101 protein-coding genes, 8 tRNA genes and 3 rRNA genes (2 of these 112 running past the window's edge) are annotated in these 114,756 nt (G+C 63.5%); 36 read left to right on the top strand and 76 right to left on the bottom strand.

Features of this window, described 5'->3' with window-relative positions; translation table 11 throughout:
- The 7 genes from AC0MAZ_RS07435 to rluD all read right to left on the bottom strand — a co-directional run.
- A protein-coding gene (locus AC0MAZ_RS07435) for a dihydrofolate reductase family protein (RefSeq protein WP_203648038.1) crosses the window boundary here: on the bottom strand, positions 1-297 show its 5' portion. The gene continues 240 nt to the left of window position 1, outside the view; 297 of the gene's 537 nt are visible here — the first part of the coding sequence; it begins with the start codon at positions 295-297; its stop codon lies off the left edge, out of view.
- Between the two features lie 101 nt (positions 298-398).
- Positions 399-474, bottom strand: a tRNA-Lys gene (locus tag AC0MAZ_RS07430).
- A gap of 6 nt (positions 475-480) precedes the next feature.
- Positions 481-557: transfer RNA gene (locus AC0MAZ_RS07425), tRNA-Pro, on the bottom strand.
- A gap of 4 nt (positions 558-561) precedes the next feature.
- Positions 562-637: transfer RNA gene (locus tag AC0MAZ_RS07420), tRNA-Asn, on the bottom strand.
- Positions 638-1,108: 471 nt separating this feature from the next.
- Positions 1,109-3,673, bottom strand: a complete 2,565-nt coding sequence (clpB, locus tag AC0MAZ_RS07415) for an ATP-dependent chaperone ClpB (RefSeq protein ID WP_475860782.1) — start codon at positions 3,671-3,673, stop codon at positions 1,109-1,111.
- Positions 3,674-3,923: 250 nt separating this feature from the next.
- Positions 3,924-4,664: a peptidoglycan editing factor PgeF gene (gene pgeF, locus AC0MAZ_RS07410; protein ID WP_475860781.1), complete on the bottom strand. Its 741-nt coding sequence runs from the start codon at positions 4,662-4,664 to the stop codon at positions 3,924-3,926.
- Positions 4,661-5,623, bottom strand: coding sequence for a 23S rRNA pseudouridine(1911/1915/1917) synthase RluD (rluD, locus tag AC0MAZ_RS07405; RefSeq protein WP_203648040.1), 963 nt, complete (start codon positions 5,621-5,623; stop codon positions 4,661-4,663). Before rluD ends, pgeF begins: the two co-directional genes overlap by 4 nt.
- 149 nt (positions 5,624-5,772) lie before the next feature.
- On the opposite strand from rluD, the gene AC0MAZ_RS07400 reads away from it, so the two are divergent.
- Positions 5,773-6,792, top strand: coding sequence for an outer membrane protein assembly factor BamD (locus AC0MAZ_RS07400; RefSeq protein ID WP_050703667.1), 1,020 nt, complete (start codon positions 5,773-5,775; stop codon positions 6,790-6,792).
- A 94-nt stretch (positions 6,793-6,886) separates the two neighbouring features.
- Positions 6,887-7,117, top strand: coding sequence for a PP0621 family protein (locus AC0MAZ_RS07395; RefSeq protein ID WP_050703666.1), 231 nt, complete (start codon positions 6,887-6,889; stop codon positions 7,115-7,117).
- A gap of 150 nt (positions 7,118-7,267) precedes the next feature.
- On the opposite strand, the gene thiO is transcribed toward AC0MAZ_RS07395, so the two are convergent.
- The 5 genes from thiO to AC0MAZ_RS07370 are packed head-to-tail and all read right to left on the bottom strand — an operon-like array spanning position 7,268 to position 10,262.
- Positions 7,268-8,365 carry a glycine oxidase ThiO gene (gene thiO / locus AC0MAZ_RS07390; protein ID WP_475860780.1) on the bottom strand — a complete coding sequence of 366 codons (1,098 nt, stop codon included), beginning with the start codon at positions 8,363-8,365 and terminating at the stop codon, positions 7,268-7,270.
- 53 nt (positions 8,366-8,418) lie between these two features.
- Complete coding sequence (locus AC0MAZ_RS07385) at positions 8,419-8,811, bottom strand: type IV pilin protein (protein ID WP_475860779.1); 393 nt, start codon at positions 8,809-8,811, stop codon at positions 8,419-8,421.
- Position 8,812: 1 nt separating this feature from the next.
- Complete coding sequence (locus AC0MAZ_RS07380) at positions 8,813-9,283, bottom strand: hypothetical protein (RefSeq protein ID WP_203648043.1); 471 nt, start codon at positions 9,281-9,283, stop codon at positions 8,813-8,815.
- Positions 9,280-9,927 (bottom strand): PilW family protein, encoded by a 648-nt coding sequence (locus AC0MAZ_RS07375; protein WP_475860778.1) that lies wholly within the window; start codon positions 9,925-9,927, stop codon positions 9,280-9,282. The genes AC0MAZ_RS07380 and AC0MAZ_RS07375 overlap by 4 nt, the downstream gene beginning before the upstream one ends.
- Entirely contained in the window at positions 9,924-10,262 is a 339-nt protein-coding gene (locus tag AC0MAZ_RS07370) for a hypothetical protein (RefSeq protein WP_475860777.1), read from the bottom strand. Before AC0MAZ_RS07370 ends, AC0MAZ_RS07375 begins: the two co-directional genes overlap by 4 nt.
- Before the next feature lie 158 nt (positions 10,263-10,420).
- Between AC0MAZ_RS07370 and AC0MAZ_RS07365 the strand changes: the two genes are divergently transcribed.
- Complete coding sequence (locus AC0MAZ_RS07365) at positions 10,421-10,870, top strand: GspH/FimT family pseudopilin (RefSeq protein WP_475860776.1); 450 nt, start codon at positions 10,421-10,423, stop codon at positions 10,868-10,870.
- Position 10,871: 1 nt separating this feature from the next.
- Here the strand turns inward: AC0MAZ_RS07365 and ispH are convergent, their stop codons facing one another.
- The 6 genes from ispH to murJ all read right to left on the bottom strand — a co-directional run bounded on the left by ispH (position 10,872) and on the right by murJ (position 18,204).
- Positions 10,872-11,816 carry a 4-hydroxy-3-methylbut-2-enyl diphosphate reductase gene (ispH, locus tag AC0MAZ_RS07360; RefSeq protein ID WP_028689902.1) on the bottom strand — a complete coding sequence of 315 codons (945 nt, stop codon included), beginning with the start codon at positions 11,814-11,816 and terminating at the stop codon, positions 10,872-10,874.
- Positions 11,817-11,830: 14 nt separating this feature from the next.
- Positions 11,831-12,268 (bottom strand): FKBP-type peptidyl-prolyl cis-trans isomerase, encoded by a 438-nt coding sequence (locus AC0MAZ_RS07355; protein WP_023629753.1) that lies wholly within the window; start codon positions 12,266-12,268, stop codon positions 11,831-11,833.
- Positions 12,261-12,776, bottom strand: a complete 516-nt coding sequence (gene lspA, locus AC0MAZ_RS07350; protein WP_203648045.1) for a signal peptidase II — start codon at positions 12,774-12,776, stop codon at positions 12,261-12,263. The genes AC0MAZ_RS07355 and lspA overlap by 8 nt, the downstream gene beginning before the upstream one ends.
- Entirely contained in the window at positions 12,769-15,600 is a 2,832-nt protein-coding gene (ileS, locus tag AC0MAZ_RS07345; RefSeq protein ID WP_475860775.1) for an isoleucine--tRNA ligase, read from the bottom strand. The genes lspA and ileS overlap by 8 nt, the downstream gene beginning before the upstream one ends.
- The gene (ribF, locus tag AC0MAZ_RS07340; RefSeq protein ID WP_232857370.1) at positions 15,597-16,547 is read right to left on the bottom strand and encodes a bifunctional riboflavin kinase/FAD synthetase; all 951 of its coding nucleotides are present in this window, start codon (positions 16,545-16,547) and stop codon (positions 15,597-15,599) included. Before ribF ends, ileS begins: the two co-directional genes overlap by 4 nt.
- Positions 16,548-16,665: 118 nt before the next feature.
- Positions 16,666-18,204: a murein biosynthesis integral membrane protein MurJ gene (murJ, locus tag AC0MAZ_RS07335; RefSeq protein WP_203648048.1), complete on the bottom strand. Its 1,539-nt coding sequence runs from the start codon at positions 18,202-18,204 to the stop codon at positions 16,666-16,668.
- 250 nt (positions 18,205-18,454) lie between these two features.
- Between murJ and rpsT the strand changes: the two genes are divergently transcribed.
- Positions 18,455-18,733 carry a 30S ribosomal protein S20 gene (gene rpsT / locus AC0MAZ_RS07330; RefSeq protein ID WP_023533220.1) on the top strand — a complete coding sequence of 93 codons (279 nt, stop codon included), beginning with the start codon at positions 18,455-18,457 and terminating at the stop codon, positions 18,731-18,733.
- Between the two features lie 310 nt (positions 18,734-19,043).
- Here the strand turns inward: rpsT and AC0MAZ_RS07325 are convergent, their stop codons facing one another.
- The 3 genes from AC0MAZ_RS07325 to AC0MAZ_RS07315 form a co-directional block, all read right to left on the bottom strand.
- Entirely contained in the window at positions 19,044-20,204 is a 1,161-nt protein-coding gene (locus AC0MAZ_RS07325; RefSeq protein ID WP_203648049.1) for an MFS transporter, read from the bottom strand.
- 125 nt (positions 20,205-20,329) lie between these two features.
- On the bottom strand, positions 20,330-20,473 hold the full coding sequence (locus tag AC0MAZ_RS07320) for a hypothetical protein (RefSeq protein ID WP_475860774.1): 144 nt from the start codon (positions 20,471-20,473) through the stop codon (positions 20,330-20,332).
- Between the two features lie 237 nt (positions 20,474-20,710).
- A complete protein-coding gene (locus AC0MAZ_RS07315) occupies positions 20,711-21,925 on the bottom strand; it encodes an MFS transporter (RefSeq protein ID WP_186734724.1) in 1,215 nt (404 codons plus the stop codon).
- A 191-nt stretch (positions 21,926-22,116) separates the two neighbouring features.
- Between AC0MAZ_RS07315 and AC0MAZ_RS07310 the strand changes: the two genes are divergently transcribed.
- Both AC0MAZ_RS07310 and AC0MAZ_RS07305 read left to right on the top strand, forming a co-directional pair.
- On the top strand, positions 22,117-23,049 hold the full coding sequence (locus AC0MAZ_RS07310) for a FecR family protein (RefSeq protein ID WP_254465222.1): 933 nt from the start codon (positions 22,117-22,119) through the stop codon (positions 23,047-23,049).
- A gap of 96 nt (positions 23,050-23,145) precedes the next feature.
- Positions 23,146-23,222, top strand: a tRNA-Met gene (locus AC0MAZ_RS07305).
- Positions 23,223-23,276: 54 nt separating this feature from the next.
- Here the strand turns inward: AC0MAZ_RS07305 and AC0MAZ_RS07300 are convergent.
- The gene (locus AC0MAZ_RS07300) at positions 23,277-23,891 is read right to left on the bottom strand and encodes a LysE family translocator (RefSeq protein WP_203648050.1); all 615 of its coding nucleotides are present in this window, start codon (positions 23,889-23,891) and stop codon (positions 23,277-23,279) included.
- Between the two features lie 243 nt (positions 23,892-24,134).
- Here AC0MAZ_RS07300 and AC0MAZ_RS07295 point away from each other — a divergent pair, with 243 nt between their 5' ends.
- Positions 24,135-25,040, top strand: a complete 906-nt coding sequence (locus tag AC0MAZ_RS07295) for a LysR substrate-binding domain-containing protein (RefSeq protein ID WP_254465221.1) — start codon at positions 24,135-24,137, stop codon at positions 25,038-25,040.
- On the opposite strand, the gene AC0MAZ_RS07290 is transcribed toward AC0MAZ_RS07295, so the two are convergent.
- Positions 24,980-25,564, bottom strand: coding sequence for a YcbK family protein (locus AC0MAZ_RS07290; RefSeq protein WP_475860773.1), 585 nt, complete (start codon positions 25,562-25,564; stop codon positions 24,980-24,982). The genes AC0MAZ_RS07295 and AC0MAZ_RS07290 overlap by 61 nt on opposite strands.
- Before the next feature lie 66 nt (positions 25,565-25,630).
- Here AC0MAZ_RS07290 and AC0MAZ_RS07285 point away from each other — a divergent pair, with 66 nt between their 5' ends.
- A complete protein-coding gene (locus AC0MAZ_RS07285) occupies positions 25,631-26,800 on the top strand; it encodes a hypothetical protein (RefSeq protein WP_232857379.1) in 1,170 nt (389 codons plus the stop codon).
- A gap of 70 nt (positions 26,801-26,870) precedes the next feature.
- Here the strand turns inward: AC0MAZ_RS07285 and AC0MAZ_RS07280 are convergent, their stop codons facing one another.
- The gene (locus AC0MAZ_RS07280; RefSeq protein ID WP_254465220.1) at positions 26,871-27,578 is read right to left on the bottom strand and encodes an SDR family NAD(P)-dependent oxidoreductase; all 708 of its coding nucleotides are present in this window, start codon (positions 27,576-27,578) and stop codon (positions 26,871-26,873) included.
- 75 nt (positions 27,579-27,653) lie between these two features.
- On the opposite strand from AC0MAZ_RS07280, the gene AC0MAZ_RS07275 reads away from it, so the two are divergent.
- Positions 27,654-28,610 carry an arsenic resistance protein gene (locus tag AC0MAZ_RS07275; RefSeq protein ID WP_203648053.1) on the top strand — a complete coding sequence of 319 codons (957 nt, stop codon included), beginning with the start codon at positions 27,654-27,656 and terminating at the stop codon, positions 28,608-28,610.
- On the opposite strand, the gene AC0MAZ_RS07270 is transcribed toward AC0MAZ_RS07275, so the two are convergent.
- From AC0MAZ_RS07270 to mrcB, 18 genes are all read right to left on the bottom strand, one after another.
- The gene (locus AC0MAZ_RS07270; protein WP_232857382.1) at positions 28,607-29,122 is read right to left on the bottom strand and encodes a histidine phosphatase family protein; all 516 of its coding nucleotides are present in this window, start codon (positions 29,120-29,122) and stop codon (positions 28,607-28,609) included. The genes AC0MAZ_RS07275 and AC0MAZ_RS07270 overlap by 4 nt on opposite strands.
- A 57-nt stretch (positions 29,123-29,179) precedes the next feature.
- The gene (locus AC0MAZ_RS07265) at positions 29,180-31,480 is read right to left on the bottom strand and encodes a PqiB family protein (protein WP_475860772.1); all 2,301 of its coding nucleotides are present in this window, start codon (positions 31,478-31,480) and stop codon (positions 29,180-29,182) included.
- The gene (locus AC0MAZ_RS07260; RefSeq protein WP_186714227.1) at positions 31,473-32,096 is read right to left on the bottom strand and encodes a paraquat-inducible protein A; all 624 of its coding nucleotides are present in this window, start codon (positions 32,094-32,096) and stop codon (positions 31,473-31,475) included. Before AC0MAZ_RS07260 ends, AC0MAZ_RS07265 begins: the two co-directional genes overlap by 8 nt.
- Positions 32,083-32,742 carry a paraquat-inducible protein A gene (locus AC0MAZ_RS07255; RefSeq protein ID WP_203648056.1) on the bottom strand — a complete coding sequence of 220 codons (660 nt, stop codon included), beginning with the start codon at positions 32,740-32,742 and terminating at the stop codon, positions 32,083-32,085. Before AC0MAZ_RS07255 ends, AC0MAZ_RS07260 begins: the two co-directional genes overlap by 14 nt.
- Positions 32,743-33,063: 321 nt before the next feature.
- Positions 33,064-33,179 (bottom strand): 5S ribosomal RNA (gene rrf / locus AC0MAZ_RS07250).
- A gap of 136 nt (positions 33,180-33,315) precedes the next feature.
- Positions 33,316-36,209, bottom strand: a 23S ribosomal RNA gene (locus tag AC0MAZ_RS07245).
- 245 nt (positions 36,210-36,454) lie between these two features.
- Positions 36,455-36,530, bottom strand: a tRNA-Ala gene (locus tag AC0MAZ_RS07240).
- 24 nt (positions 36,531-36,554) lie between these two features.
- Positions 36,555-36,631 (bottom strand) — tRNA-Ile (locus tag AC0MAZ_RS07235).
- 86 nt (positions 36,632-36,717) lie between these two features.
- Positions 36,718-38,254: ribosomal RNA gene (locus AC0MAZ_RS07230) — 16S ribosomal RNA — on the bottom strand.
- The 16S, 23S and 5S rRNA genes sit together here with 2 tRNA genes alongside, the layout of an rRNA operon.
- A gap of 937 nt (positions 38,255-39,191) precedes the next feature.
- A complete protein-coding gene (gene msrQ, locus AC0MAZ_RS07225) occupies positions 39,192-39,800 on the bottom strand; it encodes a protein-methionine-sulfoxide reductase heme-binding subunit MsrQ (protein WP_475860771.1) in 609 nt (202 codons plus the stop codon).
- On the bottom strand, positions 39,800-40,813 hold the full coding sequence (gene msrP, locus AC0MAZ_RS07220; protein ID WP_475860770.1) for a protein-methionine-sulfoxide reductase catalytic subunit MsrP: 1,014 nt from the start codon (positions 40,811-40,813) through the stop codon (positions 39,800-39,802). The genes msrQ and msrP overlap by 1 nt, the downstream gene beginning before the upstream one ends.
- Positions 40,814-40,890: 77 nt before the next feature.
- Complete coding sequence (pssA, locus tag AC0MAZ_RS07215) at positions 40,891-41,742, bottom strand: CDP-diacylglycerol--serine O-phosphatidyltransferase (protein ID WP_028691215.1); 852 nt, start codon at positions 41,740-41,742, stop codon at positions 40,891-40,893.
- 151 nt (positions 41,743-41,893) lie between these two features.
- The gene (gene ilvC / locus AC0MAZ_RS07210; protein WP_027917653.1) at positions 41,894-42,910 is read right to left on the bottom strand and encodes a ketol-acid reductoisomerase; all 1,017 of its coding nucleotides are present in this window, start codon (positions 42,908-42,910) and stop codon (positions 41,894-41,896) included.
- Positions 42,911-42,963: 53 nt separating this feature from the next.
- Positions 42,964-43,455, bottom strand: a complete 492-nt coding sequence (gene ilvN, locus AC0MAZ_RS07205) for an acetolactate synthase small subunit (protein ID WP_003250040.1) — start codon at positions 43,453-43,455, stop codon at positions 42,964-42,966.
- Position 43,456: 1 nt separating this feature from the next.
- Positions 43,457-45,181 carry an acetolactate synthase 3 large subunit gene (locus AC0MAZ_RS07200; protein WP_232857782.1) on the bottom strand — a complete coding sequence of 575 codons (1,725 nt, stop codon included), beginning with the start codon at positions 45,179-45,181 and terminating at the stop codon, positions 43,457-43,459.
- Positions 45,182-45,588: 407 nt separating this feature from the next.
- A complete protein-coding gene (locus tag AC0MAZ_RS07195; protein WP_203648060.1) occupies positions 45,589-45,921 on the bottom strand; it encodes a YqcC family protein in 333 nt (110 codons plus the stop codon).
- The gene (locus AC0MAZ_RS07190) at positions 45,918-46,697 is read right to left on the bottom strand and encodes a tetratricopeptide repeat protein (RefSeq protein WP_050706955.1); all 780 of its coding nucleotides are present in this window, start codon (positions 46,695-46,697) and stop codon (positions 45,918-45,920) included. Before AC0MAZ_RS07190 ends, AC0MAZ_RS07195 begins: the two co-directional genes overlap by 4 nt.
- Positions 46,698-46,723: 26 nt before the next feature.
- On the bottom strand, positions 46,724-49,045 hold the full coding sequence (gene mrcB, locus AC0MAZ_RS07185) for a penicillin-binding protein 1B (RefSeq protein WP_203648062.1): 2,322 nt from the start codon (positions 49,043-49,045) through the stop codon (positions 46,724-46,726).
- 116 nt (positions 49,046-49,161) lie between these two features.
- Between mrcB and AC0MAZ_RS07180 the strand changes: the two genes are divergently transcribed.
- From AC0MAZ_RS07180 to AC0MAZ_RS07170, 3 genes are all read left to right on the top strand, one after another.
- Positions 49,162-50,724, top strand: a complete 1,563-nt coding sequence (locus AC0MAZ_RS07180; RefSeq protein ID WP_234563019.1) for a bifunctional aminoglycoside phosphotransferase/ATP-binding protein — start codon at positions 49,162-49,164, stop codon at positions 50,722-50,724.
- Positions 50,725-50,824: 100 nt separating this feature from the next.
- Positions 50,825-51,178 carry a pentapeptide repeat-containing protein gene (locus tag AC0MAZ_RS07175; protein WP_254464325.1) on the top strand — a complete coding sequence of 118 codons (354 nt, stop codon included), beginning with the start codon at positions 50,825-50,827 and terminating at the stop codon, positions 51,176-51,178.
- A 274-nt stretch (positions 51,179-51,452) separates the two neighbouring features.
- The gene (locus AC0MAZ_RS07170; protein ID WP_028691223.1) at positions 51,453-51,731 is read left to right on the top strand and encodes a TfoX/Sxy family protein; all 279 of its coding nucleotides are present in this window, start codon (positions 51,453-51,455) and stop codon (positions 51,729-51,731) included.
- 171 nt (positions 51,732-51,902) lie between these two features.
- Here the strand turns inward: AC0MAZ_RS07170 and AC0MAZ_RS07165 are convergent, their stop codons facing one another.
- Genes AC0MAZ_RS07165 through AC0MAZ_RS07150 form a run of 4 tightly spaced genes read right to left on the bottom strand, consistent with a single transcriptional unit; the run spans position 51,903 to position 55,494 of the window.
- Complete coding sequence (locus AC0MAZ_RS07165; protein WP_475860769.1) at positions 51,903-52,796, bottom strand: ChaN family lipoprotein; 894 nt, start codon at positions 52,794-52,796, stop codon at positions 51,903-51,905.
- A 12-nt stretch (positions 52,797-52,808) separates the two neighbouring features.
- Positions 52,809-53,576, bottom strand: coding sequence for a heme ABC transporter ATP-binding protein (locus AC0MAZ_RS07160; RefSeq protein ID WP_475860768.1), 768 nt, complete (start codon positions 53,574-53,576; stop codon positions 52,809-52,811).
- A complete protein-coding gene (locus tag AC0MAZ_RS07155) occupies positions 53,576-54,559 on the bottom strand; it encodes a FecCD family ABC transporter permease (RefSeq protein ID WP_234560893.1) in 984 nt (327 codons plus the stop codon). Before AC0MAZ_RS07155 ends, AC0MAZ_RS07160 begins: the two co-directional genes overlap by 1 nt.
- A 50-nt stretch (positions 54,560-54,609) precedes the next feature.
- Positions 54,610-55,494: a heme/hemin ABC transporter substrate-binding protein gene (locus tag AC0MAZ_RS07150; protein ID WP_475860767.1), complete on the bottom strand. Its 885-nt coding sequence runs from the start codon at positions 55,492-55,494 to the stop codon at positions 54,610-54,612.
- Positions 55,495-55,655: 161 nt separating this feature from the next.
- On the opposite strand from AC0MAZ_RS07150, the gene AC0MAZ_RS07145 reads away from it, so the two are divergent.
- Entirely contained in the window at positions 55,656-55,973 is a 318-nt protein-coding gene (locus tag AC0MAZ_RS07145; protein ID WP_203648068.1) for a Rieske (2Fe-2S) protein, read from the top strand.
- Here AC0MAZ_RS07145 and sfsA read toward each other — a convergent pair.
- Both sfsA and AC0MAZ_RS07135 read right to left on the bottom strand, forming a co-directional pair.
- Positions 55,963-56,676: a DNA/RNA nuclease SfsA gene (sfsA, locus tag AC0MAZ_RS07140; protein WP_475860766.1), complete on the bottom strand. Its 714-nt coding sequence runs from the start codon at positions 56,674-56,676 to the stop codon at positions 55,963-55,965. The two genes, AC0MAZ_RS07145 and sfsA, sit on opposite strands and share 11 nt — an antisense overlap.
- A 3-nt stretch (positions 56,677-56,679) precedes the next feature.
- Positions 56,680-57,852 carry a pyridoxal phosphate-dependent aminotransferase gene (locus tag AC0MAZ_RS07135; protein WP_203648070.1) on the bottom strand — a complete coding sequence of 391 codons (1,173 nt, stop codon included), beginning with the start codon at positions 57,850-57,852 and terminating at the stop codon, positions 56,680-56,682.
- A 213-nt stretch (positions 57,853-58,065) separates the two neighbouring features.
- Here AC0MAZ_RS07135 and dksA point away from each other — a divergent pair, with 213 nt between their 5' ends.
- The 16 genes from dksA (at position 58,066) to AC0MAZ_RS07055 (ending at position 78,834) form a co-directional block, all read left to right on the top strand.
- Positions 58,066-58,509 (top strand): RNA polymerase-binding protein DksA, encoded by a 444-nt coding sequence (gene dksA, locus AC0MAZ_RS07130; RefSeq protein ID WP_203648071.1) that lies wholly within the window; start codon positions 58,066-58,068, stop codon positions 58,507-58,509.
- A 100-nt stretch (positions 58,510-58,609) separates the two neighbouring features.
- A complete protein-coding gene (gene gluQRS, locus AC0MAZ_RS07125; RefSeq protein WP_475860765.1) occupies positions 58,610-59,497 on the top strand; it encodes a tRNA glutamyl-Q(34) synthetase GluQRS in 888 nt (295 codons plus the stop codon).
- 302 nt (positions 59,498-59,799) lie between these two features.
- Positions 59,800-59,976 carry a hypothetical protein gene (locus AC0MAZ_RS07120; RefSeq protein ID WP_003250005.1) on the top strand — a complete coding sequence of 59 codons (177 nt, stop codon included), beginning with the start codon at positions 59,800-59,802 and terminating at the stop codon, positions 59,974-59,976.
- Positions 59,960-62,935, top strand: coding sequence for a sensor histidine kinase (locus AC0MAZ_RS07115; RefSeq protein ID WP_181427779.1), 2,976 nt, complete (start codon positions 59,960-59,962; stop codon positions 62,933-62,935). Before AC0MAZ_RS07120 ends, AC0MAZ_RS07115 begins: the two co-directional genes overlap by 17 nt.
- Before the next feature lie 4 nt (positions 62,936-62,939).
- Positions 62,940-64,382 carry a sigma-54-dependent transcriptional regulator gene (locus AC0MAZ_RS07110; protein WP_203648074.1) on the top strand — a complete coding sequence of 481 codons (1,443 nt, stop codon included), beginning with the start codon at positions 62,940-62,942 and terminating at the stop codon, positions 64,380-64,382.
- A gap of 762 nt (positions 64,383-65,144) precedes the next feature.
- Positions 65,145-66,533, top strand: a complete 1,389-nt coding sequence (locus AC0MAZ_RS07105) for a polynucleotide adenylyltransferase PcnB (protein WP_203648075.1) — start codon at positions 65,145-65,147, stop codon at positions 66,531-66,533.
- 2 nt (positions 66,534-66,535) lie between these two features.
- Complete coding sequence (gene folK, locus AC0MAZ_RS07100) at positions 66,536-67,015, top strand: 2-amino-4-hydroxy-6-hydroxymethyldihydropteridine diphosphokinase (protein WP_232856613.1); 480 nt, start codon at positions 66,536-66,538, stop codon at positions 67,013-67,015.
- A 250-nt stretch (positions 67,016-67,265) separates the two neighbouring features.
- Positions 67,266-68,066: a 3-methyl-2-oxobutanoate hydroxymethyltransferase gene (gene panB / locus AC0MAZ_RS07095; protein WP_110735118.1), complete on the top strand. Its 801-nt coding sequence runs from the start codon at positions 67,266-67,268 to the stop codon at positions 68,064-68,066.
- Positions 68,063-68,926 (top strand): pantoate--beta-alanine ligase, encoded by an 864-nt coding sequence (gene panC / locus AC0MAZ_RS07090; RefSeq protein ID WP_254464331.1) that lies wholly within the window; start codon positions 68,063-68,065, stop codon positions 68,924-68,926. Before panB ends, panC begins: the two co-directional genes overlap by 4 nt.
- 264 nt (positions 68,927-69,190) lie before the next feature.
- Entirely contained in the window at positions 69,191-70,855 is a 1,665-nt protein-coding gene (gene pgi, locus AC0MAZ_RS07085) for a glucose-6-phosphate isomerase (RefSeq protein WP_234560864.1), read from the top strand.
- A 207-nt stretch (positions 70,856-71,062) separates the two neighbouring features.
- On the top strand, positions 71,063-72,997 hold the full coding sequence (acs, locus tag AC0MAZ_RS07080; protein ID WP_254464332.1) for an acetate--CoA ligase: 1,935 nt from the start codon (positions 71,063-71,065) through the stop codon (positions 72,995-72,997).
- A gap of 76 nt (positions 72,998-73,073) precedes the next feature.
- On the top strand, positions 73,074-73,376 hold the full coding sequence (locus AC0MAZ_RS07075; protein ID WP_254464333.1) for an ArsR/SmtB family transcription factor: 303 nt from the start codon (positions 73,074-73,076) through the stop codon (positions 73,374-73,376).
- A gap of 169 nt (positions 73,377-73,545) precedes the next feature.
- Positions 73,546-74,529, top strand: a complete 984-nt coding sequence (locus tag AC0MAZ_RS07070; RefSeq protein WP_203648081.1) for a zinc-dependent alcohol dehydrogenase family protein — start codon at positions 73,546-73,548, stop codon at positions 74,527-74,529.
- 34 nt (positions 74,530-74,563) lie between these two features.
- Entirely contained in the window at positions 74,564-74,917 is a 354-nt protein-coding gene (locus AC0MAZ_RS07065; protein ID WP_203648082.1) for an antibiotic biosynthesis monooxygenase family protein, read from the top strand.
- Positions 74,918-74,948: 31 nt separating this feature from the next.
- A complete protein-coding gene (locus AC0MAZ_RS07060) occupies positions 74,949-75,818 on the top strand; it encodes an oxygenase MpaB family protein (RefSeq protein WP_254464334.1) in 870 nt (289 codons plus the stop codon).
- A gap of 79 nt (positions 75,819-75,897) precedes the next feature.
- Positions 75,898-78,834 carry a DUF748 domain-containing protein gene (locus AC0MAZ_RS07055; protein ID WP_475860764.1) on the top strand — a complete coding sequence of 979 codons (2,937 nt, stop codon included), beginning with the start codon at positions 75,898-75,900 and terminating at the stop codon, positions 78,832-78,834.
- Positions 78,835-78,903: 69 nt separating this feature from the next.
- Here the strand turns inward: AC0MAZ_RS07055 and AC0MAZ_RS07050 are convergent, their stop codons facing one another.
- The gene (locus tag AC0MAZ_RS07050; protein WP_010955354.1) at positions 78,904-79,317 is read right to left on the bottom strand and encodes a VOC family protein; all 414 of its coding nucleotides are present in this window, start codon (positions 79,315-79,317) and stop codon (positions 78,904-78,906) included.
- Between the two features lie 60 nt (positions 79,318-79,377).
- Between AC0MAZ_RS07050 and AC0MAZ_RS07045 the strand changes: the two genes are divergently transcribed.
- Positions 79,378-79,680, top strand: coding sequence for a heme-binding protein (locus AC0MAZ_RS07045; RefSeq protein WP_203648085.1), 303 nt, complete (start codon positions 79,378-79,380; stop codon positions 79,678-79,680).
- 205 nt (positions 79,681-79,885) lie between these two features.
- On the opposite strand, the gene AC0MAZ_RS07040 is transcribed toward AC0MAZ_RS07045, so the two are convergent.
- The 16 genes from AC0MAZ_RS07040 to rlmE all read right to left on the bottom strand — a co-directional run bounded on the left by AC0MAZ_RS07040 (position 79,886) and on the right by rlmE (position 95,855).
- Positions 79,886-80,236 carry a BON domain-containing protein gene (locus AC0MAZ_RS07040; protein WP_050706982.1) on the bottom strand — a complete coding sequence of 117 codons (351 nt, stop codon included), beginning with the start codon at positions 80,234-80,236 and terminating at the stop codon, positions 79,886-79,888.
- Positions 80,237-80,495: 259 nt separating this feature from the next.
- Positions 80,496-82,601, bottom strand: a complete 2,106-nt coding sequence (gene pnp, locus AC0MAZ_RS07035) for a polyribonucleotide nucleotidyltransferase (RefSeq protein ID WP_203648086.1) — start codon at positions 82,599-82,601, stop codon at positions 80,496-80,498.
- Between the two features lie 248 nt (positions 82,602-82,849).
- Positions 82,850-83,119, bottom strand: coding sequence for a 30S ribosomal protein S15 (gene rpsO / locus AC0MAZ_RS07030; protein WP_203648087.1), 270 nt, complete (start codon positions 83,117-83,119; stop codon positions 82,850-82,852).
- 149 nt (positions 83,120-83,268) lie between these two features.
- A complete protein-coding gene (gene truB, locus AC0MAZ_RS07025) occupies positions 83,269-84,186 on the bottom strand; it encodes a tRNA pseudouridine(55) synthase TruB (protein WP_203648088.1) in 918 nt (305 codons plus the stop codon).
- Positions 84,187-84,189: 3 nt separating this feature from the next.
- Positions 84,190-84,588, bottom strand: coding sequence for a 30S ribosome-binding factor RbfA (gene rbfA / locus AC0MAZ_RS07020; protein WP_028691251.1), 399 nt, complete (start codon positions 84,586-84,588; stop codon positions 84,190-84,192).
- A gap of 116 nt (positions 84,589-84,704) precedes the next feature.
- Positions 84,705-87,245, bottom strand: coding sequence for a translation initiation factor IF-2 (gene infB / locus AC0MAZ_RS07015; RefSeq protein WP_110735084.1), 2,541 nt, complete (start codon positions 87,243-87,245; stop codon positions 84,705-84,707).
- Between the two features lie 27 nt (positions 87,246-87,272).
- Positions 87,273-88,754, bottom strand: a complete 1,482-nt coding sequence (gene nusA, locus AC0MAZ_RS07010) for a transcription termination factor NusA (RefSeq protein ID WP_050706987.1) — start codon at positions 88,752-88,754, stop codon at positions 87,273-87,275.
- A gap of 59 nt (positions 88,755-88,813) precedes the next feature.
- The gene (gene rimP, locus AC0MAZ_RS07005; protein ID WP_036986186.1) at positions 88,814-89,272 is read right to left on the bottom strand and encodes a ribosome maturation factor RimP; all 459 of its coding nucleotides are present in this window, start codon (positions 89,270-89,272) and stop codon (positions 88,814-88,816) included.
- Between the two features lie 129 nt (positions 89,273-89,401).
- Positions 89,402-89,478, bottom strand: a tRNA-Met gene (locus AC0MAZ_RS07000).
- Between the two features lie 99 nt (positions 89,479-89,577).
- A tRNA-Leu gene (locus AC0MAZ_RS06995) sits at positions 89,578-89,663 on the bottom strand.
- A gap of 24 nt (positions 89,664-89,687) precedes the next feature.
- A complete protein-coding gene (gene secG, locus AC0MAZ_RS06990; protein WP_475860763.1) occupies positions 89,688-90,074 on the bottom strand; it encodes a preprotein translocase subunit SecG in 387 nt (128 codons plus the stop codon).
- Between the two features lie 4 nt (positions 90,075-90,078).
- Positions 90,079-90,834, bottom strand: a complete 756-nt coding sequence (gene tpiA, locus AC0MAZ_RS06985; protein WP_475860762.1) for a triose-phosphate isomerase — start codon at positions 90,832-90,834, stop codon at positions 90,079-90,081.
- A gap of 66 nt (positions 90,835-90,900) precedes the next feature.
- The gene (gene glmM / locus AC0MAZ_RS06980) at positions 90,901-92,241 is read right to left on the bottom strand and encodes a phosphoglucosamine mutase (protein ID WP_475860761.1); all 1,341 of its coding nucleotides are present in this window, start codon (positions 92,239-92,241) and stop codon (positions 90,901-90,903) included.
- A gap of 16 nt (positions 92,242-92,257) precedes the next feature.
- Positions 92,258-93,109, bottom strand: coding sequence for a dihydropteroate synthase (folP, locus tag AC0MAZ_RS06975; protein ID WP_203648092.1), 852 nt, complete (start codon positions 93,107-93,109; stop codon positions 92,258-92,260).
- A gap of 8 nt (positions 93,110-93,117) precedes the next feature.
- Positions 93,118-95,025, bottom strand: a complete 1,908-nt coding sequence (gene ftsH, locus AC0MAZ_RS06970; RefSeq protein ID WP_203648093.1) for an ATP-dependent zinc metalloprotease FtsH — start codon at positions 95,023-95,025, stop codon at positions 93,118-93,120.
- A gap of 203 nt (positions 95,026-95,228) precedes the next feature.
- A complete protein-coding gene (gene rlmE / locus AC0MAZ_RS06965) occupies positions 95,229-95,855 on the bottom strand; it encodes a 23S rRNA (uridine(2552)-2'-O)-methyltransferase RlmE (RefSeq protein ID WP_011532133.1) in 627 nt (208 codons plus the stop codon).
- Between the two features lie 102 nt (positions 95,856-95,957).
- Between rlmE and yhbY the strand changes: the two genes are divergently transcribed.
- Entirely contained in the window at positions 95,958-96,266 is a 309-nt protein-coding gene (yhbY, locus tag AC0MAZ_RS06960; protein WP_050706991.1) for a ribosome assembly RNA-binding protein YhbY, read from the top strand.
- A gap of 159 nt (positions 96,267-96,425) precedes the next feature.
- Here yhbY and AC0MAZ_RS06955 read toward each other — a convergent pair whose 3' ends face one another.
- The 8 genes from AC0MAZ_RS06955 to grpE form a co-directional block, all read right to left on the bottom strand.
- The gene (locus AC0MAZ_RS06955) at positions 96,426-96,866 is read right to left on the bottom strand and encodes a hypothetical protein (RefSeq protein ID WP_011532132.1); all 441 of its coding nucleotides are present in this window, start codon (positions 96,864-96,866) and stop codon (positions 96,426-96,428) included.
- Positions 96,844-97,326: a transcription elongation factor GreA gene (gene greA, locus AC0MAZ_RS06950; protein ID WP_011532131.1), complete on the bottom strand. Its 483-nt coding sequence runs from the start codon at positions 97,324-97,326 to the stop codon at positions 96,844-96,846. Before greA ends, AC0MAZ_RS06955 begins: the two co-directional genes overlap by 23 nt.
- Complete coding sequence (gene carB, locus AC0MAZ_RS06945; RefSeq protein WP_203648094.1) at positions 97,323-100,544, bottom strand: carbamoyl-phosphate synthase large subunit; 3,222 nt, start codon at positions 100,542-100,544, stop codon at positions 97,323-97,325. Before carB ends, greA begins: the two co-directional genes overlap by 4 nt.
- A gap of 105 nt (positions 100,545-100,649) precedes the next feature.
- Positions 100,650-101,786 (bottom strand): glutamine-hydrolyzing carbamoyl-phosphate synthase small subunit, encoded by a 1,137-nt coding sequence (gene carA / locus AC0MAZ_RS06940; protein WP_234560868.1) that lies wholly within the window; start codon positions 101,784-101,786, stop codon positions 100,650-100,652.
- Positions 101,787-102,132: 346 nt separating this feature from the next.
- The gene (gene dapB, locus AC0MAZ_RS06935; RefSeq protein WP_475860760.1) at positions 102,133-102,939 is read right to left on the bottom strand and encodes a 4-hydroxy-tetrahydrodipicolinate reductase; all 807 of its coding nucleotides are present in this window, start codon (positions 102,937-102,939) and stop codon (positions 102,133-102,135) included.
- Positions 102,940-102,952: 13 nt separating this feature from the next.
- Complete coding sequence (gene dnaJ, locus AC0MAZ_RS06930) at positions 102,953-104,077, bottom strand: molecular chaperone DnaJ (RefSeq protein ID WP_050706995.1); 1,125 nt, start codon at positions 104,075-104,077, stop codon at positions 102,953-102,955.
- A gap of 211 nt (positions 104,078-104,288) precedes the next feature.
- Complete coding sequence (dnaK, locus tag AC0MAZ_RS06925) at positions 104,289-106,214, bottom strand: molecular chaperone DnaK (RefSeq protein WP_475860759.1); 1,926 nt, start codon at positions 106,212-106,214, stop codon at positions 104,289-104,291.
- Between the two features lie 101 nt (positions 106,215-106,315).
- Positions 106,316-106,870, bottom strand: a complete 555-nt coding sequence (gene grpE, locus AC0MAZ_RS06920; RefSeq protein WP_475860758.1) for a nucleotide exchange factor GrpE — start codon at positions 106,868-106,870, stop codon at positions 106,316-106,318.
- 182 nt (positions 106,871-107,052) lie between these two features.
- Here grpE and recN point away from each other — a divergent pair, with 182 nt between their 5' ends.
- Entirely contained in the window at positions 107,053-108,726 is a 1,674-nt protein-coding gene (gene recN, locus AC0MAZ_RS06915) for a DNA repair protein RecN (RefSeq protein WP_475860757.1), read from the top strand.
- Between the two features lie 221 nt (positions 108,727-108,947).
- Here the strand turns inward: recN and fur are convergent, their stop codons facing one another.
- Complete coding sequence (fur, locus tag AC0MAZ_RS06910) at positions 108,948-109,352, bottom strand: ferric iron uptake transcriptional regulator (RefSeq protein ID WP_028691268.1); 405 nt, start codon at positions 109,350-109,352, stop codon at positions 108,948-108,950.
- 97 nt (positions 109,353-109,449) lie between these two features.
- Here fur and AC0MAZ_RS06905 point away from each other — a divergent pair, with 97 nt between their 5' ends.
- Complete coding sequence (locus tag AC0MAZ_RS06905) at positions 109,450-109,968, top strand: outer membrane protein assembly factor BamE (protein WP_203648100.1); 519 nt, start codon at positions 109,450-109,452, stop codon at positions 109,966-109,968.
- An 85-nt stretch (positions 109,969-110,053) separates the two neighbouring features.
- Here the strand turns inward: AC0MAZ_RS06905 and AC0MAZ_RS06900 are convergent, their stop codons facing one another.
- Positions 110,054-110,488 carry a type II toxin-antitoxin system RatA family toxin gene (locus AC0MAZ_RS06900; RefSeq protein ID WP_203648101.1) on the bottom strand — a complete coding sequence of 145 codons (435 nt, stop codon included), beginning with the start codon at positions 110,486-110,488 and terminating at the stop codon, positions 110,054-110,056.
- Between the two features lie 161 nt (positions 110,489-110,649).
- Here AC0MAZ_RS06900 and smpB point away from each other — a divergent pair, with 161 nt between their 5' ends.
- A complete protein-coding gene (smpB, locus tag AC0MAZ_RS06895; RefSeq protein ID WP_023629355.1) occupies positions 110,650-111,132 on the top strand; it encodes an SsrA-binding protein SmpB in 483 nt (160 codons plus the stop codon).
- Between the two features lie 61 nt (positions 111,133-111,193).
- Here smpB and AC0MAZ_RS06890 read toward each other — a convergent pair whose 3' ends face one another.
- Positions 111,194-111,961 (bottom strand): FCD domain-containing protein, encoded by a 768-nt coding sequence (locus tag AC0MAZ_RS06890; RefSeq protein ID WP_050707001.1) that lies wholly within the window; start codon positions 111,959-111,961, stop codon positions 111,194-111,196.
- A 345-nt stretch (positions 111,962-112,306) separates the two neighbouring features.
- On the opposite strand from AC0MAZ_RS06890, the gene AC0MAZ_RS06885 reads away from it, so the two are divergent.
- Together AC0MAZ_RS06885 and lldD are read left to right on the top strand one after the other, a co-directional pair.
- On the top strand, positions 112,307-113,977 hold the full coding sequence (locus AC0MAZ_RS06885) for a lactate permease LctP family transporter (RefSeq protein ID WP_203648102.1): 1,671 nt from the start codon (positions 112,307-112,309) through the stop codon (positions 113,975-113,977).
- 63 nt (positions 113,978-114,040) lie between these two features.
- Positions 114,041-114,756, top strand: the 5' portion of a protein-coding gene (lldD, locus tag AC0MAZ_RS06880) for an FMN-dependent L-lactate dehydrogenase LldD (RefSeq protein WP_203648103.1). 430 nt of this gene lie beyond the right edge of the window; 716 of the gene's 1,146 nt are visible here — the first part of the coding sequence; the start codon lies at positions 114,041-114,043; its stop codon lies beyond the right edge, outside the window.

Below are 114,756 nucleotides of genomic sequence, written 5' to 3'. Positions count from 1 at the left end.
CGCCGGGATCGGCCCGGGGTGCAGCTCGACCTGCCCCGATACGCCCTTGGGCAAGGCCTCAAGGGTGCTGCTGACCACCACAACACGCGTATCCGGATACGGCCACTCACCAAAGGTCATGACCTTGTCGAAGGTCCCGCGCCCCATCACCAGCGTGTCGACGCCCGCCATGAACCCGGCGTAGCCATGGTCGTCGGTGGATTGGGTGGCGCCCATCAGCCAATCGAGGCCGCCGTCTTCACGGGCGATGTAGCCATCCAGGCTGGTGGCGATGAAAACACGGGCTTTGAGGGACATGCGTGGCGCTCCTGCGGGCAAAGGCCACAGGGTAGCAAGGGTGGGAATATAAATCGCGGACAAAAGAAAAAGGGCATCTCATTCGAGATGCCCTTTTTACATGGTGGGTCGTGTAGGATTCGAACCTACGACCAATTGGTTAAAAGCCAACTGCTCTACCAACTGAGCTAACGACCCGGAAAATGGTCGGGGTGAGGGGATTCGAACTCCTGACATCCTGCTCCCAAAGCAGGCGCGCTACCGGACTGCGCTACACCCCGAGATTGGCTCCGCGACCTGGACTCGAACCAGGGACCCAATGATTAACAGTCATTTGCTCTACCGACTGAGCTATCGCGGAACTGAACTTCGGTACATCTTTACTGCTTCGAAGTCTGTGTTAGCTTCGAACTCTTTAGCTGCTTCGCTTTCGCGTTGTCGCTGCTGAGGCCGGCTATTCTACATTCTTCGTTTTGCTTGTCAACCACTTTTTTTCGTTCAACTTACTGATTTGTAAGTTGTTTTGCGATCCCCGATGTTGCTGGTGATTCGCTCAGTGCCTGACAGCGGGGCGAATATTAGGGGCACTCTGAATTTTGTGCAAGCATTTTTTTCAAAAATTTCAGCAAGTTATCTGGAAAGCCCGAAAAGGCCCGGTTTTTCTGGGCCTGTACCGGCCTCTTCGCGGGTAAACCCGCTCCCACAGGTACCGCACCACGATCAAAGCTTGTGAGATCCCTGTGGGAGCGGGCTTGCCCGCGAAGAGGCCAGCACAGGCAAACACATAAAAAAGAGCCCCGCATGTGCGGGGCTCGTCCATGGCTGCTAATGATCAGGCGAAGACGATTTCTTCGCCATGCACCTTCGCGGTGATCGCCGCACCCGGCAGGAACTCGCCAGACAGGATCAACTGCGCCAGCGGGTTCTCGATCCAGCGCTGGATCGCACGCTTGAGCGGCCGTGCGCCATACACCGGGTCGTAACCGACGGCGATCAGCTTGTCCAACGCCTCCGGGCTCAGGCTCAGGCTCAACTCGCGCTCGGCCAGGCGACCGCGCAGGCGGCCGAGCTGGATCTCGGTGATACCAGCGATCTGCTCGCGGCCCAGGGGCTCGAACACCACCACTTCGTCGATCCGGTTGATGAACTCCGGACGGAAGTGCGAACCCACCGCGTCCATCACCGCCGCGCGCTGTGCCTCGCGATCACCGGCCAGTTCCTGGATCTGCGCCGAGCCCAGGTTGGAGGTCATCACGATCACCGTGTTGCGGAAGTCCACGGTACGGCCGTGGCTGTCGGTCAGGCGGCCGTCTTCCAGCACCTGCAGCAACACGTTGAACACATCCGGGTGGGCCTTCTCCACCTCGTCGAGCAGCACCACCGAGTACGGCTTGCGGCGCACGGCCTCGGTCAGGTAGCCGCCCTCTTCATAGCCCACGTAGCCTGGTGGAGCGCCGATCAGGCGAGCCACGGAGTGTTTCTCCATGAACTCGGACATGTCGATGCGCACCATGGCCTCTTCGGTGTCGAACAGGAACTCGGCCAGCGCCTTGCACAGCTCGGTCTTGCCCACGCCGGTGGGCCCAAGGAACAGGAACGAGCCGCTGGGGCGGTTCGGGTCGGACAGCCCGGCGCGGGAACGGCGCACGGCGTTGGCCACGGCGGTCACCGCCTCGTCCTGGCCGATCACCCGCTCATGCAGCAGGCTTTCCATCTTCAGCAGCTTCTCGCGCTCACCCTCGAGCATCTTGGCCACCGGGATACCGGTCCACTTGGACACCACTTCGGCAATCTCTTCCTCGGTGACCTTGTTGCGCAGCAGCTGGTTGTCGGTCTTGCCGTGCTGGTCGACCATCTGCAGGCTGCGCTCCAGGTCCGGGATCACCCCGTACTGCAGCTCGGCCATGCGGCTGAGGTCGCCCTTGCGGCGGGCGGCTTCCAGCTCCTGGCGCGCCTGCTCGATCTTCTGCTGGATCTGCGCCGAGCCCTGTACCTCGGCTTTTTCCGAGGCCCAGATCTCTTCGAGGTCGGCATACTCGCGCTCCAGGCGGTCGATTTCCTCGGTCAGTTTCTCCAGGCGTTTCTTCGCCGCTTCGTCTTCTTCTTTCTTCAGCGCCTGGGATTCCACCTTCAGCTGGATCAGGCGACGGTCGAGGCGGTCGAGCACTTCCGGCTTGGAGTCGATCTCCATGCGGATACGGCTGGCCGCTTCGTCGATCAGGTCGATGGCCTTGTCCGGCAGCTGGCGGTCGGTGATGTAGCGGTGGCTGAGCTTGGCCGCGGCGATGATCGCGCCGTCGGTGATGGCCACCTTGTGGTGCACTTCATAGCGTTCTTTCAGGCCGCGCAGGATGGCGATGGTGTCTTCCTCGCTCGGCTCTTCCACCAGCACCTTCTGGAAGCGGCGCTCGAGGGCGGCGTCCTTCTCGATGAACTGGCGGTATTCGTTGAGCGTGGTGGCGCCAACGCAATGCAGCTCGCCACGGGCCAGGGCCGGCTTGAGCATGTTGCCGGCGTCCATGGCGCCCTCGCCCTTGCCGGCGCCGACCATGGTGTGCAGTTCGTCGATGAACAGGATGATCTGGCCTTCCTGCTTGCTCAGTTCGTTGAGCAGGCCCTTGAGGCGTTCTTCGAACTCGCCGCGGTACTTGGCGCCAGCGATCAGCGCGCCCATGTCCAGGGCCAGCAGGCGCTTGCCTTTCAGGCCGTCGGGCACCTCGCCGTTGATGATGCGCTGGGCCAGGCCCTCGGCGATGGCGGTCTTGCCCACGCCGGGCTCGCCGATCAGCACCGGGTTGTTCTTGGTGCGGCGTTGCAGCACCTGGATGGTGCGGCGGATCTCGTCGTCACGGCCGATCACCGGGTCCAGCTTGCCTTCTTCGGCGCGCTTGGTCAGGTCGACGGTGTACTTGTCCAGGGCCTGGCGCGATTCCTCGGCGTTGGCGTCGTTCACCGCCGCGCCGCCGCGCAGGTTGTTGATGGCGTTCTCCAGGGCCTTCTTGCTCACGCCCTGGCCGAGCAGCAGCTTGCCGACCTTGCTGTTCTCGTCCATGGCGGCGAGCAGCACCAGTTCGCTGGAGATGAACTGGTCGCCCTTCTGCTGGGCCAGGCGGTCGGCCTGGTTGAGCAGGCGCGCCAGGTCCTGGGACATGTTCACATCGCCCGTGGGATTCTGGATTTTCGGCAGTTGGTCGAGCTCCTTGGTCAACGCCTTGCGCAGGCTGTTGATGTCGAAGCCGACCTGCATCAGCAGCGGCTTGATCGAACCGCCCTGCTGGTCGATCAGCGCCTGCAGCAGGTGCAGGGGCTCGATGGCCGGATGGTCCATGCCCACGGCCAGGGATTGGGAGTCGGATAACGCGAGTTGCAGCTTGCTGGTCAGTCGGTCTATTCGCATGGGGGATACCTTCCTTTAAAGGGCAGGCGGAGCGATGGACAGCACCTGTAATGAAGAACCTGCCTGAGATGACCAATAGATAAGGGTGATTCTGGAAGATTCAAGCGTAGCGGGGTTGACACGAGTCAGCCTGAAGGTTCGGCGCTGGGTTCTTCGCGGGTAAACCCGCTCCCACAGGATCTCCACAGCCCTTCAGCACACCACACAGCCCCTGTGGGAGCGGGTTTACCCGCGAAGGGGCCGGTACAGGTCAGCGCGGCTGCAGCCAGACCAACGAAGCGAAGCGCCCACCCTGCGGAGTGCGACGATAGGAGAAGAAACGCGGGTCACTGACCGTGCAGAACCCGCCACCATAAACGGCGGTAACGCCACGCGCCGCCAGGCGGATCCGCGCCAGCTGGTAGATATCGGCCATCAGCTTGCCAGGACGCTCGCCGTCAACAAAGGCTGCGGCGGCCTCGGGATGCACGGCGGTAAAGGCATCGCGCACTTCCATGCCCACCTCGAACGCCTGCGGCCCGATGGCCGGGCCCAGCCACACCATGACCTCTTCAGGCGCCAGCGCCAGGCGGTCGAGGGCGGCCTCCAGCACGCCACCGGCCAGCCCGCGCCAGCCGGCATGGGCAGCTGCCACACGGGTACCGGCACGGTCGCAGAACAGCGCAGGCAGGCAATCGGCGGTCATCACGGTGCAGGCAATGCCCGGCTGGTCCGTCCAGCTGGCATCGGCTTCGGCAACCACGGCGGGGTTGGCATCCGCCACCACCAACCCATGCACCTGCTTGAGCCAGGCCGGCTGGATGGCGAATTCGTCGCTCAGGCGACGACGGTTCTCGGCGACCGCCTGCGGGTCATCGCCCACATGGTCGCCAAGATTGAAGAATTCGTAGGGCGACAGGCTGACGCCGCCCTCGCGGGTGGTGACGCAGGCGCGAACCGAGGCCGGGGCCGGCCAGTCGGGGAGGATCAGCGACTGCGCCAGGCCACTCATCCGATGAAGCTCTCGCGGTCCTGGTCGAGCAGCGACAGCAACCACTGGAAGTCATCCGGCAACTCCGACTTCCACTCCATGCGCTCACCCGTGGTCGGGTGGTCCAGCGCCAGGAAACGCGCGTGCAGGGCCTGACGCGGGAAGTGCTTGACCGCCTCGACCATGGCCACGCTGGCGGCCGGCGGGATGCGGAAGCGTGCACCGTAGGTCTGGTCGCCGACCAGCGGATAGCCGACATGTGCCATGTGCACACGGATCTGGTGGGTGCGCCCGGTTTCCAGCTTGACCCGCACATGGGTGTGCGAACGGAAGCGCTTGAGCACGCGGTAGTGGCTGACGGCCGGCTTGCCGCCCTCGGTCACCGCCATGCGCTGGCGCTCGCCGCCGTGACGGCCGATCGGCGCGTCGATCTTGCCGCCGGCGATCACCACGCCGACCACGATGCACTCGTAGATGCGGCTGACCGAACGTTTTTGCAGCTGGTCGACCAGGTTGGTCTGCGCCTGCAGGGTCTTGGCCACCACCATCAGACCGGTGGTGTCCTTGTCCAGGCGGTGCACAATGCCGGCGCGCGGCACGTTGACGATGTCCGGCACATGGTGCAGCAGGGCGTTGAGCAAGGTGCCATCGGGATGACCGGCCGCCGGGTGGACCACCAGCCCGGCGGGCTTGTTGATCACCAGGATCTGGTCGTCCTCGTAGACGATGTCCAGCTCGATGTCCTGAGCCACCCATTCGCCCTGGGCCTCCTGCTCGGCTTCGAGGGCCAGGATGGAGCCGGTGTGGACGGTGTCGCGCGGTCGCAGCACCGCGCCATCGACGGTCAGGCGGCCATCTTTGATCCACGAGGACAGGCGCGAACGCGAGTACTCGCCGAACAATTGGGCGGCGACCTGGTCGAGGCGTTGGCCGCCCAGTTCGGACGGGACCTCTGCGCTAAGTTGAATGATCTCGGACATGCTCGAATCGACGGGCGTTCAGCCTTTGGTTTCGGCTGCGCGCTTGTGGTTAAATACGGCTTCTTTTGCCCCGGGGTTTGGCCGGGGGCGCTCATCATAACAGGACGGCACCGCCCAAGACAGCGGCCGTCAAAGGGACGCAAGCCGCCATGCAAGTGAAACACCTGCTGCTGATCGCCATCCTCGGGCTCACCGCTGCCTGTTCCTCGAACAAGGAAGTCATTGACGAGAACCTCAGCGAGGCCGAGCTGTACCAGCAGGCGCAGGCCGACCTGGACAACTCCAGCTACACCAGCGCCGTGAACAAGCTCAAGGCCCTGGAATCGCGCTACCCGTTCGGCCGCTACGCCGACCAGGCCCAGCTCGAGCTGATCTACGCCAACTATAAAAACTCCGAGCCCGAGGCCGCCAAGTCCGCCGCCGAGCGCTTCATCCGCCTGCACCCGCAGCACCCGAACGTCGACTACGCCTACTACCTCAAGGGCCTGACCTCGTTCGACCAGGACCGTGGCCTGCTGGCGCGCTTCCTGCCGCTGGACATGACCAAGCGTGACCCGGGCGCCGCCCGCGACTCGTACAACGAGTTCGCCCAGCTGACCAGCCGCTTCCCCAACAGCCGCTACGCCCCGGACGCCAAGCAGCGCATGATCTACCTGCGCAACCTGCTGGCCTCCTACGAGATCCACGTGGCCAACTACTACCTGAGCCGCGAGGCCTATGTGGCCGCCGCCAACCGTGGCCGCTACGTGGTCGAGAACTTCCAGGAAACCCCGTCGGTGGGTGATGGCCTGGCGGTGATGGTCGAGTCGTACCAGCGCATGCACCTGGACGAACTGGCGGCCACCAGCCTCGAGACCCTCAAGCTCAACTACCCGAACCACCCGAGCCTGGTCGATGGCCAGTTCGTCGCCAAAGTGGATGAAAACGGCAACCGCTCGTGGCTGTCCAAGGCCACCCTGGGCCTGATCGACACCCAGGCGCCGCTGCCACCGGGCGAGACCCGCGCCAACCAGGACGTGGTCAAGCAGTTCCAGGATGCCCGCTCCGAGATTCCGCAGGAGCTGCTGCCCAAGGACGAGAACGGCGACCCGATCCTGCCGGAAGGTCCGAAGGAAGCCGAGAAGGACCGCTCGTGGTTCAGCTACATGACCTTCGGTCTGTTCGACTGATACCACGCACGCAAAGAAAGGGAGGCCCGAGGCCTCCCTTTTTTCATGCCTGCGTCCTAGACTGTCGGCTTCTTTTCTCGACAAGCTGGACACCATGGTTCGCCTACTCTTCTGGATCGCCCTGATCGCCGCCGCGTTCTGGCTGTGGCGCAAGTTCAAGACCAGTCAGCAATCACCTGCTGAGCCGCGCCTGCAGGACCCGCTGAAGATGGTGCGCTGCGCCCATTGCGGCGTGCACCTGCCCAATGACCGGGCGTTGCAGCGTGGCCAGGAGTGGTACTGCAGCCAGCAGCATCTGGAACAAGGGCCAGGCCAGCAACGCTAACAGCCTACACGCCCTCTCTCTGTAGGAGCGGCCTTGTGCCGCGAAAGGGCTGCGTAGCGGCCCCAGGATTTGAGCGTTGACGCAAAGATCGCCGGGGCCGCTTTGCGACCCTTTCGCGGCACAAGGCCGCTCCTACAGTGGGTTATGCGCTCAGCCCAACCGCCCCTCAGGCGCATACGGCGCCGGATCGATGATCGGCTCGCGCCCCAGCAGCAAATCACCGAACAGCTGGCACGACGCCGGCGCCAGCACCAGCCCGTTGCGGTAATGCCCGCAGTTCAGCCATAGCCCTTCATGCCCCGGCACCACGCCGATATACGGGATACCTTCCGGCGAGCCAGGACGCAGGCCAGCCCAATGCCCGACCACCTCGGCATCCGCCAGCGCCGGCAGCAACTCCACCGCCGAGGCCTTCAGGCTCTCCAACGCATCCCCGGTCGGGGTCTTGTCGTAGCCGGCATGCTCCAGCGTACTGCCCACCAGGATATGCCCGTCGCGACGCGGGATCGCATAGCGCCCCTTGGCCAGGACCATGCTCGGCAAGAAGTCCTCGGCGCACTTGAACAGGATCATCTGCCCCTTCACCGGCTCCACCGGCAGCGTCAGCCCGAGGGTCTGCAGCAGGTCGCCGCTCCAGGCTCCGGCACTGAGCACCACATCGTCGGCGGCGATCACTCCGTCCTCGGTCTGCACACCGGTAACGCGGCCACCTTCATGGACGAACCCGCTGATCTGGCAATGCTCGCGCAGGGTCACGTTCGGCAACGCCTGCAACGCGGCCTTCAGCGACTTCACCAGGCGCGGGTTGCGCACGTTGGCCACGCCCGCCATGTAGATGGCATGGCGGTAACCCGGGCCAAGCACCGGCACGGCGTCGTAGGCCGCCGAGATATCCACTGCGCTGAGCGGGCGATGCTCACGCGCGGCCCAGGCCAGGGCCTCGGCTTCGTCATCCAGGTCCAGCCAGTAGAGCCCGGTGGTGTGCACCTCGGGGTCGACCCCGGTGCTGGCGAACAGGCGCTCGCCCAGCTGTGGATAAAAATCCTGCGACCAGTGCGCCAGGGCGGTCACCGCCGGGCTGTAGCGCCACGGGTACAGCGGCGAGACGATCCCGCCACCGGCCCAGGACGACTCCCGCCCCACCTCGCCCTGGTCGCACACCACCACCCGATCGACATCCGCCGCCAGGTTGAACGCGGTCAGCAGGCCGATGACACCGCCGCCAACAATCACTACTTGCTTGCTCATGGTTCGATCCAACACCTGAAGTAATTCCACGGTGCCTGGGCACCTCATGATCTTCAGCTTCCCCAGCACGCCTGGTCGCCCGCGCCCGTGTTATCGCGCACGCCCGCCTGGTCGAGCAGGAAGTCGCCGCAACGGTCGTCCGCCATGAAAGCCTCGGGCACACGGCTGGCGCGCAGGCTGAACCGGTCAGTGTCGCGCCAGGCCTGCAGACGGTAGTAGCGTGTGCCCGTGGGCAACACGGTGGTCAGTTGCTCGTTGTCGGCATAACCGCCCACGCGGGCGCGGTGCTGCTCCAGGCGCAATGCCGCGTCCTGCAGCAGGCCGACCGCTTCGCTTCGCGCGGCGCGCCGCAACTGGTCGCTGTAGCTGGGGTAGGCAATGGCTGCCAGCATGCCGATCAGCGCCACGACAATCAATAATTCGATCAGACCAAGGCCGCGCTGCATCTCAGCCCTCCCCCAGGCGCTGGCGCCAGCTGATCCGCTTCACCGCGCCGTCATCGTCGATGGCATAGACCGCCTCCAGCAGTTGCCGCGCGCGGGTTTGAAGGCCCACCGCCGTCACCCGGACCAGCGTCAGCCTGTCCCCGACGGGCTGGCCCGCGACACGCAGGCTGTCTCCCAGGGTTTGCAGGTAAACGAAGCCACTTTGGGTCGCCAGCCAGGGTGGGGAAGGCTGCGTATCAGGTGGACTTGGCGGCGGACAGGCCTGACATGGGACCGGGATGCCGCCTGCCAGCAGTTCCACACCTTCGAGCAAGGCTGCCTCCGCCTGCTCGAAGGCTCGTGCGCCGGCCAGTTGATCGCCTGCCTGGCGTTGCTGCAATAGTGCCTCCCGCAGCGCCAGGGTTGCCAGCAGGCCGAACAGCAGGCTCAGGATCAACGCCAGCACCAGCACGATGCCACGCTGCCCCGTCACGACTCGGCTCCCGGGTTGCGCAGGGCCACGCTCAGCGAATGCTGCTGCTCGAGCCCATGCTGCCGGTCATCCAGGGTCAGGCGGATATCCAGGCGCTCGCCCGCGCCCGCCTCGACACGGTTGACCTCCAGCGCCCGCACCTGGTCGATGAGACTGGCATGCTGCGCATTGCTGGTGAGCATCAGGCTGCCGTTGCGCACCCGATAGGTCACCCGGCGCACCGGCAGCGCCAGCAACTCGCCGTCCCCGACGTGCTGCCCGGGCTGCACCCGCGCCCAACTGCGGCAGTCGCTGAGCACGGTCCAGTCCGGGCTGCCGAGCAACCCGGGCAACTCGGCGCCGACCAGGGTCAGGCTGTCGCCCATGATCTCAATGGGCGAGGCGAAAGCCTGGGCCGCGCCAGGATCGGCAAAGTCCTCGGCTTCAAGACGCAGGCAACCGAACATCCCCGCCTGGCGAATATCCTCGGCCATTCGCTGCAAGGCCAGGCGGGCGTCATCCTGCAGGCGCGCCGCCGCACCTTGCAGTTGCAAGGCCTGATACGCCGAGACGAATACCTGGCCGGCGGCCACCAGCAGCATCAGGCCCAGCACCAGGGCCAGCAGTGCCTCGACCAGGCCCAAACCCGCCTGCCGGCGCCTCATGGCAGCACCCTGCCCTGCACGCTCAGCGACTGCCGGCCCTCGCCCAGGCCCGGCCAATCGACGTCCAGCACCAGCACGCCCCCGGCCAGGTTCATGCGCCCGTGCGCCGCACCACCGAGCACCAGGGTCAGGCGCGACTGCCAGGCTGCTTCCTCGCCCGCCTCGAGCGCCCCGGCAGCCCTGACCCGCTCCAACATGCCCTGGGCCAATTGCAGCACCTGCGCTTCCCGCCGAGCCCCCTCGACCGCCTGTAGGCCACGCAGTTGCAAGGCCGCCGATGCGAACAACCCCAGCGTCAGCACCGTGCCAGCCAGCAGCACCTCCAGCAGCGTCATGCCCCCTTCCCTCGCCCCCATAACCCCCTCCTGGGATCTTTCCTAGGCCGCAACCCGAACCGGCCGACTGGCGCCTTTGTTGGGCGTCCTGGAAGCTACAGAGAAGCACTTCCAGGGAGGAATGCAGCGTGGGGCAACAAGGCGTAACACTGATACAAATGATGTTCGCATTGGGCGTGCTGAGCCTTCTGACACACCAGGGTATATCGGCCTACAGCAAGTTCAGCGATGAGCTTTACCTCGGTGCCGTGGCCAGGGAGCTGGCACAGGCCCTGCGCGGCGCCCGTAATCAGGCGGCGCTAAGGCACCAGGCCGTGCTGGTCAGGCCGCTGGAGGAGGATTGGGGCAAGGGCTGGCGGGTGGTGCTGGAACAAGATGGCGAGCTGTTGCAGGCGCACCGCCTGCACAGGCCGCTGAGGATTGCCACGACCTCGGACCGGGTCGTGAGGTTCAGCGCCCGGGGGGCGCCGCTGGGGGTGGGCTTCGTCGGCATCACGCTGGACATCTGCCCGCGCACCACCCTCGACAGCCGTCATCAGGTGGTGCTCAGCCCCAGTGGCCGGGTCAGCCTGCGCAGCGACGAGGGCCGCCGCTGTGCACCGGACTGACTCAGATCGAGCGGACCCGCAGCTCCTTGGGCATGGAGAAGGTGATGTTCTCCTCGCGCCCGTCGAGCTCTTCGGCGCCGGTCGCGCCCCAGGCCTTGAGCTGGTCGATCACACCACGCACCAGCACCTCCGGTGCCGAGGCCCCGGCGGTGATGCCAATGCGCTCGGCCCCGTCGAACCAGCTGCGTTGCAGGTCCTCGGCGCCGTCGATCAGGTAGGCCGGGGTGCTCATGCGCTCGGCCAGCTCGCGCAGGCGGTTGGAGTTGGAGCTGTTGGGGCTGCCGACCACCAGTACCACGTCGCACTCGTCGGCCAGTTGCTTGACGGCATCCTGGCGGTTCTGGGTGGCGTAGCAGATGTCGTCCTTGCGCGGGCCGCCGATGTTCGGGAAGCGTTCGCGCAGGGCGTCGATCACCCGGCTGGTGTCGTCCATCGACAGGGTGGTCTGGGTGACGAAGGCCAGGTGGTCGGGGTTGCGCACCTGCAGCCTGGCGACATCGTCCTCGTCCTCGACGAGGTAGATGGCACCGCCGTTGCTGGCGTCGTACTGACCCATGGTGCCTTCGACTTCCGGGTGCCCCTCGTGACCGATGAGGATGGTCTCACGGCCGTCGCGGCTGTACTTGGCAACCTCGATATGCACCTTGGTCACCAGCGGGCAGGTGGCGTCGAACACCTTCAGGCCACGGCCGGCGGCTTCCTGGCGCACGGCCTGGGAAACGCCATGGGCGCTGAAGATGACGATGACGTCGTCCGGCACCTGGTCCAGCTCTTCGACGAAGATCGCGCCACGGTTGCGAAGGTCCTCGACCACGAACTTGTTGTGCACCACTTCGTGGCGCACATAGATCGGCGGGCCGAAGACTTCCAGGGCGCGGTTGACGATCTCGATCGCCCGGTCGACCCCCGCGCAGAAGCCGCGCGGGTTGGCGAGTTTGATTTGCATGCTCGGCTCCAGGCTCACACGGCCTTCACGTCGAGGATCTGCACCTCGAAGTTCAGGGTCTTGCCAGCCAGTGGATGGTTGAAATCGATGGTCACCTGGTTGTCGTCGAACGCCTTGACCACGCCCGGAAGCTCGGTGTTGGCGGCGTCGTTGAAGATCACCAGCAGCCCTTCGGACAGCTCCATGCCTTCGAACTGCGAGCGCGGCATCACCTGCACGTTCTGCGGGTTGTGCTGGCCGAAGGCGTTCTCCGGGGCGATGCTCAGCTTGCGCTGGTCACCGGCCTTGAAGCCGAACAGGGCGTTCTCGAAGCCCGGCAGCAGGTTGCCGTCGCCGACCTTGAACGTGGCCGGGGCCTTGTCGAAGGTGCTGTCGACGGTGTCGCCGTTTTCCAGGTGCAGCGCGAAGTGCAGGGTGACTTCGGTGTTCTGGCCAATGCGGGTCTCAGTCATGGACGGCTTCCTCGGACTTCTTGCTCTTGAACATGTCCAGCGCCAGCATCACCGCGCCCACGGTGATCGCGCTGTCGGCCAGGTTGAAGGCCGGGAAGTAGTAGCGGTTCTGCCAGTGCACCAGGATGAAGTCGACCACATGGCCCAGCACGACGCGGTCGTACAGGTTGCCCAGCGCGCCGCCCAGCACCAGGGCCAGGGCCACGGCCAGCCAGGTCTCGTTGCGCCCCAGGCGCTTGAGCCAGACCACCAGCACGGCGCTGACCACCACGGCGATCAGCGCGAACAGCCAGCGCTGCCAGCCGGAGCTGTCGGCCAGGAAGCTGAACGCCGCGCCGGTGTTGTAGGCCAGGGTCCAGCTGAAGTAGTCGGGAATGACCACGATCTGCTGGTACATGGTCAGCGCGCTGTCGAAGTACAGCTTGGTGGCCTGGTCGAGGACCAGGACCACCAGGCTCAGCCAGAGCCAGGCAAGGCGCCCGAAGCGCCCCGCGGAAGCGTTAGGCATAGTGGCGCACCTCGCCGGAGCCGCTCAGGTTGTCGACGCAACGGCTGCAGATCTCCGGATGCTCCGGGTGGCTGCCGACGTCGGCGCGGAAGTGCCAGCAGCGACCGCACTTGGCGTGACCGGACTTGACGACTTTCAGCTTGAGGCCTTCAACTTCGGTTGTCACCGCGTCGGCGGGTGCCTGGACGAACGGCACGACACTGGCGGCCGAAGTGATCAGCACGAAGCGCAACTCGTCGCCCAGCTTGTTCAAGTCGGCGCTCAGGGCGTCGTCGGCGAACAGGGTGACTTCGGCCTGCAGGTTGCCACCGATGGCCTTGGCCGCGCGCTGGTTCTCCAGTTCCTTGTTGACCGCGGTCTTGGCGGCCATGATGCGTTCCCAGTACTCGCGCCCCAGCTCGAAACCTTCCGGCAGTTCGCTCAGGCCTTCGTACCAGGTGTTGAGCATCACCGACTCGTTACGCTCGCCCGGCAGGTACTGCCACAGCTCGTCGGCGGTGAACGCCAGGATCGGCGCGATCCAGCGCACCAGTGCCTCGGAGATGTGGAACAGCGCGGTCTGGCAGGAGCGGCGGGCGACACTGTTGGCGCCAGTGGTGTACTGGCGGTCCTTGATGATGTCGAGGTAGAAGCCGCCCAGCTCCTGCACGCAGAAGTTGTGGATCTTCGAGTAGACGTTCCAGAAACGGTACTCGCCATAGTGCTCTTCCAGCTCGCGCTGCAGCAGCAGGGTGCGGTCGACCGCCCAGCGGTCCAGGGCCAGCATGTCTTCGGCCGGCAGCAGGTCGCGGGCCGGGTCGAAGCCGGACAGGTTGGAGAGCAGGAAGCGCGCGGTGTTGCGGATGCGGCGGTAGGCGTCGGCGCTACGCTGCAGGATCTGATCGGAAACCGCCATCTCGCCGGAGTAGTCGGTGGCCGAGACCCACAGGCGCATGATGTCGGCACCCAGGGTGTCGTTGACCTTCTGCGGCTCGATGGTGTTGCCCAGCGACTTGGACATCTTGCGGCCGTTCTCGTCCACGGTGAAGCCGTGGGTCAGCAGCTCGCGGTACGGCGCGTGGCCGTCGATGGCGCAACCGGTCAGCAAGGATGAGTGGAACCAGCCGCGGTGCTGGTCGGAGCCTTCCAGGTACAGGTCGGCGCGCGGGCCGGTGGCGTGGCCGATGTCGTGGGAGCCGCGCAGCACGTGCCAGTGGGTGGTGCCGGAGTCGAACCACACGTCGAGGGTGTCGGTGATCTTGTCGTATTGGCCGGCTTCGTCACCGAGCAGCTCGGCGGCGTCCAGCTTGAACCAGGCCTCGATGCCTTCTTTCTCGACGCGCTGGGCCACGGCCTCCATCAGTTCGACGGTGCGCGGGTGCAGCTCGCCGGTCTGCTTGTCGAGGAAGAACGGGATCGGCACGCCCCAGTTGCGCTGACGCGAGATGCACCAGTCAGGACGGTTGGCGATCATCGAATGCAGGCGCGCCTGGCCCCAGGCCGGAACGAACTTGGTCTCTTCGATGGCCTTGAGCGCGCGCTCGCGCAGCGGCTCGCCGGTGCTCGGCTGCTTGTCCATGCCGACGAACCACTGCGCGGTGGCGCGGTAGATCAGCGGGGTCTTGTGGCGCCAGCAGTGCATGTAGCTGTGGCTGATGGTCTCGGTGTGCATCAGCGCGCCGACTTCGCTGAGCTTGTCGACGATGGCCGGGTTGGCCTTCCAGATGAACTGGCCGCCGAAGAACGGCAGCGACTCGACGTACACGCCGTTGCTCTGCACCGGAGTGAGGATGTCGTCGTTGACCATGCCGTAGCGCTTGCAGGTGACGAAGTCGTCTTCACCGTAGGCCGGCGAGGAATGCACCACGCCGGTGCCGGCGCCCAGCTCGACGTAGTCGGCCAGGTAGATCGGCGACAGACGGTCGTAGAACGGGTGGCGGAAGTTGATCAGCTCCAGGGCCGAGCCCGGAGCGGTGGCGATGACCGAACCTTCCAGGTTGTAGCGCTTGAGGCACGACTCGACCAGCTCTTCGGCCAGCACCAGCAGGCGCTCGCCGGTATCGACCAGGGCGTACTTGAAGTCCGGGTGGATGTTCAGCGCCTGGTTGGCCGGGATGGTCCACGGGGTGGTGGTCCAGATCACGATGGCGGCGGGCTTGGCCAGCGCGCCCAGGCCGAAGGCGGCGGCCAGCTTGTCGGCATCGGCCACCGGGAAGGCGACGTCGATGGTCTGGGATTTCTTGTCGGCGTACTCGACCTCGGCTTCAGCCAGGGCCGAGCCGCAATCGAAGCACCAGTTCACAGGCTTGAGGCCCTTGAACACGAAGCCTTGCTTGACCATCTCGGCCAGGGCGCGGATTTCACCGGCCTCGTTGGCGAAGTTCATGGTCTTGTAGGGGTTGTCCCAGTCACCCAGCACGCCCAGGCGGATGAACTCGGTCTTCTGCCCTTCGATCTGCTCGGCGGCGTACTCGCGGCACAGCTCGCGGGTACGGTCGGCGGTCAGGTGCTTGCCGTGGGTGACCTCGACCTTGTGCTCGATCGGCAGGCCGTGGCAGTCCCAGCCCGGCACGTACGGCGCGTCGAAGCCGGACAGGGTCTTGGAGCGGACAATCATGTCCTTGAGAATCTTGTTCAGCGCATGACCGATGTGGATCTTGCCGTTGGCATAGGGCGGGCCGTCGTGCAGGACGAACTTCGGACGATCCTTGCCAATCTCGCGCAGCTTCCGGTACAGGCCAATGCTGTCCCAGCGCTGCAGGATCTGCGGTTCGCGCTGAGGCAGGCCGGCCTTCATGGGGAAGGCGGTGTCCGGAAGGTTAAGCGTGGCTTTGTAGTCGGTCATTTCAGGCTCTTCGTTAGCGGTTGAGCGTGCCAGTGGGCACGTGCGGCGGCGATGTCCGCGTCGATCGCCGACTTCAGCGCCTCCAGGGAGGCGAAACGCTGCTCTTCACGCAGCTTGTGGTGGAATTCCACCGTCAGGCGCCGGCCATACAGGTCGCCGGCGTAGTCCAGGAGATGAATCTCCAGGTGAGGACGCCCGTCACCGGCGACGGTGGGGCGCACTCCGATATTGCCGACACCCGGCCAGGCCTTGCCGTCGATTTCGATGCTGGCCAGGTAGACCCCGGACAGCGGCACGCGACGGCGCTTGAGCTGGATGTTGGCGGTGGGGGTGCCGAGCTGGCGGGCCAGCTTCTGGCCGTGCAGCACGCGCCCGGTGATACGGTACGGACGCCCCAGCAGGTGCTCGGCCAGCTCGAAGTCGCCTTCGGCCAGTGCCTTGCGCACTTCGGTGCTGCTGACCCGCAGGCCGTCCTGAACCACGGTGTTGGCCGCCTCGACGCTGAAGCCGTGGCGCTTGCCGGCTTCGGAGAGGAAGACGAAGTCGCCGGCGCGGTCGCAGCCGAAACGGAAATCGTCGCCCACTTCGAGGTGGCGCACGCCCAGGCCATCGACCAGCACCGCCTTGACGAACTGTTCGGCGCTGAGCTGGCTCAGGCGCTGGTTGAACGACAGGCACAGCACCCGGTCGATGCCCTCACCGGCCAGCAGCTCGACCTTGTCGCGCAGGCGGGCCAGGCGCGCCGGGGCGCTCTGCGGGGCGAAGTACTCGCGCGGCTGCGGCTCGAAGATCACCACGCAGGTGGGCAGGCCCAGTTCCTGACCGCGTTCGCGCAGGCGTGCGAGGATCGCCTGGTGGCCGCGGTGGACCCCGTCGAAGTTGCCAATGGTGGCGACACAGCCCCGGTGCTCGGGGCGCAGGTTGTGAAGACCTCGAACCAGCTGCATAACGCGCTTCTTGCTCATAAAGTGGCCGATTATAACCACACCCGGGCGCTGGTGACAGGCAGCAGCGGCCCCATGGGGCGTGGAATGCGAAAAACCGACGCCTGACCCCTCTCGCGCCTCAATGCAACGCCTTGCGGGCGAAATGCCGAGGGCGGAAACCACACAGGAACAGACAGCCGAAGTAAGTCACCACGCCCGCCGCGATCAGCGCCCCGAGGCGCAGGAAGCGCGCGAGCATGTTGCCCTGCTCCCAGGCCGGCAGGTAGTGCATGCCCAGCAACAGCACAGCCGACATCAAGGTCACCGCCAGTACCAGCTTGAGCAGGAACGGCGTCCAGCCCGGCTGCGGCTGGAACAGCTGCTGGCTGCGCAGCTTCCAGTACAGCAGGCCGGCGTTCAGGCACGCGCCCAGGCTGATGGCCAGGGCCAGCCCGGCATGGGCCAGCGGGCCGACCAGGGCCAGGTTGAACAGTTGGGTGCAGACCAGGGTGAAGACCGCGATCTTCACCGGCGTGCGGATATTCTGCTGCGCATAGAAGCCAGGTGCCAGTACCTTGACCAGGATGATCGCCAGCAGGCCCACCGAATAGGCGATCAGGGCGCGCTGGGTCATCGCGGCGTCGAAGGCGGTGAACTTGCCGTACTGGAACAGCGCCACGGTCAGCGGTTCGGCGAGAATGGCCAGGGCCAGGGTGCAGGGCAGCACCAGCAGGAAGCACAGGCGCAGGCCCCAGTCGAGGATCCGCGAATACTCCTCGCGGTCCTTGTTGGCGTAGGTCTTGGCCAGGGTCGGCAGCAGGATGGTGCCCAGGGCAACGCCCAGTACACCGGATGGCAGCTCCATCAGGCGGTCGGCGTAGTACATCCACGACACCGAACCTGCCACCAGGAACGAGGCGAAGATGGTGTTGATGATCAGCGAGATCTGGCTTACCGACACCCCGAGGATGGCCGGCAGCATCTGCTTGAGCACGCGCCACACCCCGGTGTCGCGCAGGTTCAGGCGCGGCAGCACGAGCATGCCGATCTTCTTCAGCGCCGGCAGCTGGTACAACAGTTGCGCCAGGCCACCGGCCAGCACGCCCCAGCCCAGGGCCATGATCGGCGGGTCGAAGTACGGCGTCAGCAGCACGGCGAAGGCGATCATCGCCACGTTGAGCAGCGTGGGGGTGAACGCCGGCACGCTGAAGCGGTTCCAGGTATTGAGGATCGCGCCGACCAGCGACGACAGCGAGATCAGCAATATATAAGGAAAGGTCACCCGCAGCAGCGAGGTGGTCAGCTCGTATTTTTCCGCGTTGTCGACGAAGCCCGGCGCGGTGGCCCAGACCACCCAAGGCGCGGCGAGGATGCCGATCACCGTGACCAGGGCCAGGACCAGGGTCAGCAGGCCGCTGACATAGGCGATGAAGGTCCGGGTGGCCTCCTCGCCCTGCTGGGTCTTGTACTCGGCCAGGATCGGCACGAAGGCCTGGGAGAAGGCCCCCTCGGCGAAGATCCGCCGCAGCAGGTTGGGCAGCTTGAAGGCGATGAAGAAGGCGTCGGTGGCGATGCCGGCGCCGAACACCCGCGCCAGGATGGTATCGCGCACGAAGCCGAGCACCCGGGAAATCATGGTGATTGAACTGACGGCGGCCAGGGATTTGAGCAGGTTCATCGAAAAGTTTCACGCCAGGGGCAGAGGACGCTGCCAGACAGCGTCCGAATGTGCGATACTCCCGCGCCTTCGCAGGGGAGCCAAAAATTCCCGAGTTTACAGGTCGTGCGACAGAAAGGAATATTTCCCTCCTGTTGGCTCACCACTCGGCGGAACCCTGCAAGTGGCCTTGACATCCGATCGACTCATCGGCATGATTCGCGGCCTATTTTGTTTGCTATTTACCTAAAGTCTTTCGAGGAGCTCGACGGTGGCCAACTCACCTTCCGCCAAGAAACGTGCAAAACAGGCTGAGAAGCGTCGCAGCCACAACGCCAGCCTGCGTTCCATGGTCCGCACCTACATCAAGAATGTAGTCAAAGCCATCGACGCAAAAGACGCCGAAAAAGCGCAAGCCGCTTACGTTCTGGCTGTACCTGTAATCGACCGTATGGCCGACAAGGGTATCATCCACAAGAACAAAGCTGCTCGCCACAAAGGCCGTCTGAATGGCCACATCAAGGCGCTGAAAGAAGCTGCAGCTGCCTAAGCGACGTTCTTGTCGAAAAAACCGACCCTAGGGTCGGTTTTTTTATGCCTGCAATAAAGTGTGGGTTGCTTATATAAAGAAGGCCCATGGCGTAATGCCTGTCAGTTAGCGCTTCATCGCTCTTGGTTGGGGCTGCTTTGCTGCCCTTCGCGGGTAAACCCGCTCCCACAGGATCGCGCAAACGCTGAATCGAGCGCTGTACTTGTGGGAGCAACTGTCTTGCTCAATTTCTAGAGTCTGGCGCGATCCGTGTGGGAGCGGGCAAAGCTCACCAGCACCACGCCTGCCAACCAGCGAACCGCCCTGCCGCTCAGTCCACCGCTGCCTGCAGCCTGCCCGCCCGACGGTACGCCTGCCGTGCGAAACACACGAACAACCCCGCCATCAGCGCCAACGCCATGGGCAAGCCATGGGGCGCCACGTCCATCGCCGCGCCGCTGACCAGCGGCCCGACCAGGCTGCCGACACCCCACAGCAGGCCGACACTGGCGTTGGCGGTCACCAGGTCCTGCCCCCTGAAACGCTGTCCGATCAACACCAGCGCCAGGGTGTAGATGCCCCCGGCCACCGCCCCGAGCACCACCAGCAGCGGCCACAGCAGCCAGGTCATCTGCAGCAGCCAGGGCAAGGCGATACCGATACTCATCGCCACCAGTCCGCACACCAGGTGCAGCCCGGTGCGCTCGACCCGGTCGGCGAGCCAGCCCAGCGGCAGCTGGAAGATCATGTCGCCGGCGAACACCACGGTCACCATCAGCGCCGCCACGCCTACGGCAAAACCGTGGCTGCTGGCGTACACCGGCAGCAATGACAGCACCACCGCATCGAAGAACGAGAAAAACAGCACCGCCACGCACAGCGCCGGGGCCACGCGGAAGAAGCCGGCCAGGCCGAAGCTCTTCTCGCCTTCGTCGCCATGCTCGACATGGTCGTTGGGCACGGTGAACAGGATGCACAGCAGCGCCAGGCCGTAGCAGACGGTGACCACGCCGGTCAGCCATGGGCTGTCGGCGCCGAGCAGCGCCAGCAGTGCCGGGCCGAGCACCTGGAAGCCGGTGAAGCTGGTGGCGTACAGGGCCATGATCTTGCCGCGGTTGTGCTCCGGACACAGCTCGTTGACCCACGATTCGCCGAGGATGATCGCGATGCCCATGCCGATGCCGAGCCCCAGGCGCAGCAGCGCCAGCCACAGCATCGAGTCGAAGGCCCATTCCAGCAGGGCGATGCTCAGGGTGCACAGGCTGAAGCTGAGCAGGTAGATGACGCGCCGGGTCAGGTGCCGGCAGCAGGTGTCGACCATGAAGGCCGAGAGCATCATGCCCGCGGCCGGGATCGCCGAGATGATGCCGATCTCCAGTGTCCCCGCCCCCGCCTCGTGCAAACGCAACGACACCAGTGGCAGGCTCGCCCCGAGGCTGAAACCGACCACCGACACGGCGAACAACAGGCCCACCAGCAAACGCATGTTCATGTACCACTCCTTGCAAGCCGGTGAGCAGGGGCTCTGGCCCTGGCCGACTGGAAAATCCGCTGAAAGATATTCGAACGCAGGCGCCCGCAGTCACGCCGCAATGGCGCTGGATGCAGGGGCGCGGATCAGTTCAGGGAAAGGTGTGGCGAGAAGGTGAAGGCGAACAGCACGCTGCGTCGACGCTTGAGCACCGTGTCGCTCGGCCACGCGCGGCGCGCTGTCGGGGCGACAGGCTGGCGGTGCGGGCGGGTCACATCGGTACGGCGCATCACGTGAACTACGCAGGGATTGAGGAGGCGGCACTCTAGGCCATGCGGATCCAAATCGTCAATCGTCGGCCTTGATGCACTTCCCTGTAGGAGCGGCCTTGTGCCGCGAAAGGGCTGCGAAGCAGCCCCTGGATTGTCGCGTTTAACCAAAGATTGCCGGGGCCGCTTCGCAGCCCTTTCCGGCCGGTCCGACGCCTCGGCAAGGCCGCTCCTACAAAGAATGCGTCTGGCCGACTTTCAGCGCTTGCCAGTGGACGGCAGGAACACCGCCAGCAACCCAAACAACGGCAGGAACGAGCAAACCCCATACACATACTCGATCCCACGCAGATCAGCCACATACCCCAGCAGCGCCGCGCCGATGCCACCGAAGCCGAACATCAGCCCGAAGAAGATCCCGGCGATCATCCCGACATTGCCCGGCACCAGTTCCTGGGCATACACCACGATGGCCGAGAACGCCGACGCCAGGACAAAACCGATCACCACGCTGAGCACGGTGGTCCAGAACAGGTCGGCATACGGCAGCGCCAGGGTGAACGGCGCCACCCCGAGGATCGAGAACCAGATCACCGCCTTGCGCCCGATGCGGTCACCGATCGGCCCGCCGAAGAAGGTGCCCGCCGCCACGGCGCCGAGGAACAGGAACAGGTGCAATTGGGAGCTGGCCACCGACAGCTGGAACTTCTCGATCAGGTAGAAGGTGAAGTAGCTGGTGAAGCTGGACATATAGAAGTACTTGGAGAACACCAACAGGCCCAGCACCACCAGCGCCAGGATCACCCGCTGGCGCGAGATGCCGTGGGTGGCCTGCACCGCCTTGCGCGCCTTGGCCTGGTTGAGGTGCTCCTTGTACCAGCGGCGCAGCATCAGGGTCACGGCGAAGAAGAACAGCCCGGCCACGCCGAACCAGGCGACATGGGTCTGGCCGAAAGGAATGACGATCGCCGCCGCCAGCAGCGGGCCGAGGGCGGAGCCGGCGTTGCCGCCAACCTGGAAGCTCGACTGCGCCAGGCCGAAGCGCCCACCGGAAGCCAGCCGGGCGATGCGCGAGGTCTCGGGGTGGAAGGTCGACGAGCCGATGCCCACCAGCGCCGAGGCCAGCAGGATCATCGGGAAGCTGCCGACGAAAGCCAGCATCACGATGCCCACCAGGGTGCACACCGTGCCCAGCGGCAGCAGGTTCGGCGTGGGCCGCTTGTCGGTGAAAAAGCCCACCCACGGCTGCAGCAGCGAGGCGGTGATCTGGAAGGTCAGGGTGATCAGGCCGATCTGGGCGAAGCTCAGGTTGTAGTTGGCCTTGAGCATCGGGTAGATCGCCGGCAGCACCGACTGGATCAGGTCGTTGATCAGGTGCGCCAGGGCGCAGAAACCGATGATGCGCATCACCAGTGGCGAGGCCTGGTTTGCCGGGCTGCTGGCACTGGAAGTGGTGGTACTGCTGATGGCCATGGGCTGGATGTCCGTCCGCGGATTGGGATCCGATTATCGTGAAACAAATAGATACGAAGCTACCTTTTTATTTTGCCGGGCCTTCCATGCGACACGTACTTGTAAATAATTCTCAATATAATTAGCATCCTTCTCCTCTTCCCTGTAAACGCTGGGCAAAACCGCCCTCCTCCTGCGAGCAGACCGATCCCATGAGCCCGATGCCCGCCTTGCAGCCCACGCCCGACCCCGAGCAGGAAGCCCTGGAGTGGTTCTCGCGCCTGCGCCAACCCGGCTGCGACGAGGCCCTGCGCCAGGCATTCGCCAGCTGGTGCCAGGACCCGCTCAATGCAAGGGCCTATGCCCAGCTCGAAGCCTACTGGCAGCAATTGCAGGTGCCGGCGGCACGCCCGCGACCACGCATCGCCAAGGTTCGTCGCAGCCGGGCCGGGCTGTGCCTGGGGCTGCTGTTCCTGCTGCTGGTGGGCGCCCTGGCCTGGCTCTACTGGCCCGTGATGCAGCGCCTGGGCAGCGAACTGCATACCAACAGCGGCGAGCGCCGCAGCGTGCGCCTGGCCGATGGCTCGACCCTGCACCTGGACAGCGCCAGCGCGATGAATGTCGACCTGCGTGGGCGCACCCGCCAGCTGCAGCTGGTGCAGGGCCAGGTCTACCTGGAGGTGATGCTCGATGGCCGGGCCATGGAGGTGCAGGTCGATGACACCCGGATCCAGGTGTTCGGCACCCGCCTGCAGATCGCCCGCCATGCTGACCACGACGAACTGGTGGTGTTCGGCGGCAAGGCTGCGGTGTTGCAGGGTGGCGACCAACGCCTGGTCAATGCCGGCGAACGGGTGACGTTCAGCGAAAGCCGCATCAACCCGGTCGAGAAGATCGATGCCAAATTGGCCGATGCCTGGCGCAACGGCCAATTGATGGCCAGGAACCTGCCGTTGAGCGAGGTGCTGGAGCGCCTGGCCGATTACCGTGGCCAGCGCGTCTGGCTGCTGAACGAGCAGGCCGCCTACCAGCGGGTCAGCGGTGATTTCGACCTCGACCACCCGGCGCAGAGCCTCGAGCGCCTGGCCGCCGACCAGCAACTGCGCCTGCACAACCTGCTCGGCCACTGGTTGATCGTGCGCTGATGCGCCCTTCCCGGCTAAGTTTTTGAAAGGTTGGCAATTTTTTTTAAAAACGTTGTTGACAGGATCGCGATTCGAGCTAATAATGCGCGCCAAGTTGGCTACATAGCTCAGTTGGTTAGAGCATAGCATTCATAATGCTGGGGTCCGGGGTTCAAGTCCCTGTGTAGCCACCACCTTTTAAAAGGGCTTATCGAAAGATAAGCCCTTTTTCTTTGCCTGCGAAAAAGCTACTTCACGCCTGCCACCACCACGGCCAGCCCCAGGCTGATCAACGCCACGCCGATGACCCGGTCGACCACCACCTGCCGCTCGATCATCGCCCGACGCAGCAAGTGGTTGGAAAAGAACACCGCCACCAGGCTGAACCACACCCAATGGGCGAACGACATGAACGCGCCATAGGCGAAGTCCAGCGCCAGCGGGCTGCCGGGCTGCACCACCTGGGTGTAGGCACTGACCACGAAGAGCATGGTCTTGGGGTTGAGCGCGTTGGTCAGAAAGCCCGTACGCAAGGCGCTCGCCACATTTGTCTCGCTGTGCGCCAGGCCGTCGAGGCTTATACGCGTGGTATTGGTCAGCGACTTGTAGCCCAGGTACACCAGGTAGCCCGCCCCCACCACCTTCATGGCCAGGAACAGGGTCGGGCTCTGGCTGATGATCACGGCGATGCCGAGCACGGTGTACAGCACATGCACCTGCACGCCCAGCGCGATGCCCACCGCTGCCGCGAGACCGGCCTTGCGGCCCTGTGCATAACTGCTGCGGGTGACCATGGCGAAGTCGGCGCCGGGGCTGATGACGGCAAGGAGGGTGAAGAGGGCGACGGCGATGAGTTCGTTCACGAACAGGTATCCTCGATAGGCGATGAAAATTCACTTGTGCCGTGATTATCGAGGCAGCATCAATTGCTAAAAATCGATTTATAGTGAGGCAAATACGCTAGTTAATTTCACAGATATTCTGAGGCTGTACTGGCCTCTTCGCGGGTAAACCCGCTCCCACAGGCTCGGCATGAAGGTCAAGATCGGTGATAAACCTGTGGGAGCGGGTTTACCCGCGAAATGGCCGGCAAGGACAACAACGTCATGAAACTGCCCCCCCTCACCGCCTTTCGCTACTTCGACATCGCCGCCCGCACCGAAAGCTTCGTGCGCGCTGCCGAGCACCTGCACGTCACCCACGGCGCCGTCAGCCGCCAGGTGCGCCTGCTCGAGGAAAGCCTCGGCGTGGAACTGTTCGAACGGCGCAACCGGGCGATCTTCCTCACCCGCGCCGGACGCGACCTGCAGGCCACCACCCAGGCGATCTTCGAGCAACTGGAGGGCGCCGTGCAGCGCCTGCACCAGCAAGCCCACGACAACGTGCTGGTGGTGTCCTGCGAGCCAACCATCGCCATGCGCTGGCTGATTCCGCGCCTGCCGCGCTTCCATGCCCGGCACCCCGACCTGCAACTGCACCTGGTGGCGGCCGGCGGGCCGGTGGATTTCGCCCGCGGCGGCATCGACCTGGCCCTGCGCCGCGATGACTTCCACTGGGACCGCCAGCTGCACAGCCTGAGGATCTGCGATGAATGGATCGGCCCGGTCGCCACGCCGGGCTTCAAGGGCCAGCGCCTGCTGCACAGCGCCACCCGCCCCGACGCCTGGGCCACCTGGCTGCGCCTGAGCGGCCAGGACTTCCGGCAAACGGCGCGCAGCGACTTCGAGCACTTCTACCTGTCGATCCAGGCCGCCAGCGCGGGCATGGGAATGGCCATCGCCTCGGCGCTGATGGTGCGTGACGAACTGGACAACGGTCAGCTACAGGCGCCGTACGGCTTCCTGCGCGATGGCTCCGGCTACCACCTGCTCAGCCCGCAGCCACTGGATGACGGCAGCAAGCGCCAGTGTTTCGCGCAGTGGGTCGGTGACGAGTGCCGGGCCTGCCTGGCTCATCTGGGCTTGCTGCAGAACGACGAACCGGCCCTGCCGTCACCGCCCCAGGTGCGATAGCCGGCCGTGTCGATATGGATGCGCCCCGAAGGGTAACGGCCCAGCCCCATGTTCCAGGCCTGGCCGTGCTGCTGCCAGAAGCGGCACAGCGGGCTCGGGTCGACCCCGCGTGGCAGCAGCAGGTCGACGGCGAAGGCGCGCATGTGCGCACTGCTCGGTGCGCCGCCGGCACAGGCATTGAGCCGGGGATCGCGGTAGGCCGACACCACTTCGAACTGACGTAGGATGCCCTGCCGGTCGAGGGTCTGGATCAAGGCCAGCGTCGAGCGCACCGCCGGCCAATGGCTCGCTGGCGCCACCGCGAAGGGCGAGGCCTTGCACTGGCGCCAGTCCGAGGCCGAGCGCAGCAACTGATGGATCGGCACCACGCCATACAGCCGGGCGTCCACCAGCATTTCACGAAACCTGCGGTTCTCGTGATCCCCGGCCCATTGGGCGAACATCCACACATCACGCTCATCGGCCTGGACTGCACCGAGCCTGATCAACGCGCTAGCCAATAGCCATGTCCTGGCGCTTTTCATTCCCCCACCTCTTCGTCCACCATGGGCGCGCCCGCCGTCCTGGCGGCCACTGACAAGGAGTTAAGCATGCACAAGATTGCTGTATCGGGCCTGGCCGCCCTCGCCTTCAGCGGCCTGGCCATGGCCGACGCGCAGATCGACCTGGGCGACGCCCAACGGGTCACCCGGTTGTTCGCCTACCCCAACAACTGCAACGTGATCTGCTACCGCGACTGGACACTCGAGAAGACTGTCGAGCACTACCTCACCCAGAGCGTGCAGCGCGATGGCTACGCCAACGCCAAGGTCACGGTGAACCGCGACAACGACAAGTTGCACGCCAGCATCACCGGCGTGCCGGCCAGCTATACCGAACCCTTGCGCAAGCTGCTCGACAGCGGCGAACTGGCCTACCAGGGCGCCACCCGCCTCAACCAGAAAGGCGGCTGGGACTACAGCTGGTACCTGTTCCTGCCCCTGGGAATGGCCCTGGAGAACCGCCGCAGCGTCGAGCTGCTGCACTTCCCGCCGGACTACTCGCTGACCCGCTATCAAGACTACCTGAAGTCCAACACCACCGACCGCTGGGCAGAGCTTCTGACCTTCAACGGCGTCGAGGCCACCCAGACCCCGGCCTACCAGACCATCGTCGATATCGCCCCGATCGCCGCGCCGGCCAGCGCGGGCAAGGACCTGGAAGGGGTGTACAGCTACTTCAACGATTACCAGGTGCGGATGGTCAAGGAAGTGGCCCTCACCCACGACGGCAAGACCGCCTTGCCGATGGTCGCCTTCGGCGCGCCGGTGCGGGCGTGGATCCAGCAGCAGTACGGGCCGAAGGTCAACGTGCTGGGGCTGGTCAGCATCGCGCCGGAGCCGGACAGCGCCAAGGTGCCCGTGCTCGGCGCCAACCATCCGAGCGCGATCTGGTACGCCGCCGACCCGAAAAGCTACGACGGCGACCAGGACAAGGCCGACGCCGCGGGCCTGAAGATGATGGGCCAGGACCTCTCCGCCGCCTGCTGGCAGGCCGGCATGGGCCGCAACCCGCAGGCCGACGCCAAGCTCACCCTGCAGGCCTGCACCAGCAAGTGGCAGGTGACCCAGAAGAAGCAGACCTGCGAGCTGTTCTACCGCACCATCCGCGACATGACGCCGGAACAGGCGGCGGCCAAGTGCAATACCGGGGCGGTGACGCGGAGCCTGCGCGATCTGCGCAAGCCCTTGGAGACCAACGAGACCGACCGGGCGCTTTGAGCCGCCCAGTCGATCGCTCCAGGTAGCCTGGGCCAAAGGGGCGACTGCGCCCCTTTGGCGTCAAACGCGGTTAGAAGCGTTCGTCGCGCAACGCCGGCAGGGTGATGTCACGCACGTAGCTGGAAGATGACAGGCTCAGCATCATCCGGCACACCTGCACCACATCGTGCACAGGGATCAGCGCGCCCTCCCCGCGTCGCTCGGCCTGGGCCAGCGGCACATCCAGGCCGTCCTCGGTGTTCAGGTAGCCGAGGTTCAGGCAACTCACGCCCAGGCCCTGGTCGCGGAAGCCTTCGCGCAGCGCCTCGGCAATGCCGCGCAGGCCGAACTTGCTGGCGCCAAAAGTCACCTCTGGCCGCCCGCTACCAGGCAGGCCCGAGGTCGAACCGGTAAGAATGATCCGTGGCCGGGGGCTCTGCAGCAGTACCGGCAGCAGGCGCTTGATCAACAGCAGCGGCGCGGTGATGTTGGTGTCGACCATGCGCTCGATCTGCGCCTCGTCGTCGTCGAGGAAGCTGTAGCCCTCGTCAAAGGCCCGCGCCTCCCAGATCCCGACGTTGTAGACCAGCACATCCAGCCCGTCCCCGGCCACCGCCTCGTGGATGATCGCGGCGGCCTGGCGCGGCTGGCCGAGGTCGGCCTCGATCCAGCGTACCGCGCCCGGCAACGCCGCCGGCCGGGTGCGCGATACACCGACCAGCGTATCGCCTACGCCACCCAGGCCCTGTACCAGCGCCCGTCCCAATCCCTTGCTCGCACCGACCACTAGAATTCGCATCGAATCACTCCCTATGGACTGCGCCAGATAGTACCCTGCCCAACCCAGCAAATCAGTCGGAAATGCCAGGACACCGTGGACAGAGATCAACTCGAACGCAACCAGATCCCCTTCTATTTTGTCGCCGTGGCGCTGGCCGCCGCCCTCGGCCTGCTGGCACCGGGCGCCGCCGCCCCACTGGCGGCGCTGGTGACCCCGGCCATCGCCGTGCTGATGTACGCGATGTTCCTGCAGATCCCTTTCCTCGACCTGCGCGCGGGCCTGGGCAAGCGGCGTTTCATGGGCGCGCTGCTGCTGGCCAACTTCGTGCTGGTGCCGCTGTTGGTGTGGGCCGGCACTCGTGGCCTGGTCGAACACCCCGCCGTGCTGGTCGGCGCCTTGCTGGTGCTGCTGACGCCCTGCATCGACTACGTGGTGGTGTTCACCCATATCGGTAAAGGTGACTCGCGCCTGACCCTTGCCGCCACGCCGGTGCTGCTGCTGGTGCAACTGGCGCTGCTGCCCTTGTACCTGGCGCTGATGCTCGAAGGCGCCGGTAGCGTGGAAATCTCGCTGGTGCCCTTTATCGAGGCGTTCGTGCTGTTGATCGTTCTGCCGCTGTTGCTGGCTGTCGCCAGCAGCGCCGGGGCGCGGCGCTCGACCCTGGTCGCGAAGTGGAACGATGCCTGGGCCTGGCTGCCGGTGCCGGCCATGGCATTGGTACTGGTGGTGGTGATCGCTTCGCAGATCGGCGTGGTGGCCACCCGTCTCGACGACCTGCTGCCGGTGCTGCCGGTGTATGCCGGCTTCGCCCTGCTGGCACCGCTGCTCGGATTGCTCGCGGCGCGGCTGTTGCGGTTATCCACAGGCGAGGCCCGGGCGGTGACTTTCAGTGCCGCCACGCGCAATTCGCTGGTGGTGCTGCCGTTGGCGCTGGCATTGCCGGAGCCGATCCGGGCGCTGGCGGCGGCGGCGGTGATTACCCAGACCTTGGTGGAGCTGGTCAGCGAGTTGATCTACATCCGCGCCGTACCGGCGTTGATTCGCCGTTAAGCCAGTTGCAAGCGCCACTGGCCGCAATGGCTGAAGCGCACCTCGGCCAGGGGCGGCACATCGATCCGCTGGAAGGACGCCAGGGGCGCAGCCAACGCATGCAGCATCGCCGCGCGGATGACAAAGGGATGGGTGATGGCGAGCCACTGGCCAGGCAACAGGGCGCTGTCCATCCAGATGGCGACGCGCTCGCACAAGGCGGCGATCGACTCACCGCCATGCGGCGTGGCATGCGGGTCGGACAGCCAGGCCTGGAGGGCGTCTTCGTCCAGTTGCTTGAGAGGCAGGCCCTTCCACTTGCCCAGGTCGCAGTCGCGCAGCCCCTCATCGACAGTCGCGTTCAGGCCCTCGGCCGTCTGCCGGGCACGCAGCTCCGGCGCGGTGAGGCAACGGGCAGTTGTCGATAGCGGTGCCGGAGGATCACGCAGCGGCTCGTCATCGAACGCGAAGCGGCCAACCCGCTGCGCCTCGGTGCGGGCGTGGCAGACCAGGGTGAGGTGAATGGGTTTCATGGCTGGCGCGCGCCCTCCCGCACAGCAGGGCCACCCAGACGGGCGGCCCGGCATGCATCACTTGCCGATCTGGATCTTCGGTGCCCACTCCAGCCAGGCATCCTCGGGCTTGTCGAACAAGGCGAAGGTCTGCTGCGGTCGCGCCGGGTTGCCCATCTGCTCGCCATCCGGCGTGGCGAAGGCAATCCCACCCTCGATCAGGGTCTCCACCGACTCGGTGCGCACCGTGGCGCCCTTGAACAGGCCCCAGTCGAAGCCGAAGCCGCTGCTGTTCCAGAAGCGGCTGCCGCCGCGTACCAACCCGGCGTAACGCGGCTCGATCAGGATGTGGATAAGTACCCGGTCGGCGGTCTGGCCCAGCTCGAAGCCGGTGACCCTGCCGACCGTGACCTCGCGGTAGGTCACCGGTACACCCGGCTTGATCGAGCCACGGCGCGCCGCGCTCAGGGTCAGTGGCAGGCCGACCTCCTCGCCTTTTACTTCCGGCGCATCGCTCAGGGCGATGAAGTCACGCTGCGGCCCCTTGTCCTTGAGCGCCGGCAGCACCTCCAGGTACTGGCCGCCGATCAGCGTGTCGAGGTTCTGGGTACGCACCAGGCCCAAGGCCGGCTTGACCACCCAGAACTGGGTACCGGCGCGGGCGATGCGCTCGGCCGCCTGGGTGATTCGTGCACGGAGCAGCACGGCCTGCAGGTCGGCGGTCAGGTCGACGCTCTCGACACTGCCCACATCCAAGCCACGGAAACGGATCGGCGTGCCCGGCTTCAGGCCCTCGGCGCGCTCCACGCGGATGGTGACCAGGGTACCGGCACGGTTGGCCGCATCCTGGCTTTCATGCAGGCGGAAACGCGGAATGCGGCGCTTGAGCGGCACATCCGGTTTCGGCGTATCGAAGGCGATGCCACCGGCCATCAGCGTCTGCAACGACTCGCTCTTGACCTGGATCCCCGAGAGGCCGCCGGTCAGGGTGATGCCACTGGCATTCCAGAAGCGCGAGGAGCCGTTGACCAGGTTCTCGTATTCCTTCTCGATGTGCACCCCGATCAGGATGCGCTTGCTGTTGCGGGCGAACTGGTAGCTCTGCACGCTACCCACGCGCACCTGGCGATACATCACCGGGCTGCCCACTTCCAGCGAGCCCAGGGTATCGGCGAACAGCACCATGTGCCGGCCCGGCGCCTTCAGGTCCAGCGGCGGCGCCTTGGGTCGCGCCTCGAACTCGCGCAGCGGCTTGGCACCCGGCTCACCCGGGCGTACGGCAATGTAGTTGCCCTTCACCAACGCCTCGAGGCCGGTAATGCCGGCAAGCGAAATGGACGGCTTGACCACCCAGAACTGGGTGCCTTCGACCAGGTAGTCTTCGGCCAGCGGATCGAGGGTCAGCTCGGCCATGGCAGTGGAGAGGTCGCCTTCGACTTTCAGTTCCTTCAGCGTTCCCACCTGGATACCTTTGTACAGCACCGGCGTGCGGCCCTTCTGCAGCCCCTCGAAGTCACTGAGCTTGACCTTGACCCGGATGCCGGCCTGGGCGGCGTCGAAGTCTTCGTACAGGCGGAACGGCAGGCTCGGATCGGTGGGCGGGCTGTCCTTGCGGTTTTCCGGCGTGGCGAAGGCGATACCGCCGGCGACGATGCTCGACAGCGACTCGGTACGCACCTTGACCCCGGACAGGTCGGCGTCGATGCTGACCCCGCTGGCGTTCCAGAACCGCGTGTGCTTGCGCACCAGGCTGGCGTAGGCCGGGGCGATGAACACCTTGATCTCCACCGTGCCCTGGTCTTCGGACAAGCGATAGCTCTTCACCCGGCCCACCTGAATCTGCTTGTAGAACACCGGACTGTCACGGTTGAGCGAGCCCAGGCGCTCGGCCTTGAGGACAAGATGCAAACCCGGCTCGCTATCGGACAGCGGCGGGGCCTCCTTGAGTGCGGTGAAACGCTTGGTCTGCTCGCCCTCCCCCGGATCGACGGCGATGTAGTTACCCGACACCAGTGTCTCCAGTCCCGTAATGCCCGCCAGGCTGACGCTTGGCTTCACCAGCCAGAATCGCGTGCCCTTGGTCAGGTGCGGCCCTGCCTCCTTGCGCATCTCGATGGTGGCGACCACCCCGCGGTTTTCCCCCTTGTCATCCAGCACCAGGGCGACGACCTTGCCCACCGACATGCCCTTGTAGATGACCTCAGTCTTGTTGGCGACGATGCCCTCGCCACTCTCGAAGCGCACCTGGATCTCGATACCGGCATCGCTGTAGGCCTTCCAGGCCAGCCAGCCGCCAATCGCCAAGGCAATCAACGGCAGGATCCAGATAGCCGACCAGTTCGAAGCGGGGCGGGTTTTAGCCGTAGGCAAATCACTCATGGTCGTCATCCGACTCCGTGTTGTCCCAGATCAGTCGGGGATCGAAAGTTAAAGCGGCGAGCATTGTCAGGATCACCACGGTGGCGAAGGCGACGGCGCCCAGATTGGCTTCGACACTGGCGATGCGGCCGAAATTCACCACCGCCACCAGGATGGCGATGACGAAGATGTCCAGCATCGACCAGCGGCCGATGAATTCGATGAAGCGGTACATCAGGATGCGCTGGCGCGCCGAGAGCGGCTGGTGGCGCTGCACCGAGTACAGCAGCAGGGCGATGCCGACCAGCTTGAAGGTCGGCACCAGGATGCTGGCGATGAACACCACCGCGGCGATCGGCAGCATGCCATGCTTCATCAAGGTGATGACGCCGGACATGATGGTGTCCGGACTGCCCTGGCCGAGCGCGCTGACAGTCATGATCGGCAGCACGTTGGCCGGGATGTAGAGCACCATCGCCGTGATCAGCAGCGCCCAGGTGCGCACGATGCTGTTCGGGCGCCGGGCATGCACCACCGCGCCGCAGCGGGTACAGGTCTGCGAGGTGCTGTCCGGCTCCTGGCGATTCAGTTCGTGACATTCATTGCAGACCAGGATGCCTGCATCAATCGCCCGCATGGACATCCTCCCCCGACAAGGCCACCCAGATCTGGTGCGGCGACATGACCACCTCGAGCCACACCTGCACCAGCAACAGGCTGATAAAGCAGAACAGGCCCAGGCCGATACTCAGTTCGGCCAGGTCGACCAGCTTGACGATGGCCACCAGCACGCCCATGAAGTAGACCTCGAGCATGCCCCACTCACGCAGGTGGTGATAGATACGATAGATCAGCAGGCCGTAGCTGCGGCCGATATCCAGGCGGATGCTCAGCAGCACCATCAGCTGGCAAAGCAGCTTGAGCAAGGGGATGGCCATGCTGCACAGGAACACCACCACGGCGATGCCGCGCATCTCTGAGTTGTACAGACCAAGCACACCGCTCCAGACGGTGTCGTCGGAGGTCTGGCCGAGCAGGTGCAACTGCATGATCGGCAGGAAGTTGGCCGGCACGTACAGCAGCAACGCGGTCAGGACCAGGGCCAGGCTGCGGTTGATCAGGTTGTGGCGATGGGCATACAGCTCGTAGCCGCAGCGCGGGCACTGGGCCTTCTCGTCATTTTGCAGCGTGGTCTTGCGCATCAGCAGGTCGCACTCGTGGCAGGCCACGAGTTCGTCCAGCGGCATCTGCGCGAGCGCTTCGGGATCGACAGGGTTGGGCATAAAGGCATTCTGAATGGATGCGTCGGCTCTATTCTAGTGTTCCGACTCGAATTGTGGGAGATGGCCATTATGAGGAACTGTATCGGTAGCCGGGTCACATTTTCCGCAAGCGAATCGCCCTCCCTGTAGGAGCGGCCTTGTGCCGCGAAAGGGCTGCGTAGCAGACCCGGCGATATCAGCTTGATGCACAAATCCTGGGGCCGCGTTGCGGCCCTTTCGCGGCGCGAGGCCGCTCCTACAGGGGGAGACTGTGTTTATTTGGGAACGCGGAAAAGACAAAACCCCTACCTGCTCGCGCAGATAGGGGTTTTGCGAAATGAATCTTGACGATGACCTACTCTCACATGGGGAAACCCCACACTACCATCGGCGATGCATCGTTTCACTGCTGAGTTCGGGATGGGATCAGGTGGTTCCAATGCTCTATGGTCGTCAAGAAATTCTGTTGCCAGAACATCCAGATGGATACTCCAGCCAATTCGGATATGTGATCTTTGTGGTTCGTCGCGAACTTTCGGTTCTTGCGTCTTCACCACCACAATTTGGCCTGAGCGCAAATTGCTTGGGTGTTATATGGTCAAGCCTCACGGGCAATTAGTATTGGTTAGCTCAACGCCTCACAGCGCTTACACACCCAACCTATCAACGTCGTAGTCTTCGACGGCCCTTCAGGGAGCTCAAGGCTCCAGTGAGATCTCATCTTGAGGCAAGTTTCCCGCTTAGATGCTTTCAGCGGTTATCTCTTCCGAACATAGCTACCCGGCAATGCCACTGGCGTGACAACCGGAACACCAGAGGTTCGTCCACTCCGGTCCTCTCGTACTAGGAGCAGCCCCTCTCAAATCTCAAACGTCCACGGCAGATAGGGACCGAACTGTCTCACGACGTTCTAAACCCAGCTCGCGTACCACTTTAAATGGCGAACAGCCATACCCTTGGGACCGGCTTCAGCCCCAGGATGTGATGAGCCGACATCGAGGTGCCAAACACCGCCGTCGATATGAACTCTTGGGCGGTATCAGCCTGTTATCCCCGGAGTACCTTTTATCCGTTGAGCGATGGCCCTTCCATACAGAACCACCGGATCACTAAGACCTACTTTCGTACCTGCTCGACGTGTGTGTCTCGCAGTCAAGCGCGCTTTTGCCTTTATACTCTACGACCGATTTCCGACCGGTCTGAGCGCACCTTCGTACTCCTCCGTTACTCTTTGGGAGGAGACCGCCCCAGTCAAACTACCCACCATACACTGTCCTCGATCCGGATAACGGACCTGAGTTAGAACCTCAAGGTTGCCAGGGTGGTATTTCAAGGATGGCTCCATGAGAACTGGCGTCCCCACTTCAAAGCCTCCCACCTATCCTACACAAGCAAGCTCAAAGTCCAGTGCAAAGCTATAGTAAAGGTTCACGGGGTCTTTCCGTCTAGCCGCGGATACACTGCATCTTCACAGCGATTTCAATTTCACTGAGTCTCGGGTGGAGACAGCGCCGCCATCGTTACGCCATTCGTGCAGGTCGGAACTTACCCGACAAGGAATTTCGCTACCTTAGGACCGTTATAGTTACGGCCGCCGTTTACCGGGGCTTCGATCAAGAGCTTCGCTTGCGCTAACCCCATCAATTAACCTTCCGGCACCGGGCAGGCGTCACACCCTATACGTCCACTTTCGTGTTTGCAGAGTGCTGTGTTTTTAATAAACAGTCGCAGCGGCCTGGTATCTTCGACCGGCGTGGGCTTACGCAGCAAGTGCTTCACCCTCACCGGCGCACCTTCTCCCGAAGTTACGGTGCCATTTTGCCTAGTTCCTTCACCCGAGTTCTCTCAAGCGCCTTGGTATTCTCTACCTAACCACCTGTGTCGGTTTGGGGTACGGTTCCCAGTTATCTGAAGCTTAGGAGCTTTTCTTGGAAGCATGGCATCAACCACTTCGCGCTCTAATGAGCACTCGTCATCAGCTCTCGGCCTTGAGATCCCGGATTTGCCTAAGATCTCAGCCTACCACCTTAAACTTGGACAACCAACGCCAAGCTGGCCTAGCCTTCTCCGTCCCTCCATCGCAATAACTGGAAGTACAGGAATATTAACCTGTTTTCCATCGACTACGCTTTTCAGCCTCGCCTTAGGGACCGACTAACCCTGCGTCGATTAACGTTGCGCAGGAAACCTTGGTCTTTCGGCGTGCGAGTTTTTCACTCGCATTGTCGTTACTCATGTCAGCATTCGCACTTCTGATACCTCCAGCAAGCTTCTCAACTCACCTTCACAGGCTTACAGAACGCTCCTCTACCGCATCACCAAAAGGTGATACCCGTAGCTTCGGTGCATGGTTTGAGCCCCGTTACATCTTCCGCGCAGGCCGACTCGACTAGTGAGCTATTACGCTTTCTTTAAAGGGTGGCTGCTTCTAAGCCAACCTCCTAGCTGTCTAAGCCTTCCCACATCGTTTCCCACTTAACCATGACTTTGGGACCTTAGCTGACGGTCTGGGTTGTTTCCCTTTTCACGACGGACGTTAGCACCCGCCGTGTGTCTCCCATGCTCGGCACTTGTAGGTATTCGGAGTTTGCATCGGTTTGGTAAGTCGGGATGACCCCCTAGCCGAAACAGTGCTCTACCCCCTACAGTGATACATGAGGCGCTACCTAAATAGCTTTCGAGGAGAACCAGCTATCTCCGAGCTTGATTAGCCTTTCACTCCGATCCACAGGTCATCCGCTAACTTTTCAACGGTAGTCGGTTCGGTCCTCCAGTCAGTGTTACCTAACCTTCAACCTGCCCATGGATAGATCGCCCGGTTTCGGGTCTATACCCAGCGACTAAAGCGCCCTATTAAGACTCGCTTTCGCTACGCCTCCCCTATTCGGTTAAGCTCGCCACTGAATATAAGTCGCTGACCCATTATACAAAAGGTACGCAGTCACCTAACAAAGTAGGCTCCCACTGCTTGTACGCATACGGTTTCAGGTTCTATTTCACTCCCCTCTCCGGGGTTCTTTTCGCCTTTCCCTCACGGTACTGGTTCACTATCGGTCAGTCAGTAGTATTTAGCCTTGGAGGATGGTCCCCCCATGTTCAGACAAAGTTTCTCGTGCTCCGTCCTACTCGATTTCACTGGCAAGAGATTTTCGTGTACGGGGCTATCACCCACTATGGCCGCACTTTCCAGAGCGTTCCACTAATCTCAAACCAGCTTAAGGGCTGGTCCCCGTTCGCTCGCCACTACTAAGGGAATCTCGGTTGATTTCTTTTCCTCAGGGTACTTAGATGTTTCAGTTCCCCTGGTTCGCCTCTTGCACCTATGTATTCAGTACAAGATAACCAGCTTGTGCTGGCTGGGTTCCCCCATTCAGAGATCTCTGGATCACAGTCTGTTTGCCGACTCCCCAAAGCTTATCGCAGGCTACCACGTCTTTCATCGCCTCTGACTGCCAAGGCATCCACCGTATGCGCTTCTTCACTTGACCATATAACCCCAAGCAATCTGGTTATACTGTGAAGACGACATTCGCCGAAAATTCGCACGTCGCTCTTTCGAGCAGAACTCACAAATTTTACCTTAGCCTGATCCACCAGCAGTGAAACTGGTGTTCAGTCTATTTCTATCACATATCCGAATTTTTAAAGAACGATCTGACAAAAGTCAGAAATCAACATTCATCAACGAATGTTCATTTCTAAGTTCTGAGCAGTGCTGCGAAACCTGAAAGAGTGGTGGAGCCAAGCGGGATCGAACCGCTGACCTCCTGCGTGCAAGGCAGGCGCTCTCCCAGCTGAGCTATGGCCCCATTTACTAGGCCGCACCAAGTAATTGGTAGGTCTGGGCAGATTTGAACTGCCGACCTCACCCTTATCAGGGGTGCGCTCTAACCAACTGAGCTACAGACCTATAACAGGGTCGCGTTACAGCATCGTCTTTACACAATGAATCAAGCAATTCGTGTGGGAGCTCATCAGCAGGCTGATGTCTTCGATTAAGGAGGTGATCCAGCCGCAGGTTCCCCTACGGCTACCTTGTTACGACTTCACCCCAGTCATGAATCACACCGTGGTAACCGTCCTCCCGAAGGTTAGACTAGCTACTTCTGGTGCAACCCACTCCCATGGTGTGACGGGCGGTGTGTACAAGGCCCGGGAACGTATTCACCGCAACATTCTGATTTGCGATTACTAGCGATTCCGACTTCACGCAGTCGAGTTGCAGACTGCGATCCGGACTACGATCGGTTTTGTGAGATTAGCTCCACCTCGCGGCTTGGCAACCCTCTGTACCGACCATTGTAGCACGTGTGTAGCCCAGGCCGTAAGGGCCATGATGACTTGACGTCATCCCCACCTTCCTCCGGTTTGTCACCGGCAGTCTCCTTAGAGTGCCCACCATTACGTGCTGGTAACTAAGGACAAGGGTTGCGCTCGTTACGGGACTTAACCCAACATCTCACGACACGAGCTGACGACAGCCATGCAGCACCTGTGTCAGAGTTCCCGAAGGCACCAATCCATCTCTGGAAAGTTCTCTGCATGTCAAGGCCTGGTAAGGTTCTTCGCGTTGCTTCGAATTAAACCACATGCTCCACCGCTTGTGCGGGCCCCCGTCAATTCATTTGAGTTTTAACCTTGCGGCCGTACTCCCCAGGCGGTCAACTTAATGCGTTAGCTGCGCCACTAAAATCTCAAGGATTCCAACGGCTAGTTGACATCGTTTACGGCGTGGACTACCAGGGTATCTAATCCTGTTTGCTCCCCACGCTTTCGCACCTCAGTGTCAGTATCAGTCCAGGTGGTCGCCTTCGCCACTGGTGTTCCTTCCTATATCTACGCATTTCACCGCTACACAGGAAATTCCACCACCCTCTACCGTACTCTAGCTTGCCAGTTTTGGATGCAGTTCCCAGGTTGAGCCCGGGGCTTTCACATCCAACTTAACAAACCACCTACGCGCGCTTTACGCCCAGTAATTCCGATTAACGCTTGCACCCTCTGTATTACCGCGGCTGCTGGCACAGAGTTAGCCGGTGCTTATTCTGTCGGTAACGTCAAAATTGCACGGTATTAACGTACAACCCTTCCTCCCAACTTAAAGTGCTTTACAATCCGAAGACCTTCTTCACACACGCGGCATGGCTGGATCAGGCTTTCGCCCATTGTCCAATATTCCCCACTGCTGCCTCCCGTAGGAGTCTGGACCGTGTCTCAGTTCCAGTGTGACTGATCATCCTCTCAGACCAGTTACGGATCGTCGCCTAGGTGAGCCATTACCTCACCTACTAGCTAATCCGACCTAGGCTCATCTGATAGCGCAAGGCCCGAAGGTCCCCTGCTTTCTCCCGTAGGACGTATGCGGTATTAGCGTTCCTTTCGAAACGTTGTCCCCCACTACCAGGCAGATTCCTAGGCATTACTCACCCGTCCGCCGCTGAATCAAGGAGCAAGCTCCCATCATCCGCTCGACTTGCATGTGTTAGGCCTGCCGCCAGCGTTCAATCTGAGCCATGATCAAACTCTTCAGTTCAATACTGCTTGGGTTTTTAAGAAACCCTAAACTTGGCTCAGCAATCTCAAATGACTATGTGATTTCTCGCATGGCCACTTGTGATGCTGATAATCTTGGCGACTATCAGTCCATACTCACAAGCACCCACACGAATTGCTTGATTCAATTTGTTAAAGAGCGTTTGGTTAAGAGCTTTTCGTCTCAACCGAGGCGCGCATTCTACGCTTTCCTCATTTCGTGTCAAGCGTTTATTTTGAAGTTTTTCGTTTCACTTCAAACACTTGACTCGCTGCGATCTCTCGTAGCGGGAGGCGAATCATACAGCGTTACAACTTGCTGTCAACTGCCTTTTTCACCGCTGCCGATCGTGAGACCGAAGCACCTCCGCAACCCTCTTCAACAATCAACTCTTTGATATTCAAGGAGTTTTTCGTTCCGATGTCGCTGGAAGTGGGGCGCATTATAAGGGGATCTGAGAGGGCGTCAACCGTTAATTTCATCAAAGTGAAATATCGGGGAAAAAGACCGCGTCAGGGCCACCAAGTGTTCGCCGAGAGCCTTGCAGCGCCTATCAGACCGAGCGCCGCCCGCGCGGCGCATCGCGGCACAAGGCCGCTCCTACATTTGTTGCAACGTGCCGAACCTGTCAGGCCATGGTTGCCAGCCTTGTTGGCACGACGCGGTTTCGGCGTGGGCACCACTGCCGCTCCGCACGACTTGAGGCATGCACCAGGGCAGGCGCCGCCTCATTCACAGGAATGATTGGCCCGAAACAGATGTAGGAGCGACCTTGTGCCGCGATGCGCCGCGCGGGCGGCGCTCGATCTCATAGGCGCCAGAGAACCCACGGCGAACACCTCTGGAACACAACGCAACCCCAAGGCGAACACCTCGCACACACAACACAATCCCAAGACAGGCACCTAACAACACCAACCCCATTCCCAACCGACCCTCAAGCCGCCCTCCCCCGCCCGACCAATCGTGGAACACGCCGCCACACCGGGGGAATGCGCAGCACCAGAAGGAAAACCCCAACAGCGGCATACACCGCCCACTCCTTCAGGTCCGAGCGCACGATCCACAGAAAGTGCAACAGCCCCAACCCGAGAATCACATAGACCAGCCGGTGCAGCTTCTTCCACCGCGCGCCAAGACGCCGCTGGCTATACCGGTTGGAAGTGACCGCCAGCGCCAGCAGGCCAAGAAAACCCAAGGCGCCGACAATGATGTAGGGCCGCTTGCGCAACTCCACCCCGAACTGCCCCCAATCCAGCCCCAGGATGAACACCATGTACGCCGTCATGTGCAGCACTATATAAGCAAAGCACCACAGCCCCAGCTGGCGCCGCACCACGATCCACCCCGACCACCCCGTCATCCGCTGCAGCGGCGTCATGCTCAGGGTGATCAACAGGAAGACCAGCGCTCCCAGGCCAAGCCGGTCCACCATGATCTTGCCCGGATCCGGCCCGAGCAGCCCCATGGCCGCCTCGTACAACCACCATACGGGGAACAGGCAGCCGCTCACGAAGATCGCCAGGCGCAGCCAGGGATAACGCATCAGTAGTTCTTCCGCAGGTCGAGGCCGGTATACAGCGACGCCACTTCATCGGCGTAGCCGTTAAACATCAGCGTATCGCGCACATTGGGACTGAACAGCCCGCTGGGCAGGCGACGCTCCCGGGCCTGGGTCCAGCGTGGGTGGTCGACCGTCGGGTTGACGTTGGCATAGAAGCCGTACTCGTCCGGCGCCAGCCCCTGCCAGGTGGTCTGCGGCTGCTCCGCCACCAGGCTGATGCGCACGATCGACTTGATGCTCTTGAATCCGTACTTCCATGGCACCACCAGACGCAGCGGCGCGCCATTCTGGTTGGGCAGCTCACGGCCATACATGCCCACCGCCAGAATCGCCAGCGGGTTCATCGCCTCGTCCAGGCGCAAGCCCTCCACATACGGCCAGTCGATCAGGGCAAAGCCGGACCGCTGGCCGGGCATGCTCTTGGGGTCTTCCAGGGTTTCGAAACGGATATAGCGCGCTTTCGAGGTTGGCTCGACCTGCTTGAGCACCTGAGCCAAGGGGAAGCCCAACCAGGGAATCACCATCGACCAGGCCTCCACGCAGCGCAGGCGGTAGATCCGCTCCTCAAGCTGGTAAGGCTTGACGAAGTCCTCCAGCGCATAGCGCCCGGGCTTGGCCACCTCGCCATCCACCACCAGGCTCCAGGGCTCGGTCTTCAGGCTGCCGGCATTGGCCGCCGGATCGCCCTTGTCGGGCCCGAACTCGTAGAAGTTGTTGTAGTGGGTAGCGTCCTTGAACGGCGTGATCGCCTCACCGCTGACGGTAACCGCCTGCCAACGGGTGCTGGCCAGCTTGTCATTGAACCAGCCGGGGGCGGCACCGGCCTGGACGTCGGCATAGCGGGACATCTCGGCAGCCGTGCCCAACCGCGGCAACGCACCCAGGGCCGCGCCCGCAAGGCCTGCGCCCAGCAACCTGCGACGGGAGAAGTAGATGGATTCGGGGGTGATCTCCGACGCTTTGCAGTCGGACGGTCGGGGAAGCTTGATGAGCATGGCGGCTCCACAGTACGGGTCACTGATGTACACGTAAGACTATGGAGCCGGCAGGTTATTCCGCGATTAAATCCTTGTCAGGATTTACGACGGCGCGCCCGCAACAGGAACTGGATCGGCCCCGACGCGGCATAGGCGAGGAAGATCAGCAGCAGGATGCGCGGCGGGTCGCTGAACACCACGGCGAACACCAGCACCACGGCCAGGATCGCGACAAAGGGCACGCGGCCCTTGAGGTCGAGTTCCTTGAAGCTGTTGTACTTGATGTTGCTGACCATCAGCATGCCCGCGGCTGCCACCAGCAGCGCCACCAGGAACGACAGCTTGGAGCCCTGGATGCCGTAGTCGCTGAACGCCCAGACGGTACCGGCCACCACGCCGGCCGCTGCCGGGCTGGCCAGGCCGATGAAGTAACGCTTGTCGGCGGTGCCGACCTGGGTATTGAAGCGTGCCAGGCGCAGCGCAGCGCCAGCCACATAGATGAAGGCGACCATCCAGCCGACCTTGCCCATGTCGCCCAGGGCCCAGCCGAACGCCAGCAACGCCGGCGCCACGCCGAAGGCGACCATGTCCGACAGCGAGTCGTACTCGGCACCGAAGGCGCTTTGCGTATTGGTCATGCGGGCCACGCGACCATCGAGGCCGTCGAGGACCATGGCGACGAAGATCGCGATGGCGGCGAAGGCGAAATACTTGCTCGCCTCCCGTGGATCACCCGCGCTCAGGGCGCTCTGCGCGCTCATCGAGCTGATGATGGAATAGAAGCCGGCGAACAGGTTCGCGGTGGTGAACAGGTTGGGCAGCAGATAGATACCGCGGTGACGCACCTTGCGCCCTTCGGCGTCGTGACCTTCTTCAACGTGCTCATCGACAGGTAGCAGGCTTTCGGCGTCGGAGGGCTTGTTCGGCTCTTCGGGACGTTCGCTCATGAAAAGTACCTTGCAACAGGGTGGAATATGTTCGACATGGGCTCGGCAAAACCGTTCTAACAGCGAGCCACTGGTCGCTTTATACCAGAAGCTGACCGCGCAAACGAAAAAACGCGGCCGAAGCCGCGTTTTTCATTTATCGACGCAAGACTCAGTTCTTGGTCTTGTCGACGATCTTGTTGGCCGAGATCCACGGCATCATCGAACGCAGTTGCTCGCCGATGATTTCGATGCCGTGGGCGGCGTTGTTGCGGCGCTTGGCGGTCATCGAAGGATAGTTGGTGGCGCCTTCGCTGATGAACATCTTCGCGTACTCGCCGTCCTGGATGCGCTTGAGGGCATTGCGCATGGCCTTGCGGGATTCTTCGTTGATGACTTCAGGGCCGGTGACGTACTCACCGTACTCGGCGTTGTTGGAGATCGAGTAGTTCATGTTGGCGATACCGCCTTCGTACATGAGGTCGACGATCAGCTTCAGCTCGTGCAGGCACTCGAAGTAGGCCATTTCCGGGGCGTAGCCCGCTTCGACCAGGGTTTCGAAACCGGCCTTGACCAGCTCGACGGTACCGCCGCACAGAACGGCCTGCTCACCGAACAGGTCGGTTTCGGTCTCGTCCTTGAAGGTGGTTTCGATGATGCCGGTACGGCCGCCACCGACGCCAGCGGCGTAGGACAGGGCGACGTTCTTGGCGTTGCCCGAGGCGTCCTGGTAGATGGCGATCAGGTCAGGGATACCACCGCCCTTGACGAACTCGGAGCGCACGGTGTGGCCCGGAGCCTTCGGCGCGATCATGATCACGTCGAGGTCGGCACGCGGAACGACCTGGTTGTAGTGGATCGAGAAGCCGTGGGAGAAGGCCAGGGTGGCGCCCTTCTTGATGTTCGGCTCGATCTCGTTCTTGTACAGCTGGCCCTGGAATTCGTCCGGGGTGAGGATCATGACCAGGTCGGCAGCGGCGACGGCGGTAGCCACGTCAGCCACTTTCAGGCCGTGGGCTTCTGCCTTGGCAACGGTAGCCGAACCTTTACGCAGACCGACGGTAACGTCCACACCGGAGTCCTTCAGGTTGCACGCCTGGGCGTGACCTTGCGAACCGTAACCGATGATGGCGACTTTCTTGCCCTGGATGATGGAAAGGTCGCAGTCTTTATCGTAGAAAACTTTCATGAAATACCCCTGTTATATCTCGGCCCCAGCGGAGCCATCGCTAGTTTTTGAAGTTAGATGCTGAGCACTTTGTCGCCACGGGCAATGCCGGTGACGCCACTGCGCACGGTTTCGAGAATCGATGCGGTGCCGATGGCCTGGATGAAGCTGTCCAGCTTGTCGCTGGTGCCGCTCAGTTGCACGGTGTACACGCTGGCGGTCACGTCGACGATCTGGCCACGGAAGATATCCGTGGTGCGCTTGATTTCGGCGCGCTGGGCACCGGTGGCCTTGACCTTGACCAGCATCAGTTCGCGCTCGATGTGGGCGCTTTCCGACAGGTCGACAAGCTTGACCACTTCGACCAGCTTGTTCAGGTTCTTGGTGATCTGCTCGATCACCTCGTCATGGCCAACGGTGGTCAGCGTCAGACGCGACAGGGTCGGGTCTTCGGTCGGTGCCACGGTCAGGCTTTCAATGTTGTAGTTGCGCTGGGAGAACAGGCCGACCACGCGAGACAAGGCACCGGGTTCGTTTTCCAGCAGCAAAGAGATGATGTGCCGCATATCAGGTACGCTCCGTCTTGCTCAGCCACATGTCACGCATCGAGCCGTCCTTGATCTGCATCGGATAGACGTGCTCGGTCCGGTCGACCGCGATGTCGATGAACACCAGGCGGTCCTTCATCGCGAAAGCCTCTTCCAGTTTCGGCTTGAGGTCTTTCAGGCTGGTGATGCGGATGCCCACATGGCCATAGGCCTCGGCCAGCTTGACGAAGTCCGGCAGCGACTCGACGTAGGAGTGCGAGTGGCGACCGTTGTAGGCCATGTCCTGCCATTGGCGGACCATGCCCAGCACACCGTTGTTCAGGTTGACGATCTTCACCGGCAGGCCGTACTGCATGCAGGTGGACAGCTCCTGGATGTTCATCTGGATGCTGCCTTCACCGGTAACGCAGGCCACGTCCTGGTCGGGGAAGTTGAGCTTGACGCCCATGGCCGCCGGGAAACCGAAGCCCATGGTGCCCAGGCCACCGGAGTTGATCCAGCGGTTGGGTTTGTTGAAGCGGTAGTACTGCGCCGCGAACATCTGGTGCTGGCCCACGTCGGAGGTGACGAAGGCATCGCCGTTGGTCACTTCGCACAGGGTCTCGATCACCTGTTGCGGTTTGATGAGGTTGCCGTCGCCCTTGTCGTAGGGGAACAGCGCACCGTCGCCGCGCCATTCGTCGATCTGCTTCCACCAGGCATCCAGCGCCGCCTTGTCAGGCTGCTCGCCGATTTCCTTGAGGATGGTGAGCATCTCGCTCAACACGCTCTCGACCGGGCCGACGATCGGCACGTCGGCCTTGATCATCTTGGAGATCGACGCCGGGTCGATGTCGATGTGGATGATCTTGGCGTTCGGGCAGAACTTGGCCGGGCCGTTGACCACGCGGTCGTCGAAACGCGCACCGACAGCGAAGATCACGTCGGCGTGGTGCATGGCCATGTTGGCGGTGTAGCTGCCGTGCATGCCGAGCATGCCGAGGAACTGGCGATCGGTGCCGGGGAAGCCACCGAGGCCCATCAGGGTGTTGGTGACCGGCAGGTTCAGCGTCTTGGCGATTTCGGTGAGGGCTTCGGAGCCGCCGCCGAGGATCACGCCACCGCCGGAGTAGACGATCGGGCGCTTGGCCGCCAGGAGCATTTCGGCCGCCTTGCGGATCTGCCCGGAGTGACCACGAACAGCCGGGCTATACGAACGCAGCTTGACCTTTTTCGGGTAGATGTACTCGAACTTCTCGGCCGGGTTGGTCATATCTTTTGGAATGTCGACCACTACCGGGCCGGGACGGCCGGACTGCGCAAGATAGAAGGCTTTTTTCAGGACTTCGGGGATTTCCGAAGCGTGCTTGATCATGAAGCTGTGCTTCACGATCGGCCGGGAGATACCGATCATGTCGGTTTCCTGGAACGCGTCGGTGCCGACCATGGTGCTGGGCACCTGGCCAGACAGGATGACCATCGGAATGGAATCCATGTAGGCGGTGGCAATGCCGGTGATGGCATTGGTCGCGCCCGGGCCGGAAGTCACCAGTACCACGCCGGCCTTGCCGGTGGCACGGGCGTAACCGTCCGCCATATGGGTGGCAGCCTGCTCGTGGCGGACCAGGATGTGCTGGACTTCCGGTTCCTTGAACAGGGCATCGTAAACATGAAGGAGAGCACCACCAGGGTACCCGTAGATGTGCTTAACGCCTTCGTCACGCAAGAAGCGGACGACCATCTCAGCGCCAGATAAAAGCTCCACGTTGTTCACCTCTAAAACGCCAGAATACCGCCCTCACTGAGCGGGTCTTAATAGGTTTACTGCCAAGCAGAGCATGAGCGAACGTCAGCACTGACTGAGCAAGTATTGGGAGTGCCCTGGTGTGTTGCGGGCCTTCCCACCCAGCGCGAGGTAACGCGTTGCGGGGTGTTACAAGTCGGCGCGGGTGTGCGCCTCATGATCTGCTTAGCGGGTCTGCTTCTGGCAGTCCCTCTACAGCGGAATCTGGATTCTTGTGATTCGGCGCGCACAAGTCAAGAAAAATTATTGCCAATTTTTCCGCAAGATGAATTGCTGCAACCACTAAAAAGGTGCTCAGCAGCAGATTTAAGAAGATTTCCATAAAAAAGGGCCACAATCTGCGGCCCTTGATGGAAAAAGAGAAGAAATCAGGCGGAGGGGCTGATCAATTGGTCGAATTCTGCCAACAGGCGCCGTAGCTCGCGGCTTTGTTCCGGACGGTCGACAAACACCGTCTCGGCCATCACCAGGATGCCCGAGGCATTGGGCAGCGGGTGGCCGTGTTCGAGAATGAGCGTCATCCGCGGCAGGAAGATCCACTGCAGCCACTGTTCGAAGGCCATGCTGTCGACGGCGAACGGCACCACGCTGGCCAGCGCCTCGGCGCTGGGTGCGGCATCACTCCACCAGCCCTGGACCTTGAGCTCGCGCTCGATCAGCAGCAGATGGTCGGCGATATCGAGTATGCGCTGTTCCATCACAGGTTGACCCGCGCCTTCTGCCGCGCCAGGGCCGCGCCGGCACTGTCACCCTGCTTCTCGCGAGCCTGGGCGATGGTGTTCCACAGCTGGGCCTGCAGGTCGGGGCGACCATTGGCGTAGGTCAGGGCGCGCCGCGCCAGTTGCTCGGACTGCGCGGCGTCGCCCTGCGACAGGCGCACCTGGGCCAGGCGGAACAGCACCTGCGGCTCACGCGGGGCGATGCGCTGGGCACGCTCCAGGCTCGACGCGGCGCCGTTGAAGTCGCCACTGCCCTGCTGCTGCTGGGCGGTGGTCAGCAGCGCCAGCACCGGGCCGTCGAGCTGTTCGTCGGCGGACAGGCCGCCGCCGGAGACGTTGCCCCGCGGAATCCCGGTGGGCGCGCTGGTGACCGGTGCCGGATTGCTCATCGAGGCGATGTCGAAGGGCTCGTCGGCGATCGGGTTGGGGTTGGTGCTGATCGGGCCGCTGCTGACCGGACCCGGGGTGATCGGCCCGGTGCTGATCGGTGCCGGGCCGGTACCTGCCGGGAACGACTGGATCGGCGCGCCGCCGGTCCCTTGCGGGATCATCACGGTGACGCCGGAGTCTTCCGGCAACGACCGGGCCTGGCTGCTGCCGCCGCTGGTCGGATAGGCCGACGTGCGGTTGGCCGAGACGCGCTCGCTGTTGGAGACCCGGGTGCTCGAATCGACCACCGGAATGTTGCCACGCGGGACGCTGGCACAGCCGTGCAGCACGGTCACTGCCGCCACGGCAGGAATCCACCACTTGTTCACTTCACACCCTCTTCAGAAGCTCGCGCTCAATTCATCCAGCCCTTGACCCAGTCCATCACCTCTTCGGCCGGGTTCTGCTCGCCACCACAGGTGGCGCCAGCGGGTGGTTCACTGCCACGAATATACGGCATCTGCACCGCTCCCGGACAGCTGCCGTCGGAACCCTGGCCGCTGTAAGGATCGATCCAGGCCTGCACCACGTTGTCCGGCTGCGGCATGTCCAGCGGCAGCGGGTCGGCCTTCTTCATGAAGCTGGTCCACACCTGCAGCGCGCCGGTGGCACCGGTGAACGGCGTCTTGCCGTTGTCGTCGCGGCCCAGCCAGACCACCGCCAGCAGGTCCTGGCTGAAGCCGGAGAACCAGCTGTCGCGCGAGTCGTTGCTGGTGCCGGTCTTGCCCGCCAAGGTCAACGAACTTGGCAGCACGCTGTACACCGAACGACCAGTGCCTTCGCGCATTACCCGCTGCATGGCGTTCTGCACCAGGTAGATCGAGCCCGGGTCGAAGGTCTGCTGGATCTGGAACGGGTAGCGCTTGAGCGGCTCGCCTTCGGCGGTGAGCACGCTGCGGATACCGCGCATCGGCGTGTTGAAGCCGCCGTTGGCGATGGTCTGGTACATGGTCGCCACCTGCATCGGCGACATGCCGCCGGCGCCCAGCAGCATCGACGGGAACGCCGGCCAGTCGACCTGCACGCCGAGCCGACCGATGGTCTTGATCACGTTGGGCACGCCCACTTCCAGGCCGAGCTTGGCGGTCGACAGGTTGTAGGAGTTGGCCAGGCCCTGGTACAGGTAGATGGTGCCGTGCGGGCGGCGATCGTAGTTCTGCGGACGCCACACCTGGCCGTCGGCGCCCTTGACCGAGAACGGCTCGTCCTGCACCCAGCTGGTCAGGGTGAACTTGCTCGGTTGCTCCAGCGCGGTCAGGTAGACCGCCGGTTTGACCAGCGAGCCGATCGGCCGCACCGCATCGATGGCGCGGTTGAAGCCGGCGAAGCCCGACTGGCGGCTGCCGATCAGCGCCTGCACCTCACCGGTTTCGGGGTTGGTGACGACCATCGCCGACTCCACTTCGTCGGCGCCCTTGCGCCCGGCCAGGCGCTTGAAGGTCTCGCTCATGGCGGTCTCGGCCTTCATCTGCAGGATCGGGTCGAAACTGGTGAAGATGCGCAGGCCTTCTTCGGTCAGGTCTTCGTCGCGGTAATCCTGGCGCAGCTGGCGCTTGACCAGGTCGAGGAAGGCCGGGAACGAGCTGTCGGCCAGGCTGCCGCGCTTGGTCACGCCCAGCGGCATCTTCTTCGCTGCATCGACCACCTCCTGGGTGGCCACGCCCTGCTCGGCGAGCAGGTCGAGCACCAGGTTGCGCCGTTGCAGGGCGCGCTCGGGGTGACGGCGTGGGTTGTAGTAGGACGGGCCCTTGACCATGCCCACCAGCAAGGCGATCTGGTGCAGCTTGAGTTCCTGCAGCGGCTGGCTGAAGAAGAACTGGCTGGCAAGGCCGAAGCCGTGCACCGCGCGCTGGCCGTCCTGGCCGATGAACACTTCGTTCAGATAGGCCTCGAGGATTTCACGCTTGTCATAGTGCACTTCCAGCAGCACCGACATCATCGCTTCGGTCAGCTTGCGACTGAGACTGCGCTCGTTGGTGAGGAAGAAGTTCTTCACCAACTGCTGGGTCAGGGTACTGCCGCCCTGGCGCATGGCGCCCGAAGAGGTGTTGACCCAGACGGCCCGGGCAATGGACTTGGGCGACACGCCGAAGTGGCTGTAGAAGTCGCGGTCTTCGGTGGCGATCAGGGTTTCCACCAGGTACGGCGGCACCTGGTCGATCTTGATCAGGATGCGGTCTTCGAGGTTCTTCGGGTAGATGCCGCCGATCATCAACGGCTCGAGGCGCACCACGTCGAGCTTGCCGCCATTGGCGCCGCTGAGGCCCGCGACATAGTCGCCGGAGAAGCGCACGCGCACGAACTGCGCCGGCTCCATGCCCTCGTAGAACTGGAAACCACGGGTGTTGAGGTCGACGTTGTTGCCATTGACCGACGCGGCGCCCGGGCCATTGGCCACGCCTTCCCGGCGATAGCCCAGGGCATCGAGTTCGGTGAGGAAGTCGTTCTTGCTCAGCTTCTGGCCGACGAACAGCTCCAGCGGCCGGGCATACACCTTGGCCGGGATGGTCCAGCGCTTGCCGGAGAACTTCTCCTGGACGGTCGCATCGAGGTAAACCGCGAAGCCGGCGATCACCACCAGGCCGACCAGGCTGAGCTTGAGTGCCCAGCCCAGCCAGGCGCGGGCGCGGCCGGTCGGGCGTTTTTTAGAGGTGCGGGAATTTCGGGTACGTGTCATGGCGGCGGATTATACGCACTTTGGAAAAGGGGGGCAGACGCCTACGGCGGTTTGCAGGGACGGCACCATTGACCATAATGTCCGATTCGAATTCCCTGACCCCTGAAGGATGATCCGTGAGCCAAGCCCTGATCAGCGCGCTGCAGAACCCCGCCCTCTATCCGCACCCTGTCGCGGGCTTCCAGCTCATCGAGACGCATATCTCCTGGGTTCTGCTCACCGGCGAGTACGCCTACAAGATCAAGAAGCCGATGAACTTCGGCTTCCTCGACTTCACCGGCCTCGACCAGCGCGGGCATTTTTGTAACGAAGAGCTGCGGCTGAACCAGCGCCTGACCGAAGGCCTGTACCTGGAAGTGCTGCCGATCACCGGCAGCGTCGAGGCCCCGCAGATCGGCGGCGAAGGCCCGGCGATCGAGTACGCGCTGAAGATGCGCCAGTTCCCTCAGGACCAGATGCTCAGCACCCTGCAGGCCAACGGCGAGCTGAACGCCGGTCACATCGACCAGATGGCCCGGCAGATCGCCGAGTTCCACCTGCAGGCGCCGAAAGTGCCAGTCGACCATCCGTTGGGCACCCCGGACGCGGTCATGGCGCCGGTGGAGCAGAACTTCGAGCAGATCCGCCCGTTCCTGACCGACAAGGCCGACCTGCAGCAACTGGACAACCTGCAGGCCTGGGCCCAGGACAGCTTCAAGCGCCTGCATGGTCTGCTCGAGGCGCGCAAGGCCGATGGTTTCATCCGTGAGTGCCACGGCGACATCCACCTGGGCAACGCCACCCTGATCGACGGCAAGGTGGTGATCTTCGACTGCATCGAGTTCAACGAGCCGTTCCGCCTGACCGACGTCTACGCCGACGTCGGCTTCCTGGCCATGGACCTCGAGGACCGCGGCCTGAAGTGCCTGTCGCGACGCTTCATCAGCCAGTACCTGGAGCTGACCGGTGACTACGAAGGTCTGGAGCTGCTGAACTTCTACAAGGCCTACCGCGCCCTGGTGCGGGCCAAGGTCGCGCTGTTCAGCCTGTCGCCCGACGCCGACGGCGTGCAGCGCGCCACCACCCTGCGCACCTACCGCAACTACGCCAACCTGGCCGAAAGCTACAGCGCCATTCCCTCGCGCCTGCTGGCCATTACCGAGGGCGTTTCGGCGGTGGGCAAGAGCCACGTGGCCATGCGCCTGGTCGAAGCGCTGGGCGCAATCCGCGTGCGTTCGGATGTCGAGCGCAAGCGCCTGTTCGGCAAGCAATCGGCAGACAACGCCGGCCAGCTCGAGGCAGGCATCTACGACAAGGAGGCCAGCGTTGCCACCTACAAGCGCCTGCATGAGCTGGCGGCGATCATCCTGCGCGCCGGCTTCCCGGTGGTGCTCGACGCCACCTACCTCAAGCAGCAGCAGCGCAAGGCGGCGGCGGACGTGGCCAACAAGACCGGCGCGCCATTCCTGATTCTCGACTGCCAGGCCCCCGACGCGGTGATCGCCAGCTGGCTGGCCCAGCGCCAGGCCGAAGCCATCGACCCTTCGGACGCCACCCTGGAAGTGATCCAGGCGCAGCAAGCCAGCCGCGACCCGCTGGATGCCGAGGAGCAGAAGCACAGCAAGCGCGTGAACACCCAGGAAAGCGCCAGCATGGACCAACTGATCGAGCAGATCCGCCAGCACCTGCCCGGCCTTTGACCCGCAAGGCGTGAAGCAGTCGACAGTTCACGCCTGAAGTCCGGCGTCCCTCCAGTGATGTCATTACAATATCATCACACCCCACGGAGGAGGCGCCGCCATGAATCAGCCCCGTCAGCTGGACAACGTCCTGTACTCGATGATCCGCGACGAGAAGATCGCGGCGTTCAACCGCGAGAAGCCCAGCGATTCGACTATCGACTTTCGAGGCGGTGATTTCCGCGGCCTGGATCTGCGCGACCTGGACGTACGCGGCATCGACTTCACCGACGCGTACTTTCGCGCTGCCGACCTGCGCGGGCTCGACCTGCGCGAGAACGGCCTGGAGGGCGCCAGCCTCGCCCATGCGCAGATCTCCGGGACCTACTTCCCGGCTGAGCTCAGCGCCGACGAGATCCTGATGTCGGTGAAGTTCGGGACGCGGATGCGTTATCGCAGCCAGCGCCAAGGGTAAGCGCCTGGCCTGCACAAGGCTGTGGGCGCGAACTTTGCTGGAGCGGGTGCGTGGGAGCGGGCTTGCCCCGCGATAGCATCGGCCCCTGCGATCGCCATCGCGGGGCAAGCCCGCTCCCACGCACCCGCTCCAGCAGGGTTCCATCCAGCGAAAGTACTGCATCCCGTCGGCCCCGATGGCAAAAGGCCGCGTTATTCACAACCCCCGCTACACTCCTCATTGACCTGCTCGCGATTTATCCCCACGACCCGTTCAGCCATCGCAAGGAGGCTCGATGAACGATGAATTGCAGCATCTGAAAAACCTTGGCAAGACCTCCGCGCAATGGCTGCACGCCGTCGGTATCCACAGTGCTTCGGACCTGCGCCGGCTCGGCGCGGTGGGTGCCTATCAAGCCGTGAGAACGCGAGGATTCCGGGCTTCGAAGGTGTTGTTGTACGCCATCGAGGGGGCCCTGCTGGACATGCACTGGAACGACCTGCCGGCCGAACGCAAGCAGGCGCTGAACCAACAGCTCGACGCGAAATGCCCGGCACAGAAAAACGAAAAATAATTCGCAAAAGGCATTGACGCCGAAATGAGAATCGTTATGATTATCACAACTGGTCGCGAGACCGGTTGGGTAACCTGAATGCTCCCTGGTTCGGACGCTCAGATTATCTCCTCATCAGGCTAATCACGGTTATTGACCCGGCACTTTGCCGGGTCTTTTTTTGCCCGCGATTCAGGGCGCCTTGCGCAGTTGGGCGCAGTAGTCCTGCTCCGGCGTCGCCGGGGTGTACCAGACGAAGTCGGCCATGCCCGGCTCGACCGTCTCTCCTACTTCCGTCAGCAACAGCACCTTGCCCTCGGCCTTGGCGTCGAGGTCGGCCAGATGCAGGGGCACGCCCAGGTCCTTGCGCGCATGGTAGCTGCCGGTGAGCAGCAGTGCCGGTTGCGGCGCGGCCAACAGCCGCTCGGCAATGCGTCGGTCGCGCTGCTGCTGCACCGCCAACATGGCCGGCAGCTGGCTTTCCGGCAGCAGGTTGCAGTGGCCAGCGCGCACCTGGGCCAGCAGCGCCTGCACCACGGCCGGCGCATTGGAGCGCTCGCCCGGCGGTGTCACTGGCTGGCGATAGGCCTGGCGGACCTCCTCCGGTGACAGGTTCGCGGCCAGCAGCGGGTAGGGTTGGCCCAGGGCCTCGCGGACGATCGGCCCGTACAGCGCCCAGTCCCAGCCGGGTTGCCAGTCGAGGGCCTTGGGCAGGTCGGCTGCCGGCGACGCCTTGCCCTTCTGCGCATCGACCAGGGCCTGCTGCCGCGGCTCGAGCATTTCCAGCAGCAGGCTGCCCTGCGGCCGGCGGCTCTCCAGGGCGCGCAGCAACCAGAGCTGCAGGCGATGGTGGTCGGGGTTATCGTGCTTTTCACCCACCAGCACCCGTGGCGCATCGGCCAGGCGCTGGACCAGCTGCCCAGGGCTCAAGGCCTGGCCGCTGGATAATTCGATGATCCGCCCCAACTGGGCGTTGTCACGGCCCTCGGTGCCCTGCCAGGCCGGCACGGGTGGCAGGCTCGCCTGGCAACCGCCCAGCGCCAGCACCAGGCAGATGGACAGGCCGGACAGCAGGGGATGGCGCATGGCGAAAGCCTCTTAGCGAGTGATGATCAGCGGATGGCCGCGCTCCGGGTGCGGCTGGACCAGGACATCGATACCGAACACTGCCCGCAGCGCCGCCGGCGTCAGCACCTGTTGCGGCGTGTCCAGGGCATGGCAGCGGCCCTGCTCCAGCAGCAGGATATGGTCACAGTAGCGCGCCGCCAGGTTCAGGTCATGCAGGATGACCAGCACCGCCGCGCCACGGTCGCCGAAGCTGCGCACAGCTTGCAGCGTGGTGTGCTGGTGCAGCGGGTCGAGCGCAGAGGTGGGCTCGTCGAGCAGCAGCGTGGTACCCGGCTCGCCGGGCCACAGCTGGGCCAGCACCCGCGCCAGGTGCACGCGCTGGCGTTCGCCGCCGGATAGCGCCAGGTAGCTGCGCTCGACCAGGTGCCCCGCATCCGCCGCCGCCAGTGCCGCCTCGACGATCTCCCGGTCGCGCTGACGGCCGCTGGCGTGAGGCAGGCGACCGAGGCCGACCACCTCCTCGACACTGAACGCGAAGCCCAGGCTGGACACCTGCGGCAACACCGCCAGCCGGCGGGCCCGTTCCTGCCCCGACCAGCCCTCCAGACCGCGACCATCGAGGTGGACCTGCCCGGCGCTGGGCGCCAGTTCGCCACACAGGGCGCCCAGCAGGCTGCTTTTGCCAGCGCCGTTGGGCCCGAGCACGCCGAGAACCTGCCCGGGCCGCAGCGTCAGGTTGATGTCGTGCAGCACCTGGCTACCACCGCGCTTGAGGGACAGCCCTTGGACGTCGAGCATCAGCTACGTACCTTCACCAGCAGGAACAGGAAGAATGGCGCCCCGATGAAGGCGGTGACGATGCCGATCGGCAATTCCGCCGGGGCCAGGGCCAGACGCGCAATCAGGTCGGCGAACAGCAGCAGGGTACCGCCCGCCAGCAGCGACGCCGGCAACAGCACCCGGTGATCCGGCCCCGCCACCAGGCGCACCAGGTGCGGCACCACCAGGCCGATAAAGCCGATCAGGCCGGCAGCGGCAACCGCCGCCCCCACGCCCAGCGCGGTGCAGAACACCAGTTCGCGCTTGAGCGCTTCGACCTCGATGCCCAGGTGTCGGGCTTCCGACTCGCCCAGCAGCAAGGCGTTGAGCGCCTGCGCCCGGCGCGGCAGCCACAGGGCCACGGCCGCCGCCACCAGCAGCAAGGGCCATAGCCGCTCGTAGCTGGCACCGTTGAGGCTGCCCAGGTTCCAGAACGTCAGGGTGCGCAGGGTGGCGTCGTCGGCCAGGTAGGTGAACAGGCCCACCGCCGAGCCGCCCAGCGCGGTCATGGCGATACCGGCCAGGAGCATGGTGGCCACATTGGTCTGCCCGTCACGCCGCCCCAGGCGGTAGACCATCGCCGTCACGCCCAGCCCACCGACGAAGGCGCAGAGCGACAGCAGGTAAGGCGCGAACCAGTCGGCAATGCCCCCCAGCCAACTGCCGCCGACGATCGCCACCGCCGCGCCCAGGGCAGCGCCACTGGCGACGCCGACCAGGCCCGGATCGGCCAGCGGGTTGCGGAACAGCCCCTGCATCGCCACGCCGGACAACGCCAGCACGGCACCGACCGCCAACCCCAGCAAGGTGCGCGGCAGGCGGATCTGGCCGAGGATCATCTCGGCCTGCTCCAGGCCTTCGCCGGATACCGGCAAGCCGATCAGGCGCAAACCGGCGCGCAGGGTGTCGAGCAACGGCAGGCTGACCGGGCCCAGCGCCAGCGATAGCCAGACCGCGAGCAGGCACAGCAGCGCCAGGGTAATGAACAAGGTACGTGGTCGAATCCGCTGCCTCATGGGTTGAAGCTGGCCTTGGCGGCAGGATAGAAGCTGGCGGCCAGCTCATGCAGGGTGGCGGGCAAGCGTGGGCCCAGGCCGCCGACCAGCAGCGTCGGGTCGAGCGACAGCAGGCGTTTGTCGCGCACCGCGCGCGAAGTCGCCAGGGCCGGGTTTTCCTTGATCAGCGCCTGCAGGGCTTGCTCGCCGCTGAGGGCCCGGTCGGAGAACACCACCACGTCCGGATTCAGCGCGGCGAGGGCCTCCACCGAGAAGTTCTTGTAGCCCTGGTGATCGGCGAGGTTGCGCCCTCCCGCCTGGCGCAGCACCCAGTCCCCGGCGGTGCCCTGCCCGGCGATCATCGGCTTGGTGCCGGCATGGCCGACCAGCAGCAGGACACCAGGCGCCTTGTGCCCGGCCTGGACCTGCTCGACCTGCTTGTGCAGCGCCTCCAGTTGCCGGCGATAGTCAGCGGCCAGCGCCTCGGCCTTCTGCTCGTTACCCAGCAATGCCCCCAAATGCTTGAGGTTCTCGTCCACCGCGCCGACCTCGGCCTTGCTGGAGAACAGCTCGACCCGCACTCCGGCCTTGCGGATCTGCGCCAGCACCGGCGGTGGTCCCATCTCCTCGGTACCCACCAGCACATCGGGGCGCAGGCTGAGGATGCCCTCGGCCGACAACTGGCGCTGGTAGCCGATGCTGGGCAGTGCCTTGAGCGACTCGGGGTGCTGGCTGGTGGTGTCGACACCGACCAGCCGCTGCTCGCCGCCCAGGGCGCTGATCCACTCGCTCAGGGCACCACCGGCGCTGACCCAGCGCTGCGGCAGCTCGGCGGCCATGGTTTGGGCGGACAGGGCAAGACCGGCGCACAGGGCAATCAAGGCAGCGGGACGGCGCATCATCGGATTCCTTTGCAGAGGGCGGGCAGCACACCTTGTGGCGGGCGGCACAAGTGCGCACCATAGACAGCCTGGCGCGGCGAATGCGGGCAATTTGATAATTATTCGCATTGAAGCGTCAAGCCATCCCTTTGTCACACGGCTTAACCGGAAACTCCGCTGCAATGCATTTTCTCTGCGCCTCCAACGACCTCGCCGAGGGCCACAGCCGCGCCTTCAGCGTAGCCGGCGTGCCGCTGTTCGGCGTGCGCCGCCAGGGCAAGGTCCACCTCTACCGCAACCGCTGCCCGCACCGGGGCATCCCGCTGAACTGGGCAGCGGACAACTTTCTCGACGACAGCGCGAGCCTGATCCAGTGCGCCCATCACGGGGCCCAGTTCCTGATAGAAAGCGGCGAATGCATCACTGGCCCCTGCGCGGGCGAATGGCTGGAGGCCCTGGACTGCCGGGAAGACAGCCAGGGCATCTGGCTCACGGAGTGAGCAGCACCGGCAGCGGACGGTCGATGACCAGTTGCTGCGCATCCAGCCGGGTGCCGTAGGCCAGTACCTCGACCCCTTGCGCCACGGCGGCGCGCAGGGCCTGGGCATAGGCGGCGTCGATCTCCTCGGCAGGGCGCACGGCCTCGATACCGGTCAGGTTCACGCAATACAGCTGCACCGCGCGGATACCCTGGCGCGCCAGGGTGGCCAGCTCGCGCAGGTGCTTGGCGCCGCGCTGGGTGACGGCGTCGGGGAAGGCCGCCACCGGCGTGTCGGGGTAACCCAGGGTTACGCTCTTGACCTCGACATAGGCCTGGGTGCCGTCGGCATACTCCAGATAAAAGTCGATCCGGCTGCGCTCCTCGCCATAGGCCACCTCACGCTTGAGCGTGGTGAAGCCAGTCAGTTCGCTGATCACCCCGGCGCGCAGCGCCTCTTCCACCAAGGCGTTGGCACGCCCGGTATTGACGCAGGCCAGCCGGCCCTGGGGCGTTTCGCTGATCTCCCAGGTACCGGGCAACTTGCGCTTGGGGTCGTTGGAGCGGCTGAACCACACCTGCCCGCCCTCGCACATGCAATTGAGCATGGAACCGGTGTTGGGGCAGTGGATGGTGATCTGCTCGCCACTGGCCAGCTCGATGTCGGCCAGGAAGCGTTTGTAGCGGCGCAGCAGGCGCGCCTGTTCCAGGGGCGGAAACTGCACCGGTCAGCCCTGCCAGCTTTGCAGGCCACGGGCGATGCGCTGTACCGCCTCTTCCAGGCGCGGCAGGCTCTGGGTATAGGCGAAACGCACATGGTGACTGGCCTGGTGCCGGCCGAAGTCCAGACCCGGGGTGAATGCCAGGTGCTCGGTTTCCAGGAAATGCCGGCAGAACGCGAAGGCATCGCCGCCGAACGCGCTGATATCGGCATACAGATAGAAGGCCCCCTGCGGCTCCACGGCGATGCCGAAGCCCAGCCCGCGCAATGCCGGCAGCAGATAGTCGCGGCGACGGGCGAACTCGGCGCGGCGCTCTTCGAGGATGGCCAGGGTTTGCGGCTCGAAGCACGCCAGCGCGGCGTGCTGGGCCATGCTCGGGGCACTGATGTAGAGGTTCTGCGCCAGCTTTTCCAGGTCTGCCACCGCCGACGGCGGGGCCACCAGCCAACCCAGGCGCCAGCCGGTCATGCCGAAATATTTGGAAAAACTGTTCAGGACGAATGCCTCATCGTCCACTTCCAGCACGCTCGGCGCATCCATGCCGTAGGTGAGGCCGTGGTAGATCTCGTCCACCACCAGATGCCCGTGACGCTCGCGGGTGGCCCTGGAAAGGCTGGCCAGCTCGTCGCGGTCGAGCACGGTGCCGGTCGGGTTGGCCGGTGAGGCGACCAGGGCGCCGACAGTGTCCTTGTCCCAATGACGCTCGACCAGATCAGCGGTCAGCTGATAATTGACGTCCGGGCCCACCGGCACCAACTGCGCGCCACCTTCGACCAGGCGCAGGAAATGCCGGTTGCACGGATACCCCGGGTCGGCCAGCAGCCAATGCTTGCCCGGATCGACCAGGAGGCTGCTGGCCAGCAGCAGGGCGCCGGAGCCGCCCGGGGTGATGAGCACGCGCTCCGGATCGAGGTCCACACCGTAACGCTGGCCATAGAACCCGGCAATCGCCTCGCGCAGTTGCGGCAGGCCACGGGCCGCCGTGTAGCGGGTGTGCCCGGCGGCCAGGGCGGCCTGGCCTGCGGCGACGATCGGCGCGGCGGTGGTGAAGTCCGGCTCGCCGATCTCGAGGTGGATCACGTCGTGGCCCGCGGCCTGCAGCTCGTTGGCACGGGCCAGCAGGGCCATGACGTGGAAGGGTTCGATGGCGCGACTGCGCGCACTGTGTGGCTGAGCCATGGGCCTTCTCTCAATTGGGTCTAAACTGGTGATTCTACCTGTGCACGCCAACGAACGCGCCGGTCAAGCCGCTGTCAAAAGCAGGCATAGGGCGGGGTAGCGCACCCCGGATCTATCTGGTAAGTTCGGCGGCTCGCAGTCGCAGGGCCGGCGGGCGCCGGAGATGGAAGCAAGCCTGCGCATTGGATCAGATGAGTGAGAGGCGGTCTATTCATGTCCACCGTAGAAAAGCAAAAAGTCCAGACCATGTACGGTGTCGAGCCCTACGTAGAGGCCAAAGGTGAAGAGTACATGGGCGAGCCCATGAAGAAGCACTTCATCAAGCTGCTCAGCGCCTGGAAAGGCGAGCTGATGGTCAGCGTGGATCGTACCGTGGACCACATGAAGGACGAAGCAGCCAACTTCCCCGACCCGGCGGACCGTGCCAGCCAGGAAGAAGAATTCGCCCTGGAGCTGCGCAACCGCGATCGCGAGCGCAAGCTGATCAAGAAGATCGACAAGACCCTCGACAAGATCAAGGCCGACGAGTACGGCTGGTGCGACTCCTGCGGCATCGAGATCGGCCTGCGCCGCCTCGAGGCCCGTCCGACCGCCGACCTGTGCTTCGACTGCAAGGAAATTGCAGAGAAGAAGGAAAAGACTGTCGGTAAAGGCTGATCCCGGACCCTCGCAGACGGGGCGTATCGGTTGTGGAAGCGGGCTTGACCGCTTTCTACGACGGGTACGCCCCGTCTTCATTTATATAGCTGTGCAATCCATGAACGACTCCCGCTACATCGGCCGCTTCGCCCCCACTCCCAGTGGCTTCCTGCACTTCGGCTCGCTGGTCGCCGCCCTCGCCTCCTGGCTCGACGCCCGCGCCGTGAACGGTCGCTGGCTACTGCGCATGGAAGACACCGATCCGCCCCGGGAGATGCCCGGCGCCCGTGACGCGATCCTGCAGACGCTGGAGCGCTACGGGCTGGAGTGGGACGGCGAGGTGGTGTTCCAGAGCCAGCGCCACGATGCCTATGCCGCGGTGGTCGACCGCCTGTTCAACATGGGCTTGGCCTATGCCTGCACCTGCTCGCGCAAGCAGCTGGAAGGGCACAACGGCATCTACCCAGGCTTTTGCCGCAACGCCGGGCACGCCCGCGAAGGCGCGGCGATCCGCCTGCGGGTGCCGGAGCTGATCTATCGATTCAGCGATCGGGTCCAGGGCACGTTCGAGCAGCACCTGGGCCGCGAGGTGGGCGACTTCGTCATCCAGCGTCGCGACGGGCTGTATGCCTACCAGCTGGCGGTGGTGCTGGACGATGCCTGGCAGGGGGTTACCGATATCGTGCGCGGCGCCGACCTGCTGGACAACACGCCGCGCCAGCTGTACCTGCAGGAGTTGCTGGGGTTCTCGCAGCCGCGTTACCTGCACATTCCATTGATCGTGCAGCCGGACGGGCACAAGCTGGGCAAGTCGTACCGCTCGCCACCGCTGGAGGCGGACCAGGCGACGCCGTTGCTGCTGCGTGCCCTGCGGGCATTGGGGCAGCAGGCCGATCCGGCATTGGCGGGGGCCAGCCCGGCCGAGGTGCTGGCGGTGGCCCGGCAGCAGTGGCGGCCGGAGAATATTGCCCGGCAAATGACAGTGCCCGAAGCTGAATTGCGCTGATGCCCTGGTTCGACCGGCCAACGCGATCCCTGTAGGAGCGGCCTTGTGCCGCGATGGGCTGCAAAGCAGCCCCGGCAATATCTGAGGCAACACTGAAAACCTGGGGCCGCTACGCGCCCCATCGCGGCACAAGGCCGCTCCTACAGGGACCGCGCAAGACAGCAAGCCCTGCGTTTCAGCAAAATCAAAAGCCCAACAAATTCAACCCCTTGGCGAACCCTACCGATTCCCGCTAGCATCGCCCCAGCCATTTGCGCCAATAATAAGTCCAAGCCCGCAGCGCCCAACCCATCGAGGCCAGCATGTACATCTATCGTTTGGTCCTGCTTCTGGTCGTGGGGATCTACCTGTTCTCCCCGGCCATCATGGACTGGTGGATCGAGCCGACCGGAGCCTGGTACCGCCCCTACCTGCTCTGGCTGATCCTGATCGTCGTCACCTTCATCCTGCAGAGCCAACGAGATGCCGATGAGCTTTAGCCTGACCCAGATGATCCTGATCAGCGCCGCCTACCTGCTGGTGCTGTTCGGCGTGGCCTGGATCAGCGAACGCGGGCTGATCCCGCGCGCGGTCATCCGCCACCCCCTGACCTACACCCTGTCGCTGGGCGTCTACGCCAGTGCCTGGGCCTTCTATGGCTCGGTCGGCCTGGCCTACCAGTACGGCTACGGCTTCCTCGCCTGTTACCTGGGGGTGTCGGGGGCCTTCCTGCTGGCACCGGTGCTGCTCTACCCGATCCTCAAGATCACCCGCACCTACCAGCTGTCGTCGCTGGCCGACCTGCTGGCGTTTCGTTTTCGTAGCACCTGGGCCGGCGCGCTGACCACCATCTTCATGCTGATTGGCGTGCTGCCGCTGCTGGCCCTGCAGATCCAGGCGGTGGCCGACTCGATCAGCATCCTCACCGGCGAGCCGGTCAAGGCGCGGGTGGCGTTCGCCTTCTGCGTGCTGATCATCCTCTTCACCATCTTCTTCGGCTCGCGTCATATCGCCACCCGCGAGAAGCATGAAGGCCTGGTGTTCGCCATCGCCTTCGAATCGGTGATCAAGCTGCTGGCCCTCGGCGGCGTCGGCCTCTACGCGCTGTACGGTGTGTTCGGTGGGCCACACGGCCTGGAAGTCTGGCTGCTGCAGAACCAGACCGCCCTCGCCGCCCTGCACACGCCGCTGCAGGAAGGGCCGTGGCGCACCCTGCTGCTGGTGTTCTTCGCCTCGGCGATCGTCATGCCGCACATGTACCACATGGCCTTCACCGAGAACCTGAGCCCACGCTCGCTGGTCAGCGCCAGCTGGGGCCTGCCACTGTTCCTGCTGCTGATGAGCCTGGCCGTGCCACTGGTGCTGTGGGCCGGCCTGCGCCTGGGCGCCAGCACCAACCCTGAGTACTTCACCCTGGGCCTGGGCATTGCCGCCAACAACGAAGCGCTGGCGCTGCTGGCGTATGTCGGCGGGCTGTCGGCCGCCAGCGGGCTGATCATCGTCACCACCCTGGCGCTGTCAGGCATGGCCCTGAACCACCTGGTGCTGCCGCTGTACCAGCCGCCGGCCGAAGGCAACATCTACCGCTGGCTGAAATGGACCCGGCGGGCGCTGATCGTCGCCATCATCACCGCCGGTTTCGTCTTCTACCTGACCCAGAACACCCACCAGAGCCTGGCCAACCTGGGCATCGTCGCCTTCGTCGCCACCCTGCAGTTCCTGCCCGGCGTGCTTTCGGTGCTGTACTGGCCGACCGCCAACCGCCGCGGTTTCATCGCCGGGCTGCTGGCCGGCATGCTGGTGTGGATGGTGACCATGCTGCTGCCGCTGCTGGGCAACCTGCAGGGCTTCTACATCCCGCTGCTGGACATGATCTACGTGCTGGACGACACCAGCTGGCACATGGCGGCCATCGCCTCGCTGGCAGCCAACGTCCTGCTGTTCACCCTGATCTCGCTGTTCACCAACGCCAGCAGCGAAGAGGTCAGCGCCGCCGAGGCCTGCGCGGTGGATAACGTGCGTCGCCCGCAGCGCCGCGAGCTGCATGCCGCCTCGCCCCAGGAGTTCGCCACCCAACTGGCCAAGCCGCTGGGCGCCAAGGCCGCACAGAAAGAGGTGGAACAGGCCCTGCGCGACCTCTACCTGCCCTTCGACGAGCGCCGTCCCTACGCCCTGCGCCGCCTGCGCGACCGCATCGAGGCCAACCTCTCCGGCCTGATGGGCCCGAGCGTGGCCCAGGACATGGTCGAGACCTTCCTGCCCTACAAGTCCGGCAACGAGAACTACGTCACCGAGGACATCCACTTCATCGAGAGCCGACTCGAGGATTACCACTCACGCCTGACCGGCCTTGCCGCCGAGCTCGACGCCCTGCGCCGCTACCACCGCCAGACCCTGCAGGAACTGCCCATGGGCGTGTGCTCGCTGGCCAAGGACCAGGAGATCCTGATGTGGAACAAGGCCATGGAGGAGCTCACCGGGATCGCCGCCAAGCACGTGGTCGGTTCGCGCCTGGTGACCATCGGCGAACCCTGGCGCGGCCTGCTGCAAGGTTTCATCAACGTGCCCGACGAGCACCTGCACAAGCAGCGCCTGGCCCTCGATGGCCAGCCACGCTGGCTCAACTTGCACAAGGCGGCCATCGACGAACCGCTGGCCCCGGGCAACAGCGGCCTGGTGCTGCTGGTCGAGGACCTCACCGAGACCCAGGCGCTGGAAGACAAGCTGGTGCACTCCGAACGCCTGGCCAGCATCGGTCGCCTGGCGGCGGGCGTGGCCCACGAGATCGGCAATCCGATCACCGGCATCGCTTGCCTTGCGCAGAACCTGCGCGAGGAGCGCGAGGGCGACGGCGAGATCATCGAGCTGTCCAGCCAGATCCTCGAGCAGACCAAGCGCGTGTCGCGCATCGTCCAGTCGCTGATGAGCTTCGCCCATGCCGGTGGCAGCCAGCAGAACAGCGAGGAGCCGGTGTGCCTGGCCGAAGTCGCGCAGGACGCCATTGGTCTGCTGGCGTTGAACCGGCGCAATTTCGAAGTACAGTTCTTCAACCTCTGCGACCCGCAACACTGGGTCGAGGGCGACCCGCAGCGCCTGGCCCAGGTGCTGATCAACCTGCTTTCCAACGCCCGCGACGCCTCCCCGCCCGGCAGCGCCGTGCGCGTGCGCAGTGAAGTGAACGAACACACCGTCGACCTGATCGTCGAGGACGAAGGCAGCGGCATCCCGAAAAGCATCATGGACCGCCTCTTCGAACCCTTCTTCACCACCAAGGACCCGGGCGAAGGAACCGGACTGGGGCTCGCTCTGGTCTATTCCATCGTGGAAGAGCATTATGGGCAAATCACCATCGACAGCCCGGCCGACATCGAGCGCCAACGTGGTACCCGGATCCGCGTGACCCTGCCCCGGCATGTCGTAGCGACGTCCCCTGAAATTCGAGACCGTCGAGAGAATTGAATCAATGCCGCATATTCTGATCGTCGAAGACGAAACCATCATCCGTTCGGCCCTGCGTCGCCTGCTCGAACGGAACCAGTACCAGGTCAGCGAAGCCGGCTCGGTGCAGGAAGCCCAGGAACGCTTCAGCATTGCCACCTTCGACCTGATCGTCAGCGACCTGCGCCTGCCGGGCGCCCCGGGCACCGAGCTGATCAAGCTCGGCCAGGGCACCCCGGTGCTGATCATGACCAGCTACGCCAGCCTGCGCTCGGCGGTGGACTCGATGAAGATGGGCGCGGTGGACTACATCGCCAAGCCCTTCGACCACGACGAGATGCTCCAGGCCGTGGCCCGCATCCTGCGCGACCGGCAGAACGCTCCAGCCGCCGCGCCTGCCGCCGAGCCACGCGCCGGTAACGGCAAGGCCGCCAGCGACAAGGCAGGTAGCGCGGCCGCCAACGGCGAGATCGGCATCATCGGCTCCTGCCCGCCCATGCAGGACATGTACGTCAAGATTCGCAAGGTCGCCCCGACCGACTCCAATGTGCTGATCCAGGGCGAGTCGGGCACCGGCAAGGAGCTGGTCGCCCGAGCCCTGCACAACCTCTCGCGCCGGGCCAAGGCACCGATGATCTCGGTGAACTGCGCGGCGATCCCCGAGACCCTGATCGAGTCGGAACTGTTCGGCCACGAGAAGGGCGCGTTCACCGGCGCCAGCGCCGGGCGCGCGGGCCTGGTCGAGGCCGCCGACGGCGGCACGCTGTTCCTCGACGAGATCGGCGAACTGCCCCTGGAAGCCCAGGCCCGCCTGCTGCGCGTGCTACAGGAAGGCGAGATCCGCCGGGTCGGCTCGGTGCAGTCGCAAAAGGTCGATGTGCGCCTGATCGCCGCGACCCACCGCGACCTGAAGAACCTGGCCAAGGCCGGGCAGTTCCGTGAAGACCTGTACTACCGCCTGCACGTGATCGCCCTGAAACTACCGGCCCTGCGCGAGCGCGGCAGCGACGTCAACGAGATCGCCAATGCCTTCCTTGCCCGCCAGAGCGCACGCATCGGCCGCGACGACCTGCACTTCTCCCACGAGGCCGAGCAGGCCATCCGTCACTACAGCTGGCCGGGCAACGTGCGCGAACTGGAAAACGCCGTGGAGCGCGCAGTGATTCTCAGCGAGAGCGCGGAAATTTCCGCCGACCTGCTGGGCATCGATATTGAGCTGAGCGACCTGGAAGACGATGACGTGCTGGACAGCCTGCCAAGCCTGGCCAGCGCCAACAACGCCAGCCACGAGCCGACCGAGGACCTGTCGCTGGAGGACTACTTCCAGCATTTCGTCCTCGAGCACCAGGACCACATGACCGAGACCGAGCTGGCGCGCAAGCTGGGCGTCAGCCGCAAATGCCTGTGGGAACGCCGCCAGCGCCTGGGTATCCCGCGACGCAAGAGCAACGCCACCAGCGACAATTGATTCTATGTAATCCAATCGCGGGGCCAGCCCGCTCCCACGCCAGCCTTGCCTGGTCCGTGGGAGCGGGCTAGCTCCGCGATGCGTTTGTGCGGTAACACATCAGTTCCCGCAAAAATCTGTTACCCACCCTGTCAGCCGTAACATCCCCCGAGGCGTAAGGTAACGAAATTTCTACATTTGCCCCGCCCAAAAACCTGCCTGAACCGCTGAAACCCCCGATTTCATTGGGTTTTCAAAAGTTGGCACGGCACCTGCTATATGTCTGGTACAAGAACAATAACAAGCACTGCAACTCAGAATAAGAACAAGACGAAACGGCTCACGCACAATAAGAACAAGACGGCGGAGGCGCAGCTAACTGATTCTTTTGGAGAGGCGTTGTGTTTGGGGCTTGCCCCACGATCAGGCAGAGAACAACAAAAACTGCACTAAAAAGCAGCACCTGAACTGATTGGATCGACAGATCAGCATCAACTCGGCGACCAAAGCAATCCGTTTGCTCTTCACCCCCGGTTTGGGGGTCGTCCACAAGCTTCGAGATTTGTGGACAGGGCATTCAACAAAAACAAGAAGCCCGGCAAAAAAACAATAAGAGCACGCAACGACTTTGATGGGGAGCTTCGGCTCCCCATGTCGTTTCTCCCTTTCGCATCGCCCTTGCCACACCGCCTACACCATTCCCCCAGTAAATGCTAGAATCCCCGCCCATCATGCGGCCATTCTCCTATCCTTGGCCGATCATTCCTTCAAACAGTGCATCCCATGCTGAAGAAGCTGTTCCAGTCGTTCCGCCCGCCCGTCCGTGGCCAGCACCACAGGCGCACCACGCCTGAAGTGATCAACAAGAGCCAGCACTCGCTGCAGCGCAGCCAGTTCAGCCGCCATGCCGTGGGCATCGTCGAGCGTCTGCAGGCAGCCGGTTACCAGGCCTACCTGGTCGGTGGCTGCGTGCGCGACCTGCTGCTGGGCATCACGCCCAAGGACTTCGACGTCGCCACCAGCGCCACCCCCGAGCAGATCCGCGCGGAGTTCCGCAACGCCCGCATCATCGGCCGGCGTTTCAAGCTGGTGCACGTGCATTTCGGCCGTGACATCATCGAGGTCGCGACCTTCCGTGCCCCGCACTCGGATGAAGACCAGTCCGATAGCCACCGCTCGTCGCACAATGCCAGCGGCCGCATCCTGCGCGACAACGTGTACGGCACCCTGGAAGAAGACGCGCAACGCCGCGACTTCACCATTAACGCCCTGTACTACGACCCGGTCAGCGAGCGCATCCTCGACTACGCCAACGGTGTCCACGACATCCGTAACCGCCTGCTGCGCCTGATCGGCGACCCGACGCACCGCTACCAGGAAGACCCGGTACGCATGCTGCGCGCCGTGCGCTTCGCCGCCAAGCTGGACTTCGGCATCGAGAAGCACACTGTGCAACCGATCCGCGAACTGGCGCCCATGCTGCGTGACATTCCGCCGGCACGCCTGTTCGAGGAGTGCCTCAAGCTGTTCCTCAACGGCCAAGGCGCGATCACCTTCGAGATGCTGGTCGACCTGCAACTGTTCGAGCCGCTGTTCCCGGCCAGCAGCCAGGCCCTGGAAGAACGCCCGACCTACACCCACACCCTGATCAGCCAGGCCCTGAGCAACACCGACCTGCGCGTCAAGCAGGGCAAACCGGTGACCCCGGCATTCCTCTTCGCCGCCCTGCTCTGGCCGGCCCTGCCGGGCCGCGTGCTGTACCTGCAGAGCCAAGGCGTGCCGCCGATCCCTGCCATGAACGGCGCGGCCCACGACCTGATCGCCGAACAATGCGCACGCATTGCCATCCCCAAGCGATTCACCCTGCCGATCCGCGAGATCTGGGACATGCAGGAGCGCCTGCCACGACGCAGTGGCAAACGCGCCGACATGCTGCTGGACAACCCGCGCTTCCGCGCCGGCTACGACTTCCTCCTGCTGCGTGAAAGCGCCGGCGAGGAAACCGACGGCCTGGGCGAGTGGTGGACCGACTACCAGGACGCCAACGACAGCCAGCGCCGCGACATGATCCGCGAGCTCGGCAGCCGTGACGACGGCGGCACTGCCGGCCCACGCAAGCGCAAGCGCAGCGGCGGCAAACGCAAGCGTGATGACGAGCAGGCCTGGGACTGAGCATGAACACCCGTGCGTTCATCGGCCTGGGCAGCAACCTGGATGAACCCGCCGAGCAGCTGCGCAGCGCCCTGCAGGCGCTGGACCTGATCGCCGATACCCGCCTGGCGGCGGCCTCGGCGCTCTACACCAGCGACTCGCTGCTGCCCGGCCAGCCGCGCTACACCAACGCAGTGGCGGCCATCGACACGGCCTTGGCGCCGCTGGACCTGCTCGACGCGCTGCAAGCCATCGAGAACGACCAGGGCCGCGTGCGCCAGGAGCGCTGGGGCCCACGCACCCTCGACCTCGACGTGCTGTTGTTCGGTGACCGGGTCATTGACGTGCCGCGCCTGCAGGTGCCGCACTACCACATGCACGCACGCCCCTTCGTGCTCTACCCGCTCGCCGAGCTGGTGCCCGCCGAATTCCGCCTCGCCGACGGCCGCGCCCTGGCGCAGTTGCTCGAAGACTGTCCGTTCGTCGGCCTGGAACGCCTGTAATTCGGGCGTTTCCGACGGCGGTAACGCCAGTAACACCGGTACCGTAACAATGCGGTAACACGGCTGGTTGACTTCCCCCACCTCGCTCACGACTATAGGCGTCCCGCGGCGCCACTCTGCCGCAATCACCCATTTAGGCCCGGACGGACCTGTGCCCGAACATCACAGACGATGATGTGCCGCTCCGGAAGATGAATACACGCGTTGTACGCAGTTGTTGTTCACAGCGCCTGAACGAGGATTCCCCTACATGCCTGAAGTAACCCTGACCACCCTGCATGGCCTGAAGGCCAAGGGCGAAAAAATCACCATGCTGACCTGCTATGACGCGACCTTCGCCAAGGCCGCCAGCCAAGCCGGCGTGGAAGTCCTGCTGGTGGGCGACTCCCTGGGGATGGTCCTGCAGGGCCATGACAGCACCCTGCCGGTCACCAACCGCGACATGGCCTACCATACCGCCTGCGTCAAGCGCGGCAACGATGGCGCGCTGATCCTCGCCGACCTGCCGTTCATGGCCCACGCCACCCCCGAACAGGCCTTCGCCAACGCCGCCGAACTGATGCGCGCCGGCGCCCACATGCTCAAGATCGAAGGCGCCGCCTGGCTGGGCGAGACCATCCGCCTGCTGGCCGAGCGCGGTGTGCCGGTGTGTGCGCACATGGGACTGACCCCGCAGACGGTCAACGTGCTGGGTGGCTACAAGGTCCAGGGCCGCCAGGAAGCCCAGGCCCGCCAGATGCGCGCCGACGCCATCGCCCTGGAGCAGGCCGGCGCGGCCATGCTGCTGCTCGAGTGCGTGCCCAGCGAGCTGGCGGCGGAGATTACCCAGGCGGTGGGCATTCCGGTGATCGGCATCGGCGCCGGCAGCGCCACCGATGGCCAGGTGCTGGTCCTGCATGACATGCTCGGACTGTCGCTCAGCGGCCGCGTGCCGAAGTTCGTGAAGAACTTCATGGCCGGCCAGCCGGACATCCAGAGTGCCCTGGCCGCCTATGTCCGTGCGGTCAAGGACGTCAGCTTCCCTGGCAGCGAGCATGGGTTCAGCGCATGAATACCGTCAAGACCGTCCGTGAACTGCGTGCCGCCGTGGCCCGCGCCCGTGGCGAAGGCAAGCGCATCGCCTTCGTGCCGACCATGGGCAACCTGCACAGCGGCCATGCCGCCCTGGTGACCAAGGCCGCCCAGCGCGCCGACTTCGTGGTCGCCAGCATCTTCGTCAACCCGCTGCAGTTCGGCGCGGGCGAGGACCTGGACAAGTATCCCCGCACCCTCGCCGCCGACCAGGAAACACTGCTGCAGGCCGGCTGCCACCTGCTGTTCGCACCCACTGTCGAGGAAATGTACCCCGACGGCATGGCCGTGCAGACCCGGGTGAGCGTGCCGCAGCTGTCCGAAGGCCTGTGTGGCGCCAGCCGCCCCGGGCACTTCGAAGGCGTGGCGACGGTGGTCAGCAAGTTGTTCAACATGGTCCAGCCAGACCTGGCCGTGTTCGGCGAAAAGGACTTCCAGCAACTGGCGGTGATCCGCGCCATGGTGCGCGACCTGAACATGCCGATCCAGATCATCGGCGAGCCGACCGTGCGCGCCGAGGACGGCCTGGCGCTGTCGTCGCGCAATGGCTACCTGACGCCGGAGCAGCGTGCCACCGCCCCGGTGCTGTACCGCACCCTGAGCGGCATCGCCGACGCCCTGCGCCGTGGCCAGCGCGACTACCCGGCGCTGATCGCCGAGGGCCAGGGGCAACTCGAAAGCGCCGGGTTCCGTAAGGATTACCTGGAAGTGCGCCACGCCGTCACCCTGCGCCCGGCGCAAGTCGATGACCGTGACCTGGTGGTAATCGCCGCGGCTTACCTGGGTAACACCCGGCTGATCGACAATCTCTACCTGCACCTCGAAGAGCAGAGCGCCTGATATGACCCGTGGGAGCGGGCTTGCCCCGCGATAGCGCCTGCCCAGGCAACCGCAATCGCAAGGCAAGCCCGCTCCCACGACACTCAACCTCACGAAGTCTGCTGTCACAAAGCCAGCTCTCACGATCACCCTCGTGACAATTTTCATCCTCCTCGCTTGCCTCACCCATTCCCGGTTTCCTGCCAATGCCTATAATGTCCAGCTTGCAACCGGCAACGAATGCCGCTGTCCAAGCCTGACCATGCACCAAGGAAACCACCCGCAATGGCGTATTACCGTACCCCCCACGATGTGACGGCGCTGCCCGCCTGGCAGGCGCTTCAGCAACACCGCGACGCCATGCAGGGCTTCAGCATGCGCGAAGCCTTCGCCGCCGACGGCAAGCGCTTCGAGCAGTTCTCCTTGAGCAGCTGCGGCCTGTTCCTCGACTACTCGAAGAACCTGATCACCGAGCAGACCCGTGACCTGCTGGTGAACCTGGCCAAGGACGTCGACCTGGAAGCGGCCATCAAGTCGATGTTCAGCGGCGAGATCATCAACGCCTCCGAAGGCCGTCCGGTGCTGCACACCGCCCTGCGCCGCCCGGTCGGCGACAAGCTCAGCGTGAACGGCGTCAACGTGATGCCGGAAGTGCACAAGGTGCTGAACCAGATCACCGAACTGGTCGGCCGCATCCACGACGGCCTGTGGCGCGGCTACAGCGAAAAACCGATCACCGACGTGGTCAACATCGGCATCGGCGGCTCGTTCCTCGGCCCCGAGCTGGTCTCCGAGGCGCTGCTGCCCTACGCCCAGCGCGGCGTGCGCTGCCACTACCTGGCGAACATCGACGGCAGCGAGTTCCATGAGCTGTCGGCCAACCTGCGCGCCGAGACCACCCTGTTCATCGTCTCGTCGAAGTCGTTCAACACCCTGGAAACCCTGAAGAACGCCCAGGCCGCGCGCACCTGGTACCTGGCCCAGGGCGGTTCGGAAGCCGAGCTGTACCGCCACTTCATCGCCGTATCCAGCAACAAGGCCGCGGCCGTGGCCTTCGGCATCCGCGAAGAGAACATCTTCCCGATGTGGGACTGGGTCGGCGGGCGCTACTCGCTGTGGTCGGCCATCGGCCTGCCGATCGCCCTGGCCATCGGCACCGCCAACTTCAAGGAACTGTTGTCCGGCGCCTACACCATGGACCAGCACTTCCAGACCGCGCCGTTCGAGAAGAACATGCCGGTGCTGCTGGCCCTGCTGGGCGTGTGGTACGGCAACTTCTGGGGCGCCCAGGCCCACGCGATCCTGCCGTACGACCATTACCTGCGCAACATCACCAAGCACCTGCAGCAACTGGACATGGAGTCCAACGGCAAGAGCGTGCTGCAGGACGGCAGCCCGGTGAAGACCGACACTGGCCCGGTGATCTGGGGCGGCGTCGGCTGCAACGGCCAGCACGCCTACCACCAGTTGCTGCACCAGGGCACCCAGCTGATCCCGGCCGACTTCATCGTGCCGGTGGTGAGCTTCAACCCGGTGGCGGACCACCATCAGTGGCTGTACGCCAACTGCCTGTCGCAGAGCCAGGCGCTGATGCTCGGCAAGACCCGCGAGGAAGCCGAGGCAGAACTGCGCGCCAAGGGCCTGAACGAGGCCGATATCGCCAAGCTGGCGCCGCACAAGGTGATCCCGGGCAACCGCCCGAGCAACACCCTGGTGGTCGAGCGCATCAGCCCGCGCCGCCTCGGTGCGCTGGTGGCGATGTACGAGCACAAGGTGTTCGTGCAGAGCGTGGTCTGGGGCATCAACGCCTTCGACCAGTGGGGCGTGGAGCTGGGCAAGGAACTGGGCAAGGGCGTGTACCAGCGCCTGGTGGGCGCCCAGGAGGACAACGCCGAGGACGGCTCCACCCAGGGCCTGATCAACTACTTCCGCGGCCGTCACCGCGGCTGACGCTACACAGCCGCTCTTTGTGTAGGAGCGGCCTTGTGCCGCGAAAGGGCCGCACAGCGGCCCCGGCAATCATCATGGGGCCGCTTCGCGGCGCAAGGCCGCTCCTACACGGACACCATGATCCTCAAGGAACATCACCTCTAGCTACACTGTCCATCGAATAGCCGTTGCAGTCCCTCGCCCCTAACAAGAGCAGGACCACCCGCCATGTTCGATATCCGCGACTATCCCCAGGCCCTGGCCGTGAGCCAGTCCGCCACCCTCAGCGACGACGACTACCGCCGCCTCTACCGCCAGTCGGTGGATGACCCCGACACCTTCTGGGCCGAACAGGCCAGGCGCCTGGACTGGATCAAGCCCTGGTCAAGCGTGCAGCAATGCGACCTGAAGACCGGCACTGCCCGCTGGTTCGACGGCGCCCAGCTCAACGTCAGCCATAACTGCATCGATCGCCACCTGGCCACGCGCGGCGAACAGACCGCCCTGCTCTGGGAAGGTGACAATCCCGACGACAGCAAGGCCATCAGCTACCGCGAACTGCATCGCCAGGTCTGCCGCCTGGCCAACGCGTTGAAAGCCCGTGGCGTGAAAAAGGGCGACCGCGTGTGCATCTACATGCCGATGATCCCCGAGGCCGCCTACGCCATGCTCGCCTGCACGCGCATCGGCGCCATCCACTCGGTGGTGTTCGGCGGCTTCTCCCCCGACGCCCTGCGCGACCGCATCCTCGACGCCGACTGCCGCACCGTGATCACCGCCGACGAAGGCGTGCGGGGCGGCAAGCGCATCCCGCTCAAGCAAAACGTCGACAAGGCCCTCGCCAGTTGCCCGGCGGTAAGCAGCGTGTTCGTGATCAAGCGTACCGGCGCTGAGGTGGCCTGGAGCGAAGGCCGCGACCTCTGGTACCACGAGGTGACGGAAAAGGCCGCTGACGACTGCCCGGCCGAACCGATGAACGCCGAGGATCCGCTGTTCATCCTCTACACCTCGGGCAGCACCGGCAAGCCCAAGGGCGTGCTGCACACCACCGCCGGCTACCTGCTGCAGGCGACCATGACCTTCAAGACCGTGTTCGACTACCGCGACGGCGAGGTGTTCTGGTGCACCGCCGACGTCGGCTGGGTCACCGGCCACAGCTATATCGTCTATGGCCCACTGGCCAACGGCGCGATTTCGCTGATGTTCGAGGGCGTGCCCAACTACCCCGACACCTCGCGCTTCTGGCAAGTGGTCGACAAACACCGGGTGAACATCTTCTACACCGCGCCCACCGCCCTGCGCGCGCTGATGCGCGAAGGTGCCGGCCCCTTGCAGGGCACCTCACGCGAGACCCTGCGCCTGCTCGGCAGCGTCGGCGAGCCGATCAACCCGGAAGCCTGGGAATGGTATTTCGAAGAGGTCGGCAAGAAACGCTGCCCCATCGTCGACACCTGGTGGCAGACCGAGACCGGCGGCATCATGCTCACCCCCCTCCCCGGCACGCCACGGCTCAAGCCGGGCTGCGCCACCCAGCCGATGTTCGGCGTGCAACCGGTACTGCTGGACGACAAAGGCAAGCTGATCGAAGGCCCCGGCGCCGGGCTGCTGGCGATCAAGGCCAGCTGGCCCGGGCAGATCCGCAGCGTCTACGGCGACCACCAGCGCATGGTCGACACCTACTTCAAGCCGATGCCCGGCTACTACTTCACCGGCGACGGCGCCCGCCGCGATGCCGATGGCGACTACTGGATCACCGGGCGCATCGACGATGTGATCAATGTTTCCGGCCACCGTATCGGCACCGCCGAGGTGGAGAGCGCCCTGGTGCTGCACGACAGCGTCGCCGAGGCCGCCGTGGTGGGTTATCCCCACGACCTCAAGGGCCAGGGTGTGTATGCCTTCGTCACTCCCATGAACGGCGTGACGCCGGACGACGCGCTCAAGGCCGAACTGCTGGCCCTGGTCAGCAAGGAGATCGGCAGCTTCGCCAAACCCGAGCTGATCCAGTGGGCCCCTGCCCTGCCCAAGACCCGCTCGGGCAAGATCATGCGGCGCATCCTGCGCAAGATCGCCTGCAATGAACTGGACAACCTGGGCGACACCTCCACCCTCGCCGACCCGAGCGTGGTCCAGGGCCTGATCGACAAACGCCTGAACCAATAGGCCGCTTCGCAGGGCGGCCGCTGCCGGCCGTCCTGCGGTGAATTGACATATCGGTAAATACCGATATTATCGCGTCATGGAACTGCTCGACGTATTCAAGGCACTCTCGAACCGCACACGCCTCGAGATCCTCAAAGGCTTGAAAGACCCGGTGAAACACTTTCCTCCACAGGACGAAGGTGACGTTCACACCGTGGGTGTCTGTGTGAGCAGTATCCAGGAAGGCGTGGGGCTGTCGCAGTCAACGGTGTCCGACTACCTGGCCACCCTGCAGCGTGCAGGCCTGGTCGAGGTCCGCCGCATTGGCCAGTGGACCTACTACAAGCGCAACGAAGCAGCCATCAGCGCGCTCGCCGAGCTGATCGGGAGCGACCTGTAGGGTTTGCTTTTACCTCGATATATCGATATTTCCCGATATCCCGTTTTAACGAAATCAAGGAGCAATCCCCGAGGTGCCTGCCAGGCGCCCAGAAACAGAAAGGCAGCTTGATCTCACTTTATATATCGACATTTCTCGATATCCCTTTTTATAGAAGCGAGGAAACACCATGAAAGCGTTGATACTGGATGCCTTCGGCGGCCCGGATGCATTCGTCTATCGTGACATCGCCAAGCCGGTGCCAAAGGCCGGGCAGGTACTGGTCAGGGTGCATGCCACCTCCGTCAATCCGCTGGACTACCAGGTGCGTCGCGGCGACTATCCCGACCTGGTGCCGCTGCCGGCCATCACCGGGCACGACGTCTCCGGCGTCGTCGAGGCCGTCGGGCCTGGGGTGACGGCGTTCAGCCCCGGTGACGAGGTGTGGTACACCCCGCAGATCTTCGAGGGCGCCGGCAGCTATGCCGAATACCACGTCGCCGCCGAAGGCATCGTCGGCCGGAAGCCGCCGTCGCTGAGCCATCTCGAGGCGGCAAGCCTGAGCCTGGTCGGCGGCACGGCCTGGGAGGCGCTGGTGGTCCGCGCGGCGCTCAGGGTGGGCGAGAGCATCCTGGTGCATGGCGGTGCCGGCGGCGTCGGCCATGTGGCGATCCAGCTGGCCAAGGCCATGGGCGCCAGGGTCTTCACCACGGTACGCGAAGCGAATGCCGAATTCGCGCGACGCATGGGCGCCGATGTGGTCATCGACTACGAGCGCCAGGACTATGTCGATGTCATCCTCAAGGAAACCGCAGGCCATGGCGTCGACGTGGTATTCGACACCATTGGCGGCGATACCCTGTCTCGCAGCCCGGACGCCCTGGCCCAGTTGGGGCGCGTGGTGTCGATCGTGGACATCGCGCAACCACAGAACCTCATTCAGGCCTGGGGCAAGAACGCGAGCTATCACTTCGTCTTCACCCGGCAGCAGCGCGGCAAGCTCGATGAGCTGAGCGCGCTGGTCGAGCGCGGACAACTGCGGCCACATGTGGGCGCCATCTATCCCCTGGCCGACGTTGCGCTCGCCCATGCCCGGCTGCAAAGCCCCAACAATGGCCTGCAAGGAAAGATCGCCATTGCGGTCGTGCCTGCGGCCGAACCCAGCAACGCTTGACGCCCCCTCGCCCAACCCAATCATGAGGACCGCCATGATCTACGAAATCGCCATTCTTCCCATCCAGCAGGCGCGCATCGACAGTTTCAGGCACGCCTTCGCCGAAGTCGCCCCTCTGCTCAGTCGGGCCAAAGGGTACCTCAGCCACCTGCTCGCGCAAGGGATCGAAACACCCCATCACTTCAACCTGATCGTACAGTGGCAATCCCTCGAGGATCACACGCCTGGCTTCGAGACCAGCGAAGACCACCAGGTCTTCATGGCCCACCTCACACCGTATTTTTCCGAGGAGCCCACGGTTTATCATATCCACGGAGGCGCGCTCGAGACGCACGCCCCCGCCGGCCCGGGAGACGCCAGGCCAATGGACATACGCCTCAATTCATAGACGGCCGCCATGGCGGCCAGCACAGGTCGCCATGGAAGTCCTACGTCGTCGCATCGAAACCCAGGTCATGAGCCTCACCGGGCTGGCCCTCGGCCAGCTCGACCTGGAATCGCCCAAGGGTGATCCCGGCCTGTTCGGCCCAAAGAGCATCAGCTGGCAGGTACATGGCGACTTCCCCAGCATGTTGGTGGGCGGGATCAGCGCGTTGATGCTGCAACTGCTGCACCCGCTGGCACTGGCCGGGGTGTGGGACCATTCGAACTTCCGCCAGGATCTGCTCGGACGCCTGCGCCGTACCAGCCAGTTCATCTCCGGCACCACCTTCGGCTCGACCCGCGACGCCGAGTGGCTGATCGACAAGGTTCGCACCATCCACCTCAAGGTGACCGGCACCGCGCCCGATGGCCGTCCCTATGCGGCGAGCGACCCCGACCTGCTGACCTGGGTGCATGTGGCCGAAGTCAGCAGCTTCCTCGCCGCCCACCTGCGTTATCGCAATCCTCGCCTGCCACGCGCCGAGCAGGACGCCTACTACGACGAGATCGCGCTGATCGCCGAGCGCCTCGGCGCACGTGACGTGCCACGCTCCTGCGCCGAGGTCGACGAGTACCTGCGGCGCATGCGCCCGCAACTGCAGTGCGACGCGCGCAGCCTGGAGGTGATGGACATCCTGCTCAAGGCCCCGGCGCCCAGCCGGATGGCCGAGCCGGTGGGCAAGCTGATGCTCAACGCCGGCATCGACCTGCTGCCCGAATGGGCCAGCGAAATGCTCGGCGTGCACCAGGGCGCGTTCGAGCGGCGCATGATCCGCCTGGGCCTTAACAACACCGCCCCGGTGCTGCGCTGGGCCATGCGCGACGGTTCGGCGCACCGCGCACGGCGGCGCATGGGCATCGAATGAGGTATTTTGCTCCGTTCATCGGAACCGATTTAACGTGCCATACTCCAAGCACTCCAGCCTGATACAGACGATGCGACACATGCCCAAAGGATTGACCCGCGCTATCGGCGCACTGCTGGCCCTCGTGGCCCTGTACGGCCTGCTCGGCTTTTTCATTCTCCCCGGTGTCGCCCTGCGCATCGCCAACCAGCAACTGGCGCAATACGCCACGGTGCCGGCGCACCTGCAGCGCATCGAGCTCAACCCGTTCAGCCTTGAACTGACCCTCTGGGGCCTGCAGATTGGCGAGCCCGGCAAGGAGCAGGTCGGCTTCGAGCGCCTGTATGCCAACCTGTCCCTCGACAGCCTGTGGACCAAGGCCCTGCGCCTGGACGCCGTGGAGCTGGACAAGCCGCGCACCGAGCTGCTGTTCGCCAAGGACGGCAGCCTCAACCTGGCCCAGTTGTTCAAGATCCCGCCCAGCGAGCCCAAGCCGGAGGAGCCGCCAAGCGACCCGTTCCCGCTGCGCATCGCCAGCATCAAGCTCAGCGAAGGCTACCTGCATTTCCAGGACCTGCGCCCGAGCGAGCCAATCGAGTTCCTTTACGACTCGATGAACCTGGAGCTGAAGAACCTCAGTACCCTGCCCGACGACAACGCCGACATGACCCTGGTGGCCAACGGCCCGGCTGGTGGGCGCATCGACTGGAGCGGCACCCTGAGCCTGTCGCCGATCGCCTCCGAAGGCACCCTCAAGGTCACCGACGGCAAGATGAAGCTGTTCTGGCCTTATGTGCGCGACGCCGTGCCGCTGGTGCTGGAAGACGGCATGGTCAGCCTCGACACCCACTACAAGCTCAACCTCGCCAAGGAAACCGAGCTGCTGCTCGACAACACCTCGGTGCGGGTCGCGCCCTTCGCCATCAAGGCCCCGGACGGGCGCCCGCTGGCCCGCCTGGCCAGCCTGGAGGTGAGCGAGACCTCCATCGACCTGGCCAAACAGCTGGTCACCGTCGGCAAGATCCGCAGTGAGAAGCTGGAGACCTGGGCGGCCCTGGAGAAGGACGGCCAGCTCGATTGGCAGAAGCTGTTCGCCAGCCAGCCGGCCAAGCCCACGCCCAAGGAAAAGGCAGAACCCGCAGCCGCCGAACCGACTCCGGAACAACAGGCCGCCAAGGAGCCGAGCAAACCCTGGCAGGTGCTGCTCAAGGACGTGCAGGCGCGCAACTACCTCATTCACCTGGCTGACCGTAGCCAGAAAGAGCCCGTGGCCCTGGATGTCGGCCCACTCAACCTCGACCTGCAGAACTTCGACAGCCTCAACCAGTCGCCCTTCACCCTCAAGCTCGACACCGGCGTGGGCAAGCAAGGCAAGTTGCAGGCCGCAGGTCAGGTCAACCTGGCGCCAGTCAGCGCGAAACTCGACGTCGCCACCCGCGACATCGACCTGCGCGTCGCCCAGGCCTACATCAGCCCGTTCATCCGCCTGGAACTGCGCAGCGGCATGCTCTCCAGCGACCTCAAGGTCGACCTCAAGAGCACCGAGCCACTGGCCTTCAGCATCACCGGCAAGGCCCAGGCCAACCAGCTGCACACCCTGGACACCATCAAGAACCGCGATTTCGTCAAATGGCAGCAGGTCAACGTCGACGGCCTGTCCTATGTGCACGGTGATGCCCTGTCGATCGACAAGGTTACCCTGCTGCAACCCTATGCGCGCTTCATCATCAACGAAGACCGCACCACCAACGTCGACGACCTGCTGATCCCGCAACCCGCGGACAAGCCTGCCGCGGCGCCAAGCAAGCCGGCCGCGTCCAGCGGCGGCAAGGAACTGGGCATCCGTATCGGCCAGATCAGTATCAACGATGGTTCGGCCAACTTCGCGGACCTGACCCTGACCCCCAACTTCGCCACTGCCGTGCAGCAGCTCAACGGCCAGATCGGCACCATCGACAACCGCAAGCCGTTGCCGGCCAAGGTGGATATCAAGGGCAAGGTGGACCGCTACGCACCGGTCACCATCAAAGGTGCGCTCAACCCGTTCAGCCCGCTGGCCAGCCTGGACATCGCCACCAGCTTCAAGCGTGTCGAGCTGACCACGCTCACCCCCTACTCCGGCAAGTTCGCGGGCATGCGCATCCGCAAGGGCCGGCTGAACCTCGACCTGCACTACCTGATCACCAACGGCCAGCTCAAGGCCGAGAACAAGGTGGTGATCGAACAGCTGCAACTGGGCGAGAAGGTCGACAGCCCGGACGCCGTGGACCTACCGATCCGCCTGGCCGTCGCCCTGCTCAAGGACACCGAAGGCAGGATCTCCATCGAGTTGCCGGTATCGGGCGACCTCAACAACCCGCAGTTCAGCGTGATGCCGATCGTCTGGCAGACCCTGCGCAACCTGGTGCTGCGCGCGGCCCAGGCGCCGTTCAAGCTGCTCGGCGGGCTGGTCGCCGGCGGCGGTTCGGAAGATTTGGGCAACGTTTCTTTCGCGGCGGGCTCCAGCGACCTTACCCCTGAAGTGCAGGCGTCCCTGGACAAGCTCGCTTCGGCCCTGAAAGAGCGCCCCGAGCTGCGCCTGGAGATCGAGGGCACCGCCGCCCAGAGCAGTGACGGCCCGCTGATTGCCCAGCAGCGCCTGGAGCGCGAGTACCAGGCCACCTGGTACAAGATCCTCCAGCGCCGCGGCGACAAGGTACCGGCCAACGCCTCGTTGCTGGTGGTGGACGATAGCGACAAGCCGGCGATGCTCGAAGGCATCTACCGTACCCGTCTCAAGCAGCAGCCACCGGCCGAGTGGGAGAAGCTGGGCCGTGACGAACGCAGCGCCAAGCTGCGCGAGGCGGTAATCAAGTCCTGGGCGGAAAGCACCGCATTGCTGCGCACCCTCGGCCAGGAACGCGCCAGCAGCATCAAGGACTACCTGGTGGACAAGGGCCAGCTGGAAGATGACCGGGTGTACTTTATCGACACCAATCTCGGCCAGGCAGAGAGCGATGGCCGAGTGGTGACACCGATGCATCTGGATGCCGAGTAACCCTCCACTACCGAGTCGCCCTCATCACCGGCTTGCCGGCGATGAGGGCAGCACAGGCGATCAATCCCATCAGACCAGCCGCTGCCCCGACACCGCCGGGTGATACAACGGCTGCACCTTGTTCCCCGCAGGGTCCAGCAAATGGAAGCTGCGGGCACCATCGCCATGATTGAAGGGGCGATCCAGCAGCGTCACGCCGTGGGCCTTGAAGTACTGATACCAGGCTTCGAGTTCCTCCACGCTGTCGACGATGAATCCATAGTGATCCAGGGTCTGCAGCCCGTTGGCCGCTCCGGCGCCACGTCCCAGCGACAGGTTATCGTTACCGCAGGTGAGGTAGACCAGGTCTTCGTTGGCGCGGTTCAGCACCTCCATGCCCAGCACATCCACGTAGAAGCGCTCGCATTCCTCCAGGTTGGGGACCAGCAAGGCAATATGACGCAGGCCATTCAGGCGACCTGGGCGGGCAGGTAGTTCGGACATGAGCAAGGCTCCTTTTTTGTATACAATTCAAAACAGAATTTAAAACAAAAGGAGCTTCCTGTGTACTGCCTGTTTATCAAGACACGTGTGAAACCCGGTACTGCCGAAGCTTTCCTGACAGCGATCAAGGCCAATGCCGCCGCTTCGGTGGCCACCGAGCCGGGCTGCCTGGTGTTCGATGTGGCCCAGGATCGGGAGAGTCCGGATGTGATCTACCTGTACGAGATCTACCAGGACGACGCTGCATATGAGGCCCATACCCAGACGGCGCATTTCCGGGACAGCAGGCCTTTGGTGGAGCCTTTGATCGTGGAACAGGTGTGCTTCGAGAGCGATGTGATCGCACGTAATCCGGCGCTATAACGCCTTGTGTAGGAGCGGCCTTGTGCCGCGAAAGGGCTGCACAGCAGCCCCGGCAATTCGATGGTGGCTCAGAACCTGGGGCCGCTGTGCGCCCCTTTCGCGGCACAAGGCCGCTCCTACAGGGAAGCGTAAGCAAAAGCCCCGGCAGATGCCGGGGCTTGTGCTTGAAGGGGTGGCCAAATCCTTTTGGCCGACGGGACATTCCTTACTCGGACTTCAGGCCATCAGCCGAGACGGCCTGGACGCCCTTGATCTTCTTGGCGATGGCGACTGCCATATCCTTCTGCGCGTCGGTAATGGCCACGTCCGAGGACAGGGACACTACGCCTTTGTTGGTTTCGACCTTGATGTCACTGCCTGGCACGCCTTTCTCGGTCATCAGGTCAGCCTTCACCTTGGTGGTGATCCAGGTGTCGGAAGTAGCTTCCTTGGCTTTGGTCACCTCACCGGCCGCCAGCGTCATCGGGGCCTGGGTGGACTGGGCAGCGAACGCCGCGTTAGCCATGGTCAGGGTCAGAGCGGTGGCAGTAGCGGCAGCAATGGCGAACTTCTTCATGTGGGTCACTCCTGTTTTTCGAAAGGTCTGCGCCGTAGTTCCTGGCGTCAGGTAGAAGTGATGTTGCAGGGCGTGTGCCAGCTTTCCTCATAAATATTAATTCTTATAAATCAATAGCTTATCAATTCTGACCGACATCGATGATCGTGCAATTTGCAAGCCCGGGCAAAATCCTGCATGCAAGATGCAAGTCCACAAGACAAAGCCACAGGCATAAAAAAAGGACCCCGAAGGGTCCTTCCTGTCAGCCTGGTGAGGCTTAGACGCCCGATGCCTTGGCAGCGGCGACGTCCTTGATCGACAGCTTGATACGGCCGCGGTTGTCCACGTCCAGTACCAGCACTTCGACTTCCTGGCCTTCCTTCAGCACGTCGGTGACCTTCTCGACGCGAGCATCGCTCAGCATGGAGATGTGCACCAGGCCGTCCTTGCCCGGCAGGATGTTGACGAAGGCGCCGAAGTCGACGATGCGCTCGACCTTGCCGACGTAGATCTTGCCGATCTCGGCCTCGGCGGTGATGCCCAGGATGCGCTGCTTGGCAGCGTCCGCGGCTTCCTTGGTCTCGCCGAAGATCTTGATCGAGCCGTCGTCTTCGATATCGATCGAAGCCTTGGTCTCTTCGCAGATGGCGCGGATGGTGGCGCCACCCTTGCCGATGACGTCACGGATCTTGTCGGTGTCGATCTTCATCGCGATCATGGTCGGGGCGTTGGCCGACAGCTCGGTACGCGACTCGCCGATGATCTGGTTCATCTGGCCGAGGATGTTCAGGCGCGCTTCCAGGGCCTGGCCCAGGGCGATCTCCATGATCTCTTCGGTGATGCCGTTGATCTTGATGTCCATCTGCAGCGCGGTGACGCCCTTGGCGGTACCGGCTACCTTGAAGTCCATGTCGCCCAGGTGGTCTTCGTCACCGAGGATGTCGGTCAGGACGGCAAACTTGTCACCTTCCTTGACCAGACCCATGGCGATACCGGCAACCGGAGCTTTCATCGGCACGCCGGCATCCATCAGGGCCAGCGAGGCGCCGCAGACCGAAGCCATGGAGCTGGAACCGTTGGACTCGGTGATTTCCGACACCACGCGGATGGTGTACGGGAACACGTCGGCGGCCGGCAGCATGGCCTGGACCGAACGACGGGCCAGACGGCCGTGGCCGATTTCGCGACGGCCGGCACCGCCCATGCGACCACACTCGCCCACCGAGAACGGCGGGAAGTTGTAGTGCAGCATGAAGGGGTCTTTCTTCTCGCCTTCGAGGGTGTCCAGCAGCTGGGCGTCACGGGCAGTACCCAGGGTCGCGACGACCAGGGCCTGGGTTTCGCCGCGGGTGAACAGCGCCGAACCATGGGTCTTCGGCAGAACGCCGACTTCGATGTTCAGCGGACGCACGGTCTTGGTGTCGCGACCGTCGATACGCGGCTTGCCGTTGACGATGTTTTCGCGAACGGTGCGGTATTCGATTTCGCCGAAGATGTCTTTGACTTCACCAGCCGAAGGCTGGCCTTCTTCACCGGAGAACTTGGCGATCGCCTGATCGCGCAGCTCGCCCAGGCGGGCGTAACGGTCAGCCTTGACGGTGATGGTGTAGCCCTGGGAAACGGCTTCGCCGAACTCGGCACGGATGGCGTTGAACAGCTCGGTGTTGGCCGCAGCAGGTTTCCAGTCCCAGGTCGGCTTGGCCGCTTCGGCAGCCAGCTCTTTGACAGCCTGGATGACAGCCTGGAATTCGTCGTGGGCGAACAGTACGGCACCCAGCATCTGGTCTTCGGTCAGCTCTTTGGCTTCCGACTCAACCATCAGTACCGCATCGGAGGTACCGGCAACGACCATGTCCAGGCTCGAGGCAGCCAGTTGCTCGTAGGTCGGGTTCAGCAGGTAGCCGGTGCTTTCATGGAAGGCCACGCGGGCGGCGCCGATCGGGCCTTCGAACGGAATGCCGGAGATAGCCAGGGCAGCCGAGGTACCGATCATCGCGGCGATGTCCGGATCGGTCTTCTTGCTGGTGGAAACCACGGTGCAGACGACCTGGACTTCGTTCATGAAGCCTTCAGGGAACAGCGGGCGGATCGGACGGTCGATCAGGCGCGAGGTCAGGGTTTCCTTCTCGGAAGGACGGCCTTCACGCTTGAAGAAACCGCCTGGGATCTTGCCGGCGGCGTAGGTCTTTTCCTGGTAGTGCACGGACAGCGGGAAGAAGCCCTTGCCCGGATCAGCCTGCTTGGCGCCAACCACGGTCACCAGCACGGTGACATCGTTGTCGACGGTGACCAGCACGGCGCCGGTGGCCTGACGGGCGATGCGGCCCGTTTCGAGGGTTACGGTCGATTGACCGAACTGGAATTTCTTGATTACCGGGTTCACGGTTTCCTACCTTCTTCAGTGGCTCTTGGGGGAACTGGTTCTTGCGAATTCTTGGGCAGAACGGGGAATCGGCCCCATTGACCGTCCAGATACAACACGAGGCTGGGAGCCTGGCGCCGGGCGGATAAACCGCACGACGGACCAGGCTGCCAACCTCGCTGATCGCGTGGCGTGTCCAACGCCAGGGTTGCCGGGCAACCCTGCCGATGCATGCGACACGCCATGCAACACCACTGGCCAGACCGCTATTAGCGACGCAGGCCCAGGCGACCGATCAGGGCGCTGTAACGAGTGGTGTCTTTGCCCTTCAGGTAATCCAGCAGCTTACGACGCTGGTTGACCATACGGATCAGACCACGACGGGAGTGGTGGTCTTTATCGTTGGCCTTGAAGTGGCCTTGCAGCTTGTTGATGTTGAAGGTCAGCAGAGCAACCTGCACTTCCGGGCTACCGGTATCGCCGGCGGCTTGCTGGTAATCGGCAACAATTTGAGCTTTTTCTTCGACGCTGAGGGCCATTTGGCTTCTCCTGATAAACGGATCCCGCGAGCGGGGTCCAATAGGCCAGGGACAAGTCCCCGTATTAAAAAGAAGAGGTGTGACCGTGCCTAATAACAGCCAACCTCGTATCCACCGGTTTCAGCATAAGCCTCTACCCGTGGTTCCGGTCATTCCGACCGAATCAGTCGACGCGGCGCAACGCGCCCGTCTTCGCTCACTTCACCGATACCGATGAAGCGACCATTGTGATCCTGTACCCGGACCATGCCGAACTGCGGCGCGTCCGGCGCACGTACTGCCTGACCATGCAGCCAGTAGAACGCGCTGTGCTCGGACAGCAGCACCAGTGGCCAGTCCTGCAGCCCGCTGTCAGAAGGCATCAGGAAGCGATCGAGCGCTTCGTTGCCGCCTTCGGCGTGGGCTTGTTCGAGTTCCTCGAGCGTCACGGTCTGTGCCAGCTCGAAGGGGCCCGCCTGGGTACGACGCAGTTCGGCGACGTAGGCACCACAGCCCAGCGCCTCACCGATATCCTCCACCAGGGTGCGGATATAGGTGCCTTTGCTGCATCCAACCGAAAGGCGCGCACGGGTGCCTTCGCACTCGAGCAACTCCAAGCGGCTAATAGTAACAGAACGCGCCTCGCGCTCCACTACCTCTCCTGCACGAGCCAGCTTGTACAGCGGCTGGCCATCACGCTTGAGGGCCGAGTACATCGGCGGCACCTGGAGGATTCCACCCTTGAAACGCGGGATCACGGCCTCGATGTCGGCGCGACCAACGGTCACTTCGCGGGTCTGCAGGACTTCGCCTTCGGCATCTGCGGTGCTGGTAGTCTGCCCCATCTGCATGACCGTCTCGTAGCCCTTGTCGGAATCGAGCAGGTACTGCGAGAACTTGGTCGCCTCGCCGAAGCACAGCGGCAGCACGCCGGTGGCCAGCGGGTCGAGGCTGCCGGTGTGGCCGGCCTTTTCCGCGTTGAGCAACCAGCGAACCTTCTGCAGCGCGGCGTTGGAGGTGAACCCCAGCGGCTTGTCGAGCAGGATGATGCCGCTGACGTTGCGGCGAATACGTTTGACCTGGGCCACCGCTTACTCCTTGGCGTCCAGCTCGTCGGCATCCTTGTGCAGGCGGTCTTCGGCCACCGCACGTTCGATCAGTGCCGACAGGTGGACACCACGGCTGACGCTCTCATCGAAGTGGAAGTGCAACTGCGGCACGCTGCGCAGCTGCATCGAGCGACCCAAGTGCAGGCGCAGGAAGCTGGCGGCACTGTTCAGCGCCTTGAGCGACTGCTTCACGGCGTCGGGCGTTTCTTCGCCCATGACGGTGATGAAAACCTTGGCATGGCCCAGGTCGCGGCTGACGTCCACGGCGGTGATGGTCACCAGGCCGACACGCGGGTCTTTGACTTCACGGCGGATCAGCTCTGCCAGCTCACGCTGCATCTGATCGCCGATACGTTGGGTACGGCTGTATTCTTTTGCCATTCTTGCTACCTGTAACGTAAAGCGGCAAACGCCCGGTCAGGCTGAAGCCTGACCGGGCGCTACCTTGTGAGGCGCCGCCAGCCGCCTTACGACGGGGCCTGCGCCACGCTCGCCCCTTACAGGGTACGAGCCACCTGGACTTTCTCGAAGACTTCGATCTTGTCGCCGACCTTGACGTCGTTGTAGCTCTTGACGCCAATACCACACTCCATGCCGTTACGCACTTCGGAGGCATCGTCCTTGAAGCGACGCAGCGATTCCAGCTCGCCTTCGAAGATCACCACGTCATCGCGCAGTACGCGGATCGGACGGTTGCGGTACACGGTACCCTCGATGACCATACAGCCAGCGATGGCGCCGAACTTCGGCGAACGGAACACGTCGCGCACTTCGGCCACACCCAGGATGTTCTCGCGAACATCGCTGCCGAGCATGCCGGTCAGGGCCTTCTTGACGTCTTCGATGATGTCGTAGATCACGTTGTAGTAACGCATATCCAGACCTTCCTGCTCGACGATCTTGCGCGCGCCGGCATCGGCACGCACGTTGAAGCCGAACAGCACCGCGTTCGAGGCCAGTGCCAGGTTGGCGTCGCTCTCGGTGATACCACCGACGCCGCCACCAATGACGCGTACCTGAACTTCGTCGTTGCCCAGGCTGCCGAGCGAACCCTGCAGCGCTTCGAGGGAACCACGCACATCGGTCTTGAGGACGATGTTGAGGGTCTTCTTCTCTTCCTGACCCATGGTCTCGAAGATGTTTTCCAGCTTGCCGGCGTGCGCACGGGCCAGCTTGACCTCGCGGAACTTGCCTTGACGGAACAGCGCAACTTCACGCGCTTTCTTCTCGTCGGCAACCACCGACATCTCTTCGCCAGCGTCGGGCGTGCCGTCCAGGCCAAGGATCTCGACCGGGATCGACGGGCCGGCTTCCTTCACAGGCTTGCCGTTCTCGTCGAGCATGGCACGTACGCGGCCATAGTTCGAGCCGACCAGGACCATGTCGCCCTGACGCAGGGTACCGTCCTGAACCAGGATGGTGGCCACCGGGCCGCGACCCTTGTCCAAACGCGACTCGACCACGACACCGCGACCAGGAGCGGTCGGAGTGGCCTTGAGTTCGAGGATCTCGGCCTGCAGCAGGACAGCTTCGAGCAGTTCGTCGACGCCGGTACCCATCTTCGCCGAAACCTTGACGAACGGCGTGTCACCACCCCAGTCCTCGGAGGTCACGCCTTCGACCGACAGCTCGTTACGGATGCGATCGAGGTCGGCACCCGGCTTGTCGATCTTGTTCACCGCGACAACCAGCGGAACGCCAGCAGCTTTCGCGTGCTGAACGGCTTCGCGGGTCTGTGGCATCACACCGTCGTCCGCCGCCACCACCAGGATGACGATGTCGGTCGCCTTGGCACCACGGGCACGCATCTGGGTAAACGCAGCGTGGCCGGGGGTGTCGAGGAAGGTGACCATGCCGCGGTCGGTTTCGACGTGGTAGGCACCGATGTGCTGGGTGATACCACCGGCTTCGCCAGCGGCCACCTTGGCACGACGGATGTAGTCGAGCAGCGAGGTCTTGCCGTGGTCGACGTGGCCCATGACGGTCACGACCGGAGCACGCGAGGTGGTCTCACCTTCGAACTTCAGCGATTCGGCCAGGGAGTCTTCCAGGGCAGTGTCGCTGACCAGGGTGACCTTGTGGCCCAGCTCTTCGGCAACCAGCTGAGCGGTTTCCTGGTCGAGCACCTGGTTGATGGTGACCGGGGTGCCCAGCTTGAACATGAACTTGACGACTTCAGCGGCCTTGACCGACATCTGTTGCGCCAGTTCCGAGACGGTGATGGTCTCGCCGATGGTCACGTCACGAATGACCGGACCAGTCGGGCTCTGGAAGCCGTGCGCATTGCGCTTCTTGCCCTTGCCCTTGCCACCGCGGCCACGACGGAAGCCATCGCTTTCTTCGTCGGTGGTGCGAGGTGCGGCGCGCGGAGTCGGAGCCTTTTCCTTCTCCTTGACCTTGACCTTGACCGACATGCGCGGCGCTTCGCCACGACCGGCCGCAGCCGGGCCACCACCGCGACGATCATCATCACGGGTACGGCTTTCGTTGCGACGGGTCTCGTCTTTCTTGCGCTCGGCGGCACGGGCGGCGGCGTCTTCGGACACCGGCGCGTTGGCCACTACCGGGGCAGCAGCCGGGGCAGGCTCGGCCTTGGGCGCTGGCGCCGCGGCCGGGGCCTCGGCAGCCTGACGGCGTGCCTGCTCCTCGTTGCGCTGGCGAACTTCGGCGTCAACCTTCTCGCGCGCTGCATTTTCGGCGGCGCGGCGCTCTTCCTGCTCGCGTTTCTGCTCAGCCTGGATCTCTTCCGGGCTGCGCTGCACGAATACTTTCTTCTTGCGTACTTCTACGCTGATGCTCTTGCTACCGGCGACACGCAGAGTGCTGGTGGTCTTGCGCTGCAAGGTGATCTTGCGCGGCTCTTCCGCCTTGCTCTTGTGGCTGCTCTTCAAATGAGTCAGCAGGGTCTGCTTCTCATTGTCGGTCACTACCTGACCGGCGTCGGTGTGCGGCAGACCTGCCTCACGCATCTGCTGCAGCAGGCGCTCTACCGGTGCCTCGACCTCTTGGGCCAGTTCTTTCACCGTGACTTGCGTCATGCACTTCTCTCCTCAGGCCGCGCCTAATTACTCGAACCAGTGGGCTCGGGCGGCCATGATCAACTTGCCGGCACGCTCTTCGTCGATGCCGTCGATGTCGAGCAGGTCGTCAATCGACTGCTCGGCCAGGTCTTCGCGGTTAACCACGCCGCGCACCGCCAGTTCCGCCGCCAGGTCCTTGTCCATGCCCTCGAGGGAGAGCAGGTCTTCAGCCGGATGGGCGTCTGCCAGTTTTTCTTCGGTAGCGATGGCCTTGGTCAACAAACGGTCCTTGGCTCGAGCGCGGAGCTCATTGACGATGTCCTCGTCAAAGCCATCGATGTTGAGCATTTCTTCCAACGGTACGTAGGCAATTTCTTCAAGGCTGGTGAAGCCTTCGTCGACCAGCACTTGTGCCAGCTCCTCGTCGACTTCCAGTTCCTCGATGAAGTTGCGCAGGATGTCGCCTGTCTCAGCCTGTTGCTTGGCCTGGATGTCCTTCTCGGTCATCACGTTCAGGGTCCAGGCAGTCAGCTGGCTGGCCAGGCGGACGTTCTGGCCGCCACGTCCGATGGCCTGTGCCAGGTTGTCCTCGGCCACGGCGATGTCCATCGCATGGGCATCTTCATCAACGATGATCGCGGCAACCTCTGCCGGCGACATGGCGTTGATAACGAACTGCGCCGGGTTCTCGTCCCACAGGACGATATCCACACGCTCGCCACCCAACTCGCCGGATACGGCCTGGACGCGCGAACCACGCATGCCGATACAGGCGCCTTGCGGGTCGATGCGCTTGTCCTTGGAGCGGACGGCGATCTTGGCGCGCGACCCCGGATCACGGGAGGCGGCCATGACTTCGATGAGGCCTTCGGCGATTTCCGGCACTTCGATGCGGAACAGCTCGATCAGCATCTGCGGCGCGGTGCGCGACAGGATCAGCTGAGGACCGCGGTTCTCGGTGCGGATTTCCTTGAGCAGCGCACGCAGGCGCACGCCGACACGGAAGGTCTCACGGGGAATGATGTCTTCGCGGGCCAGCAGCGCTTCGGCGTTGTTGCCCAGGTCGACGATGACGTTGTCGCGGGTAACTTTTTTAACGGTACCGGAGATGATCTCGCCCACGCGCTCGCGGTAAGCATCGACCACCTGGGCGCGCTCAGCTTCGCGAACCTTCTGCACGATGACTTGCTTGGCGGTTTGCGCAGCGATGCGACCGAATTCGATCGACTCGATCTTCTCTTCGATCACGTCGCCAACTTTGGCTTCAGGATGACTTTCCTGAATCTTTGCTGGCCAGACCTCGATTGCCGGATCATCCAGATCCGCTTCTTCGACGACCGTCCAACGACGGAAGGTCTCGTAGCTACCGGTGTGGCGGTTGATTTCCACACGCAGGTCGACTTCGTCTTCAAAACGCTTTTTGGTTGCAGTGGCCAGGGCCACTTCCAGCGCTTCGAAAATGACGCCGGGCGGTACACCCTTTTCGTTGGATACCGATTCAACAACCAGCAGTACTTCTTTGCTCATCGTACGCCTCGCCTTGCGCAAGCCATTGGCCCCGGATCTTTCACCGGGCCCGGCACGTCTCAGTCAAAACTGGGAATAATATTGGCCTTGTCGATCGAGTCGATCGGCAACAGGAACTCGTGCTGGTCCACCTGCACCACCACATCCTGCTCCTCCACACCGCGGAGAAGGCCCTGGAAGTTACGACGGCCCTCGAAGGGCGTACGCAGCTTGATCTTCACCTGCTCGCCGGCATGCGCAGCAAACTGTTCTAAGGTGAACAGCGGGCGGTCCATGCCTGGAGAGGACACCTCGAGGGTATATTCAGAGCTGATCGGATCTTCCACATCGAGAATGGCGCTTGCCTGACGGCTGACGGCTTCGCAGTCGTCCACCAGGATCCCGTCTTCCTTGTCGATGTAGATACGCAGTACCGAATGCTTGCCTTGGGAGACGTATTCGATCCCCCAGCATTGGTAGCCCAGGCCCTCGACCACCGGGGCCAACAAGGCCTGCAACTGTTCTAGCTTGCTCGACACCTGAACCCCCTCGTGCATGCTGTGCAAATAAAAAATGGGCGAAGCGCCCATCCCTGAAAGCGCCGTTGGACAACGACGCCAAAACTGTTCGGCTAGCAAAAAGCCCCTGAAAAGGGGCTCTGCTGAAGCTGGTTGCGGGGGCTGGATTTGAACCAACGACCTTCGGGTTATGAGCCCGACGAGCTACCAAGCTGCTCCACCCCGCGACAAAGCTGGGGCGAAAGTATAAGACTGAACCCTTTGCTGGGTCAATCCGACCTCCACCTGCAAGAAAGCCCGCTCAAAGCGGGCTTTCATGCTTCAATTGGTACCGAGAAGGGGACTCGAACCCCTACACCCTATGGGCACAACCACCTCAAGGTTGCGTGTCTACCAATTCCACCACCTCGGCAATACTACTTGAAACCCGTTACTGCTACTCTTTGGCCGGAGGAGGGACGTCACCAGTATTGGCGGCTTCACTCTTCTGCTGCTGGAGCACCGGTACATCATCATTGACTGCCGGCTTTGGCTCTTTGACTTCCAGCACTGCTGGATCTGGCAGACCAACTTGAGTCAGCTGGTGAGCCTGCTGCTTGGCGAAGTATCCTAACCCAAGTGCAGTCAAAAAGAAAGTGGCAGCAAGTATAGCAGTAACTTTACTCAAAAAGGTAGCGGAACCTTGGCTTCCGAACACAGTATTTGAAGCACCTGCGCCGAAAGATGCACCGGCTTCCGCACCTTTACCCTGTTGCAGCAGCACCATTACAACCAGTGCCAACGCTGCCAACAGATGAAAAACAACTACGACTGTTTCCAGCATTTGTTCAGTTTCCTGCGGCGCGACAAATTGCACCGAATTCGTCTGCGTTCAGGGACGCTCCACCAATGAGCCCCCCATCGATATCCGGCATGCCGAACAGTTCAGCCGCATTGGCCGCCTTCACGCTGCCGCCGTAGAGAAGTTGCACTTTTTCGGCAACTTCGGCGTCCTTCGCCGCCAACTGCTTGCGGATGGCTGCATGCACATCCTGGGCTTGCTGTGGCGAGGCCGTCAAACCAGTACCAATGGCCCAAACAGGCTCATAGGCAATAACCGCATTGGCGAAAGCCTTGATACCGAACACGTCGATAACACTGCTTAGTTGACGCCCTACAACTTCTAGCGTCTCGCCTGCCTCACGCTCTGCAAGAGTTTCCCCTATACACAGCACTGGCGTCAAACCACTTTTCTGAGCGGCTGCAAACTTTTGATTCAGCACTTCGTCTTTTTCACCAATAATCTGGCGACGTTCGGAATGCCCAATCAAGACATATTTGCAACCGACTTCAGCCAACTGACTCGGAGCAACTTCGCCGGTCAGAGCGCCTTGTTCAGGCTGTACTGCAGAATTCTGTGCGCCTACGTTGATTCCCTTACCTTCCAAGCCATCAATCACTTGATTGATGAACAGGGATGGTGGAAACACCGCGACTTCCACTCCGCTCGGCAGGGACAATTTGCCCAAGCCCTGGGTCAGCTCTACGACGCTGGCGCGGGTACCGTGCATCTTCCAGTTACCAGCTACCATGGGGCGACGCATGCTTTACCTCGTCGGTCAAAGTGGGCGCAGATCTTACCCAACCAGATCTGCGCTGGCAAGCCTCTTTCAGGCACAAACTTCTTCGACCAGCTTGGCCAGGGCCTCGGCATGGCCACGCACCTGGTTTTCATCATCGCCTTCGACCATCACCCGCACCAGCGGCTCGGTACCGGACTTGCGCAACAGCACCCGCCCACGACCGGCCATCGCCTCGGTGGCCTTGGCGCTGGCTTCCTTGACCAGGGGGTTCTCCAGCGGGTCGCTCTTGCCGGCCGCGAAGCGCACGTTGATCAGCACCTGCGGGCATTTGCGCACGGCCTGGCGGGCCTGGGCGAGGTTTTCGCCACGGCGTTTGAGCGCCATCAGCACCTGCAGCGCGGCGATGATCGCATCACCAGTGGTGGTGTGACTGCCACAAACGACATGACCGGAATTTTCACCACCCAGCAGCCATTCGCGCTCAAGCAGTTCGGCCATGACATAGCGATCGCCCACCTTGGCCCGCACGAACGGGATATCCAGTTCCTTGAACGCCAGCTCCAGGCCCAGGTTGCTCATCAAGGTACCGACCACGCCGCCCTGCAGCTTGCCACGCTCCTGCATGTCGCGACCGATGATGAACAGCAGTTCGTCACCGTCGACGATGGCACCGGTGTGATCGACCATCAGCACGCGGTCGCCGTCGCCGTCGAAGGCGATGCCGAGATCCGCATGGCCGACCAGGACCGCCGCCTGCAGCGATTCGATATGGGTCGAACCGCAACCCTCGTTAATGTTCAGACCATCCGGGGCGGCGTGCAGCACGGTGACATCGGCACCCAACTCACGGAACACGCTCGGCGCGACCTTGTAGGTGGCGCCATGGGCGCAGTCCACGACGATCTTCAGGCCTTCGAAGCTGGTGCTGCTGGGCACGCTGCTCTTGCAGAACTCGATGTAGCGCCCCGCCGCGTCATTGATGCGCGAGACCTTGCCCAGCTTGCTGGACTCGACGACATTCATCGGCTGGTCGAGCAGCTCCTCGATCATCAGCTCGACTTCGTCCGGCAGCTTGGTGCCAGCACCGGAGAAGAACTTGATGCCATTGTCGTCATGGGGGTTGTGCGAGGCGCTGATGACGATACCGGCCTCGGCATGGAAGGTGCGGGTCAGGTAGGCGATGGCCGGCGTCGGCATCGGGCCGAGCAGCATCACGTCGGCACCGGCCGCGGACAGGCCTGCCTCGAGCGCGGATTCGAACATGTAGCCGGAGATCCGCGTGTCCTTGCCCACCAATACGCGGCAGGTGCCCTGCTTGCGGAAGGCCATGCCGGCGGCCCAGCCGAGTTTCAGCATGAAGTCCGGGGTGATCGGGAATTGGCCTACGCGACCACGGATACCATCGGTACCAAAGTATTTTCTGCTCATAGTGACTCCAATGTTCTTATTCGGCGTTCTGGACCGCGGCGATCATGCGCACGACATCGACGGTTTCGGCGACATCGTGTACCCGCAGAATACTCGCGCCCTTGGTCATGGCCAGGGCGGCCAGGGCCAGACTGCCGTAGAGCCGCTCGCCGACCGGACGGTCCAGCGCGAGGCCGATCATGCTCTTGCGCGAGACACCCACCAAGAGTGGCCGCCCCAGGCGATAGAGCGCTTCCATGTGTTTGAAAAGGCTGAGGTTATGCTCAAGGGTCTTGGCAAAGCCGAACCCTGGGTCGAGGATGATGCGCTCAGCCCCGATGCCGGCCGCCGCGCAGGCGGCCATACGCTGTTCAAGATAGCGCGTTACATCGGCTGTCACATCCTCGTACTGCGGATTGTCCTGCATGGTGCCCGGCTCGCCACGCATGTGCATCAGGCACACCGGCAGGCCGGTATCGGCCGCCGCATCGAGGGCGCCATCGCGCTCCAGGGCGCGCACATCGTTGATCAGCCCCGCACCAAGGCGGGCCGTCTCGCGCATGACCGAAGGCGTGGAGGTGTCGACCGAGATGATCACATCGAGCCGACTGCTGATCGCTTCGACGATCGGCGCTACACGCTCCAGCTCCTCGATGGGCGATACCGCACGCGCCCCCGGACGGGTGGACTCGCCACCTACGTCGATCAGGGTCGCACCGGCCGCTACCATCTCCTCGGCATGGCGCAAGGCCACATCGCGCTGGCTGAAGCGCCCACCATCGGAGAACGAGTCTGGGGTGACGTTGAGGATACCCATGACATGGGTACGGGACAAATCAAGAACCCGGTTGCCGCAAGGCAACCGGGTCGGGTACTGCGTCAAGCTCATAGATACCCTTAGTGTTGAGCCGCTGGACCGCCGATCGGCGACTCCGGACGATCATCCTGGGAAGCCTGGTTGCCGGAGGTACCGGAATCATTGTCCCAGTCACGCGGCTCGCGCGGGGTACGACCTGCCATGATGTCGTCGATCTGGTCGGCATCGATGGTTTCGTACTTCATCAAGGCCTCGGCCATGGCGTCGAGCTTGTCACGGTTGTCGGTGAGGATCTGCTTGGCCGTGGCGTAGCACTGATCGATGATGCTGCGCACCTCGGAGTCGATCATCTTGGCAGTCTCGCCCGAGACGCTGGCATGCTGGCTCCCCGCGCTGCGACCGAGGAACACCTCGCCCTCTTCTTCGGCGTACATCAGCGGGCCGAGTTTCTCGGACAGGCCCCACTTGGTGACCATGTTCCGGGCGATCTGGCTGGCGCGCATGATGTCGTTGGAGGCCCCGGTGGTGACACCGTCGAAGCCCAGGGTCATCTCTTCGGCGATACGGCCACCGTACAGCGAGCAGATCTGGCTGATCAGCGCGCGCTTGGACAGGCTGTAGCGATCCTCTTCCGGCAGGAACATGGTCACGCCCAGGGCACGGCCACGGGGAATGATCGACACCTTGTAGACCGGGTCGTGCTCGGGAACGACGCGACCGACGATGGCGTGGCCCGCCTCGTGGTACGCGGTGTTCTGCTTCTCTTTCTCGGACATGACCATGGTCTTGCGCTCGGCGCCCATCATGATCTTGTCTTTGGCCAGTTCGAATTCCTTCATTTCGACCACGCGCTTGCTGGACCGCGCGGCGAACAACGACGCCTCGTTGACCAGGTTGGCCAGGTCGGCACCGGAGAAGCCTGGCGTACCACGGGCGATGACCGCCGCGTTGACGTTCTCGCCGATCGGCACCTTGCGCATGTGCACCTTGAGGATCTGTTCGCGACCGCGGATGTCCGGCAGGCCGACCACCACCTGGCGGTCGAAGCGACCGGGACGCAGCAGCGCCGGGTCGAGCACGTCGGGACGGTTGGTCGCGGCGATGACGATGATGCCATCGTTCATTTCGAAGCCGTCCATCTCGACCAGCAACTGGTTCAGGGTCTGTTCGCGCTCGTCGTGACCGCCGCCCATGCCGGCGCCACGGTGGCGACCGACGGCGTCGATCTCGTCAATGAAGATGATGCACGGCGCGTGCTTCTTGGCCTGCTCGAACATGTCGCGAACACGGCTGGCACCCACGCCGACGAACATCTCGACGAAGTCGGAACCGGAAATGGTGAAGAACGGTACCTTGGCCTCACCGGCAATGGCCTTGGCCAGCAGGGTCTTACCAGTACCGGGCGGACCGACCATCAGCACGCCGCGAGGGATGCGGCCGCCCAGGCGCTGGAACTTGCCCGGGTCGCGCAGGAACTCGACCAGCTCGCCAACCTCTTCCTTGGCCTCGTCGCAACCCGCGACGTCAGCCAGGGTGGTTTTCACCTGGTCTTCGGACAACAGGCGCGCCTTGCTCTTGCCGAAGCTCATCGGGCCGCCTTTACCACCGGCACCGCCCTGCATCTGGCGCATGAAGAACATGAACACGGCGATGATCACCAGGATCGGGAAGCTCGCCACCAGCAACTGGGTCCAGATGCTCTGCTGCTCAGGCTGCTTGCCTTCGACGGTGACGTGGTTGTCCACCAGGTCGCCGATCAGGCCGTTATCCGTGATGGCTGGGCGGACGGTCTTGAAGTTGTCGCCGTCAGTGCGCTTGCCGGTAATGATGTAGCCGTCGACGGTCACGCGCTCGACCTTGCCATCCTTGACCTGCTGGATGAAGTCGGAATAGTTGAGGGTCTGCGGCTCGTTAGGGCTCGAGAAGTTGTTCATCACCGTCACCAGGACGGCGGCGATGATCAACCAGAGGATCAGATTCTTTGCCATGTCGTTCAATTCGCTACCCTCTGAGGCCGGCGCACGACGCAGCCGTGCCTCGCATGATATTCATCGCCCTAACTTACTACATTACCCACGCATCCGCAGGCACCGTCTGTAACCCTTTGTGAAAGCTAGACTACACGAAGTTCGGACGATCCAGACGGAGCCGCCGATTGGAAATAACTATCGGCAACCCCGCAATACGCCTTTCATGCGCCCTTGAAACCCTTGCCCAGCAGGTACTGTTCGCGGGAGCGATCCCGCGAGGACGACGGCTTGCGCATCTGCACCTTGTCGAACTTGCTGCGCACGTCCTTGAGGTACATGTCGAAGCCTTCGCCCTGGAAAATCTTGATCAGGAAATCCCCGCCGGGCTTGAGCACGCGGGTCGCCAGATCCAGGGCCAGTTCGCAGAGGAACATGGCGCGCGGCATGTCCACCGCGGGCGTACCACTCATATTGGGGGCCATATCGGAAATCACAAGGTCTACATGCGAATCACCGACCGCCTGCAGGATCTGCTGCAGCACTTCGTCCTGGGTAAAGTCGCCCTGGATGAAGGTAACGTCCGGGATCGAGTCCATTTCCAGGATGTCCGAGGCGATCAACCGCCCTTGGCCACCAATCAGACGACTGGTCACCTGCGACCAGCCACCGGGTGCTGCGCCGAGGTCGATCACGCTCATGCCGGGGCGGATCAGGCGGTCTTTTTCCTGGATCTCCAGCAGTTTGTAGCTCGCACGCGAGCGGTAGCCATCCTTCTGCGCCTGTTTCACAAAAGGATCGTTGAAATGCTCTCGCAGCCAGTTTGCGCTGCTTTTGGAACGTTGTACCACGGGGCACCTCGATGATATGCGTCGTGTTTGACTGGGCGGAGCCAGGGGCCCTCGGGTAAAATGCCCGTCAATTTTACAGAATCAGACGAAAAGGGTCAGATTATGCCGCTCAATAACGAGCAGAAGAAGCAATACAAGTCCATTGGTCATGACCTGAAGCCGGTCCTGATCGTTGCTGGCAACGGTTTGAATGAAGGCGTGATCGCCGAACTGGAACGCGCCCTGGTCGATCACGAGCTGATCAAGGTCGAGATTCGCTCGGAAGATCGCGAGGAACGCGCCGAGACCATCGCCGCACTGTGCAAGGCCGGCCGCGCCGAACTGGTGCAGACCATCGGCAAGAAAGCGCTGATCTACCGCAAGAACCCACAGCCGAACAAGCAGCTGTCCAACATTCACCGTTACAAGTAACGCCCAGGACAGCGCAATACCCATGTAGGAGCGGCCTTGTGCCGCGAAAGGGCTGCGAAGCGGCCCCAGGTATCAGCTTCGTTGCAGATAATACTGGGGCCGCTTTGCGGCCCTTTCGCGGCACAAGGCCGCTCCTACAAAGGCCGCGTCACACTTCGGCTACCGCCGTGCCCTGACCGGGACCGGCTGGGCCACCAGCACGATGCCGGAGAAGCCCAGCACCAGGAAGCAGAACATCTGCCAACGCTCGCCCACGGAAATCCCGTAGCGCAGCGTGTAGTAGCTGACGCAGGCGCCGAAGCCGAGCAGCAGCATCTGACCGCGGAATTGCCGCCACCAGGCCGCCAGGCCATCCACCCTCGCCAGCACCGCCAACTGGGTCAACAACCCGAGCATGGCCACACCAATCAACCAGCGGTCGATCTGCGCAGCCACGTCGTGCACCAGCAACGGCGCCAGGCCGCTGACCTTGAGCGCAGGCACCAGCCCCACGTGGAACACCCACAGGCCGCCGACCCAGAACACCTGGGCCAGCTGCCAGAGGATCCCCTCGAGGGATGGCGCCCGCAAGCGCCGGTCAGATGTGCTTGACTTCGACAATCTCGTACTCGACCGTGCCGCTTGGCGTCTTGACGACGACAGTATCACCTTCTTCCTTGCCGATGATGGCACGGGCGATCGGCGCACCGCTGGAGAGCTTGCCCTGCTTCACGTCGGCTTCGTCCTCGCCGACGATCTGGTAGGTCACCTCTTCATCGGTCTCGGTGTTCGCCAGCACCACGGTGGTACCGAAGATCACCTTGCCGGTGTGGGCGATGGTGGTGACGTCGATCACCACCGAGTTCTGCAGACGGCCTTCGATATCGCGGATACGCGCCTCGACCATGCCCTGCTCCTCGCGGGCGGCGTGGTACTCGGCGTTTTCCTTGAGGTCGCCCAGCTCGCGAGCCTCGCCGATCGCCTGGCTCAGGCGCGGACGCTCGGTCTTGCTCAGGAACAGATGCTCTTCCTCCAGGGCGCGAGCGCCCTGGACGGTCATCGGGTACTTGGTAATGCTCATGCTTTAAGTCCTGCATGCAGATCCTGCAGGCGACGAACGGTCTTTTCCGGACCGAATTTCAGCGCCTCGCAGATGGCTTCACCGGCCGCAATGGTGGTGGTGCAGTAGATCTTGTGCTGCAACGCATTGCGACGAATCGAGTAGGAGTCGGCGATCGACTGGCGGCCTTCGGTGGTGTTGATGATCAGCGACACTTCGTCGTTCTTGATCATGTCGACCACGTGCGGACGACCTTCGGTCACCTTGTTCACGCGACGCACTTTCAGGCCGGCCGCCTCGATCACCTTGGCGGTGCCGACAGTGGCGACCACTTCGAAGCCCAGGGCGATCAGGTCGCGGGCGACGCCAGCCACCTGCGGCTTGTCGTCGTCACGCACGCTGATGAACGCGGTACCGCCGGTCGGCAGCACTTCGCTGGCACCCATCTGGGCCTTGGCGAAGGCTTCGCCGAAGCTGTCGCCGACACCCATGACTTCACCAGTCGATTTCATCTCAGGGCCGAGGATCGGGTCAACCCCCGGGAACTTGGCGAACGGGAAGACGGCTTCCTTGACGCTGTAGAAGTTCGGGATGATTTCCTCGGTGAAGCCCAGCTCTTTCAGGGTTTTACCGGCCATGACACGGGCCGCGATCATCGCCAGGGAGGTGCCGATGCACTTGGAGACGAACGGCACGGTACGCGAGGCGCGCGGGTTGACCTCGATCACGTAGATCTTGTCGCCCTGCAGGGCCAGCTGCACGTTCATCAGGCCGACCACGCCCAGTTCCAGGGCCATTTTCTTGACCTGGACGCGGACTTCGTCCTGCACTTCCTTGCTCAGCGAGTAAGGTGGCAGCGAGCACGCCGAGTCACCGGAGTGAACACCGGCCTGCTCGATGTGCTGCATGATCGCGCCAATCACCACGTCGGTGCCGTCGCAGACCGCATCCACGTCCATTTCGATGGCGCAGTTGAGGAAGTGGTCGAGCAGCACCGGGCTGTCGTTGGACACCTGGACCGCTTCGCGCAGGTAGCGCTTGAGCTCGTCCAGCTCGTAGACGATCTCCATGGCGCGGCCGCCCAGCACGTAGGACGGACGAACCACCAGCGGGTAGCCGATCTTGCCAGCGGCAGCGATGGCTTCGTCTTCGCTGCGAACGGTAGCGTTTGGCGGCTGCAGCAGGTTCAGGCGCTGGACCATCTGCTGGAAGCGCTCACGGTCTTCGGCGCGGTCGATGGCGTCCGGGCTGGTACCGATGATCGGCACGCCGGCTTCTTCCAGGGCACGGGCCAGTTTCAGCGGAGTCTGGCCGCCGTAGTGGACGATCACGCCCTTCGGCTTCTCGACGCGGCAGACTTCCAGCACGTCCTCCAGGGTCAGCGGCTCGAAGTACAGACGGTCGGAGGTGTCGTAGTCGGTGGAGACGGTTTCCGGGTTGCAGTTGACCATGATGGTCTCGTAACCGTCTTCACGCAGCGCCAGTGCGGCGTGCACGCAGCAGTAGTCGAACTCGATGCCTTGGCCGATACGGTTCGGGCCGCCACCCAGGATCATGATCTTGTCGCGGGTCGACGGGTTGGCCTCGCACTCTTCCTCGTAGGTCGAGTACAGGTAGGCGGTGTCGGTGGCGAACTCGGCGGCGCAGGTGTCGACGCGCTTGTATACCGGGAACACTTCCAGCTTGTGGCGGTGACGGCGCAGGTTCTTGTCGGTGATGCCGAGCAGCTTGGCCAGGCGCTGGTCCGAGAAGCCCTTACGCTTGAGGCGCAGCATGTAGTCCTTGTCGATCGACGACAGGGCCAGGGTCTTGACCTTCTCTTCTTCCTTGATCAGGTCTTCCATCTGCACCAGGAACCACAGGTCGATGCCGGTCAGGGCAAAGATTTCCTCGATGGTCATGCCCGAACGCATGGCGTCGGCGACGTACCAGATGCGCTCGGCGCCTGGCACGGTCAGCTCGCGCTTGAGGATGCCGGCAGCCTCAGGGCTGGCCAGGTCAACTTTCGGGTCGAGGCCGCAGGCGCCGACCTCCAGGCCGCGCAGGGCTTTCTGCAGGGACTCCTGGAAGGTGCGGCCGATGGCCATGACTTCACCCACGGATTTCATCTGGGTGGTCAGGCGGGCGTCGGCTTTCGGGAATTTCTCGAAGGCGAAGCGCGGCAGCTTGGTGACGACGTAGTCGATCGACGGCTCGAAGGACGCCGGGGTACGGCCGCCGGTGATGTCGTTCTGCAGCTCGTCGAGGGTGTAACCGATGGCCAGCTTGGCAGCGATCTTGGCGATCGGGAAACCGGTAGCCTTCGATGCCAGGGCCGAGGAACGCGAAACGCGCGGGTTCATCTCGATCACGACCATGCGGCCGGTATTCGGGCAGATACCGAACTGCACGTTGGAACCACCGGTCTCGACACCGATTTCACGCAGCACCGCCAGCGAGGCGTTGCGCATGATCTGGTATTCCTTGTCGGTCAGGGTCTGTGCCGGGGCAACGGTGATCGAGTCGCCGGTGTGCACGCCCATCGGGTCGAAGTTCTCGATCGAGCAGACGATGATGCAGTTGTCCTTCTTGTCGCGGACCACCTCCATCTCGTATTCCTTCCAGCCGATCAGCGATTCGTCGATCAGCAGTTCCTTGGTCGGCGACAGGTCCAGACCACGGGTGCAGATTTCTTCGAACTCTTCACGGTTGTAGGCGATGCCACCGCCAGTGCCGCCCATGGTGAACGACGGACGGATGATGCATGGGAAGCCGAGCTTCTCGAGAACCGCATTGGCCTCTTCCATGCTGTGGGCGATACCGGAGCGCGGGCACTCCAGGCCGATGTCCTTCATCGCCCTGTCGAAGCGCGAACGGTCTTCGGCCTTGTCGATGGTGTCGGCGTTGGCACCGATCATCTCGACGCCGAACTTTTCCAGGACGCCGTGACGCTCCAGGTCCAGGGCACAGTTCAGCGCGGTCTGGCCACCCATGGTCGGCAGCACTGCGTCCGGGCGCTCTTTCTCGATGATCTTGGCCACCGACTGCCATTTGATCGGCTCGATGTAGGTGGCGTCGGCCATGGCCGGGTCGGTCATGATGGTGGCCGGGTTGGAGTTCACCAGGATGACGCGAAAACCTTCCTCGCGCAGGGCTTTGCAGGCCTGGGCGCCGGAGTAGTCGAATTCGCAGGCCTGGCCGATCACGATCGGGCCAGCGCCGAGAATCAGGATGCTTTTGATGTCTGTACGTTTTGGCATGGTTGTCACTCAAATCCGGGGTCAGTCGGCAAGCCGCTTTGAACAATCTGGGTCAGGCGCTTCCGGGCGCGGCGCAAGCCGGCCCGGGGCCTTGAAGCAGGATGCTCAGCGGCGCTTGGCCATGGCATCGGTGAAACGATCGAACAGTGGCGCGACGTCGGTCGGGCCTGGGCTCGCTTCAGGGTGGCCCTGGAAGCTGAACGCGCTCTTGTCGGTTCGCTCGATACCCTGCAGGGTACCGTCGAACAGCGACTTGTGGATGGCGCGGACATTGCCCGGAAGGGTGGCTTCGTCGACGGCGAAACCGTGGTTCTGGCTGGTGATCATGACCACGCCGGTGTCCAGGTCCTGGACCGGGTGGTTGGCACCGTGGTGGCCGTGGCCCATCTTCACGGTCTTGGCGCCGGAGGCCAGGGCCAGCAGCTGGTGGCCCAGGCAGATACCGAACACCGGGATCTCGGTCTCGAGGATCTCTTTGATCGCCTGGATCGCGTAGTCGCATGGCTCGGGATCGCCAGGGCCGTTGGACAGGAACACGCCATCAGGGTTGAGCGCCAGGACTTCGCTGGCCGGGGTCTGGGCGGGCACCACGGTGACGCGGCAACCACGGGCGACCAGCATGCGCAGGATGTTCAGCTTGACGCCGTAGTCGAAGGCGACGACGTGGTACGGCAGGTCGACGGCGTCAATGGTCGGGTGGCTGTCGGTCTTCAGCTCCCAGACGCTGGAGCGCCACTCGTAGCGCTCCTTGGTCGAGACCACCTTGGCCAGGTCCATGCCCTTCAGGCCCGGGAAGGCGCGGGCAGCGGCGATGGCGGCTTCTTCGCTGATGTTGTCGCCAGCCAGGATGCAGCCGTTCTGGGCGCCTTTCTCACGCAGGATGCGGGTCAGGCGACGGGTGTCGATACCGGCAATGGCGACGACGTTGTTGGCTTTCAGGTATTCAGGCAGGGACTGGGTGTTGCGCCAGTTGCTGGCCAGCAGCGGCAGATCGCGAATCACCAGGCCCGCGGACCAGACGCGATTCGATTCGGCGTCTTCGGCGGTGGTGCCGGTGTTACCGATGTGCGGGTAAGTCAGGGTAACGATTTGCTGGGCGTAGGAAGGGTCTGTGAGGATTTCCTGGTAGCCGGTCATTGCAGTATTGAACACGACCTCACCAACGGTCTGACCGTCGGCTCCAATGGCTTCACCGCGAAAAATGCTGCCATCGGCAAGGGCGAGTATGGCTGGCTTAGTCAAGAAGACCTCCCGTAAATCAAGCCTGAAAGGGCGATCGCAGGTTGCAAAAAAGCGGAATGACGTATGGACACGTCACCCCGCTTTTATGCTGAATTAGTCTGCGCGCTTTTAGTGGACACACTAAAGCTGTAGCTTACAGAAAAATGCGTTTTGGGTCTACCGGGAATGTGTCTCTAAAACGCAGGATTGCGACAGAGGGGACATTGCAGCAGCCCCGAGCGTGTAGGAGCGGCCTTGTGCCGCGAAAGGGCTGCGCAGCGGCCCCGGCAATTCTGAATGGTTCAGAGATCCTGGGGCCGCTGCGCGCCCCTTTCGCGGCACAAGGCCGCTCCTACAGGGGACGGTGTCAATGCAGCGCGAGCACATCCTGCATGTCATACAGCGCAGGCTCACGCCCATCCAGCCACAGCGCCGCGCGCACCGCACCCTTGGCGAAGGTCATGCGGCTCGAGGCCTTGTGGGTGATTTCCAGGCGCTCGCCTTCAGCGGCGAACAGCACGGTGTGATCACCGACCACATCACCGGCACGCACAGTGGCGAAGCCGATGGTCTTGCGGTCACGGGCGCCTGTCTGGCCTTCACGGCCATATACCGCCACTTCCCGCAGGTCACGCCCCAGCGCATTGGCAACCACTTCACCCATGCGCAGCGCGGTCCCCGACGGCGCATCGACCTTGTGCCGATGGTGGGCCTCGATGATCTCGATATCCACGTCATCACCCAGCACCCGTGCCGCCATGTCCAGCAACTTGAGACTGAGATTGACACCCACGCTGAAGTTGGCGGCGAAGACGATCGGGATCTCCTTGCCTGCCTCGACCAGCAACGCCTTCTCCTCGGCACTGAAGCCGGTGGTACCGATGACCATGGCCTTGCCCGCCTTGCGACAGAACGCCAGGTTCTTCAGGGTCACCGACGGATGGGTGAAATCGATCAGCACATCGAACTCATCGACGACCTTGGCCAGGTCGTCAGAGATGGTCACGCCGATGCGCCCCAGCCCGGCCAGCTCACCCGCGTCGGCACCGACCAGGGAGCTGTCAGGACGATGGATGGCCGCGGTCAGGCCGGCCTTCGGCGCCTGCTGCTGCACGGCCTCGATCAGCACCTTGCCCATGCGCCCGGCGGCGCCCATCACTGCAATACGTCGCATAGCCTGTTCCTTCTCAGAGATCGCCGAAGAAGCGCTTCACGCCCTCGAACCAGCCACTGGCCTTGGGCGAATGGGAGCTGTCACCCTCGAGGGAATCACGCAGCTCCTCGAGCAGCTCGCGCTGACGGCGGCTGAGGTTGACCGGCGTCTCCACCGCCACGCGGCACAGCAGGTCGCCCGCCGCGCCACCGCGCACCGGCGCCACACCCTTGCCGCGCAGACGGAACTGCTTGCCAGTCTGGGTGCCTTCGGGAATCTTCAGCTTCACGCGACCGTCGAGGGTCGGCACTTCCAGCTCGCCACCCAGGGCGGCGTCGGTGTAGCTGATCGGCACTTCGCAGTAGAGGTGCTTGCCGTCGCGCTGGAAGATCGGGTGCTCGCGCACATTGACGACCACATAGAGGTCACCGGCAGGGCCGCCATGGGCGCCCGCCTCGCCTTCGCCAGACAGACGAATGCGATCACCGGTGTCGACACCGGCCGGCACCTTGACCGACAGGGTCTTGTATTCCTCGACACGGCCTTCGCCATGGCACGAGCCGCAAGGGTCGGTGATGATCTTGCCCTGGCCGTGGCAACGCGGGCAGGTCTGCTGCACGGCGAAGAAGCCCTGCTGCATGCGCACCTGGCCGATGCCGCCACAGGTCGGACAGGTCGACGGCGTCGAGCCCTTCTTGGCGCCAGAGCCGTCGCACGGCTTGCAGTTGACCAGCGTAGGCACACGGATGTTGACCGTGGTACCGCGCACCGCCTCTTCGAGGTTGAGCTCGAGGGTGTAGCGCAGGTCGCTGCCGCGCTGGACACCGCCACGACCGCCACCGCGGCCGCCGCCGAAGAAATCGCTGAAGACATCACCGAAGATGTCGGAGAAGTTGGCGCCACCGAAACCGGCACCGCCGCCACCCATGCTCGGGTCGACGCCGGCGTGGCCATACTGGTCGTATGCCGCGCGCTTGCTGGCATCGGACAGCACTTCGTAGGCCTCGTTGGCCTCCTTGAACAGGTCTTCCGACTCCTTGTCGCCCGGGTTGCGGTCCGGGTGGTACTTCATCGCCAGACGGCGGTAGGCCTTCTTGAGATCACCTTCGCTGGCGCCACGCTCGACACCCAGGACCTCATAAAAATCACGCTTTGCCATAGGTCATATGCACTCTTGGGGGCGTTCGGCATACCTCGGCGCATCGTGCGCCATGCCACCAGCACCTGTCGTCATAGGCGAATACGCCGTGACAGATGCCGTAAATAATTCTCGTGTTCCAGACACGCCAACGCGGGAGCAAGCTCCCGCGCGGCGACATCCTACCAGTTCACCATCAAACGACGGTGAACCGGCCGACAACATGCAGGAATTACTGCTTGTTGTTGTCTTTCACTTCTTCGAACTCGGCGTCAACCACGTCATCGTGCTTGGCTTCCGGCTCGGCCTGCTGGGCGCCGCCCTGCGGTTGCTCGGCCTGCTGCTCGGCGTACATCTTCTGAGCGACTGGCGCCGAGACCTTGGACAGCTCCTCGACCTTGGCGTCGATGGCGGCCTTGTCGTCGCCTTTGACGGCGGCTTCCAGGGCGACCACGGCGGCCTCGATGGCGGCCTTCTCTTCAGCGGTGACCTTGTCACCGGCTTCAGTGACCATCTTGCGGGTCGAGTGGACCAGCGCGTCACCCTGGTTACGGGCGGCGGCCAGCTCTTCGAACTTGCGGTCTTCCTCGGCGTTGGCCTCGGCATCACGCACCATTTTCTCGATTTCTTCGTCGGACAGGCCGGAGTTGGCCTTGATCACGATCGACTGCGCCTTGCCAGTAGCCTTGTCCTTGGCACCTACGTGCAGGATGCCGTTGGCGTCGATGTCGAAGGTCACTTCGATCTGCGGTACGCCGCGCGGTGCTGGCGGAATGTCAGCCAGGTCGAACTTGCCCAGCGACTTGTTCTGCGAAGCTTGCTTGCGCTCGCCCTGCAGCACGTGGATGGTCACGGCGCCCTGGTTGTCGTCGGCGGTCGAGAACACCTGCGACTTCTTGGTCGGGATGGTGGTGTTCTTCTCGATCAGCGCGGTCATCACGCCACCCATGGTTTCGATACCCAGGGTCAGCGGACTGACGTCCAGCAGCAGTACGTCCTTGACGTCACCGGCCAGAACGGCGCCCTGGATGGCGGCACCCATGGCGACGGCTTCGTCCGGGTTGACGTCCTTGCGCGCTTCTTTACCGAAGAAGTCGGCAACAGCCTTCTGCACCATCGGCATACGGGTCTGGCCGCCGACCAGGATCACGTCGTCGATCTTGCTGGCATCGATGCCGGCGTCCTTCAGGGCGATGCGGCATGGCTCGATGGTACGGTTGACCAGGTCTTCGACCAGAGACTCGAGCTTGGCGCGGGAGATCTTCACGTTCAGGTGCTTCGGACCTGTCGCATCTGCAGTGATGTACGGCAGGTTGACGTCGGTCGACTGAGCGGAGGACAGCTCGATCTTGGCTTTTTCAGCAGCTTCTTTCAGACGCTGCAGGGCCAGGGGATCGTTCTTCAGGTCCATGCCGGACTCTTTCTTGAACTCGTCGACGAGGTAGTCGATCAGGCGCATGTCGAAGTCTTCGCCACCCAGGAAGGTGTCGCCGTTGGTGGCCAGTACTTCGAACTGGTGCTCACCGTCGACTTCGGCGATTTCGATGACCGATACGTCGAAGGTACCACCACCCAGGTCATAGACGATGACGGTGTGGTCGCCCTTGCCCTTGTCCATGCCGTAGGCCAGCGCGGCGGCGGTCGGTTCGTTGATGATACGTTTTACGTCCAGGCCAGCGATGCGGCCGGCGTCCTTGGTCGCCTGGCGCTGGCTGTCGTTGAAGTAGGCCGGCACGGTGATGACCGCTTCGGTGACCGGCTCGCCGAGGTAGTCTTCGGCGGTCTTCTTCATCTTTTTCAGGACTTCGGCGCTGATCTGCGGCGGAGCCATCTGCTTGTCGGCGGCCTCGACCCAGGCGTCACCGTTGTTGGCCTTGACGATCTTGTAAGGCACCAGCTTGATGTCTTTCTGCACGACATCTTCTTCGAAACGGCGGCCGATCAGGCGCTTCACAGCGAACAGGGTGTTGTGCGGGTTGGTGACCGCCTGGCGCTTGGCCGACTGGCCGACCAGGATCTCGCCGTCGTTGGCGTAGGCGATGATCGAAGGCGTGGTGCGCGCGCCTTCGGCGTTCTCGATGACCTTGGCGGTGCCGTTTTCCAGCACGGAGACGCAGGAGTTGGTGGTCCCCAGGTCGATACCGATGATTTTACCCATGTTGATTCTCCCGAAACTTGAATTTGGTAGCAGCGACTGCTTTGGCCAACTGCACTAATACTTGAAGGCTTGACACCTAGATGGGGGTGTCCGGAAAGATTTCAAGCCTTTTCGTTGATCGAAGGCTGCGGGGCGCTCGGCGCCTTGCTGACCACCACCATGGCAGGGCGCAGCAGACGACCGTTGAGCAGGTAGCCCTTCTGGAACACGTTCAGCACGCTGTTCGGCTCGACATCGGCGCTTTCCTGCATGGCCATCGCCTGGTGGTGCTCGGCGTTGAATGGCTGGCCGTGCGGCTCGATGGTCTCGAGGTTGTAGCGCTTGAGGGTGTCCTGGAACATCTTCAGGGTCAGCTCGATGCCTTCGCGCATCGGCTTGATGGTTTCGTCGTCGGCGCTGGACAGCTCCAGGCCACGCTCCAGGCTGTCGATGATCGGCAGCAGGTCGCCGGCGAACTTCTCCAGGGCGAACTTGTGGGCCTTCTCGACATCCTGCTCGGCACGGCGGCGGATGTTCTGCAGGTCGGCGGCAGCGCGCAGGGACTGGTCCTTGGCGGCGGCCAGCTGCTCCTCGAGCTCCAGTACGCGGGCATCGGCATTCGCGGTGCCTGCTTCTTCGGAATTCAGGTTCTTCTCATCCAGCTGTTCGTCAGCCATTGGGTTTCTCCTCCACGATTTCTGTCGTGCGAGCCAGGCTCGCCATGTCTTGCCGGCTATATGGGGTCGGAAAAACCAGGTTCAAGGGGGAAGGTGCTTTTCCACATTCGTCGACCGGCTATTGGCAGACTCGCGAAAAGCACTGTATAAATATCCAGACACGACCCTTCGGGAGCCGCCCCATGCTGGTGCACCTGTCCATTCACAACTACGCCATCGTCGAACACCTCGACCTCGAGGTCGCCCGTGGCATGTCCGTCATCACCGGCGAGACCGGGGCCGGCAAGTCGATCATGCTCGACGCCCTCGGCCTGGCCCTGGGCGATCGCGCCGATAGCGGCGTGGTGCGCCCGGGCACCGACAAGGCCGACATCCTTGCTACCTTCGACCTGGTCGACATCCCCGAGGCGCACGCCTGGCTAGCCGAGCGCGACCTGGATAGCGACGGCCCGTGCATCCTGCGCCGGGTGATCACCGCCGAGGGCCGCAGCCGTGGCTACATCAACGGCACCCCCTGCCCACTGGGCGACCTCAAGGCCCTGGGCGAGCTGCTGATCGACATCCACAGCCAGCACGAACACCAGTCGCTGTTGAAGACCGACACCCACCGCCGCCTGGTGGACGAGTACGCCGGCGCCAGCGACCTGGCCCGCCAGGTCCAGCTGGCCGCCAAGCGCTGGAACCAGACGCGCCAGGAACTGGAGCGCCTGAGCAATTCCGGCGATGAGCAACGGGCGCGTCATCAGTTGCTCAGCTATCAGCTGGAAGAACTCGACAACCTCGGCCTTGGCGAGAACGAACTGGAACAGCTGGAGCAGGAGCACAAGAACCTGACCAACGCCGAGGCGCTGTTCGGCATCTGCCGCCAGGTCATCGACCAGTGCAGCGAAAGCGACTCGGGCAACGTGCTGAGCGCCCTGACCGTCAGCCTCAACCGGCTCACCGCGGTCGTCAACGGCCCCAAGGCACTGGGCGAGGCGGTCAACCTGATCGCCAGCGCACAGATCCAGGTGGAGGAAGCCGTCGGCGAGCTCAACCGGTTCCTCGACAACTTCGACGCCGACCCGATGCGCCTGCAGGCTCTGGAAGGGCGCCTGGATACTATCTATACCCTCGCCCGCAAGCACCGCGTACACCCCACCGAGCTGCCGAACCTGCAGCAGCGCCTGATGGTGGAGCTGGAAGGGCTAAACGCCAGCGACGAGTCGATCGAGCGCCTGGGCGAGGAGCTGGCCGCCTACGCCCAGCACTATAAAGAGAAGGCCGGCGAGCTGAGCGCGCTGCGCCAGCAGGCCGCCAAGCAGCTGGCCACCGCCGTCGAGCAGGAAATCCAGCGCCTGGGCATGCCCGGCGGACGTTTCTGCATCGAGCTCACGCCCTTCGACAACGGCGACCTCTCGCCCCATGGCCTGGAGCAGATCGAACTACTGGTCAGCGCCAACCCCGGCCAGCCACTCAAGGGCCTGGCCAAGGTCGCCTCGGGCGGCGAGCTGTCGCGTATCAGCCTGGCGATCCAGGTGATCACCGCGCAGACCTCGCGCATTCCCACCCTGGTATTCGACGAAGTGGACGTGGGGATCGGCGGCCCGACCGCGGAAATCGTCGGCCAACTGCTGCGTCGTCTCGGCGAGCGCGGCCAGGTACTGACCGTGACCCACCTGCCCCAGGTGGCCGCGCAGGGCCATCACCACCTGTTCGTGCACAAGGTGCGCAACAGCGACACCACGCACACCGCCGTGGCCAGCCTGGGCAAGCGCGAGCGGGTCGAGGAAGTGGCGCGGATGCTGGGCGGGATCGACCTGACCAAGGAATCGCTGGCCCATGCGCGCAAGATGGTGGTGAGCAGCAAGGCCTGAGCCTGCGCCCCCCCCTGTAGGAGCGGCCTTGTGCCGCGAAAGGGCTGCGTAGCGGCCCCTGCGATTCTAAGTCATGCAGAGATCCCGGGGCCGCTGCGCGCCCCTTTCCGGCCGGTCCGACGCCTCGGCAAGGCCGCTCCTACAAGGGGATTCGCATTACAGCTCTGAAAGCACAAAGGCGACCCGGAGGTCGCCTTTGTCATCAATAACGATCTGAATCGTTACTTCTTTTTACGCACATACAGAACCAGATTGTGGTCCACCAGCTCGAAGCCATGTTCGGCAACGATCTCCTTCTGGCGTTTCTCGATTTCGGCATCGAAGAATTCAATGACTTCACCGCTGTCCACGTTGACCATGTGATCGTGGTGCTTGCCATCCGCCAGCTCGAACACCGCGTGGCCGCCATCAAAGTTGTGGCGCTCCACCAGGCCCGCCGCTTCGAATTGGGTCAGTACGCGGTACACGGTCGCCAGGCCGACATCCTCGCCAGCTTCCATCAGCGCCTTGTAGACATCCTCGGCACTCATGTGACGTTGCTCGGCCGAGTCGAGCATCTGAAGAATCTTGACTCGAGGCAGGGTTACCTTGAGGCCCGCTTTGCGCAATTCGCTATTTTCAACCATGGTCAGCTTTCTCGCCGATGCTGCTTCGCAGCTTCTCTTAATACGGGTATGATCGGGGTTTACGTTGTCCAGCCAAGATAGTGGAAGTCGCCCACCGATGCAAAACACCAAGCTCTTGCTAACCAGCCTCACCCTAGTGGGACTGCTCGCACTCGCCGGTTGCTCGTTTCCCGGGGTTTACAAAATCGACATCCAGCAGGGCAATGTCGTCACGCAGGATATGATAGACCAATTGCGCCCGGGAATGACCCGCCGACAAGTAAGGTTTATCATGGGCAACCCGCTGCTGCAGGACACTTTCCACACCAACCGCTGGGACTACCTGTACAGCCTGCAGCCCGGCGGCGGCCAGCGCCAGCAAGAGCGCATGAGCATCTTCTTCAACGAGAACGACCAACTGGTCAACCTCTCCGGCGACTTCATGCCGGGCGTCAGCCGCGACCAGGAAATCCTCGGCGGCAGCGGCGACACCACGGTCAGCCCGGACAAACAGCCGAGCCAGCCCGAGAAGCCGGCCAAGCCAGGCTCGCTGGAAGACACGCTGCAGAAAGAAATCGACAACATCGAGACCACCCCGGTCCCGACGCCAGCACCGCTGGAAACCTCGCCGCAGTAATTGCGCCGACACTAAAAAGCCCGGATCCAGTCCGGGCTTTTTATTGCGCTGTCGAAAAGCCCTTGGATCAGGCCATCAGCACTACTCAGCCATTAAGCTGCTTGGCACGCTGGCAAAACGCATCAACCATGGTATTGGCCGCCTGATTGAACAGCGGCCCCAGGGTCGCCCGCACCAGGGCGCCGGCGTAGTCGAACGACAGGTCGAGGCTGATCTTGCAGGCCTTCTCGCCCAGCGGCTTGAACACCCACAGGCCATGCAGCTGGGTAAACGGCCCATCTTCCAGGTTCATTTCGATCGACTGCCCCGGCACCAGCACATTGCGCGTGGTGAACTGCTGGCTCATGCCGCCCTTGGCCACTTCCAGCTTGGCGCGCATGTGCGTGTCGCTGGCCTCGAGCACGGTGGAAGCCGAGCACCAGGGCAAGAACTCCGGGTAGCTGGCCACATCGTTGACCAGGTCGTAGAGCGCCTGGGCAGGGAACGGCAGCAGGGCGGAGCGTTGAATATGGGTAGTCATCCAGGCGTCACTTCCAATCTGGGCGGCGGCGCGTCGCAGCGCCTCGAATACGGTTCTGCACAGCAGAACGAGGCCTGTATTGTCCGGGATTCACACAACTGGCTCAAGCGCACCTAAACCCCGTAGCCGAGGACGCGGACTCTCCCTATAATGCGGCCCCTATGGCTAAGCAAAAGAAACATCCGACCGGGACCATCGCGCAGAACAAGAAGGCGCGACACGATTACTTCATCGAACACAAGTTCGAGGCCGGGCTGGTCCTGTCCGGCTGGGAAGTAAAGAGCCTGCGGGCCGGCAAGGCGCACCTGACCGACAGCTACGTGCTGCTCAAGGATGGCGAAGCCTGGCTGTTCGGCAGCCACATCACACCGCTGAACACCGCCAGCACCCACGTCATCGCCGACCCGATCCGCACCCGCAAGCTGCTGCTGAACAAGCGCGAGCTGGAGCGCCTGGAAGCGGCCGTGGCGCAGAAGGGTTACACCTGCGTGGCGATGTCGCTGTACTGGAGCAAGCACCTGATCAAGTGCGAGATCGCGCTCGGCAAGGGCAAGAAAGAGTTCGACAAGCGCGACACCGTGCGCGAGCGCGACTCCAACCGCGAGCTGCAGCGCACGATGCGCAACAAGGGCAAGGAAGAGTAAGCCGCCTTTCGCATTGCGGCGCCTGCTTCGCGGGTTTACCCGCGAATGCCACCACAACGACCTACCGCCCGCTGCGCCGCTCCGCCCGCGCCACCCGCTGGGCCTCCTGCTGCGCCTCTTGCAGCACCTCCTGCACATACAGGATGTGTCGGCTAGACACCTCCCGCGCATCGTCCGCCCGCCCCTCGACAATCGCCAGGTACAACTCGCGATGCTGACTGATCAGCATGTCGCGGGTCTCCGTGCGCTGCTGGTACATGCCGCCGATGTTGGTCACCACGTTGCGCTTGAGCAGGTCGAACAAGCCGCGGATGGTATGCAGCAGCACGGCGTTATGGCTGGCTTCGGCAATCGCCAGATGGAAGCGTGCATCGGCCGCGCCTTCCTGCGCCCGATCCACCTCACCGACACGGTTGTAGCAGTCCTGCAGCGCGTCGAACGCCGTCTTCAACCGCTCGCGATCAGGCTCGGTGGCGCGCTGGGCCGCGTAGTAGGCGCATGACGCCTCCAACGTATGACGGAACTCCAGCAGGTCGCGCTGGGCCTCCGGATTGCGCTCCAGCAGTTGCAACAGCGGATCGCTGAAGGTGGAGCCCAAGGCTTCGGCCACGTAGTTGCCGCCGCCCTGGCGACTGACCAGCAACCCCTTGGCCACCAGCTTCTGGATCGCCTCGCGCAGCGACGGACGGGACACGCCGAACTGCTCGGCCAGAACGCGTTCTGCCGGCAGGCGCTGACCCGAAGTGAGGGTACCTTCGAGAATCATCCCTTCCAACCGATCAACGATGTCGTCGGACAGGCGCCGCTGGCGGACCTGATCAAAAACCATTGCTTGCTCTCCACGTGCCCCGGCACCGATTTCGGGGGCGCTTATTCTGCGCTTATCCGCAGCGTGGCGACAGATGTTCCACCACGCGAGGGCCACCTTGCGGCCCGTTCGCGGCACGAGGCCGCTCCTACACAGGCCAAAACAGCCGCAGAAAACCCGAATGCATAGTCGCTCCGACAACACTCATCCAAACAGCCGCTCATCGGAGCTCGACCAAAGTTTTGTGTAGGACAAATTGACACACCCCTAATCAGGCTCTTAACCTAGCGCCCAGCCATTGTAAATTGGTCTTACCAATTATCCAATGCCAGTGCCTTGACCAACAACAATTAGGGGCCACCCCATATGCAAACCTGGCAACAACTCTATACCCCGCTTGGTAGCCTCGGCCTGTCCGCGCTGGCGGCGGTCATCCCCATCGTGTTCTTCTTCCTCGCCCTCGCCGTGTTCCGCCTCAAGGGCCACGTCGCCGGCAGCATCACCCTCGCGCTGTCGATACTGGTGGCAATCTTCGCCTTCCAGATGCCTGTCGACATGGCCCTGGCTGCCGCGGGCTATGGCTTCCTCTACGGCCTGTGGCCGATTGCCTGGATCATCGTCGCCGCGGTGTTCCTCTACAAACTCACGGTCAAGAGCGGCCAGTTCGAGGTGATTCGCAGCTCGGTGCTGTCGATCACCGACGACCAGCGCCTGCAAGTGCTGCTGATCGGCTTCTGCTTCGGTGCCTTCCTCGAAGGTGCGGCCGGTTTCGGCGCACCGGTGGCCATCACCGCCGCACTGCTGGTGGGCCTGGGCTTCAACCCGCTGTACGCCGCCGGCCTGTGCCTGATCGCCAACACCGCGCCGGTGGCCTTCGGCGCCCTGGGCATCCCGATCATCGTCGCCGGGCAAGTGACCGGCATCGACGCCTTCCACATCGGCGCCATGACCGGCCGCCAGCTGCCGCTGCTGTCGCTGTTCGTGCCGTTCTGGCTGGTGTTCATGATGGACGGCGTGCGCGGCGTGAAGGAGACCTGGCCCGCCGCCCTGGTTGCCGGCCTGAGCTTCGCCGTCACCCAGTACTTCACCTCCAACTTCATCGGCCCGGAGCTGCCGGACATCACCTCGGCCCTGGCCAGCCTGATCGCCCTGACCCTGTTCCTCAAGGTCTGGCAGCCCAAGCGCTCGTTCGCCGAAGCCAAGGGCAGCGTCGGCGCCGCCGTCGTGCAATCGGGCGGCAGCCAGCCTTCGCCGTACAGCTTCGGCGAGATCTTCAAGGCCTGGTCGCCGTTCCTGATCCTGACCGTGCTGGTCACCATCTGGACCCTGAAACCGTTCAAGGCGGCCTTCGCCCCAGGCGGGGCGATGTACAACTTCGTGTTCAACTTCGCCATCCCGCACCTCGACCAGCTGGTGATCAAGACCGCGCCGATCGTCACCGCGCCGACCGCCATGCCGGCGGTGTTCAAGCTCGACCCGATTTCCGCCACCGGCACGGCGATCTTCCTCTCGGCGCTGATCTCGATGTGGGTGTTGAAGATCAACTTCAAAACTGGTCTGACCACATTTAAAGAGACCTTCTGGGAACTGCGCTGGCCTATCCTGTCGATCGGCATGGTGCTGGCCTTCGCCTTCGTCACCAACTACTCGGGCATGTCCTCGACCATGGCCCTGGTGCTGGCCGGCACGGGCGCCGCGTTCCCGTTCTTCTCGCCGTTCCTGGGCTGGCTGGGCGTATTCCTGACCGGTTCCGACACCTCGTCCAACGCCCTGTTCAGCTCGCTGCAGGCCACCACCGCGCACCAGATCGGGGTCAGCGACACCCTGCTGGTGGCGGCAAACACCAGCGGCGGCGTGACCGGCAAGATGATCTCGCCACAGTCGATCGCCGTGGCCTGCGCCGCCACCGGGCTGGTGGGCAAGGAATCCGACCTGTTCCGCTTCACCGTCAAGCACAGCCTGTTCTTCGCCACCATCGTCGGCCTGATCACCCTGGTCCAGGCCTACTGGCTCACTGGCATGCTGGTTCATCACTAAAGTGAAAGGGGCCGGGCGCCAGTCAGCGCCCGGCATCTCCTTCAACCCACGCTGCGAGAATCCATGATCATTTCCGCCTCCACCGACTATCGCGCCGCGGCCCAACGCAAGCTGCCCCCCTTCCTCTTCCACTACGCCGACGGCGGTGCCTACGCCGAGCACACCCTGCGCCACAACGTATCGGACCTGGCCAGCATCGCCCTGCGTCAACGCGTGCTGAAGAACATGTCGGACCTGAGCCTGGAGACCCGGCTGTTCGACGAGACCCTGAGCATGCCCGTGGCCCTGGCCCCGGTCGGCCTCACCGGCATGTACGCCCGTCGCGGCGAAGTGCAGGCGGCCCGTGCGGCGGCGGCCCATGGCATCCCGTTCACCATGTCCACCGTATCGGTGTGCCCGATCGAGGAAGTGGCCCCGGCCATCGACCGACCAATGTGGTTCCAGCTGTATGTCCTCAAAGACCGCGGCTTCATGCGCAACGCCCTGGAGCGCGCAAAAGCGGCCGGCGTGAAGACCCTGGTATTCACCGTCGACATGCCGGTACCCGGCGCCCGCTACCGCGATGCCCACTCCGGCATGAGCGGCCCGAAGGCGCCGCTGCGCCGCGTGTGGCAGGCCATGACCCACCCGCAGTGGGCGCTGGATGTCGGCCTGCTCGGGCGCCCGCACGATCTTGGCAACATCTCCAAGTACCGTGGCAACCCCACGGGCCTGGCCGACTACATCGGCTGGCTGGGCAACAACTTCGACCCGTCCATCTCCTGGAAAGACCTGGAGTG

The organism is Pseudomonas sp. A, assembly GCF_056270345.1.
The sequence above is the reverse complement of the archived record's forward strand: the minus strand, read 5'-3'. Positions and strand labels throughout refer to the sequence as shown.

Coding starts and splice junctions, on each gene's coding strand:
- clpB (WP_475860782.1), bottom strand. CDS start 3,673: ATGCGAATAGACCGACTGACCAGCAAGCTGCAACTCGCGTTATCCGAC.
- pgeF (WP_475860781.1), bottom strand. CDS start 4,664: ATGAGTGGCCTGGCGCAGTCGCTGATCCTCCCCGACTGGCCGGCCCCG.
- rluD (WP_203648040.1), bottom strand. CDS start 5,623: ATGTCCGAGATCATTCAACTTAGCGCAGAGGTCCCGTCCGAACTGGGC.
- AC0MAZ_RS07400 (WP_050703667.1), top strand. CDS start 5,773: ATGCAAGTGAAACACCTGCTGCTGATCGCCATCCTCGGGCTCACCGCT.
- AC0MAZ_RS07395 (WP_050703666.1), top strand. CDS start 6,887: ATGGTTCGCCTACTCTTCTGGATCGCCCTGATCGCCGCCGCGTTCTGG.
- thiO (WP_475860780.1), bottom strand. CDS start 8,365: ATGAGCAAGCAAGTAGTGATTGTTGGCGGCGGTGTCATCGGCCTGCTG.
- AC0MAZ_RS07385 (WP_475860779.1), bottom strand. CDS start 8,811: ATGCAGCGCGGCCTTGGTCTGATCGAATTATTGATTGTCGTGGCGCTG.
- AC0MAZ_RS07375 (WP_475860778.1), bottom strand. CDS start 9,927: ATGAGGCGCCGGCAGGCGGGTTTGGGCCTGGTCGAGGCACTGCTGGCC.
- AC0MAZ_RS07370 (WP_475860777.1), bottom strand. CDS start 10,262: ATGACGCTGCTGGAGGTGCTGCTGGCTGGCACGGTGCTGACGCTGGGG.
- AC0MAZ_RS07365 (WP_475860776.1), top strand. CDS start 10,421: ATGATGTTCGCATTGGGCGTGCTGAGCCTTCTGACACACCAGGGTATA.
- ispH (WP_028689902.1), bottom strand. CDS start 11,816: ATGCAAATCAAACTCGCCAACCCGCGCGGCTTCTGCGCGGGGGTCGAC.
- AC0MAZ_RS07355 (WP_023629753.1), bottom strand. CDS start 12,268: ATGACTGAGACCCGCATTGGCCAGAACACCGAAGTCACCCTGCACTTC.
- lspA (WP_203648045.1), bottom strand. CDS start 12,776: ATGCCTAACGCTTCCGCGGGGCGCTTCGGGCGCCTTGCCTGGCTCTGG.
- ileS (WP_475860775.1), bottom strand. CDS start 15,600: ATGACCGACTACAAAGCCACGCTTAACCTTCCGGACACCGCCTTCCCC.
- ribF (WP_232857370.1), bottom strand. CDS start 16,547: ATGCAGCTGGTTCGAGGTCTTCACAACCTGCGCCCCGAGCACCGGGGC.
- murJ (WP_203648048.1), bottom strand. CDS start 18,204: ATGAACCTGCTCAAATCCCTGGCCGCCGTCAGTTCAATCACCATGATT.
- AC0MAZ_RS07325 (WP_203648049.1), bottom strand. CDS start 20,204: ATGAACATGCGTTTGCTGGTGGGCCTGTTGTTCGCCGTGTCGGTGGTC.
- AC0MAZ_RS07320 (WP_475860774.1), bottom strand. CDS start 20,473: ATGCGCCGTACCGATGTGACCCGCCCGCACCGCCAGCCTGTCGCCCCG.
- AC0MAZ_RS07315 (WP_186734724.1), bottom strand. CDS start 21,925: ATGGCCATCAGCAGTACCACCACTTCCAGTGCCAGCAGCCCGGCAAAC.
- AC0MAZ_RS07310 (WP_254465222.1), top strand. CDS start 22,117: ATGAGCCCGATGCCCGCCTTGCAGCCCACGCCCGACCCCGAGCAGGAA.
- AC0MAZ_RS07295 (WP_254465221.1), top strand. CDS start 24,135: ATGAAACTGCCCCCCCTCACCGCCTTTCGCTACTTCGACATCGCCGCC.
- AC0MAZ_RS07290 (WP_475860773.1), bottom strand. CDS start 25,564: ATGAAAAGCGCCAGGACATGGCTATTGGCTAGCGCGTTGATCAGGCTC.
- AC0MAZ_RS07285 (WP_232857379.1), top strand. CDS start 25,631: ATGCACAAGATTGCTGTATCGGGCCTGGCCGCCCTCGCCTTCAGCGGC.
- AC0MAZ_RS07280 (WP_254465220.1), bottom strand. CDS start 27,578: ATGCGAATTCTAGTGGTCGGTGCGAGCAAGGGATTGGGACGGGCGCTG.
- AC0MAZ_RS07270 (WP_232857382.1), bottom strand. CDS start 29,122: ATGAAACCCATTCACCTCACCCTGGTCTGCCACGCCCGCACCGAGGCG.
- AC0MAZ_RS07265 (WP_475860772.1), bottom strand. CDS start 31,480: ATGAGTGATTTGCCTACGGCTAAAACCCGCCCCGCTTCGAACTGGTCG.
- AC0MAZ_RS07260 (WP_186714227.1), bottom strand. CDS start 32,096: ATGCGGGCGATTGATGCAGGCATCCTGGTCTGCAATGAATGTCACGAA.
- AC0MAZ_RS07255 (WP_203648056.1), bottom strand. CDS start 32,742: ATGCCCAACCCTGTCGATCCCGAAGCGCTCGCGCAGATGCCGCTGGAC.
- msrQ (WP_475860771.1), bottom strand. CDS start 39,800: ATGCGTTATCCCTGGCTGCGCCTGGCGATCTTCGTGAGCGGCTGCCTG.
- msrP (WP_475860770.1), bottom strand. CDS start 40,813: ATGCTCATCAAGCTTCCCCGACCGTCCGACTGCAAAGCGTCGGAGATC.
- pssA (WP_028691215.1), bottom strand. CDS start 41,742: ATGAGCGAACGTCCCGAAGAGCCGAACAAGCCCTCCGACGCCGAAAGC.
- ilvC (WP_027917653.1), bottom strand. CDS start 42,910: ATGAAAGTTTTCTACGATAAAGACTGCGACCTTTCCATCATCCAGGGC.
- ilvN (WP_003250040.1), bottom strand. CDS start 43,455: ATGCGGCACATCATCTCTTTGCTGCTGGAAAACGAACCCGGTGCCTTG.
- mrcB (WP_203648062.1), bottom strand. CDS start 49,045: ATGACACGTACCCGAAATTCCCGCACCTCTAAAAAACGCCCGACCGGC.
- AC0MAZ_RS07175 (WP_254464325.1), top strand. CDS start 50,825: ATGAATCAGCCCCGTCAGCTGGACAACGTCCTGTACTCGATGATCCGC.
- AC0MAZ_RS07170 (WP_028691223.1), top strand. CDS start 51,453: ATGAACGATGAATTGCAGCATCTGAAAAACCTTGGCAAGACCTCCGCG.
- AC0MAZ_RS07165 (WP_475860769.1), bottom strand. CDS start 52,796: ATGCGCCATCCCCTGCTGTCCGGCCTGTCCATCTGCCTGGTGCTGGCG.
- AC0MAZ_RS07160 (WP_475860768.1), bottom strand. CDS start 53,576: ATGCTCGACGTCCAAGGGCTGTCCCTCAAGCGCGGTGGTAGCCAGGTG.
- AC0MAZ_RS07150 (WP_475860767.1), bottom strand. CDS start 55,494: ATGATGCGCCGTCCCGCTGCCTTGATTGCCCTGTGCGCCGGTCTTGCC.
- AC0MAZ_RS07145 (WP_203648068.1), top strand. CDS start 55,656: ATGCATTTTCTCTGCGCCTCCAACGACCTCGCCGAGGGCCACAGCCGC.
- AC0MAZ_RS07135 (WP_203648070.1), bottom strand. CDS start 57,852: ATGGCTCAGCCACACAGTGCGCGCAGTCGCGCCATCGAACCCTTCCAC.
- dksA (WP_203648071.1), top strand. CDS start 58,066: ATGTCCACCGTAGAAAAGCAAAAAGTCCAGACCATGTACGGTGTCGAG.
- gluQRS (WP_475860765.1), top strand. CDS start 58,610: ATGAACGACTCCCGCTACATCGGCCGCTTCGCCCCCACTCCCAGTGGC.
- AC0MAZ_RS07120 (WP_003250005.1), top strand. CDS start 59,800: ATGTACATCTATCGTTTGGTCCTGCTTCTGGTCGTGGGGATCTACCTG.
- AC0MAZ_RS07115 (WP_181427779.1), top strand. CDS start 59,960: ATGCCGATGAGCTTTAGCCTGACCCAGATGATCCTGATCAGCGCCGCC.
- AC0MAZ_RS07110 (WP_203648074.1), top strand. CDS start 62,940: ATGCCGCATATTCTGATCGTCGAAGACGAAACCATCATCCGTTCGGCC.
- AC0MAZ_RS07105 (WP_203648075.1), top strand. CDS start 65,145: ATGCTGAAGAAGCTGTTCCAGTCGTTCCGCCCGCCCGTCCGTGGCCAG.
- folK (WP_232856613.1), top strand. CDS start 66,536: ATGAACACCCGTGCGTTCATCGGCCTGGGCAGCAACCTGGATGAACCC.
- panB (WP_110735118.1), top strand. CDS start 67,266: ATGCCTGAAGTAACCCTGACCACCCTGCATGGCCTGAAGGCCAAGGGC.
- panC (WP_254464331.1), top strand. CDS start 68,063: ATGAATACCGTCAAGACCGTCCGTGAACTGCGTGCCGCCGTGGCCCGC.
- pgi (WP_234560864.1), top strand. CDS start 69,191: ATGGCGTATTACCGTACCCCCCACGATGTGACGGCGCTGCCCGCCTGG.
- acs (WP_254464332.1), top strand. CDS start 71,063: ATGTTCGATATCCGCGACTATCCCCAGGCCCTGGCCGTGAGCCAGTCC.
- AC0MAZ_RS07075 (WP_254464333.1), top strand. CDS start 73,074: ATGGAACTGCTCGACGTATTCAAGGCACTCTCGAACCGCACACGCCTC.
- AC0MAZ_RS07070 (WP_203648081.1), top strand. CDS start 73,546: ATGAAAGCGTTGATACTGGATGCCTTCGGCGGCCCGGATGCATTCGTC.
- AC0MAZ_RS07065 (WP_203648082.1), top strand. CDS start 74,564: ATGATCTACGAAATCGCCATTCTTCCCATCCAGCAGGCGCGCATCGAC.
- AC0MAZ_RS07060 (WP_254464334.1), top strand. CDS start 74,949: ATGGAAGTCCTACGTCGTCGCATCGAAACCCAGGTCATGAGCCTCACC.
- AC0MAZ_RS07055 (WP_475860764.1), top strand. CDS start 75,898: ATGCCCAAAGGATTGACCCGCGCTATCGGCGCACTGCTGGCCCTCGTG.
- AC0MAZ_RS07050 (WP_010955354.1), bottom strand. CDS start 79,317: ATGTCCGAACTACCTGCCCGCCCAGGTCGCCTGAATGGCCTGCGTCAT.
- AC0MAZ_RS07040 (WP_050706982.1), bottom strand. CDS start 80,236: ATGAAGAAGTTCGCCATTGCTGCCGCTACTGCCACCGCTCTGACCCTG.
- rpsO (WP_203648087.1), bottom strand. CDS start 83,119: ATGGCCCTCAGCGTCGAAGAAAAAGCTCAAATTGTTGCCGATTACCAG.
- rbfA (WP_028691251.1), bottom strand. CDS start 84,588: ATGGCAAAAGAATACAGCCGTACCCAACGTATCGGCGATCAGATGCAG.
- infB (WP_110735084.1), bottom strand. CDS start 87,245: ATGACGCAAGTCACGGTGAAAGAACTGGCCCAAGAGGTCGAGGCACCG.
- nusA (WP_050706987.1), bottom strand. CDS start 88,754: ATGAGCAAAGAAGTACTGCTGGTTGTTGAATCGGTATCCAACGAAAAG.
- secG (WP_475860763.1), bottom strand. CDS start 90,074: ATGCTGGAAACAGTCGTAGTTGTTTTTCATCTGTTGGCAGCGTTGGCA.
- tpiA (WP_475860762.1), bottom strand. CDS start 90,834: ATGCGTCGCCCCATGGTAGCTGGTAACTGGAAGATGCACGGTACCCGC.
- glmM (WP_475860761.1), bottom strand. CDS start 92,241: ATGAGCAGAAAATACTTTGGTACCGATGGTATCCGTGGTCGCGTAGGC.
- folP (WP_203648092.1), bottom strand. CDS start 93,109: ATGAGCTTGACGCAGTACCCGACCCGGTTGCCTTGCGGCAACCGGGTT.
- ftsH (WP_203648093.1), bottom strand. CDS start 95,025: ATGGCAAAGAATCTGATCCTCTGGTTGATCATCGCCGCCGTCCTGGTG.
- yhbY (WP_050706991.1), top strand. CDS start 95,958: ATGCCGCTCAATAACGAGCAGAAGAAGCAATACAAGTCCATTGGTCAT.
- greA (WP_011532131.1), bottom strand. CDS start 97,326: ATGAGCATTACCAAGTACCCGATGACCGTCCAGGGCGCTCGCGCCCTG.
- carB (WP_203648094.1), bottom strand. CDS start 100,544: ATGCCAAAACGTACAGACATCAAAAGCATCCTGATTCTCGGCGCTGGC.
- dapB (WP_475860760.1), bottom strand. CDS start 102,939: ATGCGACGTATTGCAGTGATGGGCGCCGCCGGGCGCATGGGCAAGGTG.
- dnaJ (WP_050706995.1), bottom strand. CDS start 104,077: ATGGCAAAGCGTGATTTTTATGAGGTCCTGGGTGTCGAGCGTGGCGCC.
- dnaK (WP_475860759.1), bottom strand. CDS start 106,214: ATGGGTAAAATCATCGGTATCGACCTGGGGACCACCAACTCCTGCGTC.
- grpE (WP_475860758.1), bottom strand. CDS start 106,870: ATGGCTGACGAACAGCTGGATGAGAAGAACCTGAATTCCGAAGAAGCA.
- recN (WP_475860757.1), top strand. CDS start 107,053: ATGCTGGTGCACCTGTCCATTCACAACTACGCCATCGTCGAACACCTC.
- fur (WP_028691268.1), bottom strand. CDS start 109,352: ATGGTTGAAAATAGCGAATTGCGCAAAGCGGGCCTCAAGGTAACCCTG.
- AC0MAZ_RS06905 (WP_203648100.1), top strand. CDS start 109,450: ATGCAAAACACCAAGCTCTTGCTAACCAGCCTCACCCTAGTGGGACTG.
- AC0MAZ_RS06900 (WP_203648101.1), bottom strand. CDS start 110,488: ATGACTACCCATATTCAACGCTCCGCCCTGCTGCCGTTCCCTGCCCAG.
- smpB (WP_023629355.1), top strand. CDS start 110,650: ATGGCTAAGCAAAAGAAACATCCGACCGGGACCATCGCGCAGAACAAG.
- AC0MAZ_RS06890 (WP_050707001.1), bottom strand. CDS start 111,961: ATGGTTTTTGATCAGGTCCGCCAGCGGCGCCTGTCCGACGACATCGTT.
- AC0MAZ_RS06885 (WP_203648102.1), top strand. CDS start 112,307: ATGCAAACCTGGCAACAACTCTATACCCCGCTTGGTAGCCTCGGCCTG.